Source organism: Bacteroidota bacterium, from assembly GCA_013360915.1.
GTDB lineage: Bacteria > Bacteroidota > JABWAT01 > JABWAT01 > JABWAT01 > JABWAT01.
This window is the reverse complement of the sequence record JABWAT010000009.1, coordinates 1-106,014: the sequence shown is the minus strand read 5'-3', so window position 1 is coordinate 106,014 and position 106,014 is coordinate 1. Positions and strand designations below refer to the sequence as shown.

Below are 106,014 nucleotides of genomic sequence, written 5' to 3'. Positions count from 1 at the left end.
CAGCAATTAAAAATGCGTTTACGGCTGATTATCAATGCCATTCTGGACCAGAGTATTCATGCCGGAAACATGACCGAGGCAGAAGCCATGGCCCTGATGATGAATGAAGGCTTTCAGGAAGAAGGCGAAGCGGCCGGCAAGTGGATCCGGGCCTGCCTGTCGTCGTCGCAGCTTTCGACTTATTATGTCGGGAATCTGGAAATCAACGATATCCGCCGCCGGTATGAGACCACATATGGTACCCAGACTTCACTGAAAACCTTTCACGACAAGATTCTTTCGTTCGGATCTCCTGCGCCGAAATATGTGAAGCAACTGATGGGATTGTAGGGGATTTCCCAGTTAAGAGTTACGGGCAAAAGTTAGAAGGAAAAACAGGTAAGTGGTGATGGGTGACCAGAGATTGGTGATGGTAAAAATCCAACAAACCGTGTCATCCCGTGGCTGAAAGTCCGGCATTCACAAAAAAGTCAGGACCTGTGTCTGTTTAAGGAAGTCCTGCCAATAAATGACTTAAAAAACAAGATTCCGGCCTCTCCGGCGGAGAGAGTGAAATTCTGTCTTCTGTCTCCTGACTCCCGGTCCCAAAGCATGTCGAAGGGCCTGACTCCTATTTTTCATAAACCACCTGCCAGCGGAATGCCCATCTCCAGGACAGGCGGGACGAAGCCAGACCGGCCTCTGACAACCGGGTCAGCCATTCATGGCGATGAAAACTCCGAGCCACCGACAGAGGGGCATCATGACGAACCAGTCGTGAACCGTTCAGCAGCCGGGTTAATATCCAGATGGACGCGAATGCGACCTGATGCCGTTGCAGATCGTTGATAACAAATCCACGCCGGGCCTTGTTTTTCATCAGCAGCAACAACTCTTTCAGACTGGAATCATCCAGATGATGGCAAAACAGCGAATTGATAAGAATGTCGGTATCAGCCGGAATTGCTTCCCGGAAATCGGCACAGATCCATTCAATATTATATGATTGAGACGCCCGTTGCGCATACCGGATACAGGCTGGATTCAGATCGATTCCAACCAGTCTGACCGGAATCTGATGCTTCCCTGCCCAGTGACTGATGGCCCGCAGCGTGTCTCCTCCCCCGCATCCCAGATCGGTGATGGTCCAGGTCCGGGAACGGTCGCCGCCAATCAGCCCTTTCAATCCGGAAATGGTAATGGCATGACCGCCCAGCAACCGGTTGATCCACTCCAGTTCCTTCAGATTATCAATCAGTTCCCCTTCCGGAATTCCGGGATCATCCAGTAATTCGGGTTCATCCACCCGCTGTTTCAGACTTCGTATCATGAAATGGTTTTAAAAACGGCCGATTCAAGCGTCAGACCGGGACCGAATCCGGCCGAAAAGACCGTTTCCTGCCGGTCAAAATTCAGCGTGGAATCCCACAGGTCTTTCAGAACAAACAGAACTGTCGGAGAACTCATGTTTCCAAACTGGCGCAAAACCCGGAAAGAGGAGGCGAGCTTTTCCGGATTTAACCCGAGGGCAGATGCGGTGGATTCCAGAATTTTGCGGCCACCGGGGTGAATGGCCCAATGGTGAATCTCGCTGGTCGTCAGTCCGGCCGCCTGAAACACCCGGTCGGTCAGCGGTCCGATTCCATGTTTGACCAGATCGGGAATGTACGAGCTGAGGGTCATGAGAAATCCCGTATCGCCGATGGCCCAGGCCATGTCGGACCGGCCGTGAAGCGCCAGTTCGGACCAGAAGCCGGCAATGGTAAGACCGGGGAGTCCCAGCCGACGTGCCTTTTGATCGCTCATGATCAGGGCAGAAGCCGATCCGTCGGCAAACAGCGAATTGGCAAGCAGATGATCGGGTTCGTTCAGTTTCTGAAAATGGAGGGTGCACAATTCGACGGCATCAACCAGCACCACGGCTTCCTGATCGGCCCTGCAAAAAGCATCGGCCAGTTTCAGAGCGTGAAAGGCGGCATAACATCCCATGAAGTTAACCGATGTGCGAATCGTTGACCCGGGCAGATCGAGTCCGGTAACCAGATCGATATCGAGTCCGGGAGCAGCCAGGCCGGTACAGGTCACCGAAATCACATGAGTCGGTTGCAGCGATACCCGGACTCTTTCAAGAGCCTGCCGGGCTGAAGCCAGGGCCAGTTCTCTGGCCGGTGGATGAAAAAGCGCCATTCGGGCTGAAACCCCGGGGAATGGCTCCAGATCAGCCGTTTCGGGAAACAGGACCCGATCGCCGGGTTCGCAGCCATAATCGGGAATGGCCGAATACCGGGTATCGATGGCACTCCGTTCATACAGAATCCGCAGCCGGTCGGCATCTCTTCCCATCAGGTGTAATTGCGAGACCATCCAGTCTGCAACCTGGGATTGTTTAAGCTGATAATCAGGCACGGCCGTGCCAATAGAAACGATCTGACTCATGAGGTACTAAACATTGAGTCACCCGACTTTGGTTCAATCCAGCCGGAATGATATGTGGCAAACCCCACATTTTTACCAGAGAACCCCCCGGCACCCTTCGCGTTTTTGCCATTTACTTCTGGGATTCCTCATATTTATCCGAAAAAGAAATCATGACGGTCCACCCCAATTCCCTTTCCAGATGGATATCTGCCTTCAGGCTGATGCGGATTCCCTTCTCGGTTTATCTCATGCCCGTCTTCTGGATGGCCCTCAGCCTGACCGATGGTGCGGTCCCCCTTCATGCCGTAGTGGTTTTTGCCATCATTCATTTACTGGTTTACCCGGCCAGCAACGGATATAATTCCTGGCATGACCGTGATGAAGGCAGCATTGGCGGCCTGAAAACCCCACCCCGGGTCACCAAAGAACTGTTCTGGCTGGTGCTTCTGTTCGATGGACTGGGTTTGATTCTTTCCTGGCTGATATCGCCCTTGTTCTTTGCCGGAATTCTGGTTTACACACTTGTATCCAAAGCCTACTCCCAACCCACCATCCGTCTGAAAAAGTACCCCATCCTCTCAGCCGGTGTGGTTTCGGTTTTTCAGGGTTTCTGGATGTTTCTGACCATTCAGGTCGGATTGGGGTATTCCACCGATCAGTTATCCGCTCCTGTAAATGTGGGATTTGCACTCATTTCCACCCTGTTTTTACTGGGTTCTTACCCGCTCACCCAGGTGTATCAGCATGCCGAAGATTCCAGGCGGGGTGACAAGACGCTCAGCCTTCTTCTCGGAATCAACGGCACCTTTTTCTTCGCCAGACTGGTGCTGGGGTTGGCAGGATTGGCCCTGACTGTCATGCTGATCCTGTTCACCGGTCCGTGGAATGCCATGGTATTTATCATTGGAATGATTCCGGTTCTTGCATACTTCGAATTGTGGTTTTACCGCGTCAGGAAAGATCCGGCAGAAGCTGATTTTGAAAACACCATGTGGATGAACCGCTGGTCATCGGTCAGTTTGTCCCTCGTCTTTATAATTCACCTGATCATCCGGTCCGGTTGGTTGTTCTGATGCGGCTGATCGTCCTTCTTCCTCTGTTTGCACTATCAGAGGTCTGGTCTCAGACCCCGGTGTTCAACCGGATTTCCATGGAGGAAGGACTTTCTCAGAGTTCGGTTTTTTCAATGGTTCAGGATTCGACCGGTTTTCTCTGGATCGGTACACAGGATGGCCTGAACCGGTATGACGGGCATGAGTTTACGGTTTTCCGGCCGGTGAACGGAGACTCACTCTCTCTGGCGGATGAATGGGTAACCAGCTTGCTGACCGACCGGAAGGACCGGCTCTGGGTTGGTACCCATCAGCGCGGATTGCAACGGTACCACCATGCAACCGGAACCTTTCATACTGTGCTGCCGGATATCAGAATCTGGACACTGGCTACCGGAGGCGATGGCGTGTTATGGGCGGGAACCGAGTCGGGACTCTACCGTATCGATACTGACAGCGGCACCATCCGGCTGTTCACCTCCGAAACCCATCCCTTTCTGCCTGCCAATTCGGTACTCGCACTTCTCTGGCATGAAAAAACCCGTCAACTGGTCATTGGAACAGCCAGTGGCCTTAGTCTGTACCGCCCGTCCGATGGTACTTTTTCCGTGATCGGAACCGGACCCGGCGGCCTGTCGAATTCCCTGATTCTTTCGCTGTATGACGACCATGACGCGGAAACTCTGTGGATTGGTACCACCAACGGGTTAAATGCCTACCGGTGGAAAGAGGCCTCCATCCGGACCTGGCTGGTTTTCAAGGAATCGGTTTCATCTCCATCGCGATATTCCTCACTTAACCGGTTTGGAGATGGCACCATCCGCAGCATTCTGAAAGACCCGGAAGGCTGGTTGTGGCTGGGTACCGACAACGGATTGAAATTGCTTCATCCTCAAACCGGACGGATCCGGGAAATCCGGCATGATCCGGGATCGGATCAATCTCTTTCAAATGATCTGGTCCGGTCCTTGCTTGCCGATCGTTCCGGTAATCTGTGGGTGGGAACGGCGGCGGGCGGTTTGAGTCGTACCGATCTGAAGAAAAAACCTTTTAACCTTGTTCAGGGAAAATCGGCAGGCGGTTCCGGACTTTCTGACAACAACATCCGCAGTATGCTTCGTGATTCGAAGAACCGGCTTTGGGTTGGCACCCTGGGGGGCGGACTGAATTTGCTGGAACCGGAATCTGACCGGTTCCGCACTTACCCGGTTGGTCCCGCCTCCATCGGACATCACAACATCTGGGCACTGACCGAGGATCGTCAGGGGTATATCTGGGTGGGAACCAGCCGGGGTGCCAACCGCCTGAGTCCCGATGGAAAACCAGCCGGCTTCTGGCTCGACGATAAAAAAAATCAGCAGATTCTGGTTGATCCGATTGTCAGGGCTATTCTGGAAGACCGTCAGAACAGATTATGGATTGGAACCGATCACGGGGTCACACTGCTCGACCAGAATCGCCGGCTGATCAGACATTTCGAACCAGACGACGATTCCGGATTGCTGGATGGTACTGTTTTCTCTCTTGCAGAAGGACCGGATGGCAGCATCTGGGTGGCCACACCTGCCGGACTGCACCGATATTCCGATGCAGCCGGACGGTTCAGATCATGGGTTCATAATCCCGGCGACACACTTTCCCTTTCCAATTCAACCATCCGGTCGGTCTATGTGGACAGACAGGGCGTTTTATGGGCCGGCTCTAACAACGGACTGAACCGGATGAATCCGGACAGCAGCACCTTCACCCGCTATACCACCCGTGAAGGATTGATAAATACTTACATTTACGCCGTGGCAGGCGATGCAAAAAACCGGATTTGGATGAGTACCAATCTGGGTCTGATCCGGCTGGATCCGGTTTCGGGCTCCATCCGCCACTTTTCCACTCAGCACGGACTTCAGGCCATGGAGTTTAATACAAATTCGGTGTTTGAATCACCGGATGGCGAGTTGTTCTTCGGCGGAATTAACGGATTCAACCGATTCTATCCCGATTCGGTCACCGACTTCACCTATGACGCACCAGTGGTCATCAGCCGCATTCATGTTCTCGACCGGGTGGTTCCTGCCTCGGGCGAAGCTTCTTTCCTTCCAGGTTTCGAGGTGAACTACGATGAAAACGTGATCACGGTTAGGGCATCTGCTTTGGATTTCACCCGGCCGGCCTCTAACCGGATTTACTTTTTCCTGGAAGGGTTTTCCCGTGAATGGATGCAGGCGGGCGCCGGCGGAGTGATCACCTTCACCAATCTGGACCCGGGAACTTTCACTCTCAGGATTCGGGGGACCAATCATGACGGAAAAATCAGCCGGTTCGAAAAGGAACTGTCCATCGTGGTTCATCCGCCTTTCTGGATGACCCTTTGGTTCCGTCTTCTGCTGATTGCCGTGATCGGAGGACTGGCAGGGTTGATTGTGTGGATCCGGTTTCGCCGAATCAGTCTTCAGAAAATCATGCTCGAAGACCAGGTCAGAGTCAGAACCCGTGAGTTGGAATCAACGCTTTCCGATCTGAAGGAGGCTCAGGTCCGGTTGGTTGAATCGGAAAAACTGGCCTCGGTGGGTCAACTGACGGCCGGGCTGGCTCATGAGATGAACAACCCCATCAATTTTATCACGTCAGGCGCTGTGATCATCCGTCGGAATCTGGAGGAAATCGAGTCGATGCTGACTGCCAGGGTCCCGGAGAAATTACCCGAGGACGTTCACGATGTTTTTACCGAATCGCGACAGGTGCTCGATGGAATTGAAAGCGGGGCGAAACGAACGGCGGCCATTGTTGCTGACCTGCGTAAATTCACCCGGTTGGATGAATCGGTCCTGAAAACCGATTACGTTCATTCGGGATTGAGTATGGCCATTTCGTTGCTTCAGCACCGTTTAACACCCGACATCCGGATCGACACCCATTTTGACAAAACCCTGCCGGCCGTTGAACTGAACCATCAGGAAATGAATCAGGTGTTTCTCGCCGTTCTGATCAATGCCATCGAAGCAGTTGAACCCACCGGCGGATCCATTACCATTTCGACCCGACTCGATCAGAACCGGATTGTCATCAGTATCTCCGATACCGGTCCCGGCATTCCGGAACCTGTTCTGCCACGGGTTTTTGATCCGTTTTTCACGACCAAACCGGTGGGAAGGCACCAGGGCATGGGACTGACTCTTGCTTTGGCCATGGTGAAACGCCATCAGGGGTCACTCACTCTCCGGAATCATCCTGATGTCGGAATTCAGGCCGATATCACCATTCCTCTGCACGGATCTCCCCAATGAGTTTTCTGCATCTTTTACCCGGTGTCCTCGCGGCACTTCTGATCAGTCAGTTGCTTTATGCCCATGAACCCGATCCTCCCGGATCTCCGGCCATCAGGGTCGTCCCTCCATCAGAGTACCAGGCTCACAATCAGAATTGGTCCATTTCGGCCAGTCCGGATGGATTGGTGGCTGCCGGAAACAATTCCGGCTTGTTGATTTTCAACGGAAACTCCTGGTCTCTTATCCCCATGCCGTCCCAGAAGGTGGTGCGGTCGGTGGCGGTTTTGCAGGATGGTATTTTCTTTGCCGGTCTGAAGGGTGATTTTGGAATTGTAGACCTTCGAAACAGCCAGGCACCCTCTTTTTCAAGTCTCACCAGCCATCTTCCTGCTGGTTTTCCAGCCTTCTCAAATATCTGGGAAACCTGGGTGACCGGCGAGGGCGTTTTTTTTCTGGCCGATCATCATTTGTTCCGCTGGTCCGATTCCGCATTGACCGTCATTAAATCGGATCGGGGTTTTCTGACCAGCCGGGCGATCGGAAAGGACTTTTACATTCAGGTTAAGGACAGCGGCTTGTTTCGTTACCAAAACGGCCGTTTGCAATCGGGAAGTGATCTTCCCTCCTTACCAGGCGAACTTCAGTTTGTTCTTTTACGGCGCGGGGACGGATCGTGGGTCACCGGCGACCGGCAGACCGGACTGGTTTTCAGAAATGGCTCCGGAGTCATTCCCTTTCCCGAACCGGTCCGGACCTGGAGCCTGACCGGAAATCTGTATTGTGGTATCCAACTGCCCGACGGACGGTTTGTTTTTGGTTCATCCAAATCCGGGTTGGTCATCACCGGGTCGGATGGGACCCTCCTTCACCACTTTGATCAGTCTAACGGATTACCCGACCCGGCCGTGCGGGCAGTGACCTGGTCACCGGATGGCAGATTGTGGGTGGCCACGAACAATGGTCTGGCGGCCATCGATCTCGGAAACGGGGTCATCAGTCTGAGCGGAAAAGACGGATTGAACGGAACGGTCAACGATGTGGTCAGAGGAAAAACCGATTGGTGGGCCGCCACCAGTCAGGGTGTGTATCGCATCGACATAAAACCTCGGTTGTCCCGGGGAGAACCGAAAGCGAAACTGGTTCCCGGTCTCGATGTTCAGGCCTGGTCCGTCATCGAAAGTCATGCAGGGATTCTGGCAGGAAATTACACTGGTGTCTGGCTGGTTTCGGGCCAAACTCCTGAAAGGATTCTGAAGGGAACCACCTACACCTTGTTCCGGCTAAAAACCGACCGTCAGATTCTTGTGGCCGGGCAGGAAGATCAGGTGGTGTTTTTAAGAGATGTTCCCGGATATCCGGTCATTCAAACCCTCAAAACACCTGGTGAAATTTTGCAGCTCGATCAGGACCGGAAAGGTGACCTCTGGGCTGGAACCAACAATTCCATGGCTTTGCGGTTCAATAAAACGGGAACCGGCCTGTGGTCCTTTTCGGTCATCGATACCTCAGCCGGTCACCCCACCGGATGGTCCACCCCCTTCTCTGCCGGCGGCCGCATTGTCTTCGGAACCCGGCAGGGATTGCTCTCACCCGGACCTGATCATCTTCGCCTGATTACCGACCCTGTTCTCGAAACGGGGTTCAAGCGAACGGCCTCTGATGTCTTTCGTCTGGTTTCACTGGGAGACTCGGTCTATTATGCCCGGTCAGGAAGTAAATTGTACCGGTACCGGCTTGCCGACAAAACCTGGAAACAGGATGCAGCCGGCGGCATTCCCCAATTTCAGGTGTATTGGCTCGATGCAGACAAAGACCACCTCTATGTGGGAGGAACAGCCGGCTTGTTCAGCATTAAACGCATTCCTGATGCAGGACGACCACTGTTAAACCGTGCTGTCATCAGCCGGATTGAATTCGGTCAGGACTCGGTCTTTTTCAGCGGACCCGCCTGGTACACTCTCCCCGACCAAACCGAACCGGTCATTCCCGACCGTCTGCTGGGAATCCGGTTCTCCTTTTCAGGAACCTCACAAATCAGTGACCAGCCCTCCGTTTACCGCACCCGGCTGAGTGGATTTGATGAAAACTGGTCTGCATGGACCTCGGAAAACCGGAAAGAATTCACCAACCTTTCGCCGGGCCGATATACTTTCAGTCTGGTGGCCAGGAATGGTGCAGGGCTTGTGTCTGATACCGTTTCATTTTCATTCCGGGTGGCCACCCCATGGTATCTGACGTGGTGGGCCCTTGCGCTGATCTTCCTGCTGGCCTCGTCCCTCGTCTATGGTCTGCTCATGATGATCCTCCGGTCCTTCAAAGCAAGAAACCGTCAGCTTGAAGCCATGGTGGCGATCAGAACCACCGAACTGAAGGAGAGAAATGAGGAACTCGAGCGGCTGAACGGCATCATCCGCGCCATTAATTCGGAATGGCGGTTCGATGATCTGATCCAGACCATTCTCGACCACTTATCTGCCATTCCCGGTGTGGAAAAATCTTCAGTTCTGGTCTTTAATCCACATACCAATCTGTTCGAATTCAGAGCAGCCCACGGATGGGATCTGGAGGATCTGCGGACTGTGACGCTTACCGAAAGCGAAGCCTGGTCTCGTTATGTTTCCACAGGAACCGAAGTGTTTCAGGATATTTTCAGTTTCACCTCGGTGACCGAATTACCAGTCAATGAAAAATTCAGGGGACTGGAATTACCAAAATCGCTGGTGGTTCTGCGTATTCCCGCCTCTCAGTACACGGCCGCTTATATCATTCTCGATAACATGAGCCAGGCGGAAGCGTTCCTCGAACGGGATCTTTCCATGCTCCGCAATCTGAAATCGAATATTCAGTATGCTTTTGCAAAAGCCAGCATGCTCGAGGAAAAATCCCTCCTGCTCTCAGAATCACAACGGAAAAACAATCAGATCCTCGAGCAGAGCCGCGAAATCAGAAAACAAAAGGACCATCTGGAAGAAGTCAATCAACAATTGAACCAGACCCTTTCCGAAATGTCGGCCATGCAGATGCAACTGATCCAATCGGAAAAGATGGCTTCACTGGGAACATTGGTGGCTGGAATCGCACATGAAATTAATAACCCGGTCAATTACATCAATGCCAGCATCCATCCGCTGAAAGATGACATTTCAGAACTGAAGTCGGTTATCAGGCAGATCAGGGAACTGCTGGCTGCTTCGGGTGGCAACGGTGAATCCGATCTGCTGGAACGGCTGAAAACCGTGGCCGGGCAAGCCGACCTGCAGGATATCTGCGACGAGATTGATACCCTTCTCCGAGGCGTTGAAACCGGCTCGAAACGCACAGCCGACATTGTGCGCAGCCTGCGGAGTTTTTCGCGGCGTGACTCCGGCGGATTTAAACCGGCTGATATTCATGAAGGATTGGAAGCCACCCTGATGCTGTGCCGGTCAGAAGCCCGTGACAAAATCGTCATGGAACGCCGATACAGTCCGCTGCCCGAGGTACCTTGTCATGCTGGTCAAATCAATCAGGTCTTCATGAACATTGTGGTGAATGCCATGGATGCCATGTTACCGGCGGGAGGAACCCTTACCATTACCACCGGACTCGATGGCGATCAGGTTTTTATAGACTTCACTGATACCGGTACCGGCATTCCTGAACCGGTGATGAAACACATTTTCGACCCGTTTTTTACAACAAAACCGGTGGGAAAAGGAACAGGACTCGGCCTTGCCATCAGTTACGGAATCATTCAGGCCCACCACGGTACCATTACCGTTACCAGTGAGGAAGGCAAAGGTACCACCTTCCGGATTCTGCTGCCTCTGGAACAACCCGAAGCGAAGCAGGTGACTGGCGGGTGAGGAACGGTGACTGGTGAGTGGTGATTCGTGAATAGAGAAAAACCCGGACATTGCCCTTCAGGTACCTCAGGGACCGATCGAAATGAGAGGGTTTTTCAAGTTAAAAGTTACGGGTTAAAAGTTAAAAGAAAATTCAAGAGATCAATGATCAGTCAGTGGTGGTTGGAAAAACCACACACAATGCGTCATCCCGACACTGAAAGTCAGGCGAAGACAGAAAAACCGGGATCTCTTAATTCTAGGCAGAGCGCGTTAACTTCATGATAAAAACGAGATTCCGGCCACTCCGTCCGGGCCGGAATGACAGCTGGGTTTTTCAGGTTGAAATTCAATAGACCCTCAACCCTTCCCTCTCCGGCCGAGAGGGAGAAATTCTGTATTCTGTATTCCGTATTCTGTATTCCGTATTCCGTATTCTGAATTCTGAATTCTGTCTCCTGAATTTTTTACTTTTTCTCCCGTGCTGCTTCGTACCGCCGCGACACTTCTTTCCAGTTAATCACCGACCAGATCGCCTGCAGATAATCACCTCGTTTATTCTGATATTTCAGGTAGTAAGCGTGTTCCCACACATCAATCCCGAGAATCGGAATGCCCCGGAAGGGAGAAATATCCATAAGCGGATTGTCCTGATTGGGTGTGGAACCCACTGCCAGTTTTCCATCTGAGGTGACCACCAGCCAGGCCCATCCCGATCCGAACCGGGTGGAAGCCGCTTTGTTCAGCAGCGTTTTCAGACTATCCAGCGATCCGAATTGAGACAAAATGGCTTTTTCCAGATCGGCGGATGGACGGGTATCCTTTTCCGGGGTAAGAATGCTCCAGAACAGGTCGTGGTTGTAATGACCGCCCCCATTATTCCGGATGGCTTCGCTCTGGGTGGACATCCGGCTCATCAGATCGGTGAGCGACCATTTTTCGGCTTCTTTTCCCGCCAGCGCGGCGTTCAGATTCCGGACGTAACCGGCATGATGCCGGCTGTAATGGATTTCCATGGTCTGGGCATCGATGAACGGCTCCAGTGCGTTGTAAGCGTATGGAAGTGGAGCCATGGTGTACGGACCCTGCGCACTAACCGCGGAAAATCCCAAAAAAATAATACTGAAAAACAAACCTTTCATAACTGCATCTCCTGATTATTGTCCCTATAACATTTCACCGGGCTGTTGGGTTCAACAGCCAGTCTCTTTTCTGCCGGGTTTGCATAATCCTTTAAAACTTGCCACATTTCTGCCGGTATGTCAACCAAATCCATCCGGAACTACGATTCCATTTCTGCCTTCTTTCAATCAGTGGGACTTCCCATCGACCAGTTTCTGGAGTTCACCATTCATCCGCTGGAAGGTCTGCATGGATCGGTCCCCTTCCGTTCACCCGATTTCCGAACGAATTACCATGCCTTTCTTCTGATTCAATCGGGATCAAGTGAGTACACCATTGACGGATTCCGGTATCAATTGGGTCCGGGCTCCTTCTATTTCACTACGCCGGGCCACGTAAAATCGTTTTCGATTTTTGAGGAACTCTCGGGTTTCATGATCACCTTTTCGGACTCATTCCTGAAGGCCAACTACCCGGGTGAAACGGAAGCCGATTTCCCGTTCCTGTATGAAGACACCATTCCGGTTATGAAGGTGGATGAACCAACCGTCGCCCGCCTGGCCAGTCAGATGACCCAGATCCGTCAGGAATATCTGGCTGCTTCCCCGCTGAAAGAACGCCTGCTCGGAATGCATCTGGCCGCCCTGCTGCTGCAAACCCGGGAACTTCTGATCACCAGCACCGTTGATCGCCGGATCCGGAACCGTCCTGCGGAAATTACCCGTAATTTCAAACTGGCCATGAACCGGCATTTCCGCTCTGTTTTTGAAGGAAAGACCAGACAAATCTGGCAAATCCGGGATTATGCATCGGTTCTGAACATCCATCCCAATCACCTGAGTAACACCATCCGGCAGGAAACCGGCAAAACCGTTGGTAACTGGATTGATGGTAAATTAACGGATGAAGCCATCCGGCTGCTCAGAACAACGGCCCTCCCCATCTCAGAAATTGCCTGGAAACTCGCGTTTACCGATGCGTCGAACTTTACCCGCTTTTTCCGCCGGCAGACAGGAAAAAGTCCGGGGGAACTGAGAGCAGGAAAGTAAGCTATTCCGGTCGCCGGAGTTGTTTCCGTTTACGGATCAGGAAAAACTGGATGCACGCACCAATGAGTGCGCCAAGAGTCAGCATCGGAATACCATCAATTAACCACGATGGTAAAAAAGGCAGATATTGCTCCAGAAAGGTCATTTTATAGTCGGTGGCCATCCCGGACGAAAGACGCAGGTCTTTTTCCCACTGAGTCAGAACGCAACCACCTGTAAACACAAGAGAAATCAGCTGACTGGCGGCGGCAGTTATAAACGACCAGGCAAACCAGTCTGATGATTGAAATTTTGAGAACCGGCCGGTAAAAACAGCAACACCACCTGCCACGGTAATCCCAACCAGGATCGCATGAAAAACAACCAGACAATCAGCAAGCAAAATCGGATTCAGAGATGACCTCCTGGTTGTCACAACGGGTTTCCGGTTAACGGAGTTCCGTCCGGAAAATTCAACCAATAGACCAATTCTTAGAAACTGACCAGTATTACTTGAAAACCTACCTGTTACCTGTTTCCGGTTTGCTGGACCTTTGTTTCATCAAACAATCAGGAGCATCAGATGAAGAAAATTGGAAATCAGGGTCTGCAAACCGCCGACCTCGGACTCGGTTGCATGGGGATGTCGGACTTTTATGGCAGCAAATCCACACGGAATGACGCCGAAAGCATCCGGACCATTCAGGCCGCATTGGACAAGGGCATTACGTTCCTAAATACCAGCGATTTTTATGGATCGGGACACAATGAACTGCTTATCCGCGAAGCCCTCCGCGGCCGGTCGGACCGGCCAGCAATCAGTGTTAAAACGGGAATTCTCCGCACGCCAACCGGCGGATTCGCTGGTCTGGATACCCGACCTCAGGCACTTAAAAATTTTGCCGCACAGACCCTGTCAAAACTGGGGACCGATGTGATTGATCTGTATCAGCCGGGACGTCTGGATCCGTCTGTTCCGGTGGAGGACACCGTCGGGGCCATTGCCGATCTGATCCGTGAGGGTAAAGTGAAGTATCTCGGGCTTTCCGAGGTCAATTCAGAACAGCTGCGCCGGGCACACACCGTTCATCCGGTCACGGCTGTGGAAGTGGAGTATTCCCTTGCAACGCGGGTTCTTGAAAGGGACCTGTTGAAAACGGCGCGCGAATTGGGAGTGGGTATTGTGGCGTACGGCGTCCTTTCCCGGGGTTTGCTTTCCGGATCGTTGTCGGGATCCTTCGACCCGACCGATTTCCGGGCGCATTCACCGCGGTTTTCCGGTGAAAACTTTTCGGTAAATCAGCAGAAGATGTCTGTCCTGGAACACATGGCCAAAGACAAGGGATGCACGCCTGCTCAGTTGGCCATTGCCTGGGTATTGCATCAGGGATCGGATATTCTTCCTCTGATCGGAACCACCAGCACGGCACGTCTCAATGAAAATCTGGCTGCTCAATCCATCCGATTAACCAGTGAGGAATTGAACAAATTATCTGATGCCTACCCGGAAGGCACTTTTGCCGGTGAACGGTATGCTGCTCAGCAAATGGGGCTCGTTTTAAGATAAATACCAATACCGGGGCTGATTCCGATCAGCTCCGGTTCTGATTCTGCAGCCAGGTTTCCACCCGCTCCTTCAGTTCTGCGTAGGGAACGTAACCCCTCGCCGCCAGATGTCCTGTATTCCCGTTGACCAAAACCACCGTGGGGAATCCGCTGACACCGATCTGTTGGGTAAACTGCACATCCTGACTGAACGCAAACCGGACCGGATCGGACTTCCAGTCGGCCAGCCATTGATCCCAATCGAGACCATTGGCAAGAACCACTGGTTGGTAAGATTCAGCCACATTCAGATCGGCACCGTCCTGGAACAACCGATCCTGAACCGTTTCCATGAACGTGAATTCCTGACCGGGTTTCTGACTGGCCATGGCAAGCACGGCCAGACTCGGTGGGGTCGAATCAGTAATCAGGGTCCCGATTTCAATCACCTGGTGCTTGTACGACTCGCCCATGGTCACGCCTGTCATTTCCTCCAGACGCGGAATGGCCGTCCTCAGATAATCCGACATCCGCCCCACCGGACCGACGCGATCACCCGTGATCATTCCGCCCAGAATTAGTTTAAATTCGAGCCGATCCTGAAAGTCCCTGCGGATCTGGTTCATCACCGGCTTGAAGCCATAACACCATCCGCAGTGCGGATCCATGAAGTAGTAGAGTGTGTGCATGAGTCACTAAACAATGATCTGGCTGGAAAAGTTTGGATCAGGGGCTTTAAGGGAGGGTGCAAAATATGTACGCGAAGACGCCAAGGCGCTAAGTTTATTGATTTTAAAACAAGAAAACCTTTGCGTTCTTCTGTATTTACCCTTTGCGCTCTCTGCGGTGAAGGAATTTTACCGCAGAGGGAGCAGAGAAAAGCAGAGTCCTCAGAGATTTTTGTATTGAAAACCAAAAAACCTCTGCGCTCTCCTTGTATTTCACTTTGCGCCCTTCGCGTTAAAAGTATTGCAAAGGAAACTCTTGACACTGAAATAGTTTCCTGCTACCTTTGTCAAAGAAACTAATAACACCGGAATCGTTTCCATGATTACAATTGTCGAAAAAGCCATGGAAAAGTTCATGGCGCATGGTTTCAGTCGGGTGACCACCGATGAAATCAGCCAGGAACTGGGCATCAGTAAGAAAACCCTTTACAAGTATTACGAAACCAAGGACAAACTGGTCGATGCCGTTCTTGACTACGTCATGTCGAATCTGGCCTCCATATTCGACGCAGTCATGGCACGTCCCGACCTGAATCCCGTCGAGAAAATGGAAGCTTTCTTCGAAATCATTTCAACCTATGTCTGGCGGGTATCGCCAGCCATGATGCAGGATCTTCAGCGGAATCGCCCCGATCTGTTTCAACGGATCCTGGCTTTCCGGGAGCATAACATCCGCAGCCGGCTCACCACTTTGCTGAAGGAGGGTCAGGCACAAGGTCTGATCCGTCAGGAAATTGACGCCACCCTGGCCATCGATGCGTTTCTGGCTGTGGTTAATACCATCATGGTACCGGCTTATCTGATCAACTCCCCCCATTCACCCAAAACGGCCTTCACCCAGCTTCATGATCTATTTCTATTTGGAATTTTAAGGAAAACGGAGACTCATCCATGAAACGATTCTGCTTACTCGCTGCCCTGTTTCCTCTCGCCATCGCCTGTGACAATGGCGACACCATTGAAGTGACCGGTACGCTGGAAGGAAACGATCAGATCGTCAGTTCACAAGTGGCCGGCCTGGTCAAATCTGTTCTGAAATCCGAAGGTGATTCAATCCGGGCTGGTGAGGTGATTCTTCAGATCGATACCACAGACTACTACCTGAATGTCCTTCAGGCTCATGCAGTTTACCGACAGGCAAGGGCCGCACTCGACCTGATTCAGAATGGAGCCCGTCGCGAAGACATCCGGGTGGCTGCAGAAGCAAAGGAAGCGGCCCGTGCTAACCTGACCGCCGCACAACGCGACCATGACCGCCTTGCCGGACTTCTGAAAACCCAATCCGCCTCACAGAAACAAGCCGATGACGCGTCGACCCGGCTCGAGGTGGCCAAAGCAACCTTTCAGCAGGCCGAAGAAAGCTGGAATAAACTGGTTCGGGGCGCCCGCCGTGAGGACATCGACATGGCCCAGGCCAGGGCCGATCAGGCTGAAGCCCAATGGATGCTTGCCCGGAAAAAACTGTCTGATTGCAGAATCAGAGCCATGCAATCCGGCCTCGTCAGCACGGTGTCTGTCGATCCCGGCGAACTGGTTCAACCAGGATCTCAGGTGGCCCTGGTCACCAGCAACCAGATTCTGACCATGAGCGTCTATCTGAGAGAACCCGATCTGGGACTCGTTCAGCTGGGTGATTCAGTGACCATCAGAGTGGATTCCTTTGAGGACCGGGCTTTTACCGGCATTATCCGCTACCTGTCCCCAACGGCCGAATTCACACCGAAAAATATTCAATCGCGCGATGACCGCGTGAAGCTGGTGTTCGAAGCACGCCTCGATGTTCCGAATTACAATGGTGCTCTAAAAGCAGGCATGCCTGGCGACGCCTTTATCAACCGCAAATCGGAATAACCGTGTCGGCCTTAACCATCACACCCTGTTCACATCGGTTCGGTGCAGTCCAGGCCCTTGACCGGGTGGCTTTGTCGGTAAAACCCGGTGAACTTTTTGGGCTGATCGGACCCGATGGCGCCGGAAAAACCACTCTGATCCGCAGCATTCTGGGTCTTTTGAATCCGGATGAAGGAACGTTCACGGTGCTTGGAGAAGACCGGGTGAAAAATCCGCTGGTGATCAAGGATCAGGTGGGTTATTTAAGCCAGCAGTTTTCTTTGTATGAAGACATGACGGTGAACGAAAACATCGATTTTTTTGCTGCGATTCACGGTGTAACCGATCATGAATCACGCAAACGGGAATTACTGGCATTCACACGGATGTCTGAATTTGGTAACCGGCTGGCCGGTCAGCTCTCGGGTGGAATGAAGCAGAAACTGGCCCTTGCCTGTACATTGATTCACCACCCCAGCCTGATCATCCTCGATGAACCGACCACTGGAGTCGATCCCATTTCCCGGCGCGATTTCTGGAAAATTCTCTCCGACCTGATCCGCCAGGGGCTGACCATTCTGGTCGCAACCCCGTACATGGATGAAGCAGAACGTTGTCACCGGGTCGCGCTCATGAATCAGGGTTCACTGCTTGCTGTTGCCTCTCCCGAAATGCTGCGTCGTCAGCTGAACCGGAAACTGCTTGAAATGATCCCCAACGATCCGCGCCGGCTGCAATCGGTGTTACAGACTTATTTTTCAGAGTATGAATCCCATTTACTGGGCGAACGGGTTCAGTTGCTGCTCCCAACGGATGAGGATCCCCTTCCCCTCATCAGCCGTGTTGAAAGTCACCAGATTACCATTTCTCACTGGCGAGAAACCGAACCAACCATGGAAACCATTTTTATTCATCAATTGGCGGAGAAGAAAGGATGAAAAGGAAGAATTCAGAATTCAGAATTCAGAAGTCAGAAGGTATAGTACGGAATAAAATTACCAAGTCGGATTCCCTGAAGTTATTTAACCCGGTGGCTGAGGTGGTTGTTTACCCCGATACAATCGGGGAAGCTACCGGGAACCCGGTGGCTGAGCGGAGTCGAAGCCACCAGAAAATACATCAGACCCGTGGATTCTCTTTCCCCGGAATTTTAGCAGCACTTCTGCTCTTTTCAGCCATTCCCGGGCACTCCCAATCCACGCTTTCCCTGCCCGAAGCCATTGAAAAAGCACGGGCCGCTCATGAGCAAATCCGCATAGAACAACTCAAAGCCGAATCGGCAGCCCTGACGTCTGATCAGGCCTTCAATAATCGCTTACCTTCCCTGAAAGCATCCGGCCGGTTCACCCGTCAGTCCGAAGTGGATCCTTTCGCGATTTCACTCACCCTTCCGCCGCCGGTCGGAACCATAAACCGGGTGGTATCCGAATCCATTGAAGATGCAGCCGCTTTCCGTTTAACGTTGACCCAACCCCTTTTCACCGGCTTCAAACTGACCGCCGCCGAACAGGCAGCTGAATGGCAGGCCAAAGCAGCCGGCATGGACGTTAAAACCCGTCAGCAGGAACTGTCCCTTCAGGTTACCCGTGCCTACGGACAGGTTCTCCTCGCAGAAAAACAGGTGGAATTGACCAGTCAACTTGTCAATTTATTGACTAAACGACTCTCCGATGCAGAATCCATGGCCGCCCAGGGACTCCTGACCGAAACCGAAGTACTCGCCATCCGCGTTAAAAAAACGGAAACGGAAGCCGAGGCCATCTATGCGGCTGATCGGTTACAGGTTGCCCGGCTTGGTCTGGGTCAATGGCTTGGAAGTTCAACAGCTTTCACCGGAACACTGGCACCCATGGAAATACCGGTCCTTTCACCCCAGCCTTCCGAAAGACCTGAACTTTCTGGATTGACCTTCCGGAAATCGGCCATTTCAGAGCAAATAAAAGTGGCCCGGTCCGATTGGTTTCCCACCATTGCTTTACAGGCCAACTATGATCTGGCCAATCCGAACCCGCGGTATTTCCCGGTTGAGCAGGCATGGAAATCCACCTGGGATGTCTCTCTGGTCCTTTCCTATGAAATCTGGACATGGAATACCCGGTTTCTGCAAACTCAGCAGGCCGATCTGGCCAGAAATCAGATGGATCTCCAGGAATCACTACTGAGGAAGTCCATCACACTGGAACAACAGGCAGCCGATGCAGCACTGGCGCGTTCGGAAAAACTGGTGGCTGTGATGCAATTGCTCTCAGAACAGACCCGGAAACGTGCAGAACAGGTTGCCAATCAGTTTCGCGCCGGACTGATTCCGGTTGCCGATCTGCTCGATGCCGATGTACAGGCCACACAAGCCGCACTTCAGGCCGAGGCTGCCCGGATAAACTGGATGACCGACCGGTTGGTTCAGGCAAAAGCCTGGGGACGGTTGCTCTGATGAATGCACCGGTTTCCATATCCGTCGACCACCTCAGCCGGCATTTCGGCACCTTCAAGGCTGTGGATGATGTCAGCTTCACGGTAAAAAAGGGTGAAATTTTCGGCTTCCTCGGACCGAATGGTTCAGGAAAGTCCACCACCATCCGGATGTTGTGTGGCTTGCTGAATCCGTCCGGAGGAAATGGGACTGTGGCCGGTCTGGACATCCGGAACCAAGCAGAGCGGATTAAAACACGGATCGGTTACATGAGCCAGCGGTTCAGTCTGTATCAGGACCTCACCGTTCAGCAAAACATGGAATTCTGGTCCACGTTATACAAAGTGCCGTCCGAGGTCCGGCAAACCAGAATCCGTCACTTTCTCGATCTGGTGCAACTGACCGGATACGAAAACCGCATGGTGGCCGGGTTGCCGGGTGGAATCAGACAGCGGCTCGCACTGGCTGCCTCCATGGTCCATGAACCCGATGTGATTTTTCTGGATGAACCGACCGGTGGAGTCGATCCGGTTTCGCGCCGCAATTTCTGGTCGATTATCGATCAGGTGTCTGCTGCAGGAACCACCGTATTTGTCACCACGCATTTTCTCGATGAAGCCGAATATTGCCACACGATTGGTCTGATTTACAATGCACGGCTGATTGCACTCGGTTCTCCGCAGGAACTGAAAACCCGTGAAATGAAATCCGTTTCCCTCGAACTGCTCACCGATCAGCCACTGGAGGCTATGACTGTGATTAACTCGCTTCCAGTCGTCAGTGAAACCTCGGTATTCGGGCTTCATCTCCACATTATGCTCAAGGAGGGTGAACGGTTCACCGACAGGATCAGAGGTGACATTACCACCACCCTGACCGGGTCTGGAATCGTGGTTAAATCCCTCGAGGTCATCGTTCCCAGCCTGGAAGATGTGTTTATCCACCTGATTGAATCGAGCAGGAAGGAGTTACCGGCATGAAAACACCCTCGCGGGCACGTCACCGGATCGCGGCCATGGTTCGGAAGGAATTTATTCAGATCAGCCGGGATAAACGAAGTCTGGGTATCCTCATTTTCCTGCCCGTCTTTATGCTGATCATGTTTGGATATGCCCTCACTTTTGACGTATCTGAATCACCCTTGTCGGTATTGGATGAGGATAAAACCCCTGCCTCCCGTGCATTGATTGAGGCGTTGTACCAGACCGACTTTTTCGGTCCCGGTCCGCAGGTGAATAACACTCACGAAGCCGAATGGTTACTCGACAGCCGCAAGGCAACCAGTGTCATCATCATTCCCTCTGGCTATTCGGCTGATTTACTGGCCAAACGTCGGGCGCCTGTTCAGATTTTAATTGACGGATCAAATGCCAATGAAGCCACACTGATCAAAACCTACATTGAACAGATAGTCGGATCGGTGAATCAGGAGATTCGTCAGGATTTTCTGAACAGCCGGGGTATGCACCTCGATCTTCCTCTCGATATCAGGGCACGCATCTGGTACAACCCCGAATTAAAAAGTTCGGTCTATCTGGTGCCCGGATTGGTGGTATATATTCTTATGATCACGGCAGTAATCTCAACAGCCGTTTCGGTGGTAAGGGAACGGGAACGCCGGACCCTGGAACAACTGATGATTTCACCTCTTCGGCCCATTGAACTGATTATCGGAAAAACCCTTCCCTATCTGCTTATTTCCATTGTGGCCGCTTATGCCATTCTCACTTTTGGCTACATTCTCTTTGGTGCAACGGTCAAGGGCAGCCACATCGAATTGTTTTTTGTACTGATTCTGTTTCTCATTGGCGGATTGGCTCTCGGTCTGGTGGTTTCTACTGTGGCGCCCAATCAGCAGGTGGCCTTTCTGGCGGCAACATTCATATCGGTGCTTCCCACTTTGCTTCTGTCTGGCTTTATGTTCCCACTTGAATCCATGCACCCGGTGCTTCAGGGAATATCCATGATTTTCCCGGCCCGTTACTTTCTTGAAAGTCTCCGCTTCATTGTCATCAAGGGAGCAGATATATCGGCTTACTGGCACGATGTACTGGCACTCTTCATTTTTTTGCTTGTCATGGTCAACGTGGCCAGAATTAAACTGAATTCGATTTTCCGCTAAGAGGCACACCATGCAAACTGTTCTGGCCATGATCCGAAAAGAATTTCTGCAACTCAGGCAGGATAAAAAATTGCTGGCATTGTCATTGGTGGCTCCCATTTTTCAGGTAGTCCTGCTCTCTTACGCTGCCCGGATTGATGTGAAAGACATCCGGTTAGCCATCATCGATCCGAACCCAACAGTTCATTCACGTGAAATCCGCGAAAAATTCGAAGCAAGCGGGTTGTTTACCGTGGTGGAAACCGCAACCACCGACCGCGATGTCAATCATTGGCTCGATGCAGGGAAAATCCGGATGGCGCTGATTTTACCCGCCGACTTTTCGAAACACCGGTTGGGAGGAAACACGGCAACCGTTCAGCTACTCGTCGATGGGGCCGATGGAAATACCGCAGGCATTGCAGTGGGATATGCAGCCGGACTGCTCAGCAGCATCAGTCAATCCATTCTGTCAGAACGGATTGACCGATCCGGTCTCAGGATGGAAATTGGTCAGGTTCAGGCTGAAACCCGGGTCTGGTACAACCCCGAACTCGAAACCATGAATTTTATGGTTCCGGGTGTGCTCAGTATGGTGTTGCTTATTGTAACCACCCTGACCACGGCACTTTCCATTGTAAAGGAAAAGGAAAATGGAAATCTCGAACAATTAATCGTAACCCCCATCCGGTCCTGGGAAATTATGCTGGGAAAAATGATTCCCTATTCCATCACCGCCACCATTGTGGTTCTCGTGATTCTGGGACTCAATTCGGTGTTAATGGAAGCACCCTTCCGGGGAAGCTTTCTGGTCATGATGCTTCTGGTCTATGTGTATCTCATCACCACGCTTGGACTTGGATTGCTCATATCCACCGTATCGAATAACCAGCAACAGGCTGCCCTTACAGCCGTCTTTATTTTAATTCCACCCATGGTTTTTTTCAGCGGATTTATTTTCCCGGTAGAAAACATGCCAACGGTGATTCAGTGGATATCCACCGTCATCCCCATGAAATATTTCCTGGTGATTATCCGCGGTATATTCCTGAAAGGCGTCGGACTGGAAACCCTGTGGCCCGAGTTCCTGGCGCTGTTTGTTTTCTCGGTGATCATTTTTTCCATCGCCGTCTTCCGGTTCAGAAAAACTCTGGATTAAAAATGTGGACGAGGGGCAAATTCACTTCAACACAAAGTCCGCCACGGTGACAAAAAATGAACACAACGAAATTATTTTTTTTGTCCTTTCCGGTGAAAGTAATTTTCTTTGCGGCTTCGCGACTTTGCGTCCATTTTAAAAACCTTTGCGCACTTTGCGTTAACCGTATTTATCCGCAGAGTTCGCTATGAAAAGCAGAGACTGCAGAGATTCTTGTATTGAAAACTTAAAACACTTTGCGACTTCGCGACTTTGCGTTCATATCAAAAAAGGTTTCATCGGGAAATTTTCATCCTTCATCGGGTGATTTCTACGTTTGAATCCGGATAGTTGCCAAGTCTGATGGCGTTTACCGACTTTTGACCCTGTCGAACGCATAAGGACTTCCCATGCGAACTCTTTCCTCTGTAACGCTGATTTCAATTCTGTTAATAATGACCGGAACAAAGGCCTTTTCTCAGGAAAATGAGCACCTTCAGGAAATTCTGACCGATTATCTCGATTCACCCGAGGTGCCCGGACTATCCTTTGCTATCATTCAGAATGGTCAGTCCTGGGCAGGAGCGGCAGGTAACCTGAAGACAGATACCCCTGTTTTTATGGCAAGTGCCACCAAACTGATAATCACCGCACTCGTCCTTCAATTGAAGGCAGAAGAAAAACTGTCGCTCGAGGATCCGGTTACCAAATACCTGCCAGCAGATGTTACCTCCCGATTACATGTGATCGATGGAATCGACTATTCCAGCTCTGTTACCATTCGGCACCTGCTTTCACACACATCCGGGTTACCCGATTATTTTGAGGATGAACAAGCGGATGGATCTTCCCTTCAGGACGACCTGTTCAACGGAAACGACCAGTCATGGACCTTTACCGACTGCATTCAATGGTCGAAAGAAATGGAACCTCAGTTTATTCCGGGAAAAAAAGGAAAAGCCCATTATTCAGATACCAATTTTCAGCTGCTGGGCCGCATTCTGGAAAACCTGACCGGAATGCCTCTGGAGAACCTGATCATTGAACGGATTGCTCATCCTCTTCAGTTGAAATCGACCTGGCTATACAAAGATCCAACAGACCAACGGCCTGCCGCCATTTATCACAATGGGAAACCACTATCCATCCCAAAGGCCATGGTGTCTTTTGGCCCCGATGGCGGACTGGTTTCCACACCATCCGACTTTGTGCGTTTTCTTAAGGCTTTTTTCACGGGAGACTTGTTTCCCATAGAATATCTGACTGAATTGCAACAGTGGAATTCCATATTCTTCCCGATGCAATCAGGGCTGGGAATTCAACGGATTCATTACCCGTGGTTCATGGATCCGTTTGGACTGTCACCCGACCTGATCGGATATGTCGGACTGTCGGGGGTGGTCGCCGTATACAATCCGGAAAATCAGATTTTTATCGTTGGTACATCGAATCAGGTCACATCTCCTTCTGTTTCATTCCGGTTGGTGAATGAGTTACTGAATGCAGTTAAAGCAAAATAAACGGATATAAACGCAACGACATAAAGAATTCACAAAGTCCGCATCGGTTCCATTATTGAAAACCAAAATATCTTTGCGCTCTTCTGTATTTATCCTCGGCGCTCTCCGCGGTGAAAGCATTTAACCGCAGAGAAAGCAGAGAATAGCAGAGACTGCAGAGATTCTTGTATTGAACACCAAAAGACTTTTTGCGTTCTTTGGTACGAAACCTTCGCGCTCTTTGCGTTAACCGTATATAACAGCAGAGTTCGCTAAGAAAGGCATTTACCGCAGAGATTCTTGTATTGTAAACTTAAAATACGTTGCGGCTTCGCGTCTTTGCGTCCATATTAAAAAAACCTTTTCAATGAACAACTATCATTCAGGAGAATACATGCACACCGTATTAGGTTCGGGCGGATCAATTGGCCGGGAACTAGCCCGGGAACTGGCCGCCATCACCACTCAGATCCGGTTGGTCAGCCGCAATCCGAAAGCCATCAATCCCACCGATCAGCTATATGCCGCCGATCTGACTGACTTTTCAACCATTGATGGAGCCGTTGCCGGATCTTCCGTTGTCTATGTCACGGTGGGTTTTGACTACAACACAGCCGTCTGGAAAAAAACCTGGCCCCCATTTATGAAGGCTGTGGTCGACGCATGTAAAAAGCATTCCGCAAAACTGGTCTTTTTCGACAACATGTATTGCTACGATCCGTCCGATGTCCCTTCCATGACCGAATCCAGCCGGATCAATCCATCCAGTGAAAAAGGAAAAGTAAGGGCAGAGGTGGTCAGACTGATTCTGGATGAAGTGAAAGCAGGTACGCTAACAGCTCTTATTGCCCGTGCCCCCGATTTCTACGGACCTGCCATCGCCAACAGTGCACTGTTCGAAACGGTTTTTAAACCATTAAAGGCAGGAAAAGCAGCCATGTGGTTTTCCTCAGCCGACAAAATTCACCAATACATTTATACCCCCGATGCAGCCAGGGCAGTTGCCATTCTGGCGCAGCAAAATGACACATGGAATCAGACCTGGCATTTGCCAACCGATCAGGTGGAATGGACAGGCCGGCAATGGACTCAGGCCATTGCAATCGAACTGAACGTGAAGCCGAAATTAACAGTTCTTCCGAAAATGATGGTCCGGTTAATCGGATTGTTTGTACCGTTTCTGCGTGAAATGCCCGAAATGATGTATCAGAATGCGCAGGATTACCGGTTCAAAGATGACAAGTTCCGTAAACGCTTCCCTGATTTTCGGGTGACTACAGCTTCAGAGGGAATCCGGATGGTAGTGAGTTTCCAGAAAGCGGGTGAATAACCAAAGAAAAGATTTGGAGGCTCAGTCGCGAAGCTGCAAAGTTTTTTATCCATGGCGCCTTCGCGTTAAATGCATTTAAACGCAATGACACAACGAATTCGCATAGACCGGTGAGGTTCAGGCATCGAAAAACCAAAAAACCTTTGCATTCATGGTTATGAACACTTTGCGCCCTTAGCGGTAAAAGGATTTAAACGCAAAGTCGCCAGGAAGGAACGCCAAGACGCAGCGTTTTAAAATTGAAAAACTTTGCGCCCTTGGTTATGAACACTTTGCGTCCTTCGCGTTAAAATGTATTTTACCGGACGATTTTAAATACGTAGAAACTCCCGACCCCGAAGGCAGCCACGTACCCGTTCTTCACATCCTGCGAGAGGATGGAATCATCGGGGATATCGAATTCCTCGACCACCTCGCCGGTGGTGATGTCGATGATGTACCATTCATACTGGCCATAGGTATGCGGCTTAAACACATACCGGTTGCCATCGTAACTGGATGGATCAATCATGCCATCATATTCCGACAACCGCTTCCAATAGAGTTGCTTGCCGGTTTCCATATCCAGACAGAACCAGCTATCCCTGCCGCCGGTGACGAAGACAAGGCCTTTTTCTTCATCTGGGAATACACTGATGGCTCCGGGAAAATCTCGTCGGTAGTTTGTTATAGGCAACTCATACTTCCAAACTAATTCACCAGTCTCAAGGTCGAATTTAATCGTTGTACCATCATAAAAGACATTATACCCTGTTTTATCTTTCAGGACTGGAACAGAAAATGTATTCTGATATGTTTGCAAATAGAATCCATATCCATTCGTATTTACGAACCAGCGTGGTTTTGCTTTAATTGAATATTCCAATAACCCTGAATTATTATTGTATCTTGTTACGGTTCCGAATTCCATTAAAGGTTCATTATTAGCGTTTCTAACTTCTTTAATAGTTCCAATAAATATTCCGCCTTGATTGGAAATGATTGATTGAACGCCCCCTGAATCGGAAATAATAGAACGGATTGTGTTTCCAGTTATTAAATCATATTGAATAAATGTCTTTGGAGTAGTCACGAATGGATGCCGGTAACCATAATCCTCATCAATCCAACTCATTCCCCCATAATCCCGTTGTATACCTGAATCAGGGGCCATCCAAATAAACTCACCTGTAAATTTATTTAGGGAAACGGTTGAGAATAGATCATTTATTACAATTAAATTGGAGTTAAATGAGAAATTGGAGCCATGATAGTCTCTTCCTCCACCAACTATTTTATAACTCCAGATCAGTTTTCCTGTTGAAAGTTCCCTGCATTCGATATTTGGACCATTCGGAAAGTAGGCATAGTTACCATCAATGGATGGCAATTCAAAACCTTGTGATCCCTCAAGTTTATTTAGCTTGATTGACCAGATTTTCTTTATGACAGATGAGGAGCCCCCCCCATTATTTTCACATGAAAAATGAAGTAAGGCAAATAACAAAAAATATAAGATATTCAACCACTTCATATTAATTATTCTGTGATTTAAGCCTGATCCACCTTTTCGCTTCACGCATGGTTTCGGTTTCCTGTTTGTTCCAGGGTTTCACGACCCACAGGGCAGCAGCATGGTTATGGCCATCGTTTGAGTTTGTGTTTGGTGCCAAATACCACGCCCCCTCAGCATTGGTTGGTTTCTGGTTCTTCAAGGCAATCATCCCATCGGTTTCAACCGTGTTGATGGAAAGGATATTCGTTCGGGTTACATAATAGTCATAGGTAAGGGGTTCATTGCAATCATAAGTCAACAATTCTGGCAACACCGAATAGTTCTCCACTTTGAACCCAACATCTTCAAACTGCGTCTGACGGCAGTAATCCTGCCACCCCTTACTTATTCCTTGCATATGCAAAGTTACGGTTTCAGTTTCAATGTTAAGGTCGTTGGTCAGGTCTTGAGTTGCAATATCAAGGTTATCAACTGCCCTTCTTGAAACGATGTATCTTTCTTTTGCAGCCTTCGCCTTATTCATTTGGTATCGCCATTCTCCGATTGTATGAAAGAATGCATCATATAAAGCTTTAAACCGATGCTCTGAGGCCCGATATTCTTCAACCCGGTCATTAAAAAATCCTCTTAGTGCATACATCATCCCAACAGATTGAGCTGATTTTCCTGTACTTAAAACAAGAAACCCTTTGTGTTCTTCTGAATTTACCCTTTGCGCTCTCCGCGTTAAAATGCATTGAATTTAGCGCCTTCGCGTCCATATTCTTTGCGCCATTGCGTTTAACCGAATTGCAACCATTTCAACCTCCCCACCGTAGAACCCGTTGGTTGTCTGCTTGACAACCTTATTTTTGACCTATAACTTTGTTTTATAAAGTACTTTATCGGAGGTACCATGGACCAGCAGAAAGCATTGGATGATCTGACCTTCATCAGGCAACTCATGGCGGACAGTCAGATCATTATCAGGGAACGAACCATTGATTTTATGGTGTGGGGAATCCTGATCACCACTGGCCTGATCGGCACCTATTTTGGTATTCTGTTCGGCTTTTATAAGAGCATCGGAACCTGGATGTGGATCCTTCTGGTTGCCTCCGGATGGGTATTTGCCTTCACCCGAGGGAGCTTTAAGAAACGGGAAACCGCCCCGACCCTTGCAGGAAAAATCCTGAAAGGGACCTGGCTGTCGGTCGGTATTGCCGCCACCATTTTCGGGTTCATTGCACCATGGTCGGGTGCACTTCAAAACGCTTATATATCACCGGCCATTGCAACCGTTATGGCCATTGCCTACTACCTTTCCGGCATCGTTTATCAGAAAAAATGGGTAACAGCCCTGTCATTTTACTGGTGGGCAGGTGCCATCTATTTATTCTTTTTCCCTAATCTGGAAAGTCTGCTGGTCATGTCCTTCATTCTCATAACCGGTCAGATCATTCCGGGAATTATTCTGTACCGTGAAGCCCGAAAAGTCTCCTGACCATGACCGATTTCGATTACAAAAAACTGGATGACATCATTCATTCCCGGATCCGACTGGCGGTCATGGCCGTTCTCATGACCGTCACAGAGGCTGATTTCACCTTTTTAAAAAAACAGGTGAACGCCACCGATGGCAATCTGAGCGTCAGCCTGAAGAAACTGGAAGAAGCCGGCTATCTGAAGGTGACCAAATCGTTTATCGAACGGAAACCTTCAAGCAAATATCAATTGACCGAAGAGGGACGTACCGCTTTTAAGGTCTACATCGATCAGATCGGAAAACTTCTGGGAAAATAGGCCCCTTTTTTTACACCAATACTTTGTTTTATAAAGTACTTTATCAAAGGAGAATCACATGCTTACGACCATGCTTACCCTCATGCTGCTGACCGGAAGTCCGGAATCTGACGACATCCGTTCTGCTTACACGCTGCTTCAGACTGGTATAAACCGGTTTGATGAAACCACCCTGCTGAAGGCCATAAATCGGTTTGACAGCCTGTCTGAACGTCAGCCCGGAAACGGACAGGCCCTGATCGGGGCCGGATGGGCCCGGTACCAGTTGGGGACGTACTACATGACCAGGAAAATGGGAGACAAGGTTACCGACTCCTACGACGCCAACATGAAAGTGGCCGAAAAACTCAGCGAGGTAAAAGGATTTGAAGCGGATGGTCTGGTTCTCAAAGCGGCGATCACCATGAATAAACTATCGGTTTCGGGCGGAGCCTCGGCCGCCCTGCTTTCATTTAAGATTCACGGATGGCTCGATGAAGCTGAGGATCTCCGGCCCGATCACCCGCGCCTCCATCTGATCAGAGGAATGATGTATTTCTTTACCCCGGCCATGTTTGGCGGAAGTGCTGAAAAGGCCCTCAGTTTCTTCACCCAATCCGTTAAGTCATTTGAGGCAGTGGCCAGACAGGCACCTCCGGCCGACCATCTCGGGTTTGCAGAATCCTGCGCCTGGGCTGCTCAGGCAGAGTTTAAACTGGGGAACGGAGATTCTGCCCGGAAATGGTGCGAACGCGCCCTTTCTATTCAACCCGACTACGGGATGATCAGACAACGACTGCTGCCCATGATTAACGAAAAATTTCCTGAGTAAATCATGAAAACCCGATTCCATTTTCCCCTCATCCTTACCGGAATCCTTTTATCAGCAACGACGGAAAGGGTCCTGGCACAGACTCCGGTTTCTGGAACAGTGACGTCTGTTTCTGAAGAACCGCTTGGCTATGTGAATGTCATTTTACTGGGAACCACCTCTGGTGCCATGACAGATGAAACAGGGTCCTTCTCCTTTCTCACCAGGGAAACCGGCGTGGGTCAGATTCAGATCAGTCTGGTAGGCTACCAGCGGAAAGTGGTCACTGTGAAACTGGGTACCGGCAAGCCAGTCAAGGTTCGGGTGGTTCTTGAGGAACAGGATATCGCACTATCTGAACTGGTGGTGACCGGGTCGTCCTACAGCACCGAGTCCGTGTCGGGATTACCCGTCAGTCCGATGGAAATTGTAACCACACCGGGCGGTGCTGCCGACATTTTTCAAATGCTGAAAACCCTTCCGGGTCTGACTCCTGTTTCTGAAAGTGCCGATTTGTACATCCGTGGCGGCGATCCCATGGAATCAACGGTTCTGGTTGATCAGTCAGCCATTTTCCATCCGACCACGTTTGAATCGGCCTATGGCGGACTTTTTTCACTACTTCCTCCTACCATGGTAAAAAATCTCTGGTTCTCTTCCGGCGGATTTCCGGCCAAATATGGCAATGCCCTGTCGGGAGTTCTCGATATAGAGACACGGAATGAACCGACCGATTTCCGGATCAACACGGGCTGGAATGTGGCTGGCTGGGACATTCAGACCACCCTTCCCCTGGTCAGAGAAAAGGCCGGATTGAATCTGTACTTCAAAAAAAGTGAAACCGGACTTCTGATGAAACTTAACCAGAACACGCGGCCCTTCACATCCTATCCTTCCGGCTGGACATCCGGCGGAACCTTCAGCTACAGCTATTCAGAAACAGGGAGAATGAAAGCAACGGTGCTGGCGTCATCCGATCAGCAGGGCGTCCATGTGGACCGTCCGGAAGGAAGCTCCCAATTCGAAGGACAATCGGGTAATCAGCATGTGGGGATGGCCGTTTCCGATGTGTGGAATCGTCAGCTGATTATAAAATCCAATATTTCCGTCACCCAATTTCTCCGAAACTGGAAACTCGGTGTTCTGGACCTCGATGAGAAGGACCGGTCGCTGCAAACCCGGACCGATCTGGAATGGATCGGAAAAAACGGTCAAAAGTGGTATACAGGCGGGGAATTCAGACTCCGGAAGGATGAATTTATCGGGAAAGTACCAGCCTCACAGAATGATTACCGTTTGGGTGCCGCTTACCAGACCATTCATCCCGTTCAATCCATCACGTCGGGTGGCGGATATGTTGAATGGGAGCAAGCCGGTTGGTTTGGGATACCTGCACTTGCCACCCGTGCCGGAGTCCGTCTCGATCACAGCGCCGACCGGCGATCTCCCACTGCCGACCCCAGATTGACCATTTCAGGACTGCTATCCAAACAATGGACTGCCAGTCTGAATTGGGGCATTTTCCATCAATCTGCATGGATACCCATTTCAGATCGACCGCTGATCACCACGCCCCTGCCTGCCATGTCGGCTATCCACACCGTGGGTTCGGTGACCTGGGAAGGATCTGACGACAGAACCTGCCGCCTGGAAATCTGGAATAAAACTTACCACGATCTGCCACTGAAATCGGGAGCCAGCTTCACTTCAGAGGGAACGGGATATGCCCGTGGCCTGGATGTGGTTTACAAGGGAACAATCGGAATGGAAATTGAAGGATGGATCAGTTACGGGTGGGCCGTTTCAGAGCGAAAATGGCTCGATTATACCCAACAGGCTCCCTCACCTGCCGATATTACCCACAACCTGACCTGGGTTGCAAAGAAATACCTGAATCCGTTCTGGCAGATCGGCTGGAATCTGAAACTGGCTACCGGGAAACCCTACACACCCGTCTCAGCCGGAATTCAGGACAGCACCTCCGGACTCTTCTCACCGGTCTACGGAGAAACACATTCAGCCCGGCTTCCGTTCTACCATCGTCTGGATTTCCGGATCACCTATACCAATACTTTTTTTGATCACCTGTTTCTGGTTGGATATGCAGAACTGCTCAATTGTCTGGATACCAGCAATCCGATGGGCTATTCATGGAATTCGGATTATACCAGAAAAACGCCGATTCAAAGCTTCTTCGGCAACCGGACGGTGGTAATCGGAGCGTCCGTTTCCTTTTAAACCGGAACGCAAAACGCCTTTGTGCTCTCTGAGGTGAAGGAATTTAACCGCAAAGGCAGCAGAGAATAGCAAAGACCGCAGAGGTTTATGTATTGAAAATCAAAAAATCTTTGCGGCTTCGCGCCTTTGCGTCCATATTCTTTGCGTTTTCCGCGTTAAAACGTATGAACCGGGTCTTCCTCAGCCAGTCGTTATTCACAAACCATGTATCCGTTATCAAACACGATCCGCCAGACGCCATCCGGTTCCAGCTTCCAGGTCGAATAAAACCGGAGGATGAGTTTCCCTTCAGGTGAATAAACCGGACCGGTGGTCTGTCCGAGTGTCCCCGACCCGGAAACCTCCACCTGATCAGGTTTCCATGAAAACGGCGCCTTTTCACCTTCAAAGTACCGCATCCAATGGGCTGCGATGGCTTCCTTTCCCACCAGGGGATCTCCATCGTTCAGAAAAACCGCCTCCTCAGACACAAAGGACATGAAGAGGTCGGGTTTACGGTCGGCCATGGTTTGAGCGAATGCAATCTCCCTCTGCCGGACCTGTTCTTTCAACTGAGCGGATTTCAGAGTGTCGGTTTGTGCAACCACGGTTCCGGAAACCAGCAGTCCAACCAACAGAAATAAGCATCTCATAGTTTTGTATCCTTTAATGATGATTAAACAACTCAATTTTTTCAACCAAAGCAAGTGAACTTATCCCACTCCCGCATCCATTGCGCACTTTGCGTTTCGCATATTGCGCAATTTTACATTCCAAAACCCCTTTGCCAGAGGACCAATTTCTTACCTTCCCACACGCAGGTATTGTTCCAGAAACACATCATACAACCGGTAACCATCGGTGTCTTCAATGATCAATTGCTGGGAAAGCAACGTGTTAAACGTGCGTTTCATCGAACTGGAACCGATGATGCCACTCACTTTCAGAAAATGATGCGAAAAGGGTTGATCCACAACACCGATACGCGCTATGGCCACAAGCACTTTAAATTGATTGTGAGACAACCGGGCAGGTAGTTCCTCATAGAAGACCCGTTTTTCCTCCAGAAAGGGGATGAAAAACCGGCCGAATTCCGCAACCGACCCCACATCCTGCTTCTGGCTGTAAAGCGCATTACAAATAGCCTGAACGTAATAGGTATGCTGATGGGTCATTTCCAAAATATGCCTGATCACCTCCGGATGAATACGGATGCCACCCTTTTCGAAATGTTTCAGTATAAATGCGGCGTACAGATCGGCCTGCACCGGTTTCAGACTCAGCATCCGCGTGGATTGGAAAAACGGCGAGGCATAATCATTGAAAATATCCGACATCAGATATTTTTCACTGCCCGCGTATATGAACCGGATGTTGGTAAATTGCTGGCTCAGCGTCCGCAGTTTCACCTCCATGGATGCGCCATCCCGGTATTTTCTCACATCCTGGAATTCATCAAAGGCCAGAACGACCGGCTTATCCAGCGAACTGATAAACCGCAAGGTTTCTTCCAGACTGCGGAAAGACCGATCGGGAGACAGCAGGCTCATTTCCACACCTGGCATTCCATCGGGACCCACCGACACCGACAATCCGATCGCCTGAATAAATTCCTTCAGCCGGTTGGCAAATCCGCGTTCCGAAAACGCCTGACTTCTTAAAACCGCATTCCCCAGCTCTGCACAGAAATCCTGCATGGATTTGGTTCCCCACAGATCGGTGAAAATGCAGTAGAACTCATCCTCAAGATGATGAAACACATGCCGGATCAAGGCCGATTTTCCCAACCGTCTATAGGCATAGAGCGTTACATCCACCCCATTCCTCAACGACATGCAGATGGTTTCCGTTTCGGTTTCCCGATCACAGAAATAGTCGGGACCCCGATACCCTTTCAGCAAAAATGGATTCATGATCATTTCCCCTGATCTTCACAGTATGCGTTACGCACTATGCGTTTCGCAATTTGCGAAATTATATAAAAATCATCCCCCAACAGCAACAGGCCCTTCGCCGGACAGAGAGGCAACCCGTTACCGGAAGGACTGTCCGTATCGGTTCAGTTCAATTCCAACACGCCCCGAAGGCGGATATCTGCAGAGGAACTTCCAATCATGATATCGAATAGTCCCGGTTCAGCCACCCACTTCAGCGATGAATTGTAAAAGGAGAGATGGTCAATGGAAATCCGGAATTCAACCGTTTTCGATTCGCCGGCCCTGAAGAATACCTTCCTGAAATCCTTTAACTCCTTAACAGGTCGGGAGACCGAAGCAACCCGATCCCTGATGTATAATTGCACCACCTCTTCCCCATCCCGTTTGCCTGTGTTGGTCACTTTCATGGAAACCAGAATCGAATCATTCGGAGTCATCATGGATTTGCTGAGCTTCAGATCGGAGTAAGTGAAGGAAGTGTAACTGAGGCCATAACCGAATTCATAGGCCGGATAGATGGATTCATCCAGGTAGGCACTGCGGTAAAACCGGTCCTGATCATTGGTAGCCGGCCGGCCTGTATTCAGATAGGCGTGATACATGGGAATCTGTCCCACACTCCGGGGAAAGGTCATGGTCAGTTTACCAGATGGATTGTCGTCCCCAAAAAGCACATCCGCGATCGCATTTCCTGCTTCCGACCCCAGCCACCAGGTATATAAAATGGCAGAGGCTTTCTGCTGAATCTCCGGAAAGACCAATGGGCGGCCGGCATTGATTAACACCACCACCGGTTTCCCGGTTTTGACCAATTCGAGAAACAGGTCGGTCTGAACACCGGGAATGCGGATATCGCTGCGGCTTTTTGCTTCACCTGACAGGTCCCGTCTTTCACCGATACTGAGAAGGACCAGGTCTGCTTTCCCGGCTTGTTCAACGGCTTCGGCAAATCCTGACCGATCACTTCCCTCTATGTTGCACCCGCGGGCATACATCAGTTTTGTTTCATTTCCCGCCCGGTCAAGGAGCCCTTCCCATTGAGTCACAATAAAGTTTGAATCCACTCCCGGAACTTCCACATCCCAAAACCCTTTGTTCTGTTTCACCGCCTTCACCAGCGGACCGATGACGGCGATGGTTTTCACTTTCGGAGTGATGGGAAGGGTTTCCTTATCGTTTTTAAGCAACACGATACTTTTCCGGGCCATGTCCCGGGCTGCTTCCACATGTGCCGGATTGTTCAATGCCTGCTTTTCCCGATCCGGATTGCTGAACCTGTAAGGATCCTCAAACAGCCCCAATTCAAACTTTTTCCTCAGGATACGCCGGACTGATTCATCAATGACAGAAACGGGGACTTCACCCTTTTTTACCAGTGCGGCGAGGTTGTTCTTATAATTGCGGCTTTCCATATCCATATCGGTACCGGCCAGGATGGCGGCCCGGGCTGCTTCATATTCATTGGCCACCGTCCCGTGGTTAATCATTTCACCCACCGCGCCCCAATCGCTCACCACAAATCCGGTAAATCCCCATTCATCACGGAGCACCGTCTGAAATAAAAACCGGTTCATGGTGGCCGGAATACCGTTGATGTCATTGAACGAGGTCATTACAGTGGCAGCGCCCGCCTTTACCGCCGCTTTGTAAGGGGGCAGATACACCTCGCGCAACATCCGTTCACTCATATCCACCGAGTTGTAATCACGCCCTCCAATGGCTGCTCCGTAGGCTGCCAGGTGTTTCACGCAAGCCAAAACCGCGTCGGTCGAGCCATATCCGTTTCCCTGAAAACCCCTGACTCTCGCCGCTGCAATTTTCGCTCCTAAAACCGGATCCTCCCCGGCTCCTTCCATCACCCGACCCCACCTTGGATCCCGGCTGATATCCACCATGGGAGCAAACGTCCAGTGTATTCCTGCAGAACTGGCTTCAATTGCCGCAATCCGTGCCGCCCTTTCCATGGCATCAAGGTCCCATGAACACGACTCTGCAAGCGGAACAGGAAAGGTGGTTTTGTAGCCGTGAACAACATCCTGGCCAAAGATCAGAGGAATTTTTAACCGGGATTGCATGGCAATTTCCTGCCACTTGCGGGTGCGGAATGTACCGACTGCATTGAGCATGGATCCAACCTCACCCCGTCTGACCTGTCCTTCCTTGTCGGGATCGAGGGTGACCGGCCCGGTGGCAGACTGGTCATCGTTGTACTGATTCAACTGTCCGATTTTTTCTTCCAGTGTCATGAGGGAAAGGACTGAATCCACTTTCTGGCTGATGGGCCTGGATTGTGTCCAGCAAGTGAGTGGTACAAAAATCAGCAACGTGACCATAAACCAGCGGTTCATGAAAGACCTCTGAACTAGTTGAAAGGAAAAATGATTGTGACTGCGATTGTCGGTTTTAAATATGGGCATGGTCCGGGATTATTTCCATCCGATTGCACAGAAAGGAGGCCGGGTTTAAACGATTATGAACGTGTGTCCTTTTACCGGGTGAAAATCTGCGACAATCAGGAAGATCGCTTCAACTCCATGACCAGACAGTCATCTTCATTAAACCGACGTTCACCGACCGGTATAAATCCAAGTCGCCTGTAAAAGTTTTGTGCGCGGATATTCGACAGTAGCGGATCGATCAGTATGGTATGAACCAGCGGATCGGAAAAACAGCGCGCAATGGCCTGTTTCATCATCATGGATCCGTACCCTTTCCCCAAATCCTCCGGCCATCCGATCCAGATATCAATGGCACGGAAACCAGGACCGGTTTCCCCCCAATAGCGGGTTACTTCACGATCGGGATCGATGATTTGAATAAAACCAACCGGCCGGCCATTCCATTCGGCCATCAGTTGTTCCCGCCAGTCTGGTGTACGGACTAGTTCGGTTTCCCAGTCCCAGTCATCGGATGGATCGGAATCGATGACATGTGGCTGCTGATCCCATTCCAGAAGAAGGGGGAGATCATCGGGTGTTGCGGGGCGGAGGGTGATCATCTGAGGAATTTTTAAAAGGTCATTTCAGGGTCTTAGGAATCATGAAATGCAACCGGCTTTTTTCTATCCAGACCGGTCACTCCACCACTCCTTTCACATCATATTCAACAGACCGGAAAGTAAAATCGGCATATTGAAAGTCCCCTTCCGGGTAGTGATAGACTGCTGCACCCCAACCGGGAACGCGCCGGCCATCCACTTCCTTCCAGTTGGTAACCGGCGTGCTCCACCGGACATTTCTCATGGACCCGTTTTCTTCAAGTGCATACCGGTCATCGGAGACAAAGTTATTCAGAACTCCAGCCTGTGAAATGTCCAATACAGCAGAAACCTCATGTTTTCCATTTTTCAGCCGGATACGCACCCACCCACTATCGGTTTCATCAGCCCTGATTCTTGGGTCGGTTAAAGCAGCAGGATTGTACAGACACAAATCATTCAGAATGGTAACGGTTTCGGCCTGTGTCAGAGTATCCCCTTTCAGGTCAACCGTATTATACAGTGAGGCAATCCGTACCTGGAATAATGCAGATTCATCTGAATATTGGTGAACAGCAGCAAAGGGAATCAGAAAAATGGAACTTCCCATGGTGAAATGTCGTGCATACCGATCAAAAAAATTGTATTGTTCAACGGGCATATCCATGGGTTCTGCCCCTGGCTTCCTGACCATCCGTCCATCGAACACCAATCTGAAATTACCCGGGACTGGTTTTCCGACGGCACCGGCGAATACCAGATACTGCTGAAGCCGTACGGGCAGGTGTTGAATGTCATCTATGGTAAGTACCTGGCCGGGTGCCATTGGTTGTTTCCTGAATTCGGCTTTTACTCCATCAGTAAACTGAGAGTGCACCGATTGGCAGGAAACCAATCCCCAGATGAAAAGACCAGCTATTGCAAGAAAAGACATGCGTTTCATGAGTTCTCCGGAAAAAACCCATTTACGGATAATATGGTCTTTTTGTTTCCGCCACAAATGAATACCGGATTACGCCAGAAGAAAAATCAGAGCGATTCCGTGTGCTGCCTGAATGACTCCAGAATAGCCTGCCAGCCCTGCTGCTGGAATTCCCGGGGATAAACATTTTCTGCCTCGAAATCTTCTGTAACCAGAACCCCGCTGGTTGTTTCCTCAAAACGGATGGTCACACCCCGTCCATCGGTCATCCGGTATTCAAGCAAAGAGAATGGTTCAACCGTTTCCCAGAGTCCTTCAAATTCAAAGGAAGCACTGCCATCACGGGCAGCCATGGTTGATGAAAACTTACCGCCCGGGCGAAGATCCTGAGTCGCTGCCGGACAGTGCCAATCGGGTGACGCCTGGTTCCATTGAGTGATATGGTCCGGATCAGTAAACGAGTGCCAGGCGGTTTGCAGCGGTGCGTTTACCAGAACAGAAACGGAAAGAGGATTGGTCAGGTTAAGTGCCATGTGTGGACCTGTTATTTAGATGCGTTCTACTTAAAATGGAAAGTGTCATCATAAAAAACAATCCAATTGTTGTCTGAATCTCTCCACCGATGATAGTCGTACACAGACTCATCCCAACAATACAATGGAGACAAAGATGACACGTGCCGTGCTTAACCTGCTGCTTGCATTTTTATTGACTGGTCTGACTGGTTGTGAGCTTTTCACACAGCACCCCGACTTGGGTGTTACCAATCAATCGGGACCTTCATGGAATGGCGTCTGGTATGAAGGAAAGGTAACCATTCATAATTACAGCACCACCTATACGGCTTACAATGTCGGGATCAGTAGCAAACTTAAAAGCGGCAATACAATTGTCGCCACAGGCGGAGGTTCAGGAGGAACGCTTGAGCCTGGCGAATCGATTGTCATCAGCGTGGTGCTGACCTCAGCTTATGATGAGAAAGTGAATGGAACGTTTGATTCAAAGCTTTACTGGACCGACGAGTACGACCGTTCCTGGTCAAAATCCTATTAAAAAAGGGGCCTTACGCCCCTTTCTCTTTTAGTGAGTTGCAGCCTTTTTACCGGCAGGTTTCTTTTCCGCCTTTTTCGGCCGGAACAGGTTATGCAGCACCTCGGTCAGGTTGGGGGTCCCGATTTCAGCCAGATCGTAGGTCACACGAACCGATGGTTTCTTAATCTTCAAAACCCTGCGCAGATCAATCGGGGTGCCAATGATGACCGAATCCACATCGGCTTTTTCGATGGTTTTTTCGAGATCACGGATCTGTTTATCGCCATAGCCCATGGCAGGCAACACCTCTCCGATACCGGGGTATTTCTTAAACGTGGCTGCAATTTCACCAACCACAAACGGACGCGGATCAATAATGGCAGAGGCCCCGTATTTCCTGGCGGCAATCACACCGGCCCCAAATTCCATTTCGCCGTGGGTCAGTGTCGGACCGTCTTCGACCACCAACACCCGTTTACCACGGATAATCTTCGGGTCTTCTACAGTAACCGGGGAAGCGGCATCGATAACGATGGCATCCGGATTCACGGAACGGATGTTCATCCGCAATTCTTCAATGTTGTCAAAATTGGCCGAATCAATTTTATTTATTACCACCACATCGGCCATACGCAGATTGGTTTCGCCCGGGTAATAAAACAATTCATCACCGGTGCGCAGCGGGTCGGTTACCACGATGTGAAGGTCGGGTTGATAGAATGGCAGATCGTTGTTTCCGCCATCCCACAAAATCACATCGGCTTCTTTTTCTGCTTCCCGCAGAATGGCTTCATAATCCACACCGGAATAAATGATGGTTCCGGTCATGATATGAGGTTCATATTCTTCGCGTTCTTCGATGGTACACTGGTGTTTATCCAGATCCTTTAAAGCAGCAAACCGCTGAACCTTCTGAGCAACCAGGTCTCCGTATGGCATTGGATGGCGGATGGCCACCACTTTTTTACCCATCGATTTCAGAATTTCACTGACCCGGCGGGTCGTCTGGCTTTTTCCGCATCCGGTGCGGACCGCACAAACGGCAATCACCGGTTTTTTCGATTTGATCATGGTGGGTGTTCCGCCGGCGAACCGGAAATCGGCACCGGCTGCATTCACTTTCGAAGCCCGTGACATGACATACTGGTAATTCACATCGGAATAACTGAAAACCACCTCATCGGCTTTAAATTTCCGGATCAGTTTTTCAAGATCTTCCTCGGGAAAAATGGGAATACCCTCTGGGTATAAGGGACCGGCCAGTTCAGCCGGGTATTTCCGGTCGTCGATATTGGGAATCTGGGTGGCAGTAAATGCCACCACTTCGATTGATTTATTCTGACGGAAAAGGGTGTTGAAATTATGGAAGTCGCGCCCGGCGGCCCCCATGATGATCACTTTGCGGCGGTCCATGGTTTACCTCTGATTATTTGGTCAAAAACGGGTGATTACATTGGTCAGATGCAATCGTTCCGTCCATAAAATACCAAATAGTCCCCATAAGCGGCAGGTGAAACCATGGGACCGGGTTGTTTCTAATGAAGAATTAACGCTTGGAGGCGCTGAGCAGGGAATACAGAATCGGATTGGCCTGATCGGACAGCCGTTTGATAAAATCGGCTTCACGGGTGGTAAAAAGGCTGCTCCGGAATCCCCAGAAAAACCCGGTGATTGCAAGATTTTTCCGGTTGCTGCCGGCACCCACGGCAAACGCGCGGTCATCAACCCGGAAAAACGGGAGCAATACTTCACTCACCAGACTGTAATGATTGGCCCATACCTTTAAAAGGGGTGATGGGGTACGCAATAAGTCATTACTGAACACCTCATCTGCTTCACTGAGCATGCGGGCAACCTGTGAATAGTCGGAAGGATTGACCTTTCTGAGATCCTCCATCAGAAGGATATCACCGACTTCACTGGCCAGTCCAAAGGAACCATCGGCCTGCTTTTCATAGTACCCAATCACGGAAAAATCGTAAATGTCCTTCAGTCCGTTCAGGTAGTTGGCCATGGCTTTTGGTAAATTCCGCTCCAGCGAATCCTTTGCCAGCGTGGTCGTGAGTTTATGTTTTTTGCGAAGGTAAAATTCGTCGGTATCCTCAGTGGTTTCATAAATATCACCAAAAGCTGCGAAAGTGCGTACCAGATGGGCCATGTCATCCTGCTGGACAGGTTTGGTCACAAACCCAACTGCACCCTGATCGTAGGCCAGTTTCGATTTTTCACTCGAGGTATCGCCAGTTATCACGACCACCGGAATTTTGTTCAGTTTCCTGTCTTTTTTCAGAACCGCCAGAAACGAAAGTCCATCCATCCCTTCCATGTGAATATCGGTCAGAATCAGGTTTACCTGAACCGTTTTCAGTTTATCGACCCCTTCCTGCACACTGTTGGCATGAATAACCATTACGCCCAACGGACTCAGCACTTTATCCATCACCAGATGCTGGGTAGGTTCATCATCAATAAACAGTACAACCAATGAGGTGGATTTTTTTTCGTTTTTCATAAAATTTTCTATCAGATTTTCTTAAATATTTTGGCAAAAAATCCGGTTTCCACCGGGGTTTTCTTCCTGTTGATTTCATCCATATAGTTCCGGTCCGACTTCTGAATATGACTGATCAGCCATTTTCCGAGGTACTCATACAACCCCATAAAGTCCTTTGAACCGGCAGCAGCCTGTTTCCGGTAGTCGGAAAGGTAGGCAATAAACTCGGCATGTTTTTTCTTATGTCCGGCAAGATCGGAATAACCCACTGTTTCGAGCATAACTTCTTCGGCCGCAAAATGAACCCGGGTATAGTCTTCCAGTGTATGGATTATCTCGGCAATTTCATGAGTGGCATTTCTGTTTTTAATGGCCAGCCACAGACGATTGATCACATTCACCAGAGACTTATGCTGTTCATCGATCTGGCTGACTCCGATTTCATATTCTTTTTTCCATTCAATGGCCAGATCTGCGGGTTCGGGAGAAGAGGGTGAAGCCAATGAAGGACTGGCAATCACTTTAAATTGATCAATGATTTCCATGAGTGTGTTGGAGTGATCGGTGATCTTTGCCAGACATTCATTGGCCTCATGGGTTTCTTTCGAAATGTAATGACCATAGGCTTTGGCTGCCATTTCATGGAAACCCTTATGATAGGCCACCAGATCCATAAACATGGGGTTGGAAGCATACTTGGCCATGCCTTCCCCATGTAACCACTTGCCCATTTCGCACTGTGTATGGTCTTTGACCTGAATGCTTTCCAGTTTTCCAGACCCGCCGCTTAGCATGGACCGGAAATTGATCCGCCATACGAGGTGAGCCATTTTTAGTTGTTCCCAATCGAGAGTCGCCATGGTTTTTCCGTCGGTTAATAGTCATGTTTTGATCTGCAAATAAGTCATTAATGACAAATCCTGTGCCACACAGGAAAGATTCAGGAAAAGATTGATCAGACACCTCTGTGATGACTTTGTCACCCGGAAGGGCACCGGAAGGAGTGGAGGATGGGAATGAGGCGTTTACAAATGGTAAAAGCGTTTACAAATAGTAACAGTACCGACTCCTCAGCCGGTACTGTTACCTGTATTCAGAATCCGACCAATGCGTCTTCTACCATTTTGAAGGTATCGAATGTTTTGATCAGGCGCGTCACCACCAGCAGGCTTTCGATTTTCTCGGTAACACCGACCAGACGGATTTTTCCGTTTTTGGCGGCCAGTGAACTGTAGGATGCCATCAGGGCGCCGATTCCCGAACTGTTCATCCACTTAACTTCACTCAGGTCAATCACCACCTTCAGGTAGCCTTTTTCAATGACATTTTTTACTGCCTGATGCAGCTCTCCCGATTCGGGACCACTCATCAGATTGCCAGAAATTTTAATCACGGCGACATCACCGTGAAAACGTTCACCAATTTTCATAGTTTCTCCCTGACGTTTCTGAAATACACTGGTTTAGACGGACCGGAAGGTCCGGCCGGTAAATATAGAGATATTCCGTTTGAATTATTTGAATAAACCTCGTTTATTGCAGTGAAAATCACTTAATCGGGGTGCAGAATGAAGATTCTGGGAGTCGATGTCGGCGGATCCGGCATCAAAGGGGCCATCGTTGAAACCACCACCGGCGATCTGCTGACCGAGCGGCTTCGTCTGGTCACACCCAGTCCATCCACCCCTGATTCTGTGGCCAAAACCATATCAGAACTGACAAAATCATTGAAATATTCCGGTCCGATCGGAGTCGGATTTCCATCGGTGGTTCATCATGGTGTGGCCATGACGGCCGCAAACATCCACCGGTCATGGATTCAGACCAATGCACGTGATCTGTTTTCTCAGGTGACCGGTCAGCCGGTTACCGTTTTAAATGATGCCGATGCAGCCGGTCTTGCAGAAATGTCCTTCGGACATGGAGCCGGCCAGAAAGGAACCGTTCTGATACTGACGGTGGGAACGGGAATCGGAGCCGTGCTTTTTGTGAACGGGCAGATCGTCCCTAATCTGGAACTCGGCCATATTTTTCTGAAAAACGGCGTGACCGGCGAGAAATATGCGTCTGATGCCACCCGGAAAAACAAGGACCTTTCATGGGCTGCCTGGGCAAGCCGTTTTAACGTCTATCTGGCCCAAATGGAAGCCCTGCTGTGGCCCGACCTGATCATTGTGGGTGGCGGAATCAGCAAGAAGGAAGACAAATTTTTCAAACACTTACACACACGGGCCCCGCTTCTGCTTGCGAAACTTCAGAACCAGGCCGGAATCATCGGGGCTGCCCTTGCAGCAGAAAAAAAATTGAGTTTTTGAATACCCGCCACCTGCCTGCAGAATCAGATCAGCCGCAGGTCTTTCATGTCAGGGTCCCTTCCAGATAAACTCCTCGAATCAGTCCGGTTAATCGGGTTGATTTCCGGTTCCTTGAACCCATTCTCTCAGTTTTCCCAGAACCAGCACCATTCCTTCGGTATCGCGCCGGCAATAATCGAGCAGAGCCTGCCAATCGGTCTCGGAACCACCGTTCACAATCAGATGATTCCATAAATACTGAGAATCCAGACCGGATTGAACAGTCAAGGTGCCGTAACTGAACCGGGGATACAATGCGTTCAGGACCTGCTTCAGTGAGTACTTTCCCTGAAAGCCGGGAAGGTACACCCCATGCTGAACCACCTCCTGCAAATCCCACAACCGGGAAGCCGCCCCGGCAAGCCAGCCGGCATCATCGGGCGACCAGGCTGCCAGCAAGGACAGAATCTGCCTTTCGAACTGATGATTGTACACCACAATGCTGCCCTGGTGATTTCTCAGCACACTCAATCTTTCCAGTAAACCCGGTCTTGGGTCTGATCCATCCCGATGCAGATAATCAATGCCAGACATCTGCCCGGATTCATCGTGAAGCAGCAGACTGAACTGATATGGAATCTGGCCAAAAGGCTTCATTCCCTGAAATCGTGGCACAGGCGGATTGTCTGCCTCAAAATCCAGAAAAGCCAGGGGCTGGCGCAACTGACTCAGCGAATCGGTAAGCAGCGTGTGGTGAATAAACGGTTGACGGTTTTGATGCACTTCCCTGATCAGAGCCTGTCGTTGATTGACCGGGAACGAGTCGGGCAACTGACGGATATCGAGCCACTCACGGTTCCGGATGATTTGCTGCTGGTCATCATTCAGAGCCGGCAGCCAGAAAACCGGTTCAGTCACCTCATCCGGCCAGCATTGTGAACGGAATCCGCATTCCATGCAATGATACCCGGGACGTCGGCCAGGTTCCTTTTCCTGACGAAGTAACCGGCGAAGGGCGGCGGCCTTTGCTGGTATGGATCTCAATCGTCCGTTGAGCCGGTCTGTCACCTCAGAGATCACAAACAGAACATCCGGATCGGGTCGGTCGGCGGCCGGATTGATGTGAATAATGAACTGCCGGTCAGGGACAAAACCCGCAGCCCTGAGACAAACCGTCTGAAAAGCGACATCATCGAGGTAACGGTCATAAAGCCGGGTGGCCGATTTGACCCGGTACAAATCAACTGTCCGCTTGTTCTTGTCCTTCAGGACCAGAATATCGGCCCGGCAGGCATAACGGTCGCTTTCCAGCCAGACATCAAACCAGGTCCCTTCATTCCGCAGGGATTCCCCTCTGGCGGCAAAACGCCCCCCGGGAAATAAACGACGGGCCACTTCGTGAACCTGATGCTTGGCTACACTGGTCCGCCAATCGGGCCGGGGAGGAATTGATTCCTTCAGACCCCGTTGTTTATACCACAACAGACGTTTACATTGGGAGCCACTTTGCCAGAGCCGGTTGGTAATGGGGGAAAAAGGAGAAGTCTTCATTCCCTGCAAAAAAACGAATAATGCAGCAGGATTAAAAACAGGACGAATCCGGTGAGGAAGTCATGTTTTTCCCAAATCCGGCCGACCCGCTTATCTTTGCTCCATCGCAGTCAACAATCAGAACGACCACTGCCGGCAGCAGGACCACTGCCGGAACCATTCATTTTTTCGAAAACCATGAGCACACAGACACCCCTCAGAACCAGGCATAAAATCCGTTTCGTAACCGCAGCCTCGCTATTCGACGGACACGATGCTTCCATCAATATTATGCGCCGGATTCTCCAAGCCTCCGGAGCTGAAGTGATTCACCTTGGCCACAACCGAAGTGTTTCAGAGATTGTCGAAACGGCCATCATGGAAGACGTTCAGGGAATTGCCATTTCTTCCTATCAGGGCGGGCATCTGGAATACTTCAAATACATGATCAGTCTTCTTCAGGAACGGGGAGCCGGTCACATTCGCGTGTTCGGTGGTGGCGGCGGTGTAATTGTCCCCGGTGAAATCAGGGAATTGATGGATGCCGGAGTAACCCGGATTTACTCTCCGGAGGACGGAAGGGAGATGGGATTGCAGGGCATGATCAATGACATGCTGGAAAAAACCGATTTCTCCACGCTTGAAAGTCCCGGTATCACCGGATTACCCACCTCGACCGATGAGATCATTTCCCTTGCCCGAACAATTACCCTGCTCGAATCAGGAATCGATCAGCCAGATGGAGATGCTTATCACAAAGTCAGCGACATCCTTCATGCTTTTCAACCGCCTGTTACCATTCCGGTCGTGGGAATCACCGGAACCGGCGGTGCCGGAAAATCATCACTGACTGATGAACTGATCCGCCGGTTCTGTATGCGGTTTCCATCCATGCGGATTGCCATTTTATCGGTGGATCCTTCCAAGCGAAAAACCGGTGGGGCGCTTCTGGGTGACCGCATCCGGATGAATGCCATTTACAACGGCCGGGTGTTTATGCGTTCCCTTGCCACCCGTGCAGCCAACCAGGCCACCAGCAAGGCACTGAAGGAATCCATTCAGCTTTGCAAACTGGCCGGATTTAATCTGGTTATTGTAGAAACCGCCGGAATTGGTCAGTCAGATAGTTCCATCACCGATCTGGTGGATGTATCGGTTTACGTGATGACGCCGGAATACGGGGCAGCCAGTCAGCTTGAAAAAATTGACATGCTGGATCTGGCCGATCTGATTGTACTGAACAAATTCGAAAAACGAGGGGCTGAAGATGCCTTGCGTGACATCAGGAAAACCGTTCAGCGAAATCATAACCGCTGGTCAGAGTCACCCGACGATATGCCGGTATTTCCCACCATTGCCAGTCAGTTTAACGACACGGGAACCAACTGGCTTTTCGACAATCTTCTGCTTACCCTGAACCGGAAAACCGGAACCCAATTTGAAGTCCCCGGTTCACCCGATCAGCGCGATCCCAGAAAACAGATTATCATTCCGCCCGACCGGACCCGCTATCTGGCCGAAATTGCCGATTCGGTGTCTTCTTACAAGGCTTATGCAGGTGTTCAGTCAGAAGCAGCCAGCCTGGCAGGTGCCTGTCATCAGGTGCTAAAGCATCTGGGAAGTCAGGTTCCCCTTCCGGGTGATCTGTATGACAAGGATGATCTTTTTTCGGATGATCCGGCGATTGAAACCCTCCGCCAACGGTATCAGGAAGCCATTCTTGAGCTGACCAGTGACAGCCGCGACCTGATCAGAACCTGGGAGCAAACCCTTCATGATTACCGGGATGACATTCACCATTATGAGGTGCGGGGTCAGCGGATCGAAGTCGATAATTTCACACGTTCTCTGTCTCACGTCAAAATTCCGAAAGTGTCCCTTCCCTCCTGGAGTGACTGGGGTGATTTGCTTCGTTGGCAACTTCTCGAAAATGTCCCGGGAAAATTCCCCTTTACTGCAGGTGTATTTGAGTATAAGCGCAAAAGCGAAGACCCCACGCGGATGTTTGCCGGAGAAGGCACCCCGGAACGAACCAACCGTCGTTTCCACTATGTCAGCAAGGGTCAACCGGCTGCCCGTCTTTCCACCGCGTTCGATTCGGTGACTCTGTACGGAGAGGATCCCGCACGCCGCCCTGATATTTTCGGAAAAATCGGGAACAGTGGAGTTTCGGTCTGTACCGTGGATGATGCCAAAAAATTATACTCCGGATTTGATCTGTGCGCGCCAACCACCTCGGTATCCATGACCATTAACGGACCGGCTCCCATGATGCTGGCCTTCTTCCTGAATGCGGCCATTGATCAACAGGTGGAAAAGTATATCCATCAATCGGGTACACTTCGAGACACCCAAAAACTGATTGCCGACCGGTATTGTGAAGCCGGTCTTCCGGTTCCGGTTTATGAAGGAGGTCTTCCGGAAGGAAATCAAGGGTTGGGTCTGGCGTTGCTGGGCTTGTCGGGAGACGCGGTGATTCCTCCTCAATTGTACGAAAAGATCAGACGTGACACATTGGCATCGGTACGGGGTACGGTTCAGGCCGATATTCTGAAGGAAGATCAGGCACAAAATACCTGTATTTTTTCCACCGAATTTGCCCTTCGGATGATGGGGGATATTCAGGATTATTTCATCAGAAATCAGGTGCGGAATTATTATTCCGTTTCCATTTCAGGCTATCACATTGCCGAGGCGGGTGCCAATCCGATTTCTCAACTGGCTTTCACACTTGCAAACGGATTCACTTATGTGGAGTACTACCTGAGCAGGGGAATGAAAATTGATGATTTTGCCCCCAACCTTTCCTTTTTCTTTTCTAACGGAATTGATCCGGAATATGCAGTGATCGGCCGGGTGGCCCGACGGATATGGGCCACAGCCATGAAACGGCGGTATGGAGCCAATGAACGCAGTCAGAAACTGAAATACCACATTCAGACCTCCGGACGTTCGCTTCATGCACAGGAAATTGATTTTAACGACATACGCACCACGTTACAAGCCTTGTATGCCATTTACGACAATTGCAATTCCCTTCACACCAATGCCTACGACGAAGCCATCACCACGCCCACTGAAGAATCGGTACGGCGCGCCATGGCCATTCAGCTGATTATCAACCGGGAACTTGGTCTGGCCAAAAATGAAAATCCGCTGCAGGGTGCCTTTATTATTGATGAACTGACCAACCTGGTCGAAGAAGCTGTTCTGGCAGAATTCCGTCGGATTTCTGACCGGGGCGGGGTGCTTGGAGCCATGGAAACCATGTATCAGCGCGGAAAAATTCAGGAAGAATCGATGTATTATGAACACCTGAAACATTCAGGTGAACTTCCCATTGTGGGAGTGAACACCTTTCTGAATCCGCAACCGCCCGTGTATGAATCACTGGAACTGATCCGTTCCACCGATGCTGAAAAGCAGCAGCAGATCGGCAATCTGGAAGCTTTTCACCAACGAAACCGTCATCTGGCCGGGCCCGCTCTCGAGCGGTTAAAAACGGTGGCAGTTTCCGGGGGTAACCTGTTTGCCGAACTGATGGAAACCGTCAAGGTTTGTTCTCTCGGGCAGATTTCACAGGCGCTTTATGAGGTGGGCGGGCAGTATCGCCGGAATATGTAAAATGCTTAAGAGACCACCTTCCCTGGCTTCTTCAGGGTAAATGGGACTCTCACTGACCTGATTTCTGGCACCACTTGGTGGGGGATTCGGAAATTACGAAGAAGACCTGAGGGGAATCGGTAAGATGTGTGATTTTTTCTGCAGTTTTGCTCGAAATTAAATCAGGGTTTAATGGTCACTTATAAAAACCAATCGATCAGGAATCCCTTGCATTTTTCATTCGAAACGACGCCGGAAAAATGTACAGTTCAGGTTGACAAAGTTGCTTCTGATTAAACAAAATTTTTCTTTTTCAGCGTTTAAGCAAATGGTCTTCCCTTTCTATCCGTTACAATCAAGGAACTAAGGCAATGAAACAACTTTATCTGTTGCTTTTTCTCTCCACCGTGCTGACCGCCTGTTCTGGGGTGAACCCATCCTACCGCATTGCCTACAACGTGCTGGTCAATGGCGAAAAAGATGATTACGACGTATTTACCATGAATCCGGATGGCTCTGATCGGAAAAACATCACCCGACACCCCGATGTGGCCTGGACGTACATGGCTGAAGGAAACCGGCTTTTCTTCATCAGCGACAGAGACACTGCTTACCGGAATTATTTCCTGTATGAGACTGATGCACACGGAAACCACATCAGACGTGTGTCGGATCTGAGACTTGAAGATTCATGGATGGATGCCAGGAAGAATGGGGATGAATTGGTGGTGGCTGGTCGCATCGGACGGGAAATCCGGTACCAATTGTTCATCATAGATACCCGGACAGGCCAATTCAGACAAATAACCACCGATACCACAGCCATGTTCAGAGATCCGTGCTTTTCGCCAAACGGATCGACACTGGTATTTGCATATAAACCGAATAAGAGGGACCGGTCCATGCATGAGGAACTGTATCTGATGGATGCGGACGGCGGACCCATTACCCAACTGACAACCTATCCAAAGACCGATACCACTGCTGCTCCTCACGCCTACCGTGCCGGACCACCGCGGTGGCATCCGACCGATCATTTCATTTCCTACCACTCGAACCAGCAGGGAAAAGCCAGTTTATTTGCCATTACCCCAGATGGTAAAAAACAATGGAAACTCACTAAAAATGCAGAAAATGAAGGCTGGCATGACTGGAGTCCGGATGGCAAATGGCTGGTGATGGATATCTATGATTATGAGAAAAAGTTTTTCATGCTTGGTATCCAAAACTGGGAAACCGGTGAATTCCGTATCCTGCAGGACTCCGTTTTCCAATACAACCAGGCACCCGTTTTTGTTGAAAAGTAACAGGAAAACCCTTCAATCGTTGAAATTGTTTTGATAGGCTGGCTACTGGCTACTGGCTACTGGCTACTGAATTCTGAATTCTGAATTCCGTATATTGCAATTCAGACATTTCAATCGCTTTCTGAACGGATTTTTGCCATGAAAACGCTCCCATTTGCCACCCGACTTACCGGTTTGGCCATTTTTCTATTCTTCCAACCGGTTTTTTCACAATCCCCTTCGGGCGGATTGCCGGTTATCCACATCAACACCAATGGTCAGACCATCCCGGACGAACCAAAAATTCCGGCCACGATGACGGTTAACAATGCCGATGGCTCTCTTTACTGGACGGGAAATATCGGGATAGAAGTCAGGGGAAATTCCTCACAGATGTTCCCTAAGAAATCCTGGTCGGTGGAAACCCGTGATGCCAATGGCGAGGAACTGGAGGTCAGTTTCTTCGGCATGCCAAAGGATGCAGACTGGGTCATGTATTCGCCATACAGTGACAAGACCATGCTTCGGAACAATCTGATGTATCATCTCAGCAACTCAATCGGACGGTGGGCAGCGCGTACTGCCTTTGCAGAGGTGGTACTTAATGGCAAGTATCATGGGGTGTACGTGTTCATGGACCGGGTGAAACGTGGAAAAAACCGCGTTAACATTACCAAACTTGGGGCGGCAGACACAACCGGAGATGCTGTTACCGGCGGGTATCTGCTGCAGATCGACCGGATTGATGATGGATTCGATGACTGGTATTCCCTGCTTCCACCGTTTACCAATGCCTGGCAGCGGGTTCCCTATCAGTTTGTCTACCCGAAACCGGAAAACCTGGTTTATCAGCAACGGGTCTACATGAAAAACTGGATGAGAATCTTTGAGGCCAATGCCGGTTACCTCTACAAGACCGACCCTGAAAAAGGCTATCCGAAATACCTCGATGTCCCAACGTTTACCGATTATTTCATTTTAAATGAAATTGCCAAAAATGTCGATGCCTTTCGATTAAGCGTCTTTTTGTATAAAGAGCGCGATTCGAAAAGCAATGGAAAGCTCAAAGCAGGACCCATCTGGGATTTCGATATCGGCCTTGGTAATGCCGATTATTACAACGGTTGGGAAACCCATGGACTGATTTCCTCTCAATTCAGCGAGGGCGATGGTTTTCAGCCTCCTTTCTGGTTCAGGATGATGCATGCCGATCCGGCCTTTCAGAATCAGGTAAAAACCCGGTGGCATGAAGTTAAGAATCAGGCCCTTCATCCAGATTCGGTCGACCAATGGCTGGATGGTCAGGTCAGTCTGCTTGGAACAGCCATTGATTCAAACTTCACACGCTGGCCCATTCTAAATGAATGGGTGTGGCCAAATCCGGCTGTCCGCGGCAATTACGCCAACGAATTACAGGCTTTGAAAACCTGGTATCGGGATCGGTGGAACTGGCTGAACCAAAACCTGCCGGGAACGGGTGTAGGAGTCGAACAGGACCCACTGGTTCCAACCGGTCTTCAGGTGAGTGAGGCCTGGCCAAATCCCTTCAACGGCCAGACGCTGATTACCGCAACTCCGGCCGGGTCCTGGCTGGATGCCCGTGTTTTTGATGTTCTCGGTCGGGAATGTCTGATTCTTCAGAACGGCCCGGTCAGAACAGGTCAGACAATAACCCTCCGGCTAAATGCAAATGGCCTGGCCAGCGGACCCTATTTGATCCGTGTATCGGATGGAATGTCTGTTCAAAGCCGTCAGGTGATTCTGATCAGGTAGAAGATGTGGTTTAAAGGTCGTCCAACCCTGTTTACCAGTTCACCCTTTTCGGAACTGGGTTGACACCCTTATTGAGTTTCAATCATCCGACAAGCTATTTTCGGTTATGCAAGGTCTTCAATTTCATACACGTCTGACTGCGGTCCTGACAATATTGGTTCTGTTCATTCAGATCAATTCCGTTGCCTGGCTGACCTTCTGGTTTTCGTTTAACCAGAAGGAAATCAGCGAAACAGTCTGTGAGAAAGTGGTGGTTGAGTGTAATGGAAAGTGTTACCTGAGCAAACAAATTGAAAAAGAAACACAATCCGAACCGGCAAGACCCATCAGCAGTAAACAGGATTTTAAAATCAAGGACAAGACCGATCCGGTTATACTCCTGATTTCTCCTTCAAACCGGTTTAGCGAGAAGCAAAGCACAATTCCGCTTTATTTAATTTCAAGGTTACTTCGTCGTACGGTTTCTCCGGAATCCCCTCCTCCCGATCACGCCTGATCTTTCACTCAATCTCTGAACAGAATGACATTCCGCACCAATGGTGCCGGAATTCGAACACCCTTCATTTCCGGGTATTTGGTCCGGATTTCACCTATTTTTTTTAACACATATGAAAAAACCCATTTATACCTTTCTGTCCATTTTTCTGATTTCATCGTTAATCGTTTCCTGTGATTCCTCCACAGAATCAGAAGACGATGATGATGATCATGTTCATACTCACGTCAACCTGACCTTTGATGCCATGTTTGGTTCCTCTGAACTTCAACTGGGAACAAAGTATGTGACCGGTGCAGGTGATACTGTTTCCTTTTCAACCCTGAAATTTTACATCTCGGAAATCGCTTTGGTCGATTCATTCGGAACAGATCATGCGGCAGATGGCATTTTCATGGTTGATTTCAGCCAATCGGGTACCAACGGGAAAGTAACCGTTGAACTGGAAGGAAAGCCAGGAATCTATCGTGGAGTGAAATTCTCGGTTGGGATTCCCTACTCAGAAAACCACAAGGATGCATCCACCCAAACATCGCCGCTGGGAACTGCTTCCGGCATGTACTGGTCGTGGAATCCTGGCTATATTTTCCACAAAATTGAAGGCACGGTTGATTCGGTCGGAAAGTCCATTTCCATTTCCTACCATGTGGGTGAAGACACGCGGAAACTACCCGTTTCATTGGCTTCATTCACAGGGACCAAAACCACCTTTGTAGTGGAGGCTGGTAAGACTTCTACGTTTGATGTGCTCGTCGATTACTCGAAGCTTTTTAACGCCGGAATAAATCCGGCCAACAAACTGAGCCCGAAAATGAACACGACCGAGCGGATTCATCATGTTGGACCGGCCAATCTGGCTGACCGGATCTTTCTGAACAGTAAAAGCTTATTCAGCCGGAAGTTATAATGTGGCCGCGACTTTTCGTCTTGCTCATACTTCTCACTGCATGTGGCGTCGAAACCGAAGAGGGGGGGCCGACACCGGCCTCCCCATCGGTTCCCCGTAACTTTCCGCCTGTTCCGGTTCCGGGTGACAATCTGCTTACACAGGAAAAATTTGAACTGGGAAGGCAGTTATTTTTCGACAAGGCCTTTGCAAAAGATTATTCGGTTTCCTGTGGAAGCTGCCACCAGCCAGCCGCAGGTTTTGCCGATGGCGGAAAAGCCGTCAGCACCGGTTTTCATGGCCTGACGGGAACCCGGAATGCCCCGGGCCTCACCAACACGGCCTATCTGGATAGTTACCTGTGGGAAGGCGGCGTACCGACTCTGGAAAAACAGGCGCTCGCACCCATTGTCAATCCGGTTGAATTTAACATCCATCCCGATACATTGGTGATGCGGATTGCCATGAATCCGGTCTATCCGCCACAGTTCGAAGAAGCCTTCGGAAGTCGCGAAGTCACACTGGAACGAATTACCAAGTCCATTGCCACTTTTGAACGGTTTCTGATCAGCGGGAATTCGGAATTCGACAAATGGAACCGAGGGGAACCCAACCAGATGACAGCCTCCGCCAAACGAGGCTTCGATGTGTTTTTCGGTGAATCGGGAGACTGTTTCCATTGCCATGTCGGATTCAATTTTACCGATAATGACTTTCACAACAACAGCCTTGCTGCTGTGTATTCAGACCCGGGCAGGTATCTGCTGACCTCACGCGATGAAGATATCGGAAAATTCAAAACACCCACGTTACGGAATGTCGCTCTGACGGCTCCGTACATGCACGACGGAAGCATCGGTACGCTTGAAGAGGTGGTCCGCCATTATAACAGCGGAGGCAAGCACCATCCGAATGCTGATATCCTCATGCGTCCATTGGGGCTGAAGGAGGATGAAATGGCCGATCTGGTTGCCTTTCTGGAGTCACTAACCGATACCAGCTTCACCAATCAACCTAACTTACAACCGCCCGATTGATACGGGAAACTTTTTTCTATAACCGCTTATGATCCGCATTTTTCTGCTTCTCCTTTTTCTTACAGGGTTACCAATCGCAGGCTTTTCGTGTGATTTCTGCAATAATCTGAACGGGGTCAATCCGCATTACACCGGAAAAAACCTCATTGCTCTGAATTGGCTGGTACAGCATTCCGAACTGGATGCTGTTGCAGGTTCTCCATCGACCGGTTTTTCGAAAATTGCTCATGGCGGACACGGAACCACTGCAACCGGTTATCAGGAATCACGACAGACTCTTGACCTTACCATTTTATGGCATTTGTCTCCCTCCTGGATGGTTCAGGCCAATCTGCCCTGGCAGGCCAACCGCCTCGACTCGGATGGAATCACCACCTCCCGATGGGTGGGTGACATGGGAATTATGACCAAATATGTTATCAGTAATCCGGCTTCAGGCGGATGGTACCGCTATCTGATTGTGGGAGGCGGACTTGAATTGCCAACCGGAAACAATCACTTAAAAGATGGATCGGGTCAACGGCTTCCCATGGACCTGCAGATTGGATCCGGAAGCACCGATTTGCTGGCTTCCCTGCTCTGGATTGATCAGTGGGATACCTGGACGGTTGCCAGCGATTGGTACTTGAAGTATTCCACTAAAAACCGGGATGACTATCAGGTGGGTTCTTCTCTTACCACCGCTGCATCAGTTGCACATGATCTCTGGCGGAATAATTCCCTTAGTCTTGCCGCTGTTGGCATGACCGGACTTCGGTTCGAGAAAGCCGGTGCCGACGCCGACTCGGGTTCAAGAGTAAAAGGAACCGGGTCCTCAACCCTGTTTCTGCAGGCGACCATGAAGATTTACTACCAATCTCTGCGGTGGTATGCCACTGCCCTGGTCCCAACCTGGACCAGTCGTCCTTCGGGGTCGCCGGCAGAACATACCAGGCTTGCAACTGGAATCAGTTGGGAATGGGAATAAAAAAGGGGCCTTCCGGGCCCCTTTTTTTTAGTTCAATCCACGCCGTTTCAGCAAAGCATCTATTTTGGGTTCCCTTCCCATGAAAGCTTTGTACATCTCCATGGCATCGCGGGTGCCGCCCACTGCTAATATGTTATTCCGATACGACTGAGCAGTTGTCTGATCGAATATGCCCCGTGCTTCAAATGCGGTCCAGGCATCCGCATCCAGTACTTCGCTCCACATATAGCTGTAGTAACCCGAAGAATAACCGATCGGATCACTGAAAATGTGGTTGTAATAGGTGCTGCGGTACCGGCTGACGATTTGAGGAATCAGACCGATCCGGTCAAGGGATGCTTTTTCAAATGCAATCACATCGCCGGTCAGGGGCGTGGTCCGTGTATGATAGTCCATATCGAGAATAGCAGCGGCCACATATTCAGTGGTGATAAATCCCTGATTGAATTGTTTGGCCTTTTTGATTTTCTCGATCAGACCAGCCGGCATGACTTCACCGGTCTGATAGTGAGTTGCGTAAAGTTTCAGCATCTCTGGTTCAAAAACCCAGTTCTCGAGAACCTGAGATGGAAATTCAACAAAATCACGCGGGGTGGAGGTCCCGGAAATAGAAGGATAAACACAATCGCTCAGTAACCCATGAACCGCATGCCCGAATTCATGGAATAAGGTATTGGCATCATCCACACTTAATAATGCCGGTTTATCCGCCGTTGGTTTGGTGAAATTACCAACGTTTACCACAATCGGAATAACCCGGTTACCCTGTATGTTGCTCTGATCACGGATGTTATTCATCCAGGCACCAAATCGTTTGGTATTGCGGTAGTACCAGTCGGAAAGGTAGATTCCGATCAGTTCCCCTTTTTCATTTTTAACCAGATACGTCCGGACATCCGGATGGTAGGTAGGCAGGTTTTTCACTTCTTCGAAGGTCACTCCCCACAGTTTATTGGCCAGAATGAAGGTTCCGTTGATCACATTATCCACCTTCAGGTACGGACGTATTTCTTCTTCATTCAGGTTATACATTTTCTGCTTAATCTGCTCGGCATAATACCACCAGTCCCAGGATTGCAATTCGCCCTTTACGCCTTCCTTCCGTGCAAGTGTCTGCATGGCAGCCAACTCGCTTTTTGCCTGTTTCAATGCCGATGGCCACACCTGATTCAGCAAGCCATACACCCGATCGGCATTTCCTGCCATCCGGTCTTCAAGAACATAGGCTGCATGGGTCGGGTACCCGAGCAAATTAGCCCTTCTCAACCGGAGATTGACAATCTCACGCAGGATTTCCTTGTTGTCGTACTCATTGTTATTGTTGCCCCGCATAATGTAACCCTGGTATAACTTCTCACGAAGATCCCGGCGGGTCGAATAGGTCAGGAACGGATACATGGAAGGACGATGAATGGTGTAGACATATTTTCCAGCCAGGTTGCGCTCTTTCGCTGCTTCCTCACCCGCCTTCCTGATGTCGGGAGGCAAACCAGCCAGATCGGTGGAATCGAGTTCAATCTGGTAATTATTGTCTTCCTTCTGAACATTGTTGCCAAACTTCACACCCAGCATGGCCAGTTGTTCGTTAATCTTTCTGAGGGTATCCTGGTCGGCAGGAGCCAGATTGGCACCGTTCCGTGCAAATTCACGATACTTGTTTTCAAGTACTTTTTTCTGTTCCGTAGTCAGACCCAATGTCTCCCGGGAATCATATAGGGTTTTTATCCTTTTAAACAATTCCGGATTGAGGAGAATGTTATCATTATGAGCCGACAGTTTCGGACTGATTTCCACTTCAATGGCCGAGAGGGTATCGGTTTTCAGCACCCCGGTAATGTTAAAAAACACACCGGAAACCTTCCGGAGCAACTGCCCGGATTTCTCCATGGCCTCAATGGTATTTTCAAAGGTTGGTGCCTCAGAACGGGATGCGATGGTATTCATTTCATCCAATTGTTCGGCCATTCCTGCTTCAAAAGCCGGCAGGTAATGCTCTGGTTTGATATCCTGAAATGGCGGAACTCCGTGCGGAGTGGTCCATTCTGCAAAAAATGGATTGTTCTTGTTCATATCGGTTTGATTGGGTTGACAGGCTGATAACATCAGAAGGGATGCCGTCAGCAAAAAGAAGCGATTCATACCTGGTCCTTTTTGATTGACAGTCAAAAATAAAACATCAGCTATTCAGGCGGATTCAAATCAGGTTTATATTTTCTTAAGAACACCTACTTCCGCTATCTTCATCACAAAAAACGGAAAATCATGCACCTGACTCCGGCTCAACGACGACAAATCATGCACACCCGGCTGGTTGGCGCGGGATTTCTTCTGATATCCCTTTTTCCGGTACCGGATGAATTTTCGACCCTCACCCGACTGGTCGTTACTGTGGTTTGTTTTCTAAATCTGCTTTCAACCGGAAACCGTCATAACATCTGGCCGATCATGTGGTTCGCGGTAATTGGATTGGTATTCAATCCGCTTTTCCCGCCGCGTCTGACTGAAATCATGTGGATGGTGCTTTCTCTGGTGGCTTCCGGGGTGCTGGCTTTTTCCTGGTGGAGGCGTTGGTAAATCGATGAGGGATGGTATGCGGATGATATGGATGACAGTCATTTTTCTGTTTGGCAGTTTGGCTGCCTGGGGTCAGAACAAACACACGGAACACACCCTGAAACTGGAACCTGGGGTGAAAGGAAACCAGATTGTGCTGGATTCTCTTCACCACCTTACCGGCTACTGGAAGGGTGAAGCTTTAGGTGGATTGGTTGAGGAGTTGTGGCTGCCAGCATCGGGCGGGCAGATGACCGGCTTATTCAGACTGGTGGTTGCCGACACACTGATATTCACCGAGCACATGCAACTCGGCACGTGGGATGGTGTTACTCAGATGCGGATCAAGCATGTATCACCCGATGGGGCCACCTGGGAACCCAAAGAAGAGACCACCCGGTTTTCATTTATCCGGATGGAAAACAACACCTGTTATTTTTCCGGACTGACCATCGACTTCGGTACGAAAGATCACTTGATTTTCTATCTGGCCATGAAGAAAAAGGATGGCTCATCTTACGAAGAGTCATTCAGATTCAGGCGGGTAACGCTTTAATCACATGTCGCGCAGCCGGTCAAAATCACCCTGATGGAAGGCTCTCCAGGCAATCAGGATGATGGTAATGACCGTTACCGGGAGTAAAAACCAAATCATGGTGGCACTGAAGGCCGGAAGCGCATCGTGAGACGAGGCCTGAAGGACCAGATAGGTGGCATAGGCTATGTAATAGAACAAAAACAACCCGCCCTCAAACCGGTCAATCAGGTGCCCGTGAAGAAAAATAGGCATACAGGCCACGGCCACGGCCAGCATAATGGGCAGATCGAAGGTGATGAGGGAATTGGCAACGGGCAATCCGGATCCGCTGAAAAGGGCAGAAATGCCGAGAACCCCGAGGATATTGAAAATATTGCTTCCGATTACATTCCCGACAGCAATGTCACGCTGTCCGCGGATGGTCGCCAGAATGGAAGTGGCAATTTCTGGAAGAGAGGTCCCAACGGCCACAATCGTGAGTCCGATAATCAGTTCGCTTAACCCAGCCAGCCGGGCAATATAAACCGCCCCATCCACCATCCAGTCCGAACCGAGAATCAGGAGCGCCAGTCCACTCACGATAAAGAGAATGTGACGGAACGTTCTGGAATCGGGTAACTCAATCTCCATGGTTTCAGGCTCGGTCGTTATCGTCTGGTCCTTTTTTACCAGAAAAATGGTATAGGCCACCAGCATGCCCACAAAGAGAAAACCATCCCAGAATCCGATAAAGCCATCCAGACTGATCAGCAAAACCAACAGGGAAAGCCCGATCATGATCGGAACATCGAGAATGATCAATTGGCGGGAAACCACCAAAGGGGCGATTAACGCACTGATACCCAAAATGAGCAGAATGTTGGCGATGTTGCTGCCGACCACATTCCCAATGGCGATATCGGGCTGACCATTAAAAACCGAGGCCGTACTGACAGCCACTTCCGGGGCACTGGTCCCGTAAGCCACCACGGTCAGTCCGATAATCAGCGGCGATAACCCGATCACCCGTGCCAGCCGGGAAGCCCCTTTGACGAGGATGTCGGCACCCGTAACAAGCAATACCAGACCAACAATGAACAGAAGGATGGTAGTGAGTTCCATTTTAAAGACCCCGGCTATGAAAAGTACAATGGTAAAATAACTGACCGACTTTCAACCCTTCTCACCCGTCGTCAGGTTCCCAATCATTAAATGTGGATGAGAAAGATCAGAAATCAGCGGTTTCCAGTGATCGTCATCATCCGATAAAAGCCCTTTTATTGACTTGATTTTACAATTCCAGGAACTTTGTTGACTCTGTATAACAATTAAGTGAGACAACCATGCAATTAAAACGACTTCTGGTTCCGGCTTTTCTGTTGGCGGCCATTTTAACAGCCCATGCTCAGACCGATTTCCGTGAAGAAACCATTTACTTCCTGATGACCACCCGGTTTTATGACGGAGATCCCACGAACAACCGGCCAACCGAATGGTGTTCCTATGACCCCACCAATCCGGGAAGACAAATCACCGATCCGAACGATGTCACCTGGCGAGGCGATTTCAAGGGTCTGATCGATAAACTCGATTTTATTAAGAACATGGGATTCACGGCCATCTGGATCACCCCGGTGGTGCAGAACCGCGGACCACTGGACTATCATGGATACCACGCCTGGGACTTTACCAAAGTCGATCCCCGATACGAATCGGAGGGCGTCACGTTTAAAACCCTTCTCGATTCGGTTCACGCAAAAGGCATGAAACTCGTTCTCGATGTGGTCACCAATCACTCAGGTCGTTTCGGCATCAAGGGACAAGCGGAAATCAAATACAACACCGATCCCAACCAGCCCTGGGGCAAAGACAAAAACGGAAACACCCTGCAGGATAATCCAAACTGGGAATATGACGGATTGACACCCAACCCCGATGACAACAAAATCTGGAGCCGTGCTAATCTGGCAAAAATGCCGTCACCCTACAATGCGAATCTGGCCGCTCACAACTGGCCATCGAAAGAATCCTATGTTGATACCAGCGATCCCATCTGGTATCACCACTCAGGAAACGGATTTGCCCAGGGTTATGACGACACCGAAAACCTGTACAACCGGGCATTGGCTGGTGATACTCCCGACCTGAATACAGAAAGCCAGGCGGTCCGGGATTATCTGGTGGCAGCCTATAAAACCTTTATTGACATGGGTGTGGACGCCTTCCGATGGGATACCATCAAACACATGGACCGCGCATCGGTCCTGTATTTTCTGGATGAATGGAAAAAGATCAACCCCGATCTGTTTGTATTTGGTGAAGTGGCTCAGAAGCGCCACGAATTACACCCGGTTGAAGAGATCAATCCGCACTGGTACACCTGGCGGGGAGCACCGGGTTCAAGTGCAAACTCGGGAATGGCCGTCATCGATTTTTATGCTCAGGCCACTTTTCACAATGTCTTTGAAGAAGGCGGTGCCTTTTCGGGTGTAAAAAGTGCAGCGCGCTATGATCATCTGTATGCAGATCCTTCCACGAATATGCTCTGGCTGGATAATCATGATTTCGGTCCAAACAACGACTGGAACCGTCGTTACGGCGGATCCGCAGAAAACCTGGCTGCTGCCATGAATTTCATGTTTACCTGGCGTGGCATTCCGATTATCTATTACGGAACCGAAATGCAGTTTATGAAAGGGGCTTATGCAGACATCCACGAGTCTGCCGATATAGAAAAATCCCTTGACCGTACCGGACGGGCTTATTACGGAACAGCCATGAATAATGCCCCAACCAACAAACTCTACAAGCACCTTAAGAAACTCAACGATATGCGGAAGGCCATTCCAGCGTTGCAAAAAGGATCGTGGACCTGGGCAGGCGGCGACCACGGCAATGGGGTTGGTTATGTACGCGAATCGGGCGACAGTTATGTGGCGGTTGGATTGGCAAAAGACGGACCGGTCACCTTTACCTTTACCGGACTGAAGAAAAACGGCACCTACCGCGATGCGGTTACCGGGCATGAAATTGAAGTCACCGGCGGAACACTCAGCTTCAAAGTTTCCCCCTCTTCAGCCGGCATCTATGTCCATAACGGACCGGGACGGATCGGCGAACTCGGCACCGGATTTTTCCAATCCTCCTCAGATGGCGGCGGCGGCGGAAATCCGGGAGGAAAAGTTACAGTCAGTCCAGATCCGGTCAAAGCGGGTCAGCCGGTAACCATTACTTATGACGGATTTCTGAATGACAACACGGTGGTTAACCTGTACTGGTCCTTCAACTCCTGGACCGGCACCACCACCACCTCGCCCATGACGAAAAAGCAGGATGGCACGTGGACTGTTACAGTCAATGTTCCTCAAACGGCCACCGGCACACTCGACTTCGTTTTCAATAACGGGTCGGGAACCTGGGACAACAACAGCAATCAGGACTGGCATTACACCATTACCGGCGGGGGTGGCGGATCCAACCTGACCGTTCACTTTTACAAACCCGAGGACTGGTCCGGCGTAAAAATTCACTTCTGGAATGTGGCCAATGCAACCAGCACCTGGCCAGGGGTCGACATGGTTTCTGAAGGTGAAAACTGGTATAAGCATACGTTTACCGGAGCCACCTCGGCCAGCATTGTCTTCAATGACGGAGCAGGCAAGCAAACGGCCGATCTGACCCGCTCCGGGTCGGAAGGATGGTTTTACAACGGGGCCTGGTATGACTCAAAACCCGATACCGGCGGACCTCAGGATCCAGACATGGATATCTACCTTTACAAACCGGCCGATTGGGCGGGAGTAAAAATCTACTTCTGGAACGTGTCAAGCGGAGCTACCACCACCTGGCCGGGAGTCGACATGACCAGCATTGGTAACAATTGGTATAAGTACACCTTTACCGGTGCCAATTCGGCCAGTATTGTTTTCAACGACGGCGCCGGCAAGCAATCCTCAGACCTGAGCCGCAGCGGAAGCGATGGCTGGTACTACAATGGGGCCTGGTACAACTCTTTGGGTGATACCCCTGTTTCAGTGGATGAAGAACCCCAAACCGCGTTTAAACCGGAACTGTATGAGAATTACCCGAATCCGTTCAATCCATCCACCGTGGTTTCCTTCTGGTTGCCACAGGGCGGATATGCACGTCTGACGATATTCAATGCTCTTGGGCAGGAAATCACCGTCCTGGCCGACGGACTATTCCAAGCCGGTATGGTGACCCGACGGTTCGATGCTCGCGGACTGAGCAGCGGTTTGTATGTGGTCCGGCTGGAAACTCAGGGAACCATTCAGTCACGGCGGATGATCTTTAACAAATAACCCGCAGAACCTGACTTTGCCTTCCTTCTGATCTGTAAAGGGAGGGGTGACGTTCCGATTCAACCGGAACCCGCTCCTCCCTTTTTTTACTTCCATTCCGGTTTTTTTCCTCCGATCCGCAGAAAAATTAACCAAAAAGTCTACAATCAGTTTACATTTTCTAATCTTTTTCTAATCTTTGGTTCACCCAAAAAAAATGCAGTGGAGTGAACATGAAAAAAGTGATTTTGTATGTGGTGGTTGCTCTGGTGGTGCTGATTGCCGGGGCCATCGGAAGTTTATTCCTTTTCTTTCCTGCCGTTGGTCCTTCTCCTGAACTGACAGTGGAAGTGACTCCCGAACGGGTGAAGCGGGGCGAGTATCTGGCCAATTCCGTCTCCGTTTGTATGGATTGTCATTCAACCCGCGACTGGACGAAATTTTCGGGACCATTGGAACCCGGATCATTGGGTAAAGGTGGAGAAGCCTTTACCAAAGCCATGGGATTTCCCGGCGACTACTATGCTCCTAACATCACACCTGCAGGCATTGGTGAATGGTCCGACGGAGATATTTACAGGGCACTGACAGCCGGAGTAAAAAAGGACGGGGAACCGATTTTCCCGGTCATGCCCTTCCATGCCTATGGAAAGATGGATCAGGAGGACATTTATTCTATCATCGCCTATTTGCGTACCCTTCCCTCCATTGAAAATAAGGTACCGGCATCGTCAAGTGATTTTCCGTTTAATCTGATTCTGAGAACACTTCCGGCGGAAGGAACCCCTTCTCCGCTTCCCCCTGCCACCGATACGCTGGCCATGGGTGAGTACCTGTTCAACGCAGCAGCCTGCACCGATTGTCATACACCGGTTGATGATAAAGGGGCGCCCCTTCCCGGCATGTATCTGGCAGGCGGGCGGGCCTTCCCGATGCCATCGGGTACTGTCCGGTCTGCAAACCTGACTTCTGATAAAAAAACAGGGATTGGCACCTGGACCGCTTCACAGTTTGTCAGCCGGTTCAAGGCTTATGCCGATAGTTCTTATCAACCACACACCGTCGCTGAAGGCCAGTTTCAGACCGTCATGCCCTGGGTGATGTATGCCAGCATGACCGAAGCAGATCTGACGGCCATGTTCCGGTTTTTGCAGACTGTTCCGCCGGTCAGCCAATCGGTCACCCGGTTCGATCCGGTCGGCCAACAGACTGCAGGACAGTAATCGCGGCTTGACATTGTCGCGCAGATACCACATCTTTGCAGTCCCTTAAATGATCGCGGGGTAGAGCAGCTGGTAGCTCGTCGGGCTCATAACCCGAAGGTCACAGGTTCAAATCCTGTCCCCGCTACAAAAAAAATGGAATCTGACCGATTCCATTTTTCTTTTGCCGAAGTAGCTCAGTCGGTTAGAGCAATGGAATCATAATCCATGTGTCGGGGGTTCGAATCCCTCCTTCGGTACAGAAAGCAGACTCACAAAAAAGGCGGATCAGATTCCGCCTTTTTTTTTGACAACTGCCTGCCCGTTATTAGTCCGAAGTAGTCCGGCAGCGGCCGGACAATGGAATCATAATCCATGTGTCGGGGGTTCGAATCCCTCCTTCGGTACAAAAAAAACGGACTCTCAAAAAGGCGGACCAGATTCCGCCTTTTTTATTTGGCCACTCTCGCTCTTACTCCGAAGTAGTCCGGCAGCGGCCGTACAATGGAATTATCATCCATGTGTCGGGGGTCCGAATCCCTCCTTCGGTACAGAATCAGACTCAGAATCCGCCTTGTTTCTTGTCCGGCCAAAGTTGCACCGTTCGGTCTGCTTTTCCATCTTCACACATGCATCTGGCTTATCAATCCTTCTGCTCTGTTCTTCAGAGTCTTCCCGGTTCAGACTCTCTACGGGCCATACTTTCTGTTTCGGGCGGGGTGGACAGCATGGTCCTGCTTGAATGTTTCCGGTTGTGGGCAGTTGATCATCCGCAATCGGTCATCCATGTCTTTCACCTGAATCATCTGACACGACCCGGCGAGAATGAGCAGGAGGAGGCTCTGGTCAGAAACGCAGCGGAAGGTGCTCAATTTATATTTCATGGCTTCCGGTGGACTCAACCCTCAACTGCTGGCAACTTTCAGGCCAGCGCCCGGGAGGAAAGGTACCGGCTGCTGAATCAGATTGCCGCAGAGGAAAACCTTGACTGGCTGGTCACGGCCCACCATCGGGATGATGCCATTGAAACCCTGCTTTACCGCCTGTTCACCGGACCTTCTCTTTCGAATCTGGCCCCAATTCCCGTGACCGATCAAAACCGGCTCAGACCGCTCCGGTCCGTCAGCAGGTCCGAGATACTTTCCTTTGCAATCAGGCAACGATTAACATGGGCAGAGGATTCCTCGAATCAGACCGATGATTACACCAGAAACCGCATCCGCCGGAGTCTGATTCCGCTGCTTGAGTCGCTCTTTCCCGATCGTTGGATTCCCTCGCTTGAGACCCTCAGTTCACAGACACAGGAATGCCAGCTGCTTTTACATAATCTGGCCGAATCGGGCCGATCCGAGTGGATCAGTGAGGTTCCCAACGGGTTTAAAATTGATATTACGGGAAATTCGGTCTATAATGATTTTCTGTTATCGGTCCTCATCGGTGAGGAATTTCACACCCGGTGGGCATCCCAACCCGGACCGGGATGGTTGCTCCGTTGGCTGCGGGCCTCCGATACGACCAAACCTGGATTACCGGATGGAATCCGCTGGAAAAAACGGGATTCCTTCATCATATTTTTCCGTCCCCGGTTTGGCGATCAGCAGGATCTGGTAACTGAACCCGTTGGGGAAACAGACCGGCTGAGTGGGAATGATGATACCCCGGTACTTGATGCCGACCGTTTGTTTCACCCCCTGAAGGTCACTTTCCGACGTGCAGGTGACCGGTTTCAGCCTCTCGGCTTCGACAGGGAAATCGGATTGAGTGATTTTTTAATTAACCGGAAAGTACCGGTCTGGCAGCGCGATACCATTCCGGTCATCCGTGACCGGAGTGGAAAAATTATCTGGGTGGCCGGTTTAGCAATTTCAGAGCAGGTAAAATGGACATCTCACACAAACAACTGGATACGCCTCCGTCTGGTCCCCCGGTCCGTCGGGTAAAGGTCAACGGAGAGTGGTTCGACTTGCTGCTGTCTGAAGAACAAATCAGGCAGCGCGTCGTCCAAATCGGAACACAACTTAAAAACGACTATGCAGGCAAGGTGCCCATCTTTATGGGTGTTCTGAATGGTGCATACATTTTCATGGCTGATCTGATGCGGGAATTTGATGGCGATTGTGAAATGGATTTTATGAAACTTTCCAGCTATGGCGACCGGAAAATCAGTTCCGGATCGGTCAGCGTGGTTAAGGATTTCAGCGCAAACCTCGAAAACCGCGATGTCATCATCGTTGAGGATGTGATCGATTCGGGTCTTTCCATGACCTTTATCAGAAATCTGATTCTCAGTCACCGGCCAGCCAGTCTGCGTATTGCAACGTTCTTACACAAACCCGAAGTTTCCACCATCGACTTCCCCATCGATTACACCGCCTTCGAAATTCCGAAATGGTTTGTCATCGGTTACGGTCTGGATTACGCTCAGAAGGCCCGAAACCTGAAGGAAGTCTATATTCTCAGTCCTGATCAGAAAGAGTAAACGCATTCAATGAGTCAGCCCCCGACCCCTCAGCGTCCTTCCGGCGAACCACCAGCCAGATCTGCACGTACATCGACCTGGATCCTCGTTTCAGGTTTGATCATCATCGTTTTGTTCCTGGTGGGACAACGGCTGTTCAGGGGCGATACCTATCACAATCCCGATATTCCCTACAACGAGTTTGTGCGCCTGCTCGATCTGGGGCAGATCACCGAAGTCAATATCACTCAGGAATCCAATTCGGCCCTCGTGACCGGTAAACTGGCCATGGAAGAGCCGTTGCTGCTCACCGATGGAAAAACACTCAAGTTTAACCGGTTTCAGACAACCATTCCCGCTGCCGATGAATCTTTTTCCCGTTTGCTGGTGTCGAAGGGTGTCCGGGTGACCATTTCAAAACCTGGTTACGACTGGACCTTCATTCTCATCACCTCGGCACCCTGGATTCTGCTGATTCTTATCTACCTGTTTTTCATGCGACGCATGCAGGCCTCTGCCAATCCGAGAGGGGAAAAAAACGTCTTTAACTTCGGAAAAAGCAGGGCCAAACTTCAACTTGAAGGTGAACCTCAGGTCACCTTTAAAGATGTGGCCGGGTGTGAAGAGGCCAAGGAAGAGTTGCGTGAAATTGTTGATTTTCTCAAGACTCCCGAAAAATTCACCCGCTTAGGCGGAAAAATTCCGAAAGGCGTGCTGCTGCTTGGCCCTCCCGGAACCGGAAAAACCCTTCTGGCCCGGGCCATTGCAGGTGAAGCCGGTGTTCCCTTTTTCTCGCTGAGCGGAGCCGATTTCGTCGAAATGTTTGTGGGAGTGGGAGCCAGCCGCGTTCGCGATGTATTTGAACAAGGCAAGAAACATGCCCCGAGTATCATTTTCATTGATGAACTCGATGCCGTCGGAAGGCAACGGGGTGCTGGCCTTGGGGGCGGACATGACGAACGCGAACAAACACTGAACGCCCTTCTGGTTGAACTGGACGGATTTGATGAGCGGACCAATGTGATTCTGATTGCCGCCACCAACCGGCCCGACATTCTTGATACTGCCCTGCTGCGGCCGGGTCGGTTTGACCGACAGGTGGTGGTGGACCGGCCGGATGTAAAAGGCCGTGAAGGAATCCTGAGAGTCCATTCGCGGAAAATCCCCCTGGGGAAAGATGTCGATCTGGAATTACTAGCCCGGGTCACACCGGGTATGTCGGGAGCCGATCTTGCCAATCTGGTGAATGAAGCGGTACTGATTGCTGCCCGCGATAATTGCGATGAAGTCTCCATGATTCATTTCGAACGGGCCAAGGATAAAATCCTGACTGGTGTTGAACGGAAAAGTGTGGTGATGAATGAACGCGAAAAGAAAATCACCGCCTATCACGAAGCAGGTCATGCGCTGGTGGCCCGGTATGTTGAATTTGCAGACCCGGTTCATAAAGTGACCATTATTCCCAGAGGCCGTGCACTCGGGGTAACCACCTACCTGCCCACCGAAGACAAGTATTCCTATTCCAGACAGGAATTGCTTGCACGTATTTGTTTCATTCTCGGCGGCCGGGTATCCGAAAAGATTATCTTTGGTGATTATTCGACCGGTGCCTCAAACGACATTGAACAGGCCACCAATCTGGCCCGGAAAATGATCTGCGAATTCGGGATGAGTGATCAGCTCGGTCCCGTTTCCTATGGCTCTCAGGACCGGGAAGTGTTCCTCGGACGTGATTTTGGCTATCAGAAGAACTTTTCCGAAAAAACTGCCGTTGAGATCGATCAGGAAATTCTTCGCCTGATCAGGAACTCCGAAGACCGGGCAGAAAAGTTACTCCGGGATCACATCGCGGTCCTTCACGAAGTTGCAGAAACCCTGCTCGTGCGCGAAACCATTACCGGCGATGACATTGACCAGATTATTAAACGGCACCAGTCCACAACATGAACGCACCCATGACTGCAACGGGCTACACTCCCGAAATCTGGCGGAAAGCCATTCATCTCTCCTCACTGATCTATCCGGTTCTCTATGCCATCTGGCTTGAGAAGGAAGGCATTCTGGCTATCCTGATTCCCCTGCTCATCATCGGTCTGGTGGTGGAATACCTCCGGTTCAGAAATGCAGAAACCCGCCTGTTTATCGAACGGTTTTTTGGTTTTATGATGAGACATCATGAACTCAGTTCGGAAAAAAGAGCCTTTTCGGGTGCCACCTATGTCATCCTTGCCGGCATCATCGTTTTCGGATTCTTCGATAAGGAGATTGCCATCTACTCCTTCTCCATGCTGATTGTGGGGGATGCCTCAGCCGCATTGATCGGAAAAAAATTTGGCAAACATCCCATTGGCAACCTTCAGAAAACCTGGGAAGGCAGTTTTGCCTTTTTCGCTGCCAGCATGATAGTGGCCCTCTTTATCACCGACCTCAGCTGGCCGTTAAAAATTGCCGGCGCCCTGGCAGCAACCCTGATTGAATTGCTGCCATTTTCCATCGATGACAACCTGACCATCCCGGTTGGCTCATCGGTGTTGATGACCCTTTTATTTTTAGCAGGAGTCTGACATGCGCTTTCCCCGTCTGGCCGTCGTTCTGTTCCTGTTGGCCCTTCTCTCTGCCTGCAGTGACTATAAGCCCATGGCCATTGGTCCCGAAGGCCGGATTGTGGTTTTTGCAGATTCTTCAGTTTATCAGGAAGCGAAGCCCTACCTGCAGCGAACGGTTTTCAGGGAAGTTCTGGCCGTCCCACGTCCCGAATCCATGCTGGAAGAAGAATGGCAGGATGCAAGGCAGTTTGAACCGCTGAAGCAACGGGCCTATCTGCTCTTCCTGGCCTCTGCCGATGACACCTCCTTTGCCTCCCGTCTGGCGCTTTCTCTGCTGAGTGATGATGTTAAAAACCTGGTTGCAAAAGGAGAACAAACCACTTTCACCGTCCGGAATAAATGGCGGAACGGCCAGCAGGTCATGTTTGTGATTGCCCCTTCCAAGGATGCCATGGGTCAGACCATCATGAAAGACAGCGCGGCTATTACCTTCGGATGGACCGATTTCACTCTGAAACGGGCTTACCACCACATGTTCCGGCGACACTCCCAGCCCGACCTGGAAGAACGATTACTCGAACGGGTGGGTTTTACCCCACGCATCCAGCACGATTACGTGGTTATTCATGATTCGGTCGGACCCAATTTTGTTTATCTGAAGCGCATTCAGCCCGATCTGGACCGCTGGTTCTGGATTCATTGGTGGGATGCCCCAACTCCCGCCTTTCCCACTTTTTCCAGACTCATGGATATTCAGGATTCGGTTCTGAAAGTACAGATTACCGCCGAAGACAGCACCTATGCCGAGACAGACCGCCGCGCCTTGTCTCAAAAAGAAATCAGTTTCAACGGGTTTTATGGCGTTGAAACCCGCGGGCTCTGGAGAATGAATGATTATTCGCTGGGCGGACCCTTTGTCAATTATACGTTCTACAACGACTCACTGAACCGGATTTACATGTTCAATGGCTCTGTACTGGCTCCCAAATTTCAGTCCAAAGCCGATTTTGTCAGAGAAATGGAAGTCATTGCACGCTCCATCCGTTTCCGTGAAGGAAAAGGGGCCACACCTGAACTCCGGTAATCACTGATCAAACATTGACCTTCCGGTCCATTTTCAGGATTTTTGTGCAATGATGGTTTTTTGGATGCCGGTTATAACCTTGCTCAGAAAGGAATTCCGTCAGGAAATCCGAAGCAGGGTGGCCCTGAATGGTCTGGCCCTGTTTGTGGTGATTCTGGTCGCGCTGATTGCCTTTTCCACCGGAGGAGCGGACTTGTCACCGGTCATGTTCTTCTCGCTTATGTGGCTGGGGTTGTTTTTCTCGTCAATGGTGGGTCTTTCGCGGTCGTTTGTGGCAGAATCTGATCAGGGAACGCTCGATTTTCTTACTTTTCTGGCACGTCCTTCCCAGATTTTCCTCTCGAAGTTTCTGTTTAATGTCGGAATGGCTGTATCGGTCTCCTTTCTGATTCTCTTGCTCTTCCTGTTCTTCTTCAATCCACCGGTAGTCCGATGGGACTGGTTCCTTCCTGGTTTGATAGCAGGATCGGTGGCCATCACCTCTGCCACCACTTTTCTCTCTGCGCTGGTGGCGCTTTCCGATGCACGGGGAACATTATTTCCGGTGTTGGCGGTCCCTGTTCTGATTCCTCTCATTATGGTGCTGGTACAATTTACACGGCTGTGTCTCGGTGCCGGGTCTCCCGATCGTATTTTTGAACCTGCCGGGGTCATCCTGGCTTACACCGGGGTAATGATCACCGGAAGTCTTTTACTTTTCGACTGGATCTGGAACTGATATGCGTCCCTTGCCCACTTGGCTGAAATGGAGTCTGGCCGTCTGGATGGCAGCCATACTTGTGATCGGCTGGCTGATGCCAATACCCAAACTCCCGGTTCTCGGTGAAACCGCACGGAATATTTATTTCCACGTACCGCAGGCTTTCACGATGATCTTTATGCTTGTGATCAGCTTCTGGAACAGTTACCGGTTCCTGAAATCAGGCAACCTGAACGATGACCTCAAGGCTGAATCGGCTGCTTCCGTCGGGATGCTTTTTGGTATCACCACCATCATTACCGGTGCCATCTGGGCCGACTTTACCTGGGGTGTCTATTGGAACTGGGATCCGAAACAAACGCTGTTTCTGGGTCTCCTTCTCATCTATGCTGCCTACTTTGTTCTGCGGTTATCGGTGGATGATCCGCACAGAAAGGCAAAGCTCTCGGCTGGTTATAATCTGTTTTCCTTTCTGGTCATGCCGTTTCTTGTCTTTGTCATCCCCAGACTGCTGCCCGGTCTGCATCCCGGCGCCCCCGAAGATGATGGCGCCAACAATCCGGTTGTTAGCGGGATCGAATTGTCCATCCGGATTCTTCTGTACAGTTCCTTTATCGGATTTGGCGTATTAGCATACTGGTTATATAATCTTCGGTACCGCCTGGCACGGATTGCCCGGCACATCAACGGATAGAACATGGATCGAATGGTCGTTGCACTGGTTTTATTGGTCATCTGGTCAGGCATTTTTTTCTTTCTCTGGCGGTTAGACAGAAAAGTAAAGGCCCTTGAAAAGAAAACCGTGGAGTCTGATCAATGAATAAAAAACTGGTGGCAGGTCTGGCCCTGATTGTGGCCTTCACGGTTTATGGAGTCTATGCGTTCCGCGAAAATGTAAACCCCTATACCGATTTTACCGGGGCTGAAACCTCGTGGGGAAAAGTTCAGATCAAGGGGACCTGGGATCAGAACCGTGAATCGGATTACAATTCTGAGACCAACACATTTACTTTCTGGCTGACCGACGAATCAGGAAAATCGTGCCAGGTGATTTTCAGCGGAGCAAAACCCAATAATTTCGAACATGCCACCAGCGTGGTGGTCCGGGGCAGCCTGGATGGAACGGTATTTCGTTCCGACCGCATTCTGGTAAAATGTCCGAGTAAATACCAGTCAGAACAGGCCGACGGTCAGCAATTCGGCAGCTAAGGTGCAGTCAGGCAAATTTCTGTCTCTCCGGCCCGTTTATTTAACTCCCAACTTCCGTTTACTTAACTTCGCACGGTTATGATATACAAAGGCCTTGTCATTTTTGCTTTGGTGGCATTCATCCTCTCCACCATTTTCTATTTCATGTCTGCCCGGAAGGAAGGATTAACCACCGATCCATGGCGTTGGGCCGGCCGGTTCAGTTTCATCACCGGGTCGGTGTTGGCTGTGGCCATCATCTCTATTCTGGCCTGGCTGATTTTCGACCATCAGTTCCAGTACAACTACGTTTACTCCTACAGTTCACGGGATCTGCCAGCCGATTATCTGTTTTCGACCTTGTGGGCCGGTCAGGAAGGATCGTTTCTTCTGTGGGTCTTTTTCCTCAGCATTCTGGGTGTATTCCTGATTTACTCGGCCAAGGACTATGAACCTGTGGTCCTGATGGTCTTTTCACTGGCTTTGTCTTTTATCTTTTCCATGATCGCCGGAATCTGGGTCGGAGAAACCACCATCGGATCCAATCCGTTCAAAACCATTTACGAGGCCTATCCCGGTCAGGTACCCGATGGATTCATTCCACCCGACGGACGGGGTCTGAATCCGCTCCTGCAAAACTATTGGATGACCATTCACCCCCCGGTTCTGTTTACCGGATTTGCATCTGCCCTGGTTCCTTTTGCCTTTGCCATTGCCGCCCTCTGGCGTGAACGGTATGATGAATGGATCCGCCCGGCTCTTCCATGGACCTTGTGGGCTGTGTTCTCTCTCGGTCTTGGCATCATGATGGGCGGATACTGGGCCTATGAAACCCTCGGATGGGGAGGTTATTGGGCCTGGGATCCGGTCGAAAACGGATCGCTGGTACCGTGGCTGGCACTGGTGGCCTGCATTCATACAATGCTGGTTCAAAGAAAAACCGGGACATTGAAACGGTTTACCCTGTTTACCGCTCTGTTTGCGTTTATCATGGTCGTTTACAGCACGTTTCTGACCAGAAGTGGTGTTCTTGCCGACTTCAGCGTGCATTCTTTCAGCAGCCTGGGATTGTATAATCAGCTTTTGCTGTTCATTGTGGCTTTCGTTCTGCTGGCAGCAGGGCTGATGATTGCCCGGTGGAAACGCCTTCCCTCTCCCACCTGGTCCAATGAAATTTTCTCGCGGGAATTTGCCATGATTTCCGGATCACTGATCCTGACACTGATGGCCATTGGTATTATCATCGGAACGTCCTGGCCGGTCATCAGCCAATGGTTCGGCGAAGCAAAGACAGTTGATGCAGCCGGGTACAACCAATTAATGCTTCCGGTGGCCGTGGTACTGGCCCTGCTGATGGGTATTGGTCAGCTGTTATGGTTTACTGGCACCGACCGGAAACAGGTTATTAAACAGCTTCTCATCCCGGCAGGTATCGGTCTGGTGTCCGCACCCATCCTTTACCTTCTGGGAATGACTCATTTTCACATGCTGGCCCTGGGCGTTTCGGCCGTTTTTGCAATTTCCGCCAACCTGCAAATCGGACTCCGGGTGGTTCTCGGAAATCCGAAACTGGCCGGCGGTTCGCTGGCCCATATCGGAATCGGGATTATGCTGATCGGATTCATCACCAGCGGAAAGTATGATTCCACGGTAACCGTTTCCCTTCCCCTGAATGAAACAAGCGATGTTTTCGGATATTCAGTCACCTGGACCGGAGATACCCTGTCGGATGGAAAAGAGGCCTTTAAACTTAAAGTAACCCGCGAAGGCAACGACTGGGACCTGGCCCCGATCATGTATTATTCCACCTACTCCCAGGCCTGGATGAAGAGTCCCGATATTCTGCTAAGGCCCACTTATGATGTGTATTTTGAACCCATCACGGTGGAACCCGCCATCGGCAACAAGGATTTATCGGCCCTTCGGTTCGGCAAACAATCCTCCATTGATATCGGAACCGGCAAAATCATTTTCTCTGGCTTCGAACAGGTTTCCATGGATCCGACCGATATCCGGTTCAACATGGTCTTTCTCTATAAAACGGCCAACCAGACCGACACCCTCCGTTCCTTGTATAAAATCGGCAAAGACCGCATGGTATCGGTAACTCCTGTCAGTCCGGCACCCGGTGTGATTCTGGCTCCGCGCGAGGTCATTCCTGAACAGGCACAGGTCATTGCTTCCCTGACCATCGGTGAGAATCAGTTAAAAACTGCCCGTCCGGAAACGCTGGTGGTGCAGGCCTCTGTAAAACCCATGATTATTCTGGTCTGGATCGGAACCCTGCTTACACTCGGCGGATTCCTGCTTGCCATGTCGAAACGCTGGAAACAACGATGAAACCCCTGATTATCCTAATTGTTCTGTCGCTGACGGGCACGGCCACGCTGCCCGCCCAAACCAACCCGGAAAAGCCCTATCGCTACATGGCCTGGTCATTGCTGGTACCGGGCTCTGGCGAATACATGCTGGGTTACCCTTCCCACACACGTTATCTCCTTCTGACTGAAGCCGCCTTGATTCTCGGCGCCTGGTCTCTGAATGAGTATTCTGACATTACTTTGGATAAAGCCATCACCTATGCGGGCGAGAATGCGGGTATTTCCGGTCAAACCAGAACGAGAAAATTCCTGCTGGCACTCGGTAACTACCGATCGGTCTCTGAGTATAATTCGGCCATGCGACTGCAGCGGACGCCTTCAGACCAGTTTCCCGAGAATGATCCTGCCTATGCCTGGGAATGGAAATCGGATAGCGACCGGTCCACCTTCCGGCGCAACCGCCAGAAAGCGGATGAACTGAACTATTCGGTTCAGTTTGTGGTCGGTGCCATCGTGATAAACCACGCCATCAGCGCCTTCAATGTGCTACGTCTGATCCGTACATCCGGAAAACCTGTAACCACCTCTCAAGCGGACTCTGATTTGGATTTTCTCGCGATGCCTGCCGATCCGTTTACCGGCAGGATTGGTTCCGGGATCGATTTTCAACTCCGGTTATCCTGGTGACGCAGCGGTTTGCCTTTTTTTGTGAATACAATGGCGCCGGATTCAACGGCTGGCAATTACAGGCACCCGAAAAAGCACCGGTAACGGTACAGAGTGTACTGGAGTCGGCCTTCAGACAATTTCTCCACGATCCTGACTTCCGGATCCATGGCAGCGGCCGCACCGATACCGGTGTTCATGCTACCGGCCAATGTTTTCACGCCGACCTGCCAGAAGGAACCGATACCGGACGCCTGATCAGAGGGATCAATGGAATAGCCGGCGACCATCCGGTGGCCATTTGGGAAGCCAGACCGGTCAGACCCGATTTTCACGCCCGTTTCTCTGCCACCAGCCGGTTGTACCACTATACACTCAACACCAGACCCTCTCCGCTGAACCGTCACAAGGAATGGTTTTACCCCTATCCTCTGAAACCTGATCAGCTCAGAGAAATGGCCAGTCTGATCAGACAGGCCACCGATTTCAGCAGCTTTTGCAGGGCAGCCGATGAAGCCGATCATAAAAGATGCCGTATTCTGGAGTGTGACTGGAAAACCGAGGACTCCCGTCTGATTTTCTCCATCAGAGCCAACCGGTTTTTATATGGAATGGTACGGGCTCTGGTAGGAACCCAACTGGATCTCATCCGACGGGGAGAACACCCGGAATCGCTTAGTAAACTGCTCGATGCCCGCAACCGTCAGGCCGCCGGCCCAGCCGCCAAGGCCCATGGATTGACATTGGTTGAAGTCACTTACCCGGCAGAATGTTTCCTGTCGTGATTTACGGTCCTCTTTTCGTTAATTTTATGCCTTTTATTTACGGAGCAAGCAATTGCCAACCCTGACGATCGTCATACCGCTGTACAATGAAGAGGAGTCACTGATACCCCTCAGAGAAAAAATCGGGAAAGCCTGCTCCGATGCCGGGTTGGATTACGATATTCTTTTTATCGATGATGGAAGCACAGACCAGTCTTTTCCGGTTCTGGCCGGTATGGCCGCTCAGGATCCCCGCGTAAAAGTCATCCGTTTCAGGAAGAATTATGGTAAAAGTGCAGCGCTGAATGTCGGCTTCCGGGAAGCCACCGGTAAATATGTGATTACCATGGATGCCGACCTGCAGGACGATCCGGCCGAGATCCCGAATCTGGTAAAAAAACTGGAAGAGGACCAGCTCGATCTCGTTTCCGGCTGGAAGAAAGTCCGCCATGACCCGGTTTCGAAAACACTGCCCAGCAAACTGTTTAATGCAGTGACCAGCAGACTTATCGGACTGAAACTTCACGACTACAACTGCGGATTTAAAATCTACCGGAATGAAGTTGTGAAAACAGTTGAAATCTACGGTGAACTGCACCGGTATGTGCCTGCCTTGGCTCACCTGAGCGGATTTAAAGTCGCCGAAATACCCGTGGTACATCACCCCAGACCTTTTGGAAAATCCAAATTCGGAATGGACCGGTTTTTTAAAGGATTTCTCGATCTGGCCACCGTCCTGTTCATCAGCCGGTATATGCGCCGCCCGCTTCACTTCTTCGGTGGCTGGGGACTGGTTTTTCTGCTTGCCGGACTCGCCATCAACCTCTGGCTGACCATTGGCTGGTTTCAGGGTGAAATCGCCATTTCAAAACGCCCGGTTCTCTTTCTTGGTATTTTGCTGACCATTCTGGGTATTCAATTCATCTCGACCGGATTTCTGGGTGAAATGATCACCAAGGTCTTCACCCGATCCGATCAATACGCCATTCGGGAAACGGTAAATCTGTAAGTATGCAATACGATCCAATCAAACAACGCCTGTCTGACTTTATCAGGAACCAACCGGTTCTTAAAATCCTGTTTTTCAAAGTGCTTCGTGTGCTGTTTCTCAGAGAATGGTACGTCCGCTCGGTCCTTTTCCGGCTGTTTCCCGATAAGAAACCTGCCCGGATCCTCGATGCCGGCTGTGGTTTCGGGCAGTACAGCTATCTGATGTCCACCCGCTTTCCCGGAGCCACCATTGATAGTGTGGATCTGAATCCGGCCCATGTGAGTGCCCTCAGCGATTTCGCCGGCCGGTTAAATCTGAATATCAATCCGTCTGTTCAGGATCTGACCACGTATACCAGTCAGGATTCCTATGACCTGATTCTGTGTGTCGATGTGATTGAACACATCGAAAATGACCGTGCGGTCTTTTCAAACTTTGCCCGGTCTCTTTCCCCGGGCGGCGAGGTCGTGATTTCAACCCCCAGCGATCAGGGAGGATCTGATCACCACCACGATCACGATCATGAGCATCAGGGTGTACACGGTTTTATCGATGAACACGCCCGCGATGGTTACTCCATCACAGACCTGAAGGAAAAACTTGAAACCGCCGGCCTGGTGGTTGCCGATATACGGTATACCTATGGAGCCTTTGGTTCCTTCGCCTGGAAACTGGCAGTTAAATGGCCCATGATGCTTCTGAATCTGTCTATGGCCCTTGTTCTTCTGCTTCCCTTTTATTTTCTGATCACCCTCATTCCCATTTTACTCCTGCATCAGGCCGATATGATGGTTCGCTGGAAACGCGGAACCGGACTTATTGCAAGAGCCATCAAACCCAATTAACCGGACCCTCTTCATGAAATCCAAAACACAAACCATCGGAACGGCCCAGGTTCCCACCGGATCTTCTGTAAACTGGCCCCTTATCCTGTCTCTTGCCTCGATCGTTCTGGTGCCGGTCCTGTTCATGGCCCCACTGCTTTTTCAGGGAAAAACCTTTCCTGCCTCAGATACACAGCAATGGCTGGGAACCGCCAAAGCCCTGGTCGACTATCACGAAGCAACCGGATCCCTGCCGCTCTGGACTCCGAACGTCTTCGGCGGAATGCCGGGCTATATGATTTCACTGCCAAACCCCATTCCTGGTTTCGATTCCATAATTCTGTCATCGCTCGGTCTGATTTCCGATTGGCGGGTGGTTTATCTGGTATTCATGGGAATTGGCGCTTTCCTTTTCAGCCGCCGGTTTACCGATAATGAATGGCTGTCGGCCATGGCAGCAGTTGCCTTTCAGCTTTCCACCTACTTTATCATCATTCTTAAAGTCGGTCACAACACCAAATTTCAGGCCATTGCTTACCTGCCCTGGATTCTGCTGGCCTTTGACTTTCTCATCCGGTCGGGAGGATGGAAAGGCGGCCTGGCTCTTGCTTTGGGGCTGTCTCTCCAACTCCGGGCCAACCACCCGCAAATCACTTATTATACCCTGATCGTTCTGCTGATCTGGGGTCTGTTCTGGCTGGTTGATGAAATCAGAAACGGACGAATTAAACCCATGCTGCAAACCATTGGCTGGGCCGCCGCCGGGGGGCTCATTGCTGTGATGACCATTGCATTTCCCTATCTGATCAATGCCGACTACTCCCAATATACCATCCGGGCAGGAACCCTTGCCTCGGGTGCGGCCGGACTGACCCGTGATTATGCACTGGCATGGTCCTTCGATTGGGTCGAATCGGTCACCTTTTTTGTGGCCGACTTCTTTGGCGGACACTCTCCTTATTACTGGTGGCAGATGCCCTTCACCGAAGGTCCTCAATACCTGGGTGCCATACTTCTGTTCCTGGCCGGACTCACTTTTCTGGTTCCACTCACCCGCACCGTGCTTATGTTATGGATCGTGACCGGTGTGACCTGGTTACTAGCCATGGGTTCCAACTTTCCTTTCCTGGCCGATCTTGCACTGAATGCCCTGCCCTTCTACAATAAGTTCCGGACTCCCAGCATGATTCTGGTGATCCTGAGTCTCACAATCCCCGTTCTGGCTGTTCTCGGTGTACAGGGATTTCTGAAAGCCATCGCAGCCAACCGGCGCACCGATGAACTCCTGAAACGGTTTTACCTACTCTCCGGCCTGGTGATCGGCTTTGGCGTGGTCCTGCTGATCGTTTCCGGATCAATGGGATTCATTCGCCCCGAAGAGGCTCAGCAATATGACGCACGCACACTCGACTACCTGAAAGGGGAACGGTCTGCACTCACCACCGACTCCATCTGGAAATTCCTGATTCTGAATGTGGTGGCCATTGGCCTGGTCTGGCTGGCTGCCACCAGCCGACTGAAAGCCGGCATGGTCGGATTCGGACTGTTTCTGCTGCTTCTCACCGATCTGTGGACGTACAACAGTCAGTATGTGTCAAAAGAGGTCATGGTTTCGAAAAGGCAATTCTCGGCTGGGTTTCCTCAGTCGCCAGTGGACCGGTTCCTGCTTGAAGACACCACAGACTTCCGTATTTATCCCGTCGGGAATCTGTATCAGTCCACCCGGTTTAACTACTATCACCAATCCATTGGTGGCTATCATGGTGCCAAACTGGCCGTATTCCAGAATCTGATCGACAGCAGTCTGTCGGTCAGCACCGGTCCCATTCCCTTCAACTCCGGAACGCTGAAAGCCTTTGGGGTAAAATATCTGGTTATACCTCAGGCCATCAACCAGCCCATCGGAACGCTGCTTCCTTCTTTTGTCGATCCGGCCGGCAAGCAAAGCGTGATGGAAACCACCACCTTTGGCGGAAAAGCCTTTTTCGTAAAAAAAGTCAACCGGCTGGATGATCCGACCCTGCACGTGCGCGAAATGAACCGAGATGGCTGGGACCCGGAACAACTCAGTTTCGTCGCCGGGTACCAACCATCAGCCGATCTTTCCTGGGATTCGTCTGCCACCATCCGGCAGGTAAAACGAGAGCATCATGAACTGGCCTGGCAGGTCAGTACCCCGGTTTCTTCGTTTCTGTTTCTGTCTGAAATCTGGTACCCATCTGGCTGGCGGGCCACACTGGACGGGAAAGAGATTCCCCTTTATCAGACCAACCATGCGTTCCGCGGTGTGGAAATTCCGGCAGGATCCCATGAACTGGTACTGACCTTTGACCCACCCGCAGTGACTGCCAGTCTGACCGCCGGATGGATCGGGACGGCCATTCTGTATGGTGGACTTCTCCTCTGGGGTTTCCTCTTAGTCAGAAAGCGGAAGGATGCCTGATCGCATTCCGGTTCTGATTGTCACGTACTATTTTCCCCCGGCCGGCGGACCGGGCGTGCAGCGGATTCTCAAATTCTGCAAGTACCTGACCGACCACCACATTCAACCCGTTGTGCTAACGGTCCGGAATGGTGAGTATCCAAACACCGACCTGTCTCTGATGTCGGATGTGGCCGATGACTTGCCAGTCTACCAGACCCCCATTGTTGAACCTTACCGGTTTTATAAACGCTTTACCGGTATGAAACAGTCCGACTCCTTCGGCGTCGCTTTTGTAAAAAAGGAAAAATCTTCCACCCCATCCTGGAAGGAAAAACTGGCGCTATGGATCCGCGGCAATCTTTTCATCCCCGATGCCCGGTTTCTATGGAAATGGACGGCCATCCCAGCCGGCCTGGATATCATTAAAAAACATGGAATCCGGGCGATCGTGACAACAGGTCCGCCCCACAGTACCCATCTGATTGGCCGGAATCTCAAAAAACGAACCGGACTTCCCTGGCTGGCCGATTTCAGGGATCCGTGGACCGGTATCGATTATTATTCGAAATTTCCGCTTACCCGCTGGGCCGACCGGAAACACCGCCGGCTGGAATCGGCCGTTCTCAACGAAGCAGATGAAGTGGTGGTTGTTTCCAAATCCATGAAAACGGCCTTTGCCGCTCTTACAGATACACCCATCACCGTTATTCCAAACGGATATGATGATGCCGAGTTGCCGGCCACTCCGCCCAAACCACCAGCCGATTTATGGGTGGTTGGCTATGTGGGAAACATGTATCCGGTCAGAAACTGGGAAACTGTGGCTACGTTATTCGCCTCCATGGTCACACAATCACCAGCAATGGCAGATCGGTTCCGGCTGAAACTGATTGGCAACGAGGATGGGTCGGTCATCGACCGGTTTGAAAAGGCAGGTCTGGGGCCCTATCTGATCAGGAAGGGCTATTTGCCTCACGATCAGGCAATACAGGAATTGTACACTTGTCATGCTCTGCTCCTGGTTATCAATGACGAGCCCGGCAATACCCATGTACTCACCGGAAAACTGTTCGAGTATCTCGGAACCGGTCGTCCCATTTTGTTCTCGGGCCCCGTCCCCGGCGATGCCTGGGATCTGCTCAGTCAGACCGGACGGGCGGTCAATCTCGGTGAGGGATTCATTTTGCCTCCATTTGCCGATCTGGAAAAACAGCCGGTTCTCACCGCCTTTACCCGGCGCAGTCTGACCAGACAACTTGCTCTCCGGATCAAAACCATGATTCATCAACAGGACCATCACCATGAAGAAAGTTAACATTGCCCTTGTTGGCTGCGGACGTATTGCAGAAAAACACATCGAAGCGCTGATGAAATTGCCCGATGATTACCGGATCACCGCGGTTTGCGACACGGTTTCTGAAAACCTTTCCAAAGCAGTGGAGATTACCGGAGCAAAGGGATATGCCTCCTATGACGACCTGCTCGAAAAAGAAAAGCCCGATCTGATCACCCTGTGCACACCCTCGGGACTTCATGCCGCACAGGGAATCAAGGCAGCAAAGAAACACATTCACGTGCTGTCTGAAAAGCCCATGGCCACCCGTCTGAAGGATGCCGATGATCTGATCAGAACCTGCGATGAACAGGGTGTGCGGTTATTTGTGGTGAAACAGAACCGGTTGAATTCGACCATTCAGCTCCTTCGCAGAGCCATTGATAAAGGCCGGTTCGGACGGATTTTTACCGTGGAAGTCAATGTGTTCTGGGCCAGACCCCAATCGTACTACGATGCGGCCAAATGGAGGGGAACCTGGGAATTTGATGGCGGTGCTTTTCTGAATCAGGCCAGCCACTATGTCGATCTCATCACCTGGCTGATCGGGCCACCCGAGTCGGTTTGTGCCATCACCGGAACTCTCGCCCGTAAAATCGAGGCCGAAGACACCGGCGCTGCCGTCATCCGGTTCCGTAACGGAGCCATTGGAAGCATGACGGTTACCATGCTCACCTGGCCAAAGAATCTGGAAGGGTCCATCACCGTTATTGGTGAACGGGGAACGGTAAGAATCGGCGGAATTGCCGTAAACGACATCAAACATTGGGAATTTGACCAGTATGATGACGATGACAAAGTCGTCGAAACGGCCAGCTACAAAGTTGAATCGGTGTACGGATTCGGACATCTGGGCTATTATAAAAACGTAGCCGATTCCCTGCTTCGTGGCATCGATGCCCACACCGATGGCCGTGAAGGCCGAAAATCCCTCGAACTGATCGAAGCCATTTACATCAGCGCCCGCGATAAACGGTTTGTGAACCTGCCACTGACGGTCTGAGTGGTGAATGGTGAGTGGTGAATGGTGATGGGAAAAACCCGTACCCCGAGGTTTTCGAAAAACCCGGACCCTGAGTGATTCCGCTTGCCCCGATTAAATCGGGGAAGGGTTTTTTCAGTTAAGAGTTACGGGTTAAAAGTTAAAAGAAAATACAAGAGATCAGTCCATCGGCTTGGTCACTAAGCTAAAAGTGTACCCCCGATGAAGTCGGGAAAGTGCTGCTTGGGGACCGGAAACAGAGTCCAGTAAAACCCACCCAAACAATGTCATCCCGGCCTGTTCGCCAGTGCCGGACGTGCCGAGCCGGAATGACTATTGGGGTTTTTCAAGTGATCAGAAAGCAGATATCAGAGAACAGAAATACCCGGGCCCTGGGGCTCTCGAAGGGGGCGGGTATTTCAAAGCAAAAATTCAACAGACCCTCACCCCTTCCCTCTCCGGCGGAGGAGGCGAAATTCTGAATTCTGGCTGCTGACTCCTGACTCCTGTCTCCTGACTCCTGTATTAAACGCTCCCAGCCAGCTTCCGGGCCTGCCAGAAAGTGACCATCCGCTTCGATTGTTCATCGTACAGATGCAGGAACAGAGACTTCAGGCTGCGGCTGATGGTCAGAGGCTCCACCTTGCGCAGTTCATCAATGCTTTCGTAACATTTTTTCAGGTAGTAGTTGGGAATGGCCGGATTCATGTGATGAATGTGATGGTAACCAATGTTGCCGGTGAACCAGCGGAGCACAGCCGGTAACTTGTAAAAAGAACTTCCTTCAAGCGCTGCTTCGAACGGATTCCAGCCCTGTGACCGGGACCAGTACACATTCTCATACTGATGCTGAACGTAGAACAACCAGATTCCCATGGTGCCGGCAATTGCCATCACCGGAACCTGAACGGCCAGATAGGTTCCCAATCCGATGGTAAACCAGGAGAGAATCAGAACACCGGCAATCACCGCATTGGTCAGCATGAGACTGCCGATTTTGCGGGTTCCCATGGTCGTATCGGGGAAACGTTGAATAACCAGAAACAAAACCGAGGGAACAATCAGGAACAGAAACAACGGATTGCGGTAGATCCGGTACCAGACCTTTGTCAGAAAGGAAGAGGCCTTGTACTCAGTAACCGTCATGGTCCAGATATCGCCACCGGTTCCCCGTTTATCCAGATCGCCCACATTTTTATGGTGAACGGCATGGGTATGCTGCCAGTCAGAAAAACCAGTGAAAACCATGGTGCCTGTAATATGCCCTACAATTTCATTGGCACGTTTACTCGAGAAAAATGAATTATGGGTGCAGTCGTGAAAAATGATAAAAATCCGCACCAGCAGACCGGCGGCAGGCAGGCAGATGGGCAAAATCCACCACCAGGAAATATCTGAGTTGAGCATCCAGACCATCAGAGCCATCAGTCCGACATAGGGAACCACCGTATTCAATAATTGAAAAATGGCTCGTGGCGTACTCGATTTCAGGTAGGGTTTCAGCTTATGCAGCCAATCAGGACGGTTGATCATGAAGTCTCCTTCGGGGTCGGCTTCACCGGTTCATTCCGGGCCGGACCGGGACAAAGATACGCCTGAAGCAGGGTAACTCTTCTCACTGTCATTCCGGGGGAGATTAAATTGCGCTTAAAGAAAAAGGGACCGTTTAGTCCCTCTTTCATGATTGAGTCGTGGCTTTCCTCAGAAACTCTGATCGAGGATATCGGTCAGATTATACTTCAGAACAAACCTGAAATCAGTCGGATCGTCGCCTTTCGGCGGATCGGATACCCAAACCGGGAACAACAGTTCAATCGGCCCTAACTGATATCCGAGTCCGGCATCATACAGCAGCGACCCCGATCCGAAATTTTTCCGTTCCTTATACACCTGCCCTGCATCGGTAAAAAACATCCATCCCGATTTTTGCAGGGTCAGTTTGACTGCAAAACCAGCCTTACCAACCTGCAGACCCTTCTGACCATAAACAGCATATCCCGGCATGAACAGTCCATCTCCCGGTGACAGATTATCAAGCAGAGAAACCGATCCTTTCATGGGGATCAGAAAGGCCTCGCGGCGGGGATCCGCTGATCCGCCGGGGAAAAAGCCTTCCTGCAGGGGAATGGTTCCGAAAGCAGAGCCTGCATACAACCGGATGGCAGCATAAGACCGGCTTTCCCACCGGAACCGGTATCCGAACTCGGCATCAACCCGGGTAAAAAGCGGATCTCCTTCGTTCACTTCAAAACTCGAACTGATGGTGGACCGGAATGAGGACGCATAGGCCCGGGTCGAATTCTTTGCCTTCAACGTCAGATTGACGGTCTGATAGTCCACATCCTGAATCAGTAATGGATTCACATACCGGATATCATCATTCAGATACCGTCCGACCGACAGTTCCGCCGAGGATTCATAGTACCGGAAACCAGCAGTTCCCCTGATAAAAACTTCCTGTTTGCGGAAACCCTGCTGATCATAGAAAGTACCGCCCCAGTCGATATAATCAAGCAGCTTCCGGGGAATCCGGTCACTGAAGAAAAACCGGTAACCGGGTTCTCCGGTAGAAAGACCCTTGTATACAGTCACCAGGGTCAGTTTGTCTCCCGTCAGCAGATTTCCGCCCCAATAACCCGCCCCAAGCTGAACCCCATCCACCGTGTTATAATCCATGACAGGAAACAGGTTGATGTCATAGGCATCCAGACTGGGAACGGCTGCCAGAAAATTCACATTGATCTGAAAACCCTGGCCGTTGTTGGTGAAGTCCAGTTCATAAATCCGGTTTCCTGGATTCAGCCGGACAGAGGCCACCTGATCGCGATGAGTAAAACTGATCGTTCCTTCCGGTTTTGGAAAAACGGTTTGAAACAAGGTATCACCCGCAGCAGTTACCAGCTGAACCGGAACCGGCATGAATAAATCACCTTTATTTCCAACCGTTATATCGGTCCGGAATCCCTCTGCGGTCTGGATGGTTTCCTTCGAAATCACATAAAAATCAGGATAGGACGTACTGTTCAGCCACGGATCAAAAAACCAGTTCAGGTCTTCGCCCACCGACTGTTCCACCACTGCGATTAAGTCATCGGGACCGGGATGCCTGAATTTCCAGGTCTGAAAATACGCCTGCATGGCTTTATCAAATTTTTCACGGCCCAGATAAGATTCCAGTGCAGCCATCATGAGCGCACCCTTCTGGTAATGAACCACCATGTTCCCATTGTAGATATAATCACTGGCTGGAAGGTTATTGGGCAAATCCTGATTCTTGTGTACGAGCATGTTCAGCGAGTGAAGGTTCAGTTCATGACTTCCAACCGGACGAAGAATCAGGCTGAAAGGACCTAATTTGGACGGATCAGACAAAAAGGATCGGTCAGCCCCATACTTTGCATCCATGGTGCGGCCTTCGTAATAGGAATTGATTCCTTCATCCATCCAGGCATGGGCCCGTTCATTCGATCCCAGAATGCTCTGGAACCAGTTATGACCCACTTCATGGGTTATAACCTGATCGAGCAGATTCAATCCTTCCGGATTTCCTGAACTGATGACAGTAATCATCGGATATTCCATTCCGCCGCCCGCATCCAAAGCGCCATCGACCACACTCGCCTTGGGATACGGATAGGGTCCGACCATCCGGCTGTAATGGTCCACCGCCTCGCTGGCAAACCGGGCCGCATGTCGCCAGGAATCGGCATTAGCTGGCTGAATCAGCGCATAACTGAGCACGCCTGTGGAAGTCCTGGCCGAATCCACCAGAAAATCCTCACCGGCAAACCAGGCAAAATCCGGAACCTTTTTTGCAACGAACCTCAGCGACTTGGTACCACCGGCCTCCTTTGCTTTTAGCACATCCTGTTTGAATTGCAGAATAAAGGCCTGACGGTCCCCATCGGTTGTGAGCGCCTTGTAGGTTTGATAACGGCTGATCAGGGAATCAATCCGGGCCTGTTCAGAAGGATTGTCCTGAAGCATGCCGGTTGCATCAATGGTAAAGGAGCCGGGAACGGTCAGAGTGACATCAAAGGAAGAAAATTCCCCGTAAAATTCACCATAATCCAGATAGGAATCGGGATGCCAGCCATCTTGGTCATACACCACCACCTTGGGATACCACTGTGTCATTCCAAAATGATTGTTTTCGGTGCCAAGCCGGGAAAATACCTTTGGAATTTTCACATCAAACGGAATGGTCAGGGTGATGGAATCGCCGGTTTTCAGGGATGTGGGAAGATAGACTTTCACCTCATCAATGGCATCGGGCTTTTCTTCAGTGGTCAGCTTGGTCGATCCGTGAAAGAAACTGGCATCGATCCACCCTTTATCATCGGGCTGACTTTCGGTAAACCCCCACCGTTTCATTTCCCGCATCTGACGGGCAAAGGGAGTCGATTCGTCTTTAAAGGCATTGGGATACAGGTGAAACCAGATCACATCCAGCGGATCGGGAGAATGATTGGTATAAGTGAAGGTAACCAATCCTTTGAGCTGACGGGTGTCGGGTGACAACTCGGCCCGGATGATATAGGATGCTTCCTGCTGAAAGTAATCGGACCGCTGGGCAAATCCCGTCACAGACAGCATTAAAAGAAAAACGGCTGACAAAGCCTTCATTATCGACTCCAGAAAATGGTAAAAGAACCCGCGTACGCAGCGGTGAATCAACTGGTTTCACCAATCCGTGACGAATTTACAAATGAATCGGTCGGGAACCTGTTCATTCTGTGAATAAAAACGATTATCTTTTTACCCAATCAATCGCAGTCAGGGAGGTCCGGATGAAAACGGTGATCATCGGCATTGGTGGCGTTGGTGGCTACTTTGGCGGTCTTTTATCGCTTCACTACACCGGCCAGCCGGGTCATGAAGTCTGTTTTATCTCCAGAGGAGACCAACTGAATGCCATCCGTCAGCACGGTCTTCGGATTATTTCAGACGGCGACCAGCGAGTGGTCCATCCCGATATCGTCATCAGTTCCACCGATCATCTCGGAAAGGCAGACCTGGTCATTCTTGCCGTAAAAAGTTACAGCCTCGAATCCGTTCTCCCATTGCTTCATCCCATCTGCGGACCCGATACGGTGGTCATTCCTGTTCAGAACGGATTGGGAAATACAGAAAAAATACGTGCAGCCTGTAAATCAGGAATCATCTGTGATGGTTTGGTTTATGTGATCGCAGAAATCAAACAACCGGGAGTCGTGATCCGCCAGGGAGATGCACAGAAAATCATTTTCGGACTACAGGGAACCAGCCATCCGAAACTGGAAGGAATCCGGGATTATCTGAAGGAACCGGGTTTCGATGTGGTCCTGACCGAAGATCCGCTCAAGTATAAATGGTTGAAGTTTCAGTTTATCGGGGCACTCAGTGTGGTGGCCGCGGCCCATGACATGACCATCGGCGAGGTGCTCAAAACGCCAAAAACATCCGAGGCCTACATTGCAATCATGGAAGAAATCCGGTATGTGGCCAAAGCCTGCGGCATCAGGTTACCCGAAAATGCTGCCGAAAAGTCCTATGAAATTGCCATGAAATCCCCTGCAGAGTCAACAACGTCGTTCCAGCGGGACTACCTGTCGGGCAAACCCCATGAACTGGAAGCCTATCTGGGAGAACTGCTGGCTCTGGCCCACGACCATCAGATTCCGGTGCCCATGTCAGAAATGTACTACCGGAAACTGAAAGCCTGACCCGGATTAAACCGGGTCGGTTCCCACGTACTCCACCTTCGCAAAATCAAATCCATCTCCATGCCGGATGACCTCGAGAGAGTCACCTGCCTGAACCAGTCCGCTCAATATTTTTTCTGACAGCGGATTGACCAGATGTTTCTGAAGCAACCTTTTTAACGGCCGGGCACCAAACTGCGGATCGTATCCAAGATCGGCCAGACGAGCCACCGCCTCCGGAGCAATTTCAAGCCGGATACCCGCCTTCAGAGCCAGTGCCTGAATCCGCCGGAACTGAATACTGACAATCCCCTTAACCTCGTCGCGTGAAAGCGGATGAAAAACAATGATTTCATCGATGCGGTTCAGGAATTCCGGACGAAGCGTCATTTTTAACTGCTGAAGCAGTTTCTCCCGCACTTGTTCCAGCACCGCCTGACGGTTCATTCCGGTCAGGTTCGCCAGATCATCCTGAATAATGGCTGATCCCAGATTTGATGTCATGATAATGATGGTGTTTTTAAAATTGACGGTCCGGCCCTGGTTATCGGTCAGCCTGCCATCATCGAGCAACTGCAGTAGCACATTAAATACATCGGGATGGGCTTTTTCGATTTCATCGAGTAAAACCACCGAGTAGGGTTTTCTCCGGACAGCCTCGGTCAGCTGGCCACCTTCATCGTATCCGACATAGCCCGGAGGGGCCCCGATCAACCTCGATACAGAATGCTTCTCCATGTACTCACTCATGTCGAGTCGGATCAGCGCACCTTCATCATCAAACATGAATTCGGCAAGTGCCCGGGCCAGCTCGGTTTTACCCACGCCGGTGGTTCCCATAAAAATGAACGACCCGATGGGACGATTTTCATCCTGTAAGCCCGCACGCGATCTGCGTACCGCTGCAGAGACAGCTTCAACAGCTTCCCGCTGACCCACCACCCGGTTAGCCAGACGTTCTTCCATGTGCAACAATTTCTGCCGCTCCGATTCAAGCATGCGGGTAACCGGAATTCCTGTCCATCGCGACACAATGCCCGCAATGTCATCGGCTTCTACTTCTTCCTTCAGCATTTTCAGGCTGACCTGATGGGCCGCCAGCAGTTCATTGACCGATTTAAGATCTTTTTCAAGGGCCGTCAGGGTTCCATACCTGATTTCAGCCACCTTTCCGAAATTGCCATCCCGTTCATGCTGCTCGGCCTGTGTCCGGGCCGTATCCATGGCCGATTTGATTTCTCTGATCTTCTGGATCAATTCCTTTTCCCGGAGCCAATGCGCCCGCAGAGCCGACCGCTCCTCGCCAAGACGGGCAAGTTCCTTCCGGATCTGGTCTTCCTTGACCGTGTTGGAAGAATCCTTTTCGCGTTTGATTCCTTCCAGTTCGATTTCCAGTTGCCGGATCTGCCGTTCGATGATATCCAGTTCTTCCGGCATGGAATCGATTTCCATCCGTAAACGACTGGCAGCTTCATCGACCAGATCGATGGCCTTATCGGGCAGAAACCGATCAGAGATATACCGGTCAGAGAGCTCAACTGCTGCAACAATAGCCGAGTCGGTAATTCTCACCCCGTGATGAACTTCATATTTTTCCTTCAGTCCCCGCAGAATCGAAACCGATTCTTCCAGAGAGGGCTCCCCGACCAGAACCGGCTGAAACCGGCGTTCAAGCGCGGCATCTTTTTCGATGTGCTTGCGGTATTCATCCAGAGTGGTGGCACCAACGGCCCGTAATTCGCCACGGGCCAGAGCCGGTTTCAGAATATTCGCGGCATCCATGGCCCCTTCTGCAGATCCGGCACCAACCAGCGTGTGGATTTCATCGATAAAGAGAATGTATTCGCCATCCGACTCAACCACTTCCTTAATGACGGCCTTCAGCCGGTCCTCGAATTCACCCCGGTATTTTGCGCCGGCAATCAGGGCCCCCATATCAAGTGCAAATACACGCTTGTCTTTCAGACCCTCAGGAACATCTCCGGTGACAATCCGGTGAGCCAATCCTTCAGCAATGGCGGTTTTTCCCACCCCGGGTTCTCCGATCAGGACCGGGTTGTTCTTCGTACGCCGGGAAAGAATCTGAAGCACGCGACGGATTTCGTCATCACGGCCAATCACCGGATCAAGTTTGTGTTTCCGGGCCATTTCGTTTAAATCACGGGCAAATCGCCTGAGTGCCTGATACCTCGATTCAGCACCGGCATCGGTCACCCGCTGGTTGCCTCTGATTTCCTTCAGAACCGCCAGAATGGTGTCCTTTTTCACACCAAAAGAAGCGAGTATTTCCTTTAACTGCCCGGGAAGATCGGTCATGGCAATCAGGACATGCTCGGTTGAGATGAAATCATCTTTCATGTCATCCGCCATTTTCTGGGCCTTGTCAAACAGTTTTCCGGTCTGATTGCTCAGGTACGGCTGCTGAATACTTGCACCCGACACCCGGGGAAGCCGTTCGGCTGCTTCACGTACCCGGTTCAGCAACAGATCCGGTTGACCAGAAATTTTACTGATGACCGCGGTCAGAACCCCCTCGGGGTCCTCAGCACACCCCAGATACACATGTTCCGGCTCAATCACCTGCTGATTCATGGAGGAAGCCAGCCTGATTGCATTTTGCAGGGATTCCTGAACTTTAACCGTCAGACGGTCTGTATTCATTGTTTCATCTCCTTCAATGTCTTTTTTCCCTCTTTGTACAAGTGCTGTGCCGGAATCATTCCGTCAGACACCGGCTAACACCCTGTCAGCAGACCTGACAACCCCGGCAGCAGGAGGCCGACGCTTTGTCTGCGCCCACGCAGTCATGTCAGCCGGCTTTAAACAAAAAACCCCGGCAGGTGCTCCTGCCGGGGTTCAATCCGCCATTGTCAGACCGGATTATTTCTTGTTATCATCCACCACTTCGAAATCGGCATCCTGAACATTGTCCTTTCCGCCTTTCTCATTGGGTGCAGAGGCAGGTTCAGGTCCCGGCTGAGCCTGCGCACCGGCCTGATAAAGTTTGGTTGAGATCTTCTGCCAGGAAGCATTCAGAGCCTCCATGGCTTTCTTCATCTCATCAACATTACCACCGGTCTGTGCCTTACGAAGCGAATCAAGGGCGGCATCCAGCTCAGCCTTATCTGCAGCATCCATCTTATCAGCCAGATCCTTCATCTGCTTTTCCGTCTGGAAAATCAGCGAATCAGCCTGGTTCTTCACATCTACTGCTTCGCGACGCTTCTTGTCTTCTTCGGCATGAGCTGCAGCATCCTTACGCATCCGTTCAATCTCGGTATCATTCAGACCGCTTGAAGATTCAATCCGGATGGATTGTTCTTTTGCGGTAGCTTTGTCCTTGGCAGATACATGAAGAATTCCATTCGCATCAATATCAAACGTCACTTCAATCTGAGGTACACCGCGTGGTGCGGGAGGAATGCCATCCAGATGGAAACGGCCAATGGTCCGGTTATCCACTGCCATGGGACGTTCACCCTGAAGCACATGGATTTCCACGCTGGGCTGACTGTCAGAAGCCGTCGAGAAAATCTCGGTTTTCCGGGTGGGAATGGTCGTGTTCGAAGGAATCATGACTGTCATAACCCCGCCGAGTGTTTCGATTCCGAGTGACAGAGGAGTCACATCGAGCAGAAGCACATCGGTCACATCACCGGCCAGCACCCCACCCTGAATGGCCGCACCAACTGCCACCACTTCATCGGGGTTCACACCCTTATGCGGTTCCTTCTTAAAGAATTCCTTCACCAGTTCCTGAACCTTTGGCATCCGGGTTGATCCGCCAACCAGAATCACTTCATCAATCTGACCCACGTTCATTCCGGCATCTTTCAGTGCACGACGGCAGGGTTCGAGGGTCCGGTCAAACAGATCGGCAGCAATTGACTCGAATTTGGCTCGGGTCAGCGTCATGGTCAGGTGCTTGGGACCGTCCTGTGTGGCTGTGATAAACGGCAGGTTGATTTCGGTCTGTGAGGCACTGGAAAGTTCAATCTTGGCCTTCTCTGATGCTTCCTTTAACCGTTGAAGCGACATGGGATCCTTCCGGAGATCCACGCCATTTTCCTTTTGAAACTCATCGGCAAGAAAATCGATGATGCGCTTGTCAAAATCGTCGCCACCAAGATGGGTATCGCCATTGGTTGATTTCACTTCAAAAACACCGTCACCCAGTTCCAGGATGGAAATATCAAAGGTTCCACCACCCAGATCGAACACGGCCACCTTCTGGTCTTTCGATTTCTTATCCAGACCATAGGCAAGGGCTGCAGCCGTCGGTTCATTGATGATCCGCTTAACCTCCAGTCCTGCAATTTTTCCGGCATTTTTTGTCGCCTGACGCTGAGCATCGTTGAAATAGGCCGGAACGGTAATAACAGCTTCGGTGATCTTTTGTCCCAGATAATCCTCAGCCGCCTGTTTCAGCTTCTGCAGAATCATGGCCGAGATTTCCTCTGGAGAATAGGTACGGTCCTGAATCTCGACACGGGCACCCCCGTTGTCTCCCTTCACTACTTTATAAGGCACATTCCGGGCTTCCACGCTGGTTTCATCAAAATGACGGCCCATGAACCGTTTGATTGAATAAATGGTGTTGGTCGGATTGGTAACCGCCTGACGCTTGGCGGGATTTCCAACCAGACGCTCACCCGATTTGGTAAATGCAACGATGGATGGAGTGGTCCGGGTGCCTTCAGCATTGGCAATCACCACCGGCTCATTCCCTTCCATGACGGAAACAACCGAGTTGGTGGTTCCCAGATCGATTCCTATAATTTTTCCCATGCTATCCTCTTCAAGTCAATATGTTAAATTAAAACCATCGCGTTTACTCACAAAGGCTGTGCCAATCTGATTTTCAAGCGGGTTTTCTGCCATTCGGCCCTTACCCGGGTTCCGGACCTTCAACTTTCTGACAAAATTGCCGGACCCAAACACCCTTTCGTGAAACAAAACACGACTTTGGTTCCACTGTCCTTCGCAGGAAATTCTCCCAAATGCCAGAAGGACCAAATTTGATTTTGTGTTGTGTTTTTGCAGCCGGATTAAATTGACAAGCCCTGCCCGTAAAAGTATCTTGCGAGTCTTGAAATCTGGGACGGAATGGGGTCTGTCAAAACTAAAAAGCGGCTGCCTGACAGCTATCAGGTTCTGGTCTATCACAGCCATGACATCACCCGCGAGCCGGTTCGGTTCCGACTGTCAAAGAACTGGCTGATCACCGGAATTGTGGTTGTTCTTTTACTTTTTGCAGGAGCAGGCGCCTCTCTGATTTTATTCACACCGCTGGTCGGGCTGGCACCGGGAGCGGTTGATTCGGGAACCTATCAGCGGGATGTGATTGACAATGCCCGGCGGATGGACTCCCTGAGCAAGGCGATCGCCGTCCGGTCTGATTACTTTGCCAGGTTTCAGAATCTGATGAAAACCGACAGTCTCGATACCACCACCCGCGCCGTTCCGAAACAGGATGGACTGGTGGCTGAAGGGGCACCGGTGGTTGAGCAGGCTGATGAAGCATTGTCTCCCATCGGATTCGGATTGGAGGAAGCCTCCTCCTACGCAGAAGAAGACCTGTCCGCTCTGACGGATTCCTATGCCTCACAGGCCATTCCCCTGTCTTTGGGTGGGCTCATTCTGAGTGCCCCGGTCAAGGGAATCATTACCAGAGGCGTTCAACCGGGAGTCAGTCATTTCGGGCTCGATATTGCGGTGAAATCGGGAACACCGGTTTCAGCCATGGCCTCCGGAAAAGTCGTGTTTGTTGACTGGACCCTGAAAACGGGTTATACAGTGGTTGTTCAGCATGTATCCGGATTTGTATCGGTCTATAAACATCTCAGTTCGGTGATGGTTCAGCATGGAAGCGCCATCACCACCGGTGAGTTCATTGCACTGAGCGGAAATACCGGCGAGTACACCACCGGGCCGCATTTGCATGTTGAACTCTGGCACAATGGAAATTATCTGAACCCTCTGGATTATTTATCGCGGTTTTAAATTATGTCGAAAACAACCAACGGACATCCTGCAGACGGAAACTGGATCAATGTGAGCACCACCATCGTGGGAACCATTACCAGCAAGGGCAATATCAGACTTGATGGCAAACTGAACGGGGACCTGAAAGCCGACGGCGGCCTCTTGCTGGGACCTTCAGGAGAGATCAGCGGCAATATTGAATCAAAATCCCTCGTTTCCGGCGGGAAAATCACCGGTAAGGTCGTGATATCCGAAAGAACCGTGCTGGAATCCACATCGGTATTTCAGGGTGATCTGTTCACTAAAAAGCTGATTATTGAAGAAGGGGCCTCCTTCGACGGAACCTGTTCAATGACACAACCGGGAACTCATGCAGGACCCGAAACCAAAAAATGACCGGTCCGATCTGGCAAAAGATCTGGCTTTTTACGGAGAAATCAGTTCTCAGATCGTCATCAATCTGCTGGCCTTCGGCCTGATCGGGTATCTGATCGATACCCTCGCCGGAACGCCCTTTGCATTTACCATCATCGGATTTCTTGGTGGAATGTATTCGGCCTGGGCCAATCTGAAACGAATCATTAAAAAGCGGTTTGGGGATCAATGACGCTGAAACGGTTTCTGCTTGCATTGGCAATCATTGCAGGTGCTGGCTTACTCCCCGGCTTGCTTCTGCCGGACTATCAATCAGAGCTTCTGACCGGAAACCTGGTCATGGGCGGACTGGCCCTGCTGAACGGGCTCGCCGGGTGGCTGGTGATCAGAAAATCGGGGATGCAGGGCACCATCGCCCTGATCAGCATCGGATTGCTGGTTAAAATGATGGTAGTCGCTCTCGTTCTTATTATAATTGCAAAAAACGGACAGTTAAGTCTGATGGCATCCGGACTGTCGCTCATCGGCTTTTATTGTGCCTACACAACCATTGACGTTTGGTTTTTATACCGGCAGACACAACCATGAAAACACCATTTTTCCTATTCCTGATGGCGATCTCATTGCTGGTCGCCAACTCCACACCAGCACTGGCTGGCGGAGGCGAAGGCGGAAACAAGACCGACTTTATCATGCACCACGTGGTCAACGGAAAAACCATTGACCTCGAACCCTTTACCACCATCCACCTTCCGACCTGGGAACCAATCCGGATTGGTTCGTTTGAACTGGATTTATCACCCACCAAGCATTCTGTGTTTCTGTGGCTGAATTCGCTGATCGTCCTCATTCTGGGAATTACAGCCGGAGCAGCTTACCGGAAAAGACCCGATGGGTATTTTGCTCCGAAAGGCCTGGGCAACCTGATGGAACTTCTGGTGGAGTTTATCAGGAACGACATCGCCATTCCCATGATCGGGGAACATGCCTACAAGAAATTCATGCCCTATCTGCTGTCGGTATTCTTCTTCATTCTGGTATCGAATTACATGGGACTGATGCCCTATGGCGCCGCCATCACCGGCGATATCAATGTGACCGCCGCTCTGGCCCTCTGCACCTTTTTTATTATTCATTTCAGTGCAAAGAAAACTTACTGGCAGCACATCTTCACACCACATGTCCCGCTGGCCCTGTATCCGATCATGGTCCCGGTTGAAATTCTGGGCATGTTCACCAAACCGTTTGCTCTGGCAGTGCGGTTATTTGCCAACATGAGTGGTGGTCACCTCGTCATTCTTACTTTTATCGGTCTGATCTTTATCATCGGCACCTATGCAGTAGCACCCATTGCCATCCTGCTGGCCGTTTTCATTTATATGATCAAAGTACTGGTCTGTCTGATCCAGGCCTATGTTTTCACCCTGCTCTCAGCAGCCTTTATCGGAATGGCAGTGGAAGAACCTGCCCCGCATCACTAATTACTCAACACTACTTACAACTGGAGGTCTCAAATGGAAACTGGATTATTTGGAGCTTACTTGGGCGCAGGCATCGGAGCTGGTCTGGCCGCTATCGGTGCCGGTATCGGTATCGGTAAACTGGCCGCCTCTGCTATGGAAGCCAGTGCCCGTCAGCCCGAACTCGCCGGCTCTCTGCGCGGTACAGCCATTCTGTTCGCTGCGCTGATTGAAGGGGTTGCCCTGATTGCCGAGGTGATCGGGTTCCTGCTCATCTTCAAGTGATTCTACCTGGCGTTGAACCGCCGGTCAGGGGAAACTGTTTAACAACGACTCCTCCGGCGGATTACCCATTAACCTGATCAAGTGGACTGACGTATGACTTTGGCATTATTCTTACTGGAAGGCGGACTGCTGGATCCGCACACCGGCACCATTTTCTGGGTACTGGTCACCTTTCTGATTGTTTCCGGACTGCTGTACAAGCTGGCCTGGAAACCCATCACCACTGCGCTCGAGGAGCGTGAACGCCGGATTGACATGGCCATCCGGAAGGCCGAGGAATCCAAGGAAGAAGCAGCTAAAATCATGGCCCGTTTCGACCAGATTCTTGCAGAAGCCAATGAAAAGGCCGATGCCATTATCAAGGATGCCCGTCAGGCGGCCGAAAAGATCAGACATGATGGCATGGTCAAAACCAAAGAAGAAACAGAAAAACTCATCGCAGCTGCCCGCGCCGAGATCGAACGCGACCGGTATGCAATGGTGACCAATCTGAAAACGGAAATGGTTGGCATCATTATTCAGATTGCTGAAAAGGTCATCGATTCCAATCTGACCGATGAGAAAAACAAATCATTGATCACCAAAGAAATCGACTCCATGTCGAAAAACTGACCATGAGTGATTATTCCATCGCTTTACGCTACGCGAAAGCCATCGTAGAAGCGACAAAAGAACAAAAGGCCATTGAGGCCCTGACCAGTGACTTCGGGAAACTGGCTCCTCTGCTGCAACCGGATCATCCGGTCGCGGATATGATTGCCAATCCGATGCTGTCACCCGAAAAGAAGATAGCCGTTCTCTCAAAGGCCGTGCCCGGATTGTCTGAAGTGACCCTTCAGGCCCTGAATCTGCTGGCCAAACACAAAAGAGAACCCTTTCTTGCCGCAATCATCACACGGGCACTCGAGCTGATTGATGAAACCAACGGAATCATCCGGGCCGAAACAACCACCGCCATTCCGCTCAGTCAGGAACAAGCCACACGGTTAAAAAAACACCTGTCGGAAAAAACCGGCAAAACCGTCATTCTTGTTCCCCGCATCGATCCGTCCATCAAGGGCGGACTCGTGGTCAGAATACATGATACTGTTTATGATTCCAGCCTGAAAAACCAGCTGGAAGTAATCAAAACCAAACTTTTGAATTAATAAGGGAAACTCCCATGGCAGAAGTCAGACCAGATGAAATATCTGCAATCCTGAAAAAAGAATTGCTCAGCCTGCAGGCCGAAACCGATGTTTATGACGTTGGCACCGTTCTTCAGGTGGGTGATGGTATCGCCCGTGTCTACGGACTCAGTAAAGTAATGGCCGGAGAGCTTGTCGAATTCGATGGCGGCATCACAGGAATGGTGCTTAACCTGGAAGAAGACAACGTCGGAGTGGTTATTTTCGGAAACTCCGAGCAGGTGAAAGAAGGCGACCGGGTTAAACGGACGAAGAAAATTTCCTCCCTGATGGTTGGTGAAGCCATGATCGGCCGGGTACTGAATCCGCTCGGTGAACCCATTGACGGCAAAGGACCGGTAAAGGGAACCGTCCAGATGCCCATTGAGCGCAAGGCTCCCGGTGTAATCTACCGCCAACCGGTGAAAGAGCCCCTTCAGACCGGGATTAAAGCCATTGATGCCATGATTCCCATTGGCCGCGGTCAGCGTGAGCTGATTATCGGAGACCGTCAGACCGGAAAAACCGCCATTGCCCTCGATACCATTATCAACCAGAAGGGAACCGGTGTTATCTGTATCTATGTGGCCATCGCTCAAAAGGCTTCCACGGTTGCAGAAATTGTTGCCACTCTGGAACGGTATGGTGCCATGGAATACACCATTGTGGTGAATGCTTCCGCAGCTGACCCTGCGCCACTGATTTATCTTGCACCGTATGCTGGTGTCACCATTGGCGAATACTTCCGCGATACAGGCCGTCACGTGTTGTGTATTTATGATGACTTGTCCAAGCACGCTGTGGCCTACCGCCAGGTGTCTCTGCTGCTCCGTCGTCCTCCCGGACGGGAAGCCTACCCGGGTGACGTTTTTTACCTGCACTCACGGTTACTCGAACGTGCAGCCAAGGTGATCGAAAATGACGAACTGGTCAAGACCATGAATGACCTGCCCGATTCACTGAAGGATCAGGTCAAGGGTGGTGGTTCACTGACAGCTCTTCCCATTATTGAAACACAGGCCGGTGACGTATCGGCTTACATTCCGACCAACGTGATTTCCATTACAGATGGTCAGATTTTCCTCGAATCGAACCTGTTCAACTCGGGTATCCGTCCGGCCATTAACGTGGGTATTTCGGTGTCCCGTGTGGGCGGATCTGCACAGATTAAGACCATGAAAAAGGTGGCCGGAACGCTTAAACTCGATCTGGCTCAATACCGTGAACTGGCCGCATTTGCCAAATTCGGGTCCGATCTGGATGCGGCCACTCAGGCTCAGTTGCGTCGTGGTGAGCGTCTGGTTGAAATTCTCAAACAGGATCAGTTTTCTCCCGTACCTGTCGAAAAGCAAATCGCTATTATTTTCGTGGCCACACAAGGCTTGCTCGATGAAATTCCTGTGGCTTCACTCCGTCAGTTTGAAGAAGAATTTCTGGCTCACCTCGAGACCAGTCATTCTGACCTGCTTTCCGGACTGAAGAAGGGTGCTCTGACCGATCAGGTTGCAGGCGATCTGAAGAAAGCCGGTCGTGAGTTTATCGATAACTTCAAGAGAAAGCTGAAATAATCCGCCATGGCAACCTTACGGGACATCCGTCAACGGATCAAAGGGGTTAAAAATACCCAGCAGATTACCAAAGCCATGAAAATGGTTGCGGCATCTAAACTGCGGAAAGCCCAGGAAAGCATGATGGCCGCCCGTCCGTATTCGCTGAATGTTCATCATCTCCTCGGTAAACTGGTTTTGGATGAACGGGTGAGCGAGAACCCACTGATTAACGACCGCGAATCCATTAACCGGGTTGCACTGGTCGTCATTTCAGCGGACCGGGGGCTTTGCGGGTCTTTTAACAGCAACCTGATTAAAAATGCCCAGCGAATGATTCAGACCGATCTGAAAAGCTGGGCCACCACAGGTAACCTCGACATCATTCCCCTGGGTCGCGTGGGTTATGACTTTTTCAGACGCAGAGCCTTTAAAATTCCCTTTTACCGGTCTGGAATTTTTGGGCACCTGACTCTGAGTGATATCCGCTCGGTCAGAGATTTCCTGGTACAGAATTATCAAAATGGTACCTATGACCGCATAATTGTCATTTCGAATGAGTTCAAGAATGTGGTCACCCCAAAAGTAACCACCCATCAGTTTCTTCCCATCCGGACGGAAGCGCTCGAAGGAATTGATGCCTCCGGCTCTTTCCAGGCCGATTACATTTTCGAGCCTGATCCAAATGCGGTCCTTGAAGGGGTGGTACCTTTGTATCTGTCCCAACTGCTCATGCAGATTTTTCTTGAATCCATTGCATCAGAACATGGTGCACGGATGGCTGCCATGGATACGGCCACCGAAAATGCGAAGGCGTTACTGAAATCGCTGACTCTGACGTATAATCAGTTACGGCAGGCCGCTATTACCAAGGAAATCCTTGAAATTGTGTCGGGTGCTGAAGCGTTGAGCAAAGGCTGATCGTCCGATTTTTTTGACAACATCCGATCACAGGCCTATTTTTGCAGTCCTGTTTCGGAGAGCTAGCCTAATTGGTAAGGCAGCAGTCTTGAAAACTGCCGTGTTTGCGCACTTGGGGGTTCGAGTCCCTCGCTCTCCGCAAGATTTTGTTTTTTGTTATTCCAGAGGGGTGTCCGGCAGGACCGGATTAAGGCAACGAAACCGTTGCCAGGCCACTCTGACTGTTTTTTGTTATTCCGGAGGGGTGGCCGAGAGGCTTAAGGCAACGGTTTGCTAAACCGTCGTAGTGTTGTAAAGCGCTACCGAGAGTTCGAATCTCTCCCCCTCCGCAAAGTCCATTGATTTTCAATCACTTACGAGCGATTGGTGTCAGAATGGGTGTCAAAAATAAAGGCTACCGCAAACACGGTGGCCTTTTTTGTTTATGCTTCAATCATCCTCACAGCCGGGTGCTCTCTGTATTTAAGCGCATACGGCCGCCTGGAGACTCGCCGATACACCGTGACGACTTTGCCCACCACCGGACCACACTTCGGCGACCAGCGGGCAAAAGCGACGGGATTCTCAGTTTGCAGAATGACCAGGTCACCTGAGGTGAACTGATCGGTTACTTTGAAGACTACAAAGTCTTCCTTTGCCAGACCCAACTCAGGGTAGTCGAGGCCCAGCAAAACAGAATAGATTTGGGGACTATTCACTGTTACCTCTTTTCGTTTATGATTGATCGGGGGCAGTGAAAGTAACCCATCACCAACTACTGTTCAAGCGTTCAGTAGGGGTGTGGAAAAGTTGTGGAGAATTATATTATTGGGAATGCCCCCTTGATATCATGAAGATTAAACTCAAACGAAATCGAACGCTTATTTTTCTCCTCTTCAAGAGGACTAAGATAGTAATCTATATCAACGTAAATACTGGTGTGAAGCGCTGAGCCTTCAAATGCCTTAGAGTATATTATTGAAGATCTACTTTCAAACAATAAATAAGAAATTTCCTGTTTGGGGGCCAAAATCTTTGGGTTGTAAACCCTATCTTTTGGTAGTTCGATTTTTCCCCAATCCCTTGACAAATCATGCACTTCTAATTTGATTGTTAAATCATATACTTCAACCATGCCAATATTTGATAATTTTATGTAAAATATAATTCCATTTCCACTATCCATAAACTTACAGAAAGGATAGGCTATAATCTTTTCCTTTGGCATCAAATAATTTGCTTGATCCTGCGCTGCCTTTGCCGTTACCGATAGGTCTTCGCGTGAAAGTCTTAAATCGCTGTATAAGATAATTAATACAAAAAGTGATAATATTGGGTTTAGAAAACCACCAATAAAATCTCCATTTTGGCCAAGTACATCAGTCTTAACTCCAATTATTTGAAGAACAAAAGAAATTACAATCAAGCCAATAATAAGGGCGATTGATGAAGGAATGATCCATTTTAGACTATCATTTTTCATCAAAGGACTTTCTTTAAAACAGGAGCCTTTAAACTGTTATTTGTGTAAGTATTCCATTCTATTTGGTATTCCTCAGCTTGATTTCCCCATGTTGTCCAACCCTTTCTGCCACCACGACCAAACAGTTCGAGATATGGACCAGGACTACAATCTTGGATGAGTTTATATTGCTCGTCTGGTTTTCTTGAGTGTTCTTGTTTCATTGTTTTAATGATATTAACCTGACTTCTACCTGGGTCGAGAGTTCTCATTTTACCCCTTATCCCAAACAGGATTAATTCTGTTGTGTTCCTAAAGTAAAAGCCAACACCTCGTCCATCAGGTCCACCGTCTTTCCGTATTTTATGCCACACAATATTTGCTTTATACTGGAAACCCCATGCCTTCATTACTTCTAAGCCATCAGGGAGCAATGCATTAGGAACCCAGAGGTATAAATGAGATGGTGTTTCTGCTGAGAGTTGTACAGGGATCTCGCAGATTTCTTGAAGCGATAAAGTTGGATATCGTGATAGGCGCTTGTGCTCTGGGGCCACTTTACCAGTGCGATTTTCAAATTGCCATGGCGGGTCGGCTAAAATCGTTTTAAATTTTCTATCGCCAATAAAACGAGCAAAATCCTCGGCAGCTGTCATCTTAATCTTCCTCATAAACATTTTTCGTAATTCCCACAACTAAAATAGGGCACCCGGATCCACCGCCCCCTTCAATCCTCGGTAACAATTTTGACATGTGCGTAGTTGATGATCCATAACTACTTCCCCGCCCAAGAGAATCGAAGATGTCCTGAAGTTCATCGCATCTTGTTATAATTACCCCAACACTAATTGCTCTTAGATCAAATAGCAAACGAAAATTATTTAGGTCCCGATCGAAAAATGGATCCTTGTTGTTCCATTCCAATTCAAGTGCAATTCTATTTTTATAACAATCTACTTTATGGGTAGGCGAATCCAAACGAGAACTATCAACAATTACCGATGTTTGAAATTGCTTTTCTACCCAACCTCTATCCCCTAAGAACTTATCAATATAGTTTGCCACTTCCGACTTTCGACCACCCGGAGTAGTAATATAAGTGCGCTTCAATTTGAATGACCGTAATAAATCTATAATATCGTTCCACTCATCAGGAAAGTCATTCTTCAGAATCGCAATAGAATGTTTCCACTCATGGAGCTCATAGTTTTCTTGTATATCAGTTGGGAAATCTGAAATTGGGGTCACTTCAAGGGTCCTTTGCCAACACTCTCAAGTTTATTGTTTATTTGCCGTTTTCGCTCTTCAAGAATTGCTGGTTGTATAAAGGCGAAATCAAATAATGATTCAATTCCAGCGAATAGCCAATCCACCTCGCCTGGCTCAACTTCTATGATTTTATCCGCATTTTCACTTTTTATGGGATGAGCTGCAAAATTTCCAACAGTCCGAATCGCATCAAGCGAGGTTACCAAATAGGACGGTGGACTTTGTTCTTTTATGAATGCCCCAATTTCCTGTTCCAAATTCCTTTTTTCAATCTTAAAGTGCTTCCTTAGTACTAATTGAAGGAGCCGTCGCAGCAGAGCTGCACATGCTTTTGGACTTCTTTCTACTTCTTTCGCCTCTAAATAATCCTCAAGAAATTCCCTTGGCACATATTTATCAATTTGTAAGTTGCTATTCAATCCAGGATATACAATTGTGAAACCGATCAGATTAACCAGATCTAAACAATTGTCCGGATAATTATAGGTAACATCTGCACTTAATCGGATCCCTATTATTGGTAAAAGACATCCAGGACAAACCATATAAGTTATTTGAGCACCCTTTGCGAAGCCAAACAAATCAGATGATCCATTAGATGGTGATATTTCCATTACAGAACCATATTGCCAATCGGCATAAATTGGTACCTTACAATGTCCACAAATCATTTTATCACTTGGAGCCTTCACGCCTTTATCCTTCTCACTACAACAACAGCCTTACCATCTACTCTTTTTCACAGCACAATCAATCATGAAAAATTGAAAATCTTCGTACTAAAGTTGTGCAAGTTATGTCAGCGAAACTTTCTCCCTGAAAGGAGTTTGCCGTCATTGCAACAGCTCTGGCCCTTTCTCCGCTTTCCATTTTAAAACAGGTACCATATATATTTCTGTCGCGACTACTTAATCCATTTAGATTAATACTCGCGCGACAAGTATTGATTGAGTTCAATCTTTTTAGATTTATTTCGTCGAATGAAAACCCAAGAAATGCAATTTTATCTGCGTTGAACAAAAGATCACGTGCCTGTTCGATTTCAGTTGTTGTTTCCCGGTCTTCTGGAATTACTCGAATATTATTAACAGCACATGATAAATCCCGATAATACCCATAACGAAAGTCATGCGTTGAACTATTGCTAAAGTCATAGGGATTTTTTGATACACAACCATAGACATGAATTATTTTAAGTGTAGATAATTTCTGGATAACTTCCTCATGACTTTTCCCAAATATCATTGACATGCTATATAATAATAGGTATTCAAGGGACCGATCATAATTGAATGTTATAAATGAGATCCATGAAAAATCTAATTCATCCCATTTTGTTCTTGCAATTTTGTTTGTAAATAATTGGATCCAGTTGTCTTCCGGATGATTATATGCACCGATAGAATGATCAGATTTTTCAGCTTTTAAAATCTGATATGCAATTGCAGCTTTTCCAACCTCAGTAAATTCTGGTCGATTGGATAGAAATGCATCAATAGAATCTACCATTGAAACATTAAATGCTCTTGATAGCTCCCTAAATTGATGTTCCTCAATTGAACAGTACTTTGTTAAAGAACGAAGAAAATCAGGATCACGTTTCGGCATTGTAATGCTCTCTCGCAAATCCTTACCAAGTGGATAACCCAAAAACCAACTTGCACCTGCTCCTAAAACAATAACAATTTTTCTCACCTTATATCACACCTTAATCCTTCTAACCACATCCACCACCTTGCCCACCACCCGGTAGGCACCATTGACTTGAAAGGAAGGAAACGCCGGGTTGGTGGATATTAACCAGGGCTGACCATCCTTCAGCATGTATTGTTTCACCATAGCAGCATTGAACTCATTCAGTGCCACCACGACATCCCCGGGCTTTATATCAGACTTGGGTACAAAGATCACGTAGTCACCGTGCTGGATATTGGATCCAGTCATGGACTCCCCCTGCACAACCAGAGCGAAGGAGTTATCCGGGGCATCTGGAAGGGCGACGTAGTCTATAATATCCTGCTCCTTCACCTCGGGTATCCCTGCCGGCACCTGGCCGAGGACTGGGATCATCCGGACGGGCTTTGCTCCTGCGGGTAACCGGGTGCCCGGGTCGTTCGCCATCATGGGACCTTCCCCAGTTAGGAACCAGTGGACGTTGATGCCGAGATTCAACAACCGCATTATAACCTCGTGGCCAGGAGTCACGGGGTCATCAGCTGTGGTATATCGCGAAAACCCCTGAGGACTGATCTTAAGAGCCCGAGCCAGATCTGCCTTTCTCCCGTTATAAATCTCATCAGCTATGAGTACCAATCGCTTCGCTGTATCCTTTGACAATACTACCACCTGTATAATGTTTAAAATATCGTACTCATGCCTGTTGACATTATACTAACGCATGATTACTTTTACACTGTCGTTAACAATAATGATTAAAGTAGTTAACATCCGTGATTAAAAACAAGAGCATAGGGGCAAAAACGTGGAACCTATCACACTGAACGGAAATACAGTAGAAGGCTTTGAGGATGGCCCGAAGCCCTCAAAACAGGTGGTTTTCAGGGTCCTCCAACTGGTCGATGGACCCAAGAGTAAGAGCGAGCTATTGGTTGGTGAAAACTACATCGGTGAACTGGAGGAATCCGGGAAACGGGTGTTTTACACCGACATGGCAAAGGTGGACTGGATTTTTTACGTGGGTGACACCTGCGAGATCGTTTATCAAATTGCTGATAACGATCCACTGTTTTCCAACTACGGTGGAGCCTTCATATCTGGCAGACCCAAGCCAAAGCATTCCACAAAGTCCCTATACGACCGATGGAATGACGGGGAGATAGGAAACTTCGGTTCCTTCCAGACAACCATCCTGCAAGCATACCGGATCGCGGACAACAGTAACCGGGAACGGTTGGAAATGGCCTACCCCGAGTGGTTTACCACTGAGACAGATAAAAAACCTCAGCCCAAAATGGCCTCATTGAATTATTGCCTACATGTGAACGGAGATCCAAATAACCCTTGGGCGGAAGACGGTATTTAACATGCAATTATCCAATAGAATTATAGATACGATTCACCTTACGAGCAATTTCATCAAGTGTGTTTTTGGTCGATTCAACCAATGCACCGACTGCATAATAATCCATTGCTCCAACAACAGCCCCACAATTACTGCATTGAATAAAATTGACTTTAAGTTTCGATCCTTTGGGGGAGTGGATAACCATTTCAAAGGAAGTATTTGAACACGATGGACATTTTGATGTGGCCAATTTTTACCTCACTGGATTGTTTCGAGAATCAATTTCAGAAAAACACAACTTCCCGTCAAGCCCGCATGAGGCAAACTAAATGCCTCCGGATTGTTTCACCCGTTGCGGTGCTTGGCGGGTCCTATTCAAAGGAAACCCCATGGCTGTAGACGTTTCAAAGATCGAATTCCCACGCGGCTCCATTGCGGAAATCGCAAGGCGATATGGATGCCAACGCCCCTATGTCCGCAAGGGCATCGCAGAGAATAACAGGAAACTGATCCGGGTGGCCAACGAAGTACTTGATGAATACCTGGAGCGCGAAAAGGGCAAGGCGGCCATTCTGAAGAAAGCCGCCCAGATTAAAAAGGTGACCGCATGAGTGCGCCACTTACCATCATTCAATTATCCCCCCTTGAACTGCAAGCTGTGATCACCGAGGCTGTTGAGCAAGCTCTTTCCCGATTGGAATCCAGCCGGGAAGAGCTGCTCTCTTCCGAGGAACTCCGGCAGTGGCTGAAGATCAGCCCGGCAACGGAGATCAATTACAGGAACAGGGGACTTCTCCCATACGTGCGGAAAGGTCGCAGGTACTTCTATCGCCGGAAAGAGGTGATGAATGCCAGTGAGGCTTTACCAAAGCGTAAGGGGTTCCGAACCGGACGGCTCAATGAGGACGTGGTCGCACCGGGAAAACGTGACTCGAGGGTATAAAAAAAGAACCCCGGGGGCGAGGGACCCACGGGGTATTCCCGAGTTATAGGTGTCCTCTCTGTAGGCATTGAATGAAAGGACCTGACAAAGTTATGATCGACTACGCTGAAACTCAAGACCAAGAGGTAGTTATTTCTGCCAAACCGACCTACCGGCCACATTCATGGTGGAGGTACAAGGCAAGCGCACTCAATGACGTGATGATACACGTGATCGAGTTCTCAATTATCCGTGGTGACGGATTATACCACACGGTGAGTATGGAAGGGACAGA

The 106,014-nt window shown here is 50.1% G+C and carries 95 protein-coding genes, 5 tRNA genes and 1 pseudogene; 70 read left to right on the top strand and 31 right to left on the bottom strand.

Going from position 1 to position 106,014, the window contains the following annotated elements:
- A partial coding sequence (locus HUU10_10995; protein NUQ82123.1) for a DUF885 family protein occupies window positions 1–330 on the top strand: 330 nt, incomplete at its 5' end.
- A gap of 280 nt (window positions 331–610) precedes the next feature.
- Here HUU10_10995 and HUU10_10990 read toward each other — a convergent pair.
- Both HUU10_10990 and HUU10_10985 read right to left on the bottom strand, forming a co-directional pair.
- Window positions 611–1,309, bottom strand: a complete 699-nt coding sequence (locus HUU10_10990; GenBank protein ID NUQ82122.1) for a methyltransferase domain-containing protein — start codon at window positions 1,307–1,309, stop codon at window positions 611–613.
- Window positions 1,306–2,415, bottom strand: coding sequence for a type III polyketide synthase (locus HUU10_10985; GenBank protein ID NUQ82121.1), 1,110 nt, complete (start codon window positions 2,413–2,415; stop codon window positions 1,306–1,308). Before HUU10_10985 ends, HUU10_10990 begins: the two co-directional genes overlap by 4 nt.
- Window positions 2,416–2,567: 152 nt before the next feature.
- On the opposite strand from HUU10_10985, the gene HUU10_10980 reads away from it, so the two are divergent.
- From HUU10_10980 to HUU10_10970, 3 genes are read left to right on the top strand one after another with little or no spacing between them, the layout of a single operon-like run.
- Window positions 2,568–3,470 (top strand): UbiA family prenyltransferase, encoded by a 903-nt coding sequence (locus tag HUU10_10980; protein ID NUQ82120.1) that lies wholly within the window; start codon window positions 2,568–2,570, stop codon window positions 3,468–3,470.
- Window positions 3,470–6,730, top strand: a complete 3,261-nt coding sequence (locus HUU10_10975) for a GHKL domain-containing protein (GenBank protein NUQ82119.1) — start codon at window positions 3,470–3,472, stop codon at window positions 6,728–6,730. The genes HUU10_10980 and HUU10_10975 overlap by 1 nt, the downstream gene beginning before the upstream one ends.
- On the top strand, window positions 6,727–10,557 hold the full coding sequence (locus HUU10_10970) for a hypothetical protein (GenBank protein NUQ82118.1): 3,831 nt from the start codon (window positions 6,727–6,729) through the stop codon (window positions 10,555–10,557). The genes HUU10_10975 and HUU10_10970 overlap by 4 nt, the downstream gene beginning before the upstream one ends.
- Before the next feature lie 446 nt (window positions 10,558–11,003).
- On the opposite strand, the gene HUU10_10965 is transcribed toward HUU10_10970, so the two are convergent.
- The gene (locus HUU10_10965) at window positions 11,004–11,678 is read right to left on the bottom strand and encodes a superoxide dismutase (GenBank protein ID NUQ82117.1); all 675 of its coding nucleotides are present in this window, start codon (window positions 11,676–11,678) and stop codon (window positions 11,004–11,006) included.
- 117 nt (window positions 11,679–11,795) lie between these two features.
- Between HUU10_10965 and HUU10_10960 the strand changes: the two genes are divergently transcribed.
- A complete protein-coding gene (locus tag HUU10_10960) occupies window positions 11,796–12,707 on the top strand; it encodes a helix-turn-helix domain-containing protein (GenBank protein NUQ82116.1) in 912 nt (303 codons plus the stop codon).
- A 1-nt stretch (window position 12,708) separates the two neighbouring features.
- Here HUU10_10960 and HUU10_10955 read toward each other — a convergent pair whose 3' ends face one another.
- Complete coding sequence (locus HUU10_10955) at window positions 12,709–13,122, bottom strand: DUF2784 family protein (GenBank protein ID NUQ82115.1); 414 nt, start codon at window positions 13,120–13,122, stop codon at window positions 12,709–12,711.
- A 147-nt stretch (window positions 13,123–13,269) separates the two neighbouring features.
- Here HUU10_10955 and HUU10_10950 point away from each other — a divergent pair, with 147 nt between their 5' ends.
- Complete coding sequence (locus HUU10_10950; GenBank protein ID NUQ82114.1) at window positions 13,270–14,253, top strand: aldo/keto reductase; 984 nt, start codon at window positions 13,270–13,272, stop codon at window positions 14,251–14,253.
- 25 nt (window positions 14,254–14,278) lie between these two features.
- Here HUU10_10950 and HUU10_10945 read toward each other — a convergent pair whose 3' ends face one another.
- Window positions 14,279–14,920 (bottom strand): DsbA family protein, encoded by a 642-nt coding sequence (locus HUU10_10945; protein ID NUQ82113.1) that lies wholly within the window; start codon window positions 14,918–14,920, stop codon window positions 14,279–14,281.
- Between the two features lie 13 nt (window positions 14,921–14,933).
- Here HUU10_10945 and HUU10_10940 point away from each other — a divergent pair, with 13 nt between their 5' ends.
- The 10 genes from HUU10_10940 to HUU10_10895 all read left to right on the top strand — a co-directional run bounded on the left by HUU10_10940 (window position 14,934) and on the right by HUU10_10895 (window position 25,267).
- Complete coding sequence (locus HUU10_10940; GenBank protein ID NUQ82112.1) at window positions 14,934–15,140, top strand: hypothetical protein; 207 nt, start codon at window positions 14,934–14,936, stop codon at window positions 15,138–15,140.
- A gap of 138 nt (window positions 15,141–15,278) precedes the next feature.
- Window positions 15,279–15,854 (top strand): TetR/AcrR family transcriptional regulator, encoded by a 576-nt coding sequence (locus HUU10_10935; protein ID NUQ82111.1) that lies wholly within the window; start codon window positions 15,279–15,281, stop codon window positions 15,852–15,854.
- Window positions 15,851–16,810, top strand: coding sequence for an efflux RND transporter periplasmic adaptor subunit (locus HUU10_10930; protein ID NUQ82110.1), 960 nt, complete (start codon window positions 15,851–15,853; stop codon window positions 16,808–16,810). The genes HUU10_10935 and HUU10_10930 overlap by 4 nt, the downstream gene beginning before the upstream one ends.
- A 2-nt stretch (window positions 16,811–16,812) precedes the next feature.
- On the top strand, window positions 16,813–17,727 hold the full coding sequence (locus HUU10_10925; GenBank protein ID NUQ82109.1) for an ABC transporter ATP-binding protein: 915 nt from the start codon (window positions 16,813–16,815) through the stop codon (window positions 17,725–17,727).
- A gap of 92 nt (window positions 17,728–17,819) precedes the next feature.
- Entirely contained in the window at window positions 17,820–19,220 is a 1,401-nt protein-coding gene (locus HUU10_10920; protein ID NUQ82108.1) for a TolC family protein, read from the top strand.
- Window positions 19,220–20,179, top strand: coding sequence for an ABC transporter ATP-binding protein (locus HUU10_10915; GenBank protein ID NUQ82107.1), 960 nt, complete (start codon window positions 19,220–19,222; stop codon window positions 20,177–20,179). Before HUU10_10920 ends, HUU10_10915 begins: the two co-directional genes overlap by 1 nt.
- Window positions 20,176–21,321, top strand: coding sequence for an ABC transporter permease (locus HUU10_10910; protein NUQ82106.1), 1,146 nt, complete (start codon window positions 20,176–20,178; stop codon window positions 21,319–21,321). The genes HUU10_10915 and HUU10_10910 overlap by 4 nt, the downstream gene beginning before the upstream one ends.
- Window positions 21,322–21,331: 10 nt before the next feature.
- Entirely contained in the window at window positions 21,332–22,459 is a 1,128-nt protein-coding gene (locus tag HUU10_10905) for an ABC transporter permease (protein ID NUQ82105.1), read from the top strand.
- A gap of 389 nt (window positions 22,460–22,848) precedes the next feature.
- A complete protein-coding gene (locus HUU10_10900) occupies window positions 22,849–23,958 on the top strand; it encodes a beta-lactamase family protein (GenBank protein NUQ82104.1) in 1,110 nt (369 codons plus the stop codon).
- A 373-nt stretch (window positions 23,959–24,331) separates the two neighbouring features.
- Window positions 24,332–25,267 (top strand): NAD-dependent epimerase/dehydratase family protein, encoded by a 936-nt coding sequence (locus HUU10_10895; GenBank protein NUQ82103.1) that lies wholly within the window; start codon window positions 24,332–24,334, stop codon window positions 25,265–25,267.
- Window positions 25,268–25,565: 298 nt separating this feature from the next.
- Here HUU10_10895 and HUU10_10890 read toward each other — a convergent pair whose 3' ends face one another.
- Complete coding sequence (locus tag HUU10_10890; GenBank protein NUQ82102.1) at window positions 25,566–26,780, bottom strand: PQQ-binding-like beta-propeller repeat protein; 1,215 nt, start codon at window positions 26,778–26,780, stop codon at window positions 25,566–25,568.
- A gap of 1 nt (window position 26,781) precedes the next feature.
- A complete protein-coding gene (locus HUU10_10885) occupies window positions 26,782–27,405 on the bottom strand; it encodes a hypothetical protein (protein ID NUQ82101.1) in 624 nt (207 codons plus the stop codon).
- A 252-nt stretch (window positions 27,406–27,657) separates the two neighbouring features.
- Between HUU10_10885 and HUU10_10880 the strand changes: the two genes are divergently transcribed.
- Genes HUU10_10880 through HUU10_10865 form a run of 4 tightly spaced genes read left to right on the top strand, consistent with a single transcriptional unit; the run spans window position 27,658 to window position 31,572 of the window.
- Complete coding sequence (locus HUU10_10880) at window positions 27,658–28,245, top strand: hypothetical protein (protein ID NUQ82100.1); 588 nt, start codon at window positions 27,658–27,660, stop codon at window positions 28,243–28,245.
- Between the two features lie 2 nt (window positions 28,246–28,247).
- The gene (locus HUU10_10875; GenBank protein ID NUQ82099.1) at window positions 28,248–28,544 is read left to right on the top strand and encodes a transcriptional regulator; all 297 of its coding nucleotides are present in this window, start codon (window positions 28,248–28,250) and stop codon (window positions 28,542–28,544) included.
- A 58-nt stretch (window positions 28,545–28,602) separates the two neighbouring features.
- On the top strand, window positions 28,603–29,355 hold the full coding sequence (locus tag HUU10_10870) for a hypothetical protein (GenBank protein ID NUQ82098.1): 753 nt from the start codon (window positions 28,603–28,605) through the stop codon (window positions 29,353–29,355).
- A 3-nt stretch (window positions 29,356–29,358) separates the two neighbouring features.
- A complete protein-coding gene (locus HUU10_10865; GenBank protein NUQ82097.1) occupies window positions 29,359–31,572 on the top strand; it encodes a TonB-dependent receptor in 2,214 nt (737 codons plus the stop codon).
- Between the two features lie 191 nt (window positions 31,573–31,763).
- Here the strand turns inward: HUU10_10865 and HUU10_10860 are convergent, their stop codons facing one another.
- From HUU10_10860 to HUU10_10835, 6 genes are all read right to left on the bottom strand, one after another.
- Window positions 31,764–32,204 (bottom strand): nuclear transport factor 2 family protein, encoded by a 441-nt coding sequence (locus HUU10_10860; GenBank protein ID NUQ82096.1) that lies wholly within the window; start codon window positions 32,202–32,204, stop codon window positions 31,764–31,766.
- A gap of 150 nt (window positions 32,205–32,354) precedes the next feature.
- Window positions 32,355–33,464, bottom strand: coding sequence for an ATP-binding protein (locus HUU10_10855; GenBank protein ID NUQ82095.1), 1,110 nt, complete (start codon window positions 33,462–33,464; stop codon window positions 32,355–32,357).
- A 146-nt stretch (window positions 33,465–33,610) separates the two neighbouring features.
- Window positions 33,611–35,836 (bottom strand): glycoside hydrolase family 3 C-terminal domain-containing protein, encoded by a 2,226-nt coding sequence (locus HUU10_10850; protein NUQ82094.1) that lies wholly within the window; start codon window positions 35,834–35,836, stop codon window positions 33,611–33,613.
- Window positions 35,837–36,000: 164 nt separating this feature from the next.
- Window positions 36,001–36,486: a GNAT family N-acetyltransferase gene (locus tag HUU10_10845; GenBank protein ID NUQ82093.1), complete on the bottom strand. Its 486-nt coding sequence runs from the start codon at window positions 36,484–36,486 to the stop codon at window positions 36,001–36,003.
- Between the two features lie 76 nt (window positions 36,487–36,562).
- Entirely contained in the window at window positions 36,563–37,408 is an 846-nt protein-coding gene (locus tag HUU10_10840; GenBank protein NUQ82092.1) for a hypothetical protein, read from the bottom strand.
- 86 nt (window positions 37,409–37,494) lie between these two features.
- Window positions 37,495–37,920, bottom strand: coding sequence for an SRPBCC domain-containing protein (locus HUU10_10835; GenBank protein ID NUQ82091.1), 426 nt, complete (start codon window positions 37,918–37,920; stop codon window positions 37,495–37,497).
- A 136-nt stretch (window positions 37,921–38,056) separates the two neighbouring features.
- Here HUU10_10835 and HUU10_10830 point away from each other — a divergent pair, with 136 nt between their 5' ends.
- The gene (locus tag HUU10_10830) at window positions 38,057–38,440 is read left to right on the top strand and encodes a hypothetical protein (protein ID NUQ82090.1); all 384 of its coding nucleotides are present in this window, start codon (window positions 38,057–38,059) and stop codon (window positions 38,438–38,440) included.
- Between the two features lie 27 nt (window positions 38,441–38,467).
- On the opposite strand, the gene HUU10_10825 is transcribed toward HUU10_10830, so the two are convergent.
- From HUU10_10825 to HUU10_10810, 4 genes are all read right to left on the bottom strand, one after another.
- Entirely contained in the window at window positions 38,468–39,832 is a 1,365-nt protein-coding gene (locus HUU10_10825) for a GTPase (GenBank protein NUQ82089.1), read from the bottom strand.
- 133 nt (window positions 39,833–39,965) lie between these two features.
- Window positions 39,966–40,931, bottom strand: coding sequence for a response regulator (locus HUU10_10820; GenBank protein NUQ82088.1), 966 nt, complete (start codon window positions 40,929–40,931; stop codon window positions 39,966–39,968).
- A gap of 11 nt (window positions 40,932–40,942) precedes the next feature.
- Entirely contained in the window at window positions 40,943–41,773 is an 831-nt protein-coding gene (locus HUU10_10815; protein ID NUQ82087.1) for a bacteriohemerythrin, read from the bottom strand.
- Window positions 41,774–42,006: 233 nt separating this feature from the next.
- A complete protein-coding gene (locus HUU10_10810) occupies window positions 42,007–42,342 on the bottom strand; it encodes an STAS domain-containing protein (GenBank protein NUQ82086.1) in 336 nt (111 codons plus the stop codon).
- Between the two features lie 138 nt (window positions 42,343–42,480).
- Here HUU10_10810 and HUU10_10805 point away from each other — a divergent pair, with 138 nt between their 5' ends.
- A complete protein-coding gene (locus HUU10_10805; GenBank protein ID NUQ82085.1) occupies window positions 42,481–43,227 on the top strand; it encodes an ROK family protein in 747 nt (248 codons plus the stop codon).
- 87 nt (window positions 43,228–43,314) lie between these two features.
- Here HUU10_10805 and HUU10_10800 read toward each other — a convergent pair whose 3' ends face one another.
- Window positions 43,315–44,757: a DUF2779 domain-containing protein gene (locus HUU10_10800; protein ID NUQ82084.1), complete on the bottom strand. Its 1,443-nt coding sequence runs from the start codon at window positions 44,755–44,757 to the stop codon at window positions 43,315–43,317.
- Between the two features lie 177 nt (window positions 44,758–44,934).
- Here HUU10_10800 and HUU10_10795 point away from each other — a divergent pair, with 177 nt between their 5' ends.
- The 8 genes and pseudogenes from HUU10_10795 (at window position 44,935) to HUU10_10760 (ending at window position 54,784) form a co-directional block, all read left to right on the top strand.
- On the top strand, window positions 44,935–48,360 hold the full coding sequence (locus HUU10_10795; GenBank protein NUQ82083.1) for a methylmalonyl-CoA mutase family protein: 3,426 nt from the start codon (window positions 44,935–44,937) through the stop codon (window positions 48,358–48,360).
- A 350-nt stretch (window positions 48,361–48,710) separates the two neighbouring features.
- Window positions 48,711–49,646 carry a PD40 domain-containing protein gene (locus HUU10_10790; protein NUQ82082.1) on the top strand — a complete coding sequence of 312 codons (936 nt, stop codon included), beginning with the start codon at window positions 48,711–48,713 and terminating at the stop codon, window positions 49,644–49,646.
- A 138-nt stretch (window positions 49,647–49,784) separates the two neighbouring features.
- Window positions 49,785–51,080 (top strand): annotated as a pseudogene (locus HUU10_10785) (CotH kinase family protein).
- The gene (locus tag HUU10_10780; protein ID NUQ82081.1) at window positions 50,979–51,398 is read left to right on the top strand and encodes a T9SS type A sorting domain-containing protein; all 420 of its coding nucleotides are present in this window, start codon (window positions 50,979–50,981) and stop codon (window positions 51,396–51,398) included. The pseudogene HUU10_10785 and the gene HUU10_10780 overlap by 102 nt, the downstream one beginning before the upstream one ends.
- 106 nt (window positions 51,399–51,504) lie before the next feature.
- Window positions 51,505–51,894 carry a hypothetical protein gene (locus HUU10_10775; GenBank protein NUQ82080.1) on the top strand — a complete coding sequence of 130 codons (390 nt, stop codon included), beginning with the start codon at window positions 51,505–51,507 and terminating at the stop codon, window positions 51,892–51,894.
- A 112-nt stretch (window positions 51,895–52,006) separates the two neighbouring features.
- Entirely contained in the window at window positions 52,007–52,801 is a 795-nt protein-coding gene (locus HUU10_10770; protein ID NUQ82079.1) for a hypothetical protein, read from the top strand.
- The gene (locus HUU10_10765) at window positions 52,801–53,817 is read left to right on the top strand and encodes a c-type cytochrome (GenBank protein NUQ82078.1); all 1,017 of its coding nucleotides are present in this window, start codon (window positions 52,801–52,803) and stop codon (window positions 53,815–53,817) included. Before HUU10_10770 ends, HUU10_10765 begins: the two co-directional genes overlap by 1 nt.
- 28 nt (window positions 53,818–53,845) lie before the next feature.
- Window positions 53,846–54,784 (top strand): hypothetical protein, encoded by a 939-nt coding sequence (locus HUU10_10760; protein ID NUQ82077.1) that lies wholly within the window; start codon window positions 53,846–53,848, stop codon window positions 54,782–54,784.
- A 27-nt stretch (window positions 54,785–54,811) separates the two neighbouring features.
- Here the strand turns inward: HUU10_10760 and HUU10_10755 are convergent, their stop codons facing one another.
- Window positions 54,812–56,923, bottom strand: coding sequence for a M3 family metallopeptidase (locus tag HUU10_10755; GenBank protein ID NUQ82076.1), 2,112 nt, complete (start codon window positions 56,921–56,923; stop codon window positions 54,812–54,814).
- Window positions 56,924–57,046: 123 nt separating this feature from the next.
- On the opposite strand from HUU10_10755, the gene HUU10_10750 reads away from it, so the two are divergent.
- Together HUU10_10750 and HUU10_10745 are read left to right on the top strand one after the other, a co-directional pair.
- Window positions 57,047–57,358, top strand: a complete 312-nt coding sequence (locus HUU10_10750) for a hypothetical protein (protein NUQ82075.1) — start codon at window positions 57,047–57,049, stop codon at window positions 57,356–57,358.
- Window positions 57,359–57,389: 31 nt separating this feature from the next.
- The gene (locus tag HUU10_10745; protein ID NUQ82074.1) at window positions 57,390–57,893 is read left to right on the top strand and encodes a hypothetical protein; all 504 of its coding nucleotides are present in this window, start codon (window positions 57,390–57,392) and stop codon (window positions 57,891–57,893) included.
- Here the strand turns inward: HUU10_10745 and HUU10_10740 are convergent, their stop codons facing one another.
- Window positions 57,894–58,976, bottom strand: coding sequence for a calcium/sodium antiporter (locus HUU10_10740; GenBank protein NUQ82073.1), 1,083 nt, complete (start codon window positions 58,974–58,976; stop codon window positions 57,894–57,896).
- A gap of 221 nt (window positions 58,977–59,197) precedes the next feature.
- Here HUU10_10740 and HUU10_10735 point away from each other — a divergent pair, with 221 nt between their 5' ends.
- The 22 genes from HUU10_10735 (at window position 59,198) to HUU10_10630 (ending at window position 81,660) form a co-directional block, all read left to right on the top strand.
- Window positions 59,198–62,176 carry a starch-binding protein gene (locus HUU10_10735; GenBank protein NUQ82072.1) on the top strand — a complete coding sequence of 993 codons (2,979 nt, stop codon included), beginning with the start codon at window positions 59,198–59,200 and terminating at the stop codon, window positions 62,174–62,176.
- A gap of 212 nt (window positions 62,177–62,388) precedes the next feature.
- On the top strand, window positions 62,389–63,378 hold the full coding sequence (locus HUU10_10730) for a c-type cytochrome (protein NUQ82071.1): 990 nt from the start codon (window positions 62,389–62,391) through the stop codon (window positions 63,376–63,378).
- 54 nt (window positions 63,379–63,432) lie between these two features.
- Window positions 63,433–63,505: transfer RNA gene (locus HUU10_10725), tRNA-Met, on the top strand.
- 38 nt (window positions 63,506–63,543) lie between these two features.
- Window positions 63,544–63,617, top strand: a tRNA-Met gene (locus tag HUU10_10720).
- A gap of 72 nt (window positions 63,618–63,689) precedes the next feature.
- Window positions 63,690–63,764: transfer RNA gene (locus tag HUU10_10715), tRNA-Met, on the top strand.
- Window positions 63,765–63,986: 222 nt separating this feature from the next.
- Window positions 63,987–65,297, top strand: a complete 1,311-nt coding sequence (gene tilS, locus HUU10_10710) for a tRNA lysidine(34) synthetase TilS (protein ID NUQ82070.1) — start codon at window positions 63,987–63,989, stop codon at window positions 65,295–65,297.
- Window positions 65,237–65,836: a hypoxanthine phosphoribosyltransferase gene (gene hpt, locus HUU10_10705; protein ID NUQ82069.1), complete on the top strand. Its 600-nt coding sequence runs from the start codon at window positions 65,237–65,239 to the stop codon at window positions 65,834–65,836. The genes tilS and hpt overlap by 61 nt, the downstream gene beginning before the upstream one ends.
- Window positions 65,837–65,845: 9 nt before the next feature.
- Window positions 65,846–67,762: an ATP-dependent metallopeptidase FtsH/Yme1/Tma family protein gene (locus HUU10_10700; protein ID NUQ82068.1), complete on the top strand. Its 1,917-nt coding sequence runs from the start codon at window positions 65,846–65,848 to the stop codon at window positions 67,760–67,762.
- Window positions 67,759–68,379 carry a hypothetical protein gene (locus tag HUU10_10695; protein ID NUQ82067.1) on the top strand — a complete coding sequence of 207 codons (621 nt, stop codon included), beginning with the start codon at window positions 67,759–67,761 and terminating at the stop codon, window positions 68,377–68,379. Before HUU10_10700 ends, HUU10_10695 begins: the two co-directional genes overlap by 4 nt.
- 1 nt (window position 68,380) lies before the next feature.
- Window positions 68,381–69,445: a DUF4837 family protein gene (locus HUU10_10690; protein NUQ82066.1), complete on the top strand. Its 1,065-nt coding sequence runs from the start codon at window positions 68,381–68,383 to the stop codon at window positions 69,443–69,445.
- Between the two features lie 49 nt (window positions 69,446–69,494).
- The gene (locus HUU10_10685) at window positions 69,495–70,163 is read left to right on the top strand and encodes a heme exporter protein CcmB (protein NUQ82065.1); all 669 of its coding nucleotides are present in this window, start codon (window positions 69,495–69,497) and stop codon (window positions 70,161–70,163) included.
- Window position 70,164: 1 nt separating this feature from the next.
- Window positions 70,165–70,839 carry a cytochrome c biogenesis protein CcsA gene (gene ccsA / locus HUU10_10680; GenBank protein ID NUQ82064.1) on the top strand — a complete coding sequence of 225 codons (675 nt, stop codon included), beginning with the start codon at window positions 70,165–70,167 and terminating at the stop codon, window positions 70,837–70,839.
- 3 nt (window positions 70,840–70,842) lie between these two features.
- Window positions 70,843–70,965, top strand: coding sequence for a CcmD family protein (locus tag HUU10_10675; GenBank protein ID NUQ82063.1), 123 nt, complete (start codon window positions 70,843–70,845; stop codon window positions 70,963–70,965).
- Entirely contained in the window at window positions 70,962–71,354 is a 393-nt protein-coding gene (locus tag HUU10_10670) for a cytochrome c maturation protein CcmE (GenBank protein NUQ82062.1), read from the top strand. Before HUU10_10675 ends, HUU10_10670 begins: the two co-directional genes overlap by 4 nt.
- 78 nt (window positions 71,355–71,432) lie before the next feature.
- Window positions 71,433–73,673: a cytochrome c biogenesis protein CcsA gene (gene ccsA / locus HUU10_10665; protein ID NUQ82061.1), complete on the top strand. Its 2,241-nt coding sequence runs from the start codon at window positions 71,433–71,435 to the stop codon at window positions 73,671–73,673.
- Window positions 73,670–74,341: a hypothetical protein gene (locus HUU10_10660; protein NUQ82060.1), complete on the top strand. Its 672-nt coding sequence runs from the start codon at window positions 73,670–73,672 to the stop codon at window positions 74,339–74,341. Before ccsA (HUU10_10665) ends, HUU10_10660 begins: the two co-directional genes overlap by 4 nt.
- The gene (truA, locus tag HUU10_10655; GenBank protein ID NUQ82059.1) at window positions 74,338–75,105 is read left to right on the top strand and encodes a tRNA pseudouridine(38-40) synthase TruA; all 768 of its coding nucleotides are present in this window, start codon (window positions 74,338–74,340) and stop codon (window positions 75,103–75,105) included. Before HUU10_10660 ends, truA begins: the two co-directional genes overlap by 4 nt.
- 52 nt (window positions 75,106–75,157) lie before the next feature.
- Complete coding sequence (locus tag HUU10_10650; GenBank protein ID NUQ82058.1) at window positions 75,158–76,093, top strand: glycosyltransferase family 2 protein; 936 nt, start codon at window positions 75,158–75,160, stop codon at window positions 76,091–76,093.
- Between the two features lie 2 nt (window positions 76,094–76,095).
- A complete protein-coding gene (locus HUU10_10645; protein ID NUQ82057.1) occupies window positions 76,096–76,920 on the top strand; it encodes a class I SAM-dependent methyltransferase in 825 nt (274 codons plus the stop codon).
- Window positions 76,921–76,933: 13 nt separating this feature from the next.
- A complete protein-coding gene (locus HUU10_10640) occupies window positions 76,934–79,342 on the top strand; it encodes a YfhO family protein (protein NUQ82056.1) in 2,409 nt (802 codons plus the stop codon).
- Window positions 79,335–80,639 (top strand): glycosyltransferase family 4 protein, encoded by a 1,305-nt coding sequence (locus HUU10_10635; protein NUQ82055.1) that lies wholly within the window; start codon window positions 79,335–79,337, stop codon window positions 80,637–80,639. Before HUU10_10640 ends, HUU10_10635 begins: the two co-directional genes overlap by 8 nt.
- Window positions 80,626–81,660: a Gfo/Idh/MocA family oxidoreductase gene (locus HUU10_10630; protein ID NUQ82054.1), complete on the top strand. Its 1,035-nt coding sequence runs from the start codon at window positions 80,626–80,628 to the stop codon at window positions 81,658–81,660. Before HUU10_10635 ends, HUU10_10630 begins: the two co-directional genes overlap by 14 nt.
- A gap of 504 nt (window positions 81,661–82,164) precedes the next feature.
- On the opposite strand, the gene HUU10_10625 is transcribed toward HUU10_10630, so the two are convergent.
- Window positions 82,165–83,055: a fatty acid desaturase gene (locus tag HUU10_10625; protein NUQ82053.1), complete on the bottom strand. Its 891-nt coding sequence runs from the start codon at window positions 83,053–83,055 to the stop codon at window positions 82,165–82,167.
- A gap of 285 nt (window positions 83,056–83,340) precedes the next feature.
- Window positions 83,341–86,265, bottom strand: a complete 2,925-nt coding sequence (locus HUU10_10620) for a M1 family metallopeptidase (protein ID NUQ82052.1) — start codon at window positions 86,263–86,265, stop codon at window positions 83,341–83,343.
- A gap of 164 nt (window positions 86,266–86,429) precedes the next feature.
- Between HUU10_10620 and HUU10_10615 the strand changes: the two genes are divergently transcribed.
- Window positions 86,430–87,344 (top strand): ketopantoate reductase family protein, encoded by a 915-nt coding sequence (locus HUU10_10615; GenBank protein ID NUQ82051.1) that lies wholly within the window; start codon window positions 86,430–86,432, stop codon window positions 87,342–87,344.
- 6 nt (window positions 87,345–87,350) lie between these two features.
- On the opposite strand, the gene clpB is transcribed toward HUU10_10615, so the two are convergent.
- Window positions 87,351–89,984 (bottom strand): ATP-dependent chaperone ClpB, encoded by a 2,634-nt coding sequence (clpB, locus tag HUU10_10610; GenBank protein ID NUQ82050.1) that lies wholly within the window; start codon window positions 89,982–89,984, stop codon window positions 87,351–87,353.
- 219 nt (window positions 89,985–90,203) lie between these two features.
- The gene (gene dnaK / locus HUU10_10605; protein NUQ82049.1) at window positions 90,204–92,111 is read right to left on the bottom strand and encodes a molecular chaperone DnaK; all 1,908 of its coding nucleotides are present in this window, start codon (window positions 92,109–92,111) and stop codon (window positions 90,204–90,206) included.
- Between the two features lie 318 nt (window positions 92,112–92,429).
- On the opposite strand from dnaK, the gene HUU10_10600 reads away from it, so the two are divergent.
- The 12 genes from HUU10_10600 to HUU10_10545 all read left to right on the top strand — a co-directional run bounded on the left by HUU10_10600 (window position 92,430) and on the right by HUU10_10545 (window position 99,391).
- Window positions 92,430–93,326 carry a M23 family metallopeptidase gene (locus HUU10_10600; protein ID NUQ82048.1) on the top strand — a complete coding sequence of 299 codons (897 nt, stop codon included), beginning with the start codon at window positions 92,430–92,432 and terminating at the stop codon, window positions 93,324–93,326.
- Between the two features lie 3 nt (window positions 93,327–93,329).
- Window positions 93,330–93,704 carry a polymer-forming cytoskeletal protein gene (locus tag HUU10_10595; protein NUQ82047.1) on the top strand — a complete coding sequence of 125 codons (375 nt, stop codon included), beginning with the start codon at window positions 93,330–93,332 and terminating at the stop codon, window positions 93,702–93,704.
- Window positions 93,679–93,915, top strand: coding sequence for an AtpZ/AtpI family protein (locus HUU10_10590; GenBank protein ID NUQ82046.1), 237 nt, complete (start codon window positions 93,679–93,681; stop codon window positions 93,913–93,915). The genes HUU10_10595 and HUU10_10590 overlap by 26 nt, the downstream gene beginning before the upstream one ends.
- Window positions 93,912–94,271 (top strand): hypothetical protein, encoded by a 360-nt coding sequence (locus HUU10_10585; GenBank protein NUQ82045.1) that lies wholly within the window; start codon window positions 93,912–93,914, stop codon window positions 94,269–94,271. The genes HUU10_10590 and HUU10_10585 overlap by 4 nt, the downstream gene beginning before the upstream one ends.
- A gap of 23 nt (window positions 94,272–94,294) precedes the next feature.
- Entirely contained in the window at window positions 94,295–95,164 is an 870-nt protein-coding gene (gene atpB / locus HUU10_10580) for a F0F1 ATP synthase subunit A (GenBank protein ID NUQ82044.1), read from the top strand.
- 33 nt (window positions 95,165–95,197) lie between these two features.
- A complete protein-coding gene (gene atpE / locus HUU10_10575) occupies window positions 95,198–95,428 on the top strand; it encodes an ATP synthase F0 subunit C (protein NUQ82043.1) in 231 nt (76 codons plus the stop codon).
- Window positions 95,429–95,521: 93 nt separating this feature from the next.
- Window positions 95,522–96,040, top strand: coding sequence for a F0F1 ATP synthase subunit B (atpF, locus tag HUU10_10570; GenBank protein NUQ82042.1), 519 nt, complete (start codon window positions 95,522–95,524; stop codon window positions 96,038–96,040).
- A 2-nt stretch (window positions 96,041–96,042) separates the two neighbouring features.
- Window positions 96,043–96,576 (top strand): ATP synthase F1 subunit delta, encoded by a 534-nt coding sequence (gene atpH / locus HUU10_10565; protein ID NUQ82041.1) that lies wholly within the window; start codon window positions 96,043–96,045, stop codon window positions 96,574–96,576.
- A 14-nt stretch (window positions 96,577–96,590) separates the two neighbouring features.
- On the top strand, window positions 96,591–98,162 hold the full coding sequence (locus HUU10_10560) for a F0F1 ATP synthase subunit alpha (GenBank protein NUQ82040.1): 1,572 nt from the start codon (window positions 96,591–96,593) through the stop codon (window positions 98,160–98,162).
- Between the two features lie 6 nt (window positions 98,163–98,168).
- A complete protein-coding gene (atpG, locus tag HUU10_10555) occupies window positions 98,169–99,062 on the top strand; it encodes an ATP synthase F1 subunit gamma (protein ID NUQ82039.1) in 894 nt (297 codons plus the stop codon).
- A gap of 56 nt (window positions 99,063–99,118) precedes the next feature.
- Window positions 99,119–99,201: transfer RNA gene (locus HUU10_10550), tRNA-Ser, on the top strand.
- A gap of 99 nt (window positions 99,202–99,300) precedes the next feature.
- Window positions 99,301–99,391, top strand: a tRNA-Ser gene (locus tag HUU10_10545).
- Between the two features lie 93 nt (window positions 99,392–99,484).
- Here HUU10_10545 and HUU10_10540 read toward each other — a convergent pair.
- The 7 genes from HUU10_10540 to HUU10_10510 form a co-directional block, all read right to left on the bottom strand.
- Window positions 99,485–99,760: a hypothetical protein gene (locus tag HUU10_10540; protein ID NUQ82038.1), complete on the bottom strand. Its 276-nt coding sequence runs from the start codon at window positions 99,758–99,760 to the stop codon at window positions 99,485–99,487.
- Between the two features lie 101 nt (window positions 99,761–99,861).
- Window positions 99,862–100,524, bottom strand: a complete 663-nt coding sequence (locus tag HUU10_10535) for a hypothetical protein (GenBank protein ID NUQ82037.1) — start codon at window positions 100,522–100,524, stop codon at window positions 99,862–99,864.
- On the bottom strand, window positions 100,524–101,174 hold the full coding sequence (locus HUU10_10530; protein ID NUQ82036.1) for an S-adenosylmethionine-binding protein: 651 nt from the start codon (window positions 101,172–101,174) through the stop codon (window positions 100,524–100,526). Before HUU10_10530 ends, HUU10_10535 begins: the two co-directional genes overlap by 1 nt.
- Window positions 101,161–101,742, bottom strand: a complete 582-nt coding sequence (locus tag HUU10_10525; protein ID NUQ82035.1) for a restriction endonuclease — start codon at window positions 101,740–101,742, stop codon at window positions 101,161–101,163. The genes HUU10_10530 and HUU10_10525 overlap by 14 nt, the downstream gene beginning before the upstream one ends.
- A 5-nt stretch (window positions 101,743–101,747) precedes the next feature.
- On the bottom strand, window positions 101,748–102,464 hold the full coding sequence (locus tag HUU10_10520) for a DUF4145 domain-containing protein (protein ID NUQ82034.1): 717 nt from the start codon (window positions 102,462–102,464) through the stop codon (window positions 101,748–101,750).
- 58 nt (window positions 102,465–102,522) lie between these two features.
- Window positions 102,523–103,467, bottom strand: coding sequence for a hypothetical protein (locus HUU10_10515; protein ID NUQ82033.1), 945 nt, complete (start codon window positions 103,465–103,467; stop codon window positions 102,523–102,525).
- A gap of 6 nt (window positions 103,468–103,473) precedes the next feature.
- Complete coding sequence (locus HUU10_10510) at window positions 103,474–103,896, bottom strand: hypothetical protein (GenBank protein NUQ82032.1); 423 nt, start codon at window positions 103,894–103,896, stop codon at window positions 103,474–103,476.
- A gap of 358 nt (window positions 103,897–104,254) precedes the next feature.
- On the opposite strand from HUU10_10510, the gene HUU10_10505 reads away from it, so the two are divergent.
- The 3 genes from HUU10_10505 to HUU10_10495 all read left to right on the top strand — a co-directional run bounded on the left by HUU10_10505 (window position 104,255) and on the right by HUU10_10495 (window position 105,740).
- Window positions 104,255–104,815, top strand: coding sequence for a hypothetical protein (locus HUU10_10505; protein ID NUQ82031.1), 561 nt, complete (start codon window positions 104,255–104,257; stop codon window positions 104,813–104,815).
- Window positions 104,816–105,186: 371 nt separating this feature from the next.
- Entirely contained in the window at window positions 105,187–105,408 is a 222-nt protein-coding gene (locus tag HUU10_10500; GenBank protein ID NUQ82030.1) for a hypothetical protein, read from the top strand.
- Complete coding sequence (locus HUU10_10495; protein ID NUQ82029.1) at window positions 105,405–105,740, top strand: helix-turn-helix domain-containing protein; 336 nt, start codon at window positions 105,405–105,407, stop codon at window positions 105,738–105,740. The genes HUU10_10500 and HUU10_10495 overlap by 4 nt, the downstream gene beginning before the upstream one ends.
- Window positions 105,741–106,014 lie beyond the last annotated feature (274 nt).

Coding starts and splice junctions, on each gene's coding strand:
- HUU10_10990 (NUQ82122.1), bottom strand. CDS start 1,309: ATGATACGAAGTCTGAAACAGCGGGTGGATGAACCCGAATTACTGGAT.
- HUU10_10985 (NUQ82121.1), bottom strand. CDS start 2,415: ATGAGTCAGATCGTTTCTATTGGCACGGCCGTGCCTGATTATCAGCTT.
- HUU10_10980 (NUQ82120.1), top strand. CDS start 2,568: ATGACGGTCCACCCCAATTCCCTTTCCAGATGGATATCTGCCTTCAGG.
- HUU10_10975 (NUQ82119.1), top strand. CDS start 3,470: ATGCGGCTGATCGTCCTTCTTCCTCTGTTTGCACTATCAGAGGTCTGG.
- HUU10_10970 (NUQ82118.1), top strand. CDS start 6,727: ATGAGTTTTCTGCATCTTTTACCCGGTGTCCTCGCGGCACTTCTGATC.
- HUU10_10965 (NUQ82117.1), bottom strand. CDS start 11,678: ATGAAAGGTTTGTTTTTCAGTATTATTTTTTTGGGATTTTCCGCGGTT.
- HUU10_10960 (NUQ82116.1), top strand. CDS start 11,796: ATGTCAACCAAATCCATCCGGAACTACGATTCCATTTCTGCCTTCTTT.
- HUU10_10950 (NUQ82114.1), top strand. CDS start 13,270: ATGAAGAAAATTGGAAATCAGGGTCTGCAAACCGCCGACCTCGGACTC.
- HUU10_10945 (NUQ82113.1), bottom strand. CDS start 14,920: ATGCACACACTCTACTACTTCATGGATCCGCACTGCGGATGGTGTTAT.
- HUU10_10940 (NUQ82112.1), top strand. CDS start 14,934: ATGATCTGGCTGGAAAAGTTTGGATCAGGGGCTTTAAGGGAGGGTGCA.
- HUU10_10935 (NUQ82111.1), top strand. CDS start 15,279: ATGATTACAATTGTCGAAAAAGCCATGGAAAAGTTCATGGCGCATGGT.
- HUU10_10930 (NUQ82110.1), top strand. CDS start 15,851: ATGAAACGATTCTGCTTACTCGCTGCCCTGTTTCCTCTCGCCATCGCC.
- HUU10_10915 (NUQ82107.1), top strand. CDS start 19,220: ATGAATGCACCGGTTTCCATATCCGTCGACCACCTCAGCCGGCATTTC.
- HUU10_10910 (NUQ82106.1), top strand. CDS start 20,176: ATGAAAACACCCTCGCGGGCACGTCACCGGATCGCGGCCATGGTTCGG.
- HUU10_10905 (NUQ82105.1), top strand. CDS start 21,332: ATGCAAACTGTTCTGGCCATGATCCGAAAAGAATTTCTGCAACTCAGG.
- HUU10_10900 (NUQ82104.1), top strand. CDS start 22,849: ATGCGAACTCTTTCCTCTGTAACGCTGATTTCAATTCTGTTAATAATG.
- HUU10_10895 (NUQ82103.1), top strand. CDS start 24,332: ATGCACACCGTATTAGGTTCGGGCGGATCAATTGGCCGGGAACTAGCC.
- HUU10_10890 (NUQ82102.1), bottom strand. CDS start 26,780: ATGAAGTGGTTGAATATCTTATATTTTTTGTTATTTGCCTTACTTCAT.
- HUU10_10885 (NUQ82101.1), bottom strand. CDS start 27,405: ATGATGTATGCACTAAGAGGATTTTTTAATGACCGGGTTGAAGAATAT.
- HUU10_10880 (NUQ82100.1), top strand. CDS start 27,658: ATGGACCAGCAGAAAGCATTGGATGATCTGACCTTCATCAGGCAACTC.
- HUU10_10875 (NUQ82099.1), top strand. CDS start 28,248: ATGACCGATTTCGATTACAAAAAACTGGATGACATCATTCATTCCCGG.
- HUU10_10870 (NUQ82098.1), top strand. CDS start 28,603: ATGCTTACGACCATGCTTACCCTCATGCTGCTGACCGGAAGTCCGGAA.
- HUU10_10865 (NUQ82097.1), top strand. CDS start 29,359: ATGAAAACCCGATTCCATTTTCCCCTCATCCTTACCGGAATCCTTTTA.
- HUU10_10860 (NUQ82096.1), bottom strand. CDS start 32,204: ATGAGATGCTTATTTCTGTTGGTTGGACTGCTGGTTTCCGGAACCGTG.
- HUU10_10855 (NUQ82095.1), bottom strand. CDS start 33,464: ATGAATCCATTTTTGCTGAAAGGGTATCGGGGTCCCGACTATTTCTGT.
- HUU10_10850 (NUQ82094.1), bottom strand. CDS start 35,836: ATGAACCGCTGGTTTATGGTCACGTTGCTGATTTTTGTACCACTCACT.
- HUU10_10845 (NUQ82093.1), bottom strand. CDS start 36,486: ATGATCACCCTCCGCCCCGCAACACCCGATGATCTCCCCCTTCTTCTG.
- HUU10_10840 (NUQ82092.1), bottom strand. CDS start 37,408: ATGAAACGCATGTCTTTTCTTGCAATAGCTGGTCTTTTCATCTGGGGA.
- HUU10_10835 (NUQ82091.1), bottom strand. CDS start 37,920: ATGGCACTTAACCTGACCAATCCTCTTTCCGTTTCTGTTCTGGTAAAC.
- HUU10_10830 (NUQ82090.1), top strand. CDS start 38,057: ATGACACGTGCCGTGCTTAACCTGCTGCTTGCATTTTTATTGACTGGT.
- HUU10_10825 (NUQ82089.1), bottom strand. CDS start 39,832: ATGGACCGCCGCAAAGTGATCATCATGGGGGCCGCCGGGCGCGACTTC.
- HUU10_10820 (NUQ82088.1), bottom strand. CDS start 40,931: ATGAAAAACGAAAAAAAATCCACCTCATTGGTTGTACTGTTTATTGAT.
- HUU10_10815 (NUQ82087.1), bottom strand. CDS start 41,773: ATGGCGACTCTCGATTGGGAACAACTAAAAATGGCTCACCTCGTATGG.
- HUU10_10810 (NUQ82086.1), bottom strand. CDS start 42,342: ATGAAAATTGGTGAACGTTTTCACGGTGATGTCGCCGTGATTAAAATT.
- HUU10_10805 (NUQ82085.1), top strand. CDS start 42,481: ATGAAGATTCTGGGAGTCGATGTCGGCGGATCCGGCATCAAAGGGGCC.
- HUU10_10800 (NUQ82084.1), bottom strand. CDS start 44,757: ATGAAGACTTCTCCTTTTTCCCCCATTACCAACCGGCTCTGGCAAAGT.
- HUU10_10795 (NUQ82083.1), top strand. CDS start 44,935: ATGAGCACACAGACACCCCTCAGAACCAGGCATAAAATCCGTTTCGTA.
- HUU10_10790 (NUQ82082.1), top strand. CDS start 48,711: ATGAAACAACTTTATCTGTTGCTTTTTCTCTCCACCGTGCTGACCGCC.
- HUU10_10775 (NUQ82080.1), top strand. CDS start 51,505: ATGCAAGGTCTTCAATTTCATACACGTCTGACTGCGGTCCTGACAATA.
- HUU10_10770 (NUQ82079.1), top strand. CDS start 52,007: ATGAAAAAACCCATTTATACCTTTCTGTCCATTTTTCTGATTTCATCG.
- HUU10_10765 (NUQ82078.1), top strand. CDS start 52,801: ATGTGGCCGCGACTTTTCGTCTTGCTCATACTTCTCACTGCATGTGGC.
- HUU10_10760 (NUQ82077.1), top strand. CDS start 53,846: ATGATCCGCATTTTTCTGCTTCTCCTTTTTCTTACAGGGTTACCAATC.
- HUU10_10755 (NUQ82076.1), bottom strand. CDS start 56,923: ATGAATCGCTTCTTTTTGCTGACGGCATCCCTTCTGATGTTATCAGCC.
- HUU10_10750 (NUQ82075.1), top strand. CDS start 57,047: ATGCACCTGACTCCGGCTCAACGACGACAAATCATGCACACCCGGCTG.
- HUU10_10745 (NUQ82074.1), top strand. CDS start 57,390: ATGACAGTCATTTTTCTGTTTGGCAGTTTGGCTGCCTGGGGTCAGAAC.
- HUU10_10740 (NUQ82073.1), bottom strand. CDS start 58,976: ATGGAACTCACTACCATCCTTCTGTTCATTGTTGGTCTGGTATTGCTT.
- HUU10_10735 (NUQ82072.1), top strand. CDS start 59,198: ATGCAATTAAAACGACTTCTGGTTCCGGCTTTTCTGTTGGCGGCCATT.
- HUU10_10730 (NUQ82071.1), top strand. CDS start 62,389: ATGAAAAAAGTGATTTTGTATGTGGTGGTTGCTCTGGTGGTGCTGATT.
- tilS (NUQ82070.1), top strand. CDS start 63,987: ATGCATCTGGCTTATCAATCCTTCTGCTCTGTTCTTCAGAGTCTTCCC.
- hpt (NUQ82069.1), top strand. CDS start 65,237: ATGGACATCTCACACAAACAACTGGATACGCCTCCGTCTGGTCCCCCG.
- HUU10_10700 (NUQ82068.1), top strand. CDS start 65,846: ATGAGTCAGCCCCCGACCCCTCAGCGTCCTTCCGGCGAACCACCAGCC.
- HUU10_10695 (NUQ82067.1), top strand. CDS start 67,759: ATGAACGCACCCATGACTGCAACGGGCTACACTCCCGAAATCTGGCGG.
- HUU10_10690 (NUQ82066.1), top strand. CDS start 68,381: ATGCGCTTTCCCCGTCTGGCCGTCGTTCTGTTCCTGTTGGCCCTTCTC.
- HUU10_10685 (NUQ82065.1), top strand. CDS start 69,495: ATGATGGTTTTTTGGATGCCGGTTATAACCTTGCTCAGAAAGGAATTC.
- ccsA (NUQ82064.1), top strand. CDS start 70,165: ATGCGTCCCTTGCCCACTTGGCTGAAATGGAGTCTGGCCGTCTGGATG.
- HUU10_10675 (NUQ82063.1), top strand. CDS start 70,843: ATGGATCGAATGGTCGTTGCACTGGTTTTATTGGTCATCTGGTCAGGC.
- HUU10_10670 (NUQ82062.1), top strand. CDS start 70,962: ATGAATAAAAAACTGGTGGCAGGTCTGGCCCTGATTGTGGCCTTCACG.
- ccsA (NUQ82061.1), top strand. CDS start 71,433: ATGATATACAAAGGCCTTGTCATTTTTGCTTTGGTGGCATTCATCCTC.
- HUU10_10660 (NUQ82060.1), top strand. CDS start 73,670: ATGAAACCCCTGATTATCCTAATTGTTCTGTCGCTGACGGGCACGGCC.
- HUU10_10645 (NUQ82057.1), top strand. CDS start 76,096: ATGCAATACGATCCAATCAAACAACGCCTGTCTGACTTTATCAGGAAC.
- HUU10_10640 (NUQ82056.1), top strand. CDS start 76,934: ATGAAATCCAAAACACAAACCATCGGAACGGCCCAGGTTCCCACCGGA.
- HUU10_10635 (NUQ82055.1), top strand. CDS start 79,335: ATGCCTGATCGCATTCCGGTTCTGATTGTCACGTACTATTTTCCCCCG.
- HUU10_10630 (NUQ82054.1), top strand. CDS start 80,626: ATGAAGAAAGTTAACATTGCCCTTGTTGGCTGCGGACGTATTGCAGAA.
- HUU10_10625 (NUQ82053.1), bottom strand. CDS start 83,055: ATGGTCTGGATGCTCAACTCAGATATTTCCTGGTGGTGGATTTTGCCC.
- HUU10_10620 (NUQ82052.1), bottom strand. CDS start 86,265: ATGAAGGCTTTGTCAGCCGTTTTTCTTTTAATGCTGTCTGTGACGGGA.
- HUU10_10615 (NUQ82051.1), top strand. CDS start 86,430: ATGAAAACGGTGATCATCGGCATTGGTGGCGTTGGTGGCTACTTTGGC.
- clpB (NUQ82050.1), bottom strand. CDS start 89,984: ATGAATACAGACCGTCTGACGGTTAAAGTTCAGGAATCCCTGCAAAAT.
- dnaK (NUQ82049.1), bottom strand. CDS start 92,111: ATGGGAAAAATTATAGGAATCGATCTGGGAACCACCAACTCGGTTGTT.
- HUU10_10600 (NUQ82048.1), top strand. CDS start 92,430: ATGGGGTCTGTCAAAACTAAAAAGCGGCTGCCTGACAGCTATCAGGTT.
- HUU10_10595 (NUQ82047.1), top strand. CDS start 93,330: ATGTCGAAAACAACCAACGGACATCCTGCAGACGGAAACTGGATCAAT.
- HUU10_10590 (NUQ82046.1), top strand. CDS start 93,679: ATGCAGGACCCGAAACCAAAAAATGACCGGTCCGATCTGGCAAAAGAT.
- HUU10_10585 (NUQ82045.1), top strand. CDS start 93,912: ATGACGCTGAAACGGTTTCTGCTTGCATTGGCAATCATTGCAGGTGCT.
- atpB (NUQ82044.1), top strand. CDS start 94,295: ATGGCGATCTCATTGCTGGTCGCCAACTCCACACCAGCACTGGCTGGC.
- atpE (NUQ82043.1), top strand. CDS start 95,198: ATGGAAACTGGATTATTTGGAGCTTACTTGGGCGCAGGCATCGGAGCT.
- atpF (NUQ82042.1), top strand. CDS start 95,522: ATGACTTTGGCATTATTCTTACTGGAAGGCGGACTGCTGGATCCGCAC.
- atpH (NUQ82041.1), top strand. CDS start 96,043: ATGAGTGATTATTCCATCGCTTTACGCTACGCGAAAGCCATCGTAGAA.
- HUU10_10560 (NUQ82040.1), top strand. CDS start 96,591: ATGGCAGAAGTCAGACCAGATGAAATATCTGCAATCCTGAAAAAAGAA.
- atpG (NUQ82039.1), top strand. CDS start 98,169: ATGGCAACCTTACGGGACATCCGTCAACGGATCAAAGGGGTTAAAAAT.
- HUU10_10535 (NUQ82037.1), bottom strand. CDS start 100,524: ATGAAAAATGATAGTCTAAAATGGATCATTCCTTCATCAATCGCCCTT.
- HUU10_10530 (NUQ82036.1), bottom strand. CDS start 101,174: ATGAGGAAGATTAAGATGACAGCTGCCGAGGATTTTGCTCGTTTTATT.
- HUU10_10510 (NUQ82032.1), bottom strand. CDS start 103,896: ATGATGGCGAACGACCCGGGCACCCGGTTACCCGCAGGAGCAAAGCCC.
- HUU10_10500 (NUQ82030.1), top strand. CDS start 105,187: ATGGCTGTAGACGTTTCAAAGATCGAATTCCCACGCGGCTCCATTGCG.
- HUU10_10495 (NUQ82029.1), top strand. CDS start 105,405: ATGAGTGCGCCACTTACCATCATTCAATTATCCCCCCTTGAACTGCAA.